General features: G+C 56.7%; 84 protein-coding genes, 3 tRNA genes and 1 pseudogene (2 of these 88 running past the window's edge). 60 read left to right on the forward strand and 28 right to left on the reverse strand.

Annotation, left to right across the window (positions count from 1 at the left end; genetic code table 11):
• A protein-coding gene (aspS, locus tag ACZ5AL_RS01640) for an aspartate--tRNA ligase (RefSeq protein WP_464511739.1) crosses the window boundary here: on the forward strand, positions 1–1,009 show its 3' portion. Its footprint begins 845 nt before the window's first position; 1,009 of the gene's 1,854 nt are visible here — the last part of the coding sequence; the start codon falls outside the window, past its left edge; it ends in the stop codon at positions 1,007–1,009.
• 31 nt (positions 1,010–1,040) lie between these two features.
• A complete protein-coding gene (locus ACZ5AL_RS01645; RefSeq protein ID WP_464511740.1) occupies positions 1,041–2,270 on the forward strand; it encodes an esterase/lipase family protein in 1,230 nt (409 codons plus the stop codon).
• A 38-nt stretch (positions 2,271–2,308) separates the two neighbouring features.
• Here ACZ5AL_RS01645 and ACZ5AL_RS01650 read toward each other — a convergent pair whose 3' ends face one another.
• Positions 2,309–3,613 carry an APC family permease gene (locus ACZ5AL_RS01650; protein ID WP_464511741.1) on the reverse strand — a complete coding sequence of 435 codons (1,305 nt, stop codon included), beginning with the start codon at positions 3,611–3,613 and terminating at the stop codon, positions 2,309–2,311.
• Between the two features lie 357 nt (positions 3,614–3,970).
• Between ACZ5AL_RS01650 and ACZ5AL_RS01655 the strand changes: the two genes are divergently transcribed.
• A complete protein-coding gene (locus ACZ5AL_RS01655) occupies positions 3,971–6,829 on the forward strand; it encodes a TonB-dependent receptor (protein WP_464511743.1) in 2,859 nt (952 codons plus the stop codon).
• 162 nt (positions 6,830–6,991) lie between these two features.
• Positions 6,992–7,630: a hypothetical protein gene (locus ACZ5AL_RS01660; protein WP_464511744.1), complete on the forward strand. Its 639-nt coding sequence runs from the start codon at positions 6,992–6,994 to the stop codon at positions 7,628–7,630.
• Between the two features lie 131 nt (positions 7,631–7,761).
• On the opposite strand, the gene ACZ5AL_RS01665 is transcribed toward ACZ5AL_RS01660, so the two are convergent.
• Both ACZ5AL_RS01665 and ACZ5AL_RS01670 read right to left on the reverse strand, forming a co-directional pair.
• Positions 7,762–8,868 carry an endonuclease/exonuclease/phosphatase family protein gene (locus ACZ5AL_RS01665; RefSeq protein ID WP_464511745.1) on the reverse strand — a complete coding sequence of 369 codons (1,107 nt, stop codon included), beginning with the start codon at positions 8,866–8,868 and terminating at the stop codon, positions 7,762–7,764.
• Positions 8,869–8,898: 30 nt separating this feature from the next.
• Positions 8,899–10,593 (reverse strand): AbgT family transporter, encoded by a 1,695-nt coding sequence (locus ACZ5AL_RS01670; RefSeq protein ID WP_464511746.1) that lies wholly within the window; start codon positions 10,591–10,593, stop codon positions 8,899–8,901.
• Positions 10,594–10,779: 186 nt separating this feature from the next.
• Here ACZ5AL_RS01670 and ACZ5AL_RS01675 point away from each other — a divergent pair, with 186 nt between their 5' ends.
• The 7 genes from ACZ5AL_RS01675 (at position 10,780) to fabF (ending at position 17,530) form a co-directional block, all read left to right on the forward strand.
• Positions 10,780–11,193 carry an inorganic diphosphatase gene (locus tag ACZ5AL_RS01675; RefSeq protein ID WP_464511747.1) on the forward strand — a complete coding sequence of 138 codons (414 nt, stop codon included), beginning with the start codon at positions 10,780–10,782 and terminating at the stop codon, positions 11,191–11,193.
• A 230-nt stretch (positions 11,194–11,423) separates the two neighbouring features.
• Positions 11,424–11,496 (forward strand) — tRNA-Lys (locus tag ACZ5AL_RS01680).
• 37 nt (positions 11,497–11,533) lie between these two features.
• Positions 11,534–11,619: transfer RNA gene (locus tag ACZ5AL_RS01685), tRNA-Leu, on the forward strand.
• 837 nt (positions 11,620–12,456) lie between these two features.
• Positions 12,457–13,167: a site-specific integrase gene (locus tag ACZ5AL_RS01690; RefSeq protein ID WP_464511749.1), complete on the forward strand. Its 711-nt coding sequence runs from the start codon at positions 12,457–12,459 to the stop codon at positions 13,165–13,167.
• Between the two features lie 299 nt (positions 13,168–13,466).
• The gene (locus ACZ5AL_RS01695) at positions 13,467–15,584 is read left to right on the forward strand and encodes an alpha-ketoacid dehydrogenase subunit alpha/beta (RefSeq protein ID WP_464511750.1); all 2,118 of its coding nucleotides are present in this window, start codon (positions 13,467–13,469) and stop codon (positions 15,582–15,584) included.
• 273 nt (positions 15,585–15,857) lie between these two features.
• On the forward strand, positions 15,858–16,094 hold the full coding sequence (locus ACZ5AL_RS01700; protein WP_464511751.1) for an acyl carrier protein: 237 nt from the start codon (positions 15,858–15,860) through the stop codon (positions 16,092–16,094).
• Positions 16,095–16,279: 185 nt separating this feature from the next.
• Positions 16,280–17,530: a beta-ketoacyl-ACP synthase II gene (gene fabF, locus ACZ5AL_RS01705; RefSeq protein ID WP_464511753.1), complete on the forward strand. Its 1,251-nt coding sequence runs from the start codon at positions 16,280–16,282 to the stop codon at positions 17,528–17,530.
• 161 nt (positions 17,531–17,691) lie between these two features.
• Here the strand turns inward: fabF and ACZ5AL_RS01710 are convergent, their stop codons facing one another.
• Positions 17,692–17,985, reverse strand: a complete 294-nt coding sequence (locus ACZ5AL_RS01710) for a DciA family protein (protein WP_464511754.1) — start codon at positions 17,983–17,985, stop codon at positions 17,692–17,694.
• 313 nt (positions 17,986–18,298) lie between these two features.
• Here ACZ5AL_RS01710 and ACZ5AL_RS01715 point away from each other — a divergent pair, with 313 nt between their 5' ends.
• Positions 18,299–19,702 (forward strand): TolC family protein, encoded by a 1,404-nt coding sequence (locus ACZ5AL_RS01715; RefSeq protein WP_464511755.1) that lies wholly within the window; start codon positions 18,299–18,301, stop codon positions 19,700–19,702.
• Between the two features lie 41 nt (positions 19,703–19,743).
• Positions 19,744–20,391 (forward strand): MlaC/ttg2D family ABC transporter substrate-binding protein, encoded by a 648-nt coding sequence (locus ACZ5AL_RS01720; protein ID WP_464511756.1) that lies wholly within the window; start codon positions 19,744–19,746, stop codon positions 20,389–20,391.
• 1,861 nt (positions 20,392–22,252) lie between these two features.
• Here ACZ5AL_RS01720 and ACZ5AL_RS01725 read toward each other — a convergent pair.
• Positions 22,253–23,821, reverse strand: coding sequence for a hypothetical protein (locus ACZ5AL_RS01725; RefSeq protein WP_464511758.1), 1,569 nt, complete (start codon positions 23,819–23,821; stop codon positions 22,253–22,255).
• A 129-nt stretch (positions 23,822–23,950) separates the two neighbouring features.
• Between ACZ5AL_RS01725 and ACZ5AL_RS01730 the strand changes: the two genes are divergently transcribed.
• The 5 genes from ACZ5AL_RS01730 (at position 23,951) to ACZ5AL_RS01750 (ending at position 27,467) form a co-directional block, all read left to right on the forward strand.
• Entirely contained in the window at positions 23,951–24,445 is a 495-nt protein-coding gene (locus ACZ5AL_RS01730) for an outer membrane protein (RefSeq protein ID WP_464511759.1), read from the forward strand.
• A 183-nt stretch (positions 24,446–24,628) separates the two neighbouring features.
• A complete protein-coding gene (locus ACZ5AL_RS01735) occupies positions 24,629–25,120 on the forward strand; it encodes an outer membrane beta-barrel protein (RefSeq protein WP_464511760.1) in 492 nt (163 codons plus the stop codon).
• Positions 25,121–25,283: 163 nt separating this feature from the next.
• Positions 25,284–25,787, forward strand: a complete 504-nt coding sequence (locus tag ACZ5AL_RS01740) for a hypothetical protein (RefSeq protein ID WP_464511762.1) — start codon at positions 25,284–25,286, stop codon at positions 25,785–25,787.
• 274 nt (positions 25,788–26,061) lie between these two features.
• On the forward strand, positions 26,062–26,673 hold the full coding sequence (locus ACZ5AL_RS01745) for a YceI family protein (protein ID WP_464511763.1): 612 nt from the start codon (positions 26,062–26,064) through the stop codon (positions 26,671–26,673).
• A gap of 272 nt (positions 26,674–26,945) precedes the next feature.
• Entirely contained in the window at positions 26,946–27,467 is a 522-nt protein-coding gene (locus ACZ5AL_RS01750; protein ID WP_464511764.1) for a hypothetical protein, read from the forward strand.
• Between the two features lie 141 nt (positions 27,468–27,608).
• Here ACZ5AL_RS01750 and ACZ5AL_RS01755 read toward each other — a convergent pair whose 3' ends face one another.
• Both ACZ5AL_RS01755 and ACZ5AL_RS01760 read right to left on the reverse strand, forming a co-directional pair.
• A complete protein-coding gene (locus tag ACZ5AL_RS01755) occupies positions 27,609–27,902 on the reverse strand; it encodes a Smr/MutS family protein (RefSeq protein WP_464511766.1) in 294 nt (97 codons plus the stop codon).
• 18 nt (positions 27,903–27,920) lie between these two features.
• Positions 27,921–28,988: an isoaspartyl peptidase/L-asparaginase family protein gene (locus tag ACZ5AL_RS01760; RefSeq protein ID WP_464511767.1), complete on the reverse strand. Its 1,068-nt coding sequence runs from the start codon at positions 28,986–28,988 to the stop codon at positions 27,921–27,923.
• Between the two features lie 414 nt (positions 28,989–29,402).
• Between ACZ5AL_RS01760 and ACZ5AL_RS01765 the strand changes: the two genes are divergently transcribed.
• The gene (locus ACZ5AL_RS01765; RefSeq protein WP_464511768.1) at positions 29,403–30,065 is read left to right on the forward strand and encodes an RNA polymerase sigma factor; all 663 of its coding nucleotides are present in this window, start codon (positions 29,403–29,405) and stop codon (positions 30,063–30,065) included.
• A 662-nt stretch (positions 30,066–30,727) separates the two neighbouring features.
• Here ACZ5AL_RS01765 and ACZ5AL_RS01770 read toward each other — a convergent pair.
• The 4 genes from ACZ5AL_RS01770 to ACZ5AL_RS01785 form a co-directional block, all read right to left on the reverse strand.
• Entirely contained in the window at positions 30,728–33,424 is a 2,697-nt protein-coding gene (locus ACZ5AL_RS01770; protein ID WP_464511770.1) for an AAA family ATPase, read from the reverse strand.
• A 49-nt stretch (positions 33,425–33,473) separates the two neighbouring features.
• Complete coding sequence (locus ACZ5AL_RS01775) at positions 33,474–34,727, reverse strand: metallophosphoesterase family protein (protein WP_464511771.1); 1,254 nt, start codon at positions 34,725–34,727, stop codon at positions 33,474–33,476.
• A 336-nt stretch (positions 34,728–35,063) separates the two neighbouring features.
• A tRNA-Thr gene (locus ACZ5AL_RS01780) sits at positions 35,064–35,136 on the reverse strand.
• A 113-nt stretch (positions 35,137–35,249) separates the two neighbouring features.
• Positions 35,250–36,029 (reverse strand): arylesterase, encoded by a 780-nt coding sequence (locus ACZ5AL_RS01785; protein WP_464511772.1) that lies wholly within the window; start codon positions 36,027–36,029, stop codon positions 35,250–35,252.
• Positions 36,030–36,099: 70 nt separating this feature from the next.
• On the opposite strand from ACZ5AL_RS01785, the gene ACZ5AL_RS01790 reads away from it, so the two are divergent.
• A complete protein-coding gene (locus ACZ5AL_RS01790; protein WP_464511774.1) occupies positions 36,100–36,798 on the forward strand; it encodes an ABC transporter ATP-binding protein in 699 nt (232 codons plus the stop codon).
• Between the two features lie 42 nt (positions 36,799–36,840).
• Here ACZ5AL_RS01790 and ACZ5AL_RS01795 read toward each other — a convergent pair whose 3' ends face one another.
• Complete coding sequence (locus ACZ5AL_RS01795) at positions 36,841–38,046, reverse strand: trans-sulfuration enzyme family protein (protein WP_464511775.1); 1,206 nt, start codon at positions 38,044–38,046, stop codon at positions 36,841–36,843.
• A 101-nt stretch (positions 38,047–38,147) separates the two neighbouring features.
• On the opposite strand from ACZ5AL_RS01795, the gene ACZ5AL_RS01800 reads away from it, so the two are divergent.
• Positions 38,148–38,624 (forward strand): Lrp/AsnC family transcriptional regulator, encoded by a 477-nt coding sequence (locus ACZ5AL_RS01800; protein ID WP_464511776.1) that lies wholly within the window; start codon positions 38,148–38,150, stop codon positions 38,622–38,624.
• A 756-nt stretch (positions 38,625–39,380) separates the two neighbouring features.
• Here the strand turns inward: ACZ5AL_RS01800 and ACZ5AL_RS01805 are convergent.
• Entirely contained in the window at positions 39,381–40,508 is a 1,128-nt protein-coding gene (locus ACZ5AL_RS01805; RefSeq protein ID WP_464511778.1) for a 6-bladed beta-propeller, read from the reverse strand.
• 319 nt (positions 40,509–40,827) lie between these two features.
• Complete coding sequence (locus ACZ5AL_RS01810; protein ID WP_464510708.1) at positions 40,828–42,102, reverse strand: IS256 family transposase; 1,275 nt, start codon at positions 42,100–42,102, stop codon at positions 40,828–40,830.
• 1,105 nt (positions 42,103–43,207) lie between these two features.
• On the opposite strand from ACZ5AL_RS01810, the gene ACZ5AL_RS01815 reads away from it, so the two are divergent.
• The 4 genes from ACZ5AL_RS01815 (at position 43,208) to ACZ5AL_RS01830 (ending at position 46,676) form a co-directional block, all read left to right on the forward strand.
• Positions 43,208–44,935 carry a hypothetical protein gene (locus ACZ5AL_RS01815; RefSeq protein WP_464511779.1) on the forward strand — a complete coding sequence of 576 codons (1,728 nt, stop codon included), beginning with the start codon at positions 43,208–43,210 and terminating at the stop codon, positions 44,933–44,935.
• Entirely contained in the window at positions 44,932–45,246 is a 315-nt protein-coding gene (locus ACZ5AL_RS01820; RefSeq protein WP_464511780.1) for a hypothetical protein, read from the forward strand. Before ACZ5AL_RS01815 ends, ACZ5AL_RS01820 begins: the two co-directional genes overlap by 4 nt.
• Positions 45,247–45,385: 139 nt before the next feature.
• The gene (locus ACZ5AL_RS01825; protein WP_464511781.1) at positions 45,386–46,147 is read left to right on the forward strand and encodes a hypothetical protein; all 762 of its coding nucleotides are present in this window, start codon (positions 45,386–45,388) and stop codon (positions 46,145–46,147) included.
• Between the two features lie 181 nt (positions 46,148–46,328).
• Positions 46,329–46,676 carry a hypothetical protein gene (locus ACZ5AL_RS01830; RefSeq protein ID WP_464511783.1) on the forward strand — a complete coding sequence of 116 codons (348 nt, stop codon included), beginning with the start codon at positions 46,329–46,331 and terminating at the stop codon, positions 46,674–46,676.
• 374 nt (positions 46,677–47,050) lie between these two features.
• Here the strand turns inward: ACZ5AL_RS01830 and ACZ5AL_RS01835 are convergent.
• A pseudogene (locus ACZ5AL_RS01835) lies at positions 47,051–48,029 on the reverse strand (IS110 family RNA-guided transposase).
• A 554-nt stretch (positions 48,030–48,583) separates the two neighbouring features.
• Here ACZ5AL_RS01835 and ACZ5AL_RS01840 point away from each other — a divergent pair.
• From ACZ5AL_RS01840 to ACZ5AL_RS01980, 29 genes are all read left to right on the forward strand, one after another.
• Positions 48,584–51,100: an ABC transporter permease gene (locus ACZ5AL_RS01840; protein WP_464511784.1), complete on the forward strand. Its 2,517-nt coding sequence runs from the start codon at positions 48,584–48,586 to the stop codon at positions 51,098–51,100.
• Between the two features lie 71 nt (positions 51,101–51,171).
• On the forward strand, positions 51,172–51,360 hold the full coding sequence (locus tag ACZ5AL_RS01845) for a zinc ribbon domain-containing protein (protein WP_464511785.1): 189 nt from the start codon (positions 51,172–51,174) through the stop codon (positions 51,358–51,360).
• Positions 51,361–51,472: 112 nt separating this feature from the next.
• On the forward strand, positions 51,473–52,201 hold the full coding sequence (locus tag ACZ5AL_RS01850; protein ID WP_464511787.1) for a YggS family pyridoxal phosphate-dependent enzyme: 729 nt from the start codon (positions 51,473–51,475) through the stop codon (positions 52,199–52,201).
• 430 nt (positions 52,202–52,631) lie between these two features.
• On the forward strand, positions 52,632–54,086 hold the full coding sequence (locus ACZ5AL_RS01855; RefSeq protein ID WP_464511788.1) for a DivIVA domain-containing protein: 1,455 nt from the start codon (positions 52,632–52,634) through the stop codon (positions 54,084–54,086).
• 127 nt (positions 54,087–54,213) lie between these two features.
• Positions 54,214–55,053, forward strand: coding sequence for a purine-nucleoside phosphorylase (locus tag ACZ5AL_RS01860; protein WP_464511789.1), 840 nt, complete (start codon positions 54,214–54,216; stop codon positions 55,051–55,053).
• Between the two features lie 53 nt (positions 55,054–55,106).
• Positions 55,107–58,328: an isoleucine--tRNA ligase gene (ileS, locus tag ACZ5AL_RS01865; protein WP_464511791.1), complete on the forward strand. Its 3,222-nt coding sequence runs from the start codon at positions 55,107–55,109 to the stop codon at positions 58,326–58,328.
• A 79-nt stretch (positions 58,329–58,407) separates the two neighbouring features.
• Entirely contained in the window at positions 58,408–58,872 is a 465-nt protein-coding gene (locus tag ACZ5AL_RS01870; RefSeq protein WP_464511792.1) for a TraR/DksA family transcriptional regulator, read from the forward strand.
• 76 nt (positions 58,873–58,948) lie between these two features.
• Positions 58,949–59,623: a signal peptidase II gene (lspA, locus tag ACZ5AL_RS01875; RefSeq protein WP_464511793.1), complete on the forward strand. Its 675-nt coding sequence runs from the start codon at positions 58,949–58,951 to the stop codon at positions 59,621–59,623.
• A gap of 47 nt (positions 59,624–59,670) precedes the next feature.
• Positions 59,671–61,491 (forward strand): translation elongation factor 4, encoded by a 1,821-nt coding sequence (gene lepA / locus ACZ5AL_RS01880; RefSeq protein WP_464511795.1) that lies wholly within the window; start codon positions 59,671–59,673, stop codon positions 61,489–61,491.
• Between the two features lie 100 nt (positions 61,492–61,591).
• The gene (locus tag ACZ5AL_RS01885) at positions 61,592–62,350 is read left to right on the forward strand and encodes a hypothetical protein (RefSeq protein WP_464511796.1); all 759 of its coding nucleotides are present in this window, start codon (positions 61,592–61,594) and stop codon (positions 62,348–62,350) included.
• Between the two features lie 78 nt (positions 62,351–62,428).
• Positions 62,429–63,562 (forward strand): signal peptidase I, encoded by a 1,134-nt coding sequence (gene lepB, locus ACZ5AL_RS01890; protein ID WP_464511797.1) that lies wholly within the window; start codon positions 62,429–62,431, stop codon positions 63,560–63,562.
• A gap of 200 nt (positions 63,563–63,762) precedes the next feature.
• Positions 63,763–64,254 carry a hypothetical protein gene (locus tag ACZ5AL_RS01895; RefSeq protein ID WP_464511799.1) on the forward strand — a complete coding sequence of 164 codons (492 nt, stop codon included), beginning with the start codon at positions 63,763–63,765 and terminating at the stop codon, positions 64,252–64,254.
• Positions 64,255–64,262: 8 nt separating this feature from the next.
• Positions 64,263–65,765, forward strand: coding sequence for a carboxypeptidase M32 (locus ACZ5AL_RS01900; protein ID WP_464511800.1), 1,503 nt, complete (start codon positions 64,263–64,265; stop codon positions 65,763–65,765).
• A 348-nt stretch (positions 65,766–66,113) separates the two neighbouring features.
• Positions 66,114–67,472 (forward strand): class II 3-deoxy-7-phosphoheptulonate synthase, encoded by a 1,359-nt coding sequence (locus ACZ5AL_RS01905; protein WP_464511801.1) that lies wholly within the window; start codon positions 66,114–66,116, stop codon positions 67,470–67,472.
• Positions 67,473–67,875: 403 nt separating this feature from the next.
• Entirely contained in the window at positions 67,876–68,946 is a 1,071-nt protein-coding gene (locus ACZ5AL_RS01910) for a LacI family DNA-binding transcriptional regulator (protein WP_464511803.1), read from the forward strand.
• Positions 68,947–69,009: 63 nt separating this feature from the next.
• Positions 69,010–72,000, forward strand: a complete 2,991-nt coding sequence (locus tag ACZ5AL_RS01915; protein ID WP_464511804.1) for a SusC/RagA family TonB-linked outer membrane protein — start codon at positions 69,010–69,012, stop codon at positions 71,998–72,000.
• Positions 72,001–72,107: 107 nt separating this feature from the next.
• Positions 72,108–73,733: a RagB/SusD family nutrient uptake outer membrane protein gene (locus tag ACZ5AL_RS01920; RefSeq protein WP_464511805.1), complete on the forward strand. Its 1,626-nt coding sequence runs from the start codon at positions 72,108–72,110 to the stop codon at positions 73,731–73,733.
• A gap of 138 nt (positions 73,734–73,871) precedes the next feature.
• On the forward strand, positions 73,872–75,587 hold the full coding sequence (locus tag ACZ5AL_RS01925; protein ID WP_464511807.1) for a hypothetical protein: 1,716 nt from the start codon (positions 73,872–73,874) through the stop codon (positions 75,585–75,587).
• A 261-nt stretch (positions 75,588–75,848) separates the two neighbouring features.
• Positions 75,849–80,141, forward strand: coding sequence for an alpha-amylase family glycosyl hydrolase (locus ACZ5AL_RS01930; protein WP_464511808.1), 4,293 nt, complete (start codon positions 75,849–75,851; stop codon positions 80,139–80,141).
• Between the two features lie 95 nt (positions 80,142–80,236).
• A complete protein-coding gene (locus ACZ5AL_RS01935; RefSeq protein WP_464511809.1) occupies positions 80,237–80,707 on the forward strand; it encodes a fibronectin type III domain-containing protein in 471 nt (156 codons plus the stop codon).
• Between the two features lie 59 nt (positions 80,708–80,766).
• Positions 80,767–82,686, forward strand: coding sequence for a glycoside hydrolase family 13 protein (locus ACZ5AL_RS01940; RefSeq protein WP_464511811.1), 1,920 nt, complete (start codon positions 80,767–80,769; stop codon positions 82,684–82,686).
• 30 nt (positions 82,687–82,716) lie between these two features.
• On the forward strand, positions 82,717–84,321 hold the full coding sequence (locus ACZ5AL_RS01945; RefSeq protein ID WP_464511812.1) for an alpha-amylase family glycosyl hydrolase: 1,605 nt from the start codon (positions 82,717–82,719) through the stop codon (positions 84,319–84,321).
• 468 nt (positions 84,322–84,789) lie between these two features.
• Positions 84,790–87,285 (forward strand): glycoside hydrolase family 31 protein, encoded by a 2,496-nt coding sequence (locus tag ACZ5AL_RS01950; protein ID WP_464511813.1) that lies wholly within the window; start codon positions 84,790–84,792, stop codon positions 87,283–87,285.
• Between the two features lie 45 nt (positions 87,286–87,330).
• Positions 87,331–88,818, forward strand: coding sequence for a sugar porter family MFS transporter (locus tag ACZ5AL_RS01955; protein ID WP_464511815.1), 1,488 nt, complete (start codon positions 87,331–87,333; stop codon positions 88,816–88,818).
• Positions 88,819–88,940: 122 nt separating this feature from the next.
• Complete coding sequence (locus tag ACZ5AL_RS01960; RefSeq protein WP_464511816.1) at positions 88,941–89,276, forward strand: hypothetical protein; 336 nt, start codon at positions 88,941–88,943, stop codon at positions 89,274–89,276.
• Between the two features lie 219 nt (positions 89,277–89,495).
• Entirely contained in the window at positions 89,496–89,789 is a 294-nt protein-coding gene (locus ACZ5AL_RS01965) for a hypothetical protein (RefSeq protein ID WP_464511817.1), read from the forward strand.
• Positions 89,790–89,855: 66 nt separating this feature from the next.
• Positions 89,856–91,109, forward strand: coding sequence for an IS256 family transposase (locus tag ACZ5AL_RS01970; protein ID WP_464511736.1), 1,254 nt, complete (start codon positions 89,856–89,858; stop codon positions 91,107–91,109).
• A gap of 65 nt (positions 91,110–91,174) precedes the next feature.
• On the forward strand, positions 91,175–91,408 hold the full coding sequence (locus ACZ5AL_RS01975) for a hypothetical protein (protein WP_464511818.1): 234 nt from the start codon (positions 91,175–91,177) through the stop codon (positions 91,406–91,408).
• Positions 91,409–91,531: 123 nt separating this feature from the next.
• Entirely contained in the window at positions 91,532–91,852 is a 321-nt protein-coding gene (locus tag ACZ5AL_RS01980) for a hypothetical protein (RefSeq protein WP_464511820.1), read from the forward strand.
• 949 nt (positions 91,853–92,801) lie between these two features.
• Here ACZ5AL_RS01980 and ACZ5AL_RS01985 read toward each other — a convergent pair.
• The 6 genes from ACZ5AL_RS01985 to ACZ5AL_RS02010 form a co-directional block, all read right to left on the reverse strand.
• A complete protein-coding gene (locus tag ACZ5AL_RS01985; protein WP_464511821.1) occupies positions 92,802–94,127 on the reverse strand; it encodes a serpin family protein in 1,326 nt (441 codons plus the stop codon).
• 557 nt (positions 94,128–94,684) lie between these two features.
• Complete coding sequence (rpiA, locus tag ACZ5AL_RS01990) at positions 94,685–95,377, reverse strand: ribose-5-phosphate isomerase RpiA (protein ID WP_464511822.1); 693 nt, start codon at positions 95,375–95,377, stop codon at positions 94,685–94,687.
• A 132-nt stretch (positions 95,378–95,509) separates the two neighbouring features.
• Complete coding sequence (locus ACZ5AL_RS01995) at positions 95,510–96,739, reverse strand: ABC transporter permease (RefSeq protein WP_464511824.1); 1,230 nt, start codon at positions 96,737–96,739, stop codon at positions 95,510–95,512.
• 53 nt (positions 96,740–96,792) lie between these two features.
• Complete coding sequence (locus ACZ5AL_RS02000; RefSeq protein WP_464511825.1) at positions 96,793–98,088, reverse strand: ABC transporter permease; 1,296 nt, start codon at positions 98,086–98,088, stop codon at positions 96,793–96,795.
• 86 nt (positions 98,089–98,174) lie between these two features.
• On the reverse strand, positions 98,175–98,624 hold the full coding sequence (locus tag ACZ5AL_RS02005) for a GNAT family N-acetyltransferase (RefSeq protein ID WP_464511826.1): 450 nt from the start codon (positions 98,622–98,624) through the stop codon (positions 98,175–98,177).
• A gap of 28 nt (positions 98,625–98,652) precedes the next feature.
• On the reverse strand, positions 98,653–100,728 hold the full coding sequence (locus ACZ5AL_RS02010; RefSeq protein ID WP_464511828.1) for an ATP-dependent helicase: 2,076 nt from the start codon (positions 100,726–100,728) through the stop codon (positions 98,653–98,655).
• 299 nt (positions 100,729–101,027) lie between these two features.
• Between ACZ5AL_RS02010 and ACZ5AL_RS02015 the strand changes: the two genes are divergently transcribed.
• From ACZ5AL_RS02015 to ACZ5AL_RS02040, 6 genes are all read left to right on the forward strand, one after another.
• Positions 101,028–101,954 carry a ParA family protein gene (locus ACZ5AL_RS02015; protein WP_464511829.1) on the forward strand — a complete coding sequence of 309 codons (927 nt, stop codon included), beginning with the start codon at positions 101,028–101,030 and terminating at the stop codon, positions 101,952–101,954.
• Between the two features lie 67 nt (positions 101,955–102,021).
• Positions 102,022–102,990, forward strand: coding sequence for a ParB/RepB/Spo0J family partition protein (locus tag ACZ5AL_RS02020; RefSeq protein ID WP_464511830.1), 969 nt, complete (start codon positions 102,022–102,024; stop codon positions 102,988–102,990).
• A gap of 30 nt (positions 102,991–103,020) precedes the next feature.
• The gene (locus ACZ5AL_RS02025) at positions 103,021–103,647 is read left to right on the forward strand and encodes a DUF5683 domain-containing protein (RefSeq protein WP_464511831.1); all 627 of its coding nucleotides are present in this window, start codon (positions 103,021–103,023) and stop codon (positions 103,645–103,647) included.
• A gap of 564 nt (positions 103,648–104,211) precedes the next feature.
• Positions 104,212–105,501 carry an aminotransferase class I/II-fold pyridoxal phosphate-dependent enzyme gene (locus ACZ5AL_RS02030; RefSeq protein WP_464511833.1) on the forward strand — a complete coding sequence of 430 codons (1,290 nt, stop codon included), beginning with the start codon at positions 104,212–104,214 and terminating at the stop codon, positions 105,499–105,501.
• A gap of 109 nt (positions 105,502–105,610) precedes the next feature.
• A complete protein-coding gene (locus tag ACZ5AL_RS02035) occupies positions 105,611–106,753 on the forward strand; it encodes a GNAT family N-acetyltransferase (protein WP_464511834.1) in 1,143 nt (380 codons plus the stop codon).
• Between the two features lie 62 nt (positions 106,754–106,815).
• Positions 106,816–107,532: an HAD family hydrolase gene (locus ACZ5AL_RS02040; RefSeq protein WP_464511835.1), complete on the forward strand. Its 717-nt coding sequence runs from the start codon at positions 106,816–106,818 to the stop codon at positions 107,530–107,532.
• A 465-nt stretch (positions 107,533–107,997) separates the two neighbouring features.
• Here the strand turns inward: ACZ5AL_RS02040 and ACZ5AL_RS02045 are convergent, their stop codons facing one another.
• The 7 genes from ACZ5AL_RS02045 to ACZ5AL_RS02075 form a co-directional block, all read right to left on the reverse strand.
• Positions 107,998–109,026: a M23 family metallopeptidase gene (locus ACZ5AL_RS02045; protein ID WP_464511837.1), complete on the reverse strand. Its 1,029-nt coding sequence runs from the start codon at positions 109,024–109,026 to the stop codon at positions 107,998–108,000.
• Positions 109,027–109,492: 466 nt separating this feature from the next.
• Entirely contained in the window at positions 109,493–110,497 is a 1,005-nt protein-coding gene (hprK, locus tag ACZ5AL_RS02050; protein WP_464511838.1) for an HPr(Ser) kinase/phosphatase, read from the reverse strand.
• Between the two features lie 245 nt (positions 110,498–110,742).
• Positions 110,743–111,738 carry an AAA family ATPase gene (locus ACZ5AL_RS02055; protein ID WP_464511839.1) on the reverse strand — a complete coding sequence of 332 codons (996 nt, stop codon included), beginning with the start codon at positions 111,736–111,738 and terminating at the stop codon, positions 110,743–110,745.
• A 20-nt stretch (positions 111,739–111,758) separates the two neighbouring features.
• On the reverse strand, positions 111,759–112,964 hold the full coding sequence (locus ACZ5AL_RS02060) for a hypothetical protein (RefSeq protein WP_464511841.1): 1,206 nt from the start codon (positions 112,962–112,964) through the stop codon (positions 111,759–111,761).
• Between the two features lie 51 nt (positions 112,965–113,015).
• On the reverse strand, positions 113,016–113,960 hold the full coding sequence (fmt, locus tag ACZ5AL_RS02065) for a methionyl-tRNA formyltransferase (RefSeq protein WP_464511842.1): 945 nt from the start codon (positions 113,958–113,960) through the stop codon (positions 113,016–113,018).
• Between the two features lie 234 nt (positions 113,961–114,194).
• On the reverse strand, positions 114,195–115,160 hold the full coding sequence (ftsY, locus tag ACZ5AL_RS02070; protein WP_464511843.1) for a signal recognition particle-docking protein FtsY: 966 nt from the start codon (positions 115,158–115,160) through the stop codon (positions 114,195–114,197).
• Positions 115,161–115,218: 58 nt separating this feature from the next.
• Positions 115,219–115,343 carry the final stretch of a CDP-alcohol phosphatidyltransferase family protein gene (locus ACZ5AL_RS02075; protein WP_464511845.1) on the reverse strand. The gene runs 625 nt beyond the window's last position, so 125 of the gene's 750 nt are visible here — the last part of the coding sequence; its start codon lies beyond the right edge, outside the window; the stop codon is at positions 115,219–115,221.

Consider the following 115,343-nt stretch of genomic DNA (forward strand, 5'->3'; position numbering starts at 1 on the left):
AAAGGATACGGAACTGGATACGCCCTTCCCGCGCATGACCTACGACGAAGCCATGCGCACCTACGGCTCCGACAAGCCCGACGTACGCTTCGACCTGAAGCTGCAGGATGTGAGCGACTCGTTTGCAGGCTGCGGCTTCCGCGTCTTTGATTCGATTATTGACGATGGCGGACGCATCATGGCGCTTCCTGTGCCCGGCGAAGGCGACCGTGGACGCGGGGCGATGGACCGTCTCACGGACTATGTCACCGACACCATTGGCGCGGCAGGGCTCATCTACATCCAGCAGGGCGAAGATGAAGATGCGCCGTCGTGCAACGTGAGCACCAACGCCATCCCGCAAGAGAACGTGGAGAAAGCGTTTGCTGCTGCCGGGGCCTCGCAGGGTGATCTGGTGCTGCTCATGGCCGGACCGACGCCTACGGTGTACGAGCAGGCGGGCGACCTCCGCCTCTACATGGCCGATGATCTGGGACTGCGCCCTGCCCCCGGCGAAGGCCCGGATCGCTTTCTGTGGGTTACCGACTTCCCGCTGCTCGAATGGGATGACGAAGCGCAACGCTATGCTCCCATGCACCATCCGTTTACCGCCCCCAAAGACGAGCACCTCGATCGCCTCGACGACGACCCCGGCGCGGTGGAGGCGCGCGCCTACGACCTCGTGCTGAACGGTCATGAGATTGGCGGCGGCTCTATCCGTATCCACAACCGCGAGATGCAGGCCCGCATGTTCGACGTGCTTGGCATTGATGCGGAAGAAGCCGAGCAGCGGTTCGGATTCCTGCTAGACGCGTTCCGCTACGGCGCTCCGCCCCACGGCGGCATCGCGCTGGGGCTCGACCGTCTGATCATGCTCATTGCCGGCGCCTCGTCGCTGCGTGAGGTCATTGCCTTTCCGAAGACACAGAGCGCCAAAGAGCCGATGGTCCAATCGCCCGACACGGTTGACGACGACCAACTCGATGCGCTCCACATCGATACGGTGGTGCCCAACGAGGATCTGGCGTAGTGGTGTGGATGCGGGCAAGAACGAACACGATATGGATGAATCCAAGATCTCCCACCTTCATCCGTCAGACGTACGGGCGCTGATGCGACTGCTCAACGACGCGGTTGTGGGGGGAACGGATGTGACCGAGGCGGTGCATGCCGCGTTGGTGCAGGGTATGGGACTGCCTGCACGGGCGGAGGATCGGATGGGCGGCATCTCTGGATTCGTGTATCGCACCGTTCGTGGCATAACAAAGGGCGTATCACGCAGTGCCGACTGGGCGTTAGATCGCACCGAGCCGTTGTTGCGTGAGCGTCCAACATCGCGGCAGCGAGAGGCTGTGGTCGCCATCCTCAACGGCGTACTTGGCGACTATCTAACGGCGACCGGTAATCCGCTGGCAACACCCATGACCTTTCGGCGCCGGGGGAAATCCCTTGCGCTGCACAGCCATCGGTTGGCCGATGCCCTGCCCGATGCCACCTCGTACCCCATCATCTGGATCCACGGACTGTGCATGCACGATGGGCAGTGGACGCGCCACGGGCACAACCATCCCAGTGCTGCCGAGCGCGATCTGCCCGCCACCGCTCTTTTTGTCCGCTACAACACCGGATTGCACATTTCGACGAACGGGCAGACGCTGGCTACGTTGATGGAGCGGCTTCTTGAGGCGTGGCCCCGTCCCGTTGAGCGGCTTGCCATTGTAGGGCATAGTATGGGCGGGCTTGTGGCGCGCAGTGCAGCACACTATGCGATGAAGCAGGGCCTGCATTGGCCCGAGCAGCTTACCACGCTTGCGTGCCTTGGGTCGCCACATCATGGAGCTCCATTGGAGCGTGGGGGTGGGTGGATCGACTATCTGCTGGGCGCCTCCTCCGTATCGGCACCGCTGGCCCGGCTGGGACAGATTCGCAGCGACGGCATCACCGACCTGCGCTATGGCTACCTGCGTGATGCCGACTGGCAGCACCCAGATGCCGATCAACCGGGGGTGGATACACGGAATCCTGTGCCGTGGCCATCTGGCGTTAGCCCCTACCTGATGGCTGCAAGCACGGGGGCGCGTCGGGGGGATGTGAAAGATCGTCTCATCGGTGATGGTTTGGTGCCCCTCGACAGCGCACTCGGGCGACATCCCGACCCGGATCTGGCGCTTCACGTACCCCCATCCCAGCAGTGGGTTGGATACGAGATGAACCACTTCGACTTGCTTAGCGACTACACGGTGTACCGTGCTCTGCGTACGCACTTGGTGCAAACAACTCGAACGACCTGACAGGTCGTGGAAATCCTGCCAGGTCGTTTGCGGGCTCGTTACCCATGGAGCCGCTGCGCCACGTAGTGCCATACAAGTCCTGCAGCGATCAGCGCCAGGCCGCTTCCCCAGATGACAGGCTCGACCCAGAATGCCAGTCCCAGGCAGCCAAGCAGGCCGCCCCACGCCACCACAGGCGGATAGAGCCGGTCTGTCGCTGAGAGTTGCAGTGCGGAAAGGTTGGTCAGCGCGTAGTAGATAAGCACGGTGAACGCGCTGAACGTCCAGGTGGTGCGCACATCGCCAATCAGCGCCAGCCCGAAGATGAGGGCTCCGATAGCGAGTGTGGCTACGGTAGGCGTAGTGTGGGCTGCGTTGAGGCGGGTGGTGGCCGCGGGCATATCGCCGCGGCGGCCCATCGCCAGGAGCACGCGCGAAAGGCCCAGCAGCAGGTTCAGCAGCACGCCAAGCATGGCCGTGCACGCTCCAATCGTGATGATCGCGGTGCCGCCCGGCAGCGCCAGTGCCTGCACGGCTGCTTCGAGTGGAGATGCGGCATCGGTTGCAGCGCCGAGCCCATCAGCTCCAATCGCAGCCACGCCGGTAGCGGCCACGCCGATGTACAGCAGCGTGACCACCACCATCGTAATCACAATGGCACGGGGAATGGTACGGCGCGGATTCTGCACCTCTTCGCCCAGGGTGGCAATGCGCCCGTATCCCGTAAAGGCCACGAACATGAGGGCTGTTGCGTGGAACAGCGAAGAGAACATGCCTTCGTCTGCGGCTGGGTCGAAGAACGGATCGAAGAACTGCGCAGTACCCTCGGTAGAAACGGTTGTCGTGGCGCCCCCAATCACGAAATAGGCGAGCGTAGCCAGTGTGACCGACACGATTGCCATGTTCGTCCAGTTCGAGCGCCGAATGCCACTGAGCACCACGCCTGTAAGAACGACGATCGCCGCCAGGGCAACCGGCACCAGCCATGCAGTCGGTCCCCCCAGCGCGCCCAACAGGTATCCTGCAAACCCCAAGGCCGCGGTGGCTGCCGAGGCGCTCTTTGCCGCCAGGTACATCCAGCCCGCGGTAAATCCAAAGGGGGCAGAGAGATACTCATATCCGTACTCGTACGTGCCCCCACTCACCGGGTGGTTGGCCGCCAGCTGCGCGCTGCTAAACGCGTTGCAAGAAGCTACACACGCCGCCAGCGCAATGGCCAGCATCACTGCCGGTCCGGTGATCCCCGCGGCAATGCCGATGCTGACAAACACGCCGGTGCCGACCATAGAGCCCAGCCCAAGGAGCACGGCGCCGGGCACACCGATTGCACGAATCAGGCGAGGAGCATCATCGGAGGCGGGCATAGAAGTTGGTGGGTTCAGGCGAGGCGAAGCAAATGGACAGGTGAACGTATAGCCTATGTTGGTAGGGAGGTTCGCGCAGTACATGCTTGTCGCAGGCGCTTCTCTACAAAATAGCGTAACGTCATGTGTTAACCGCAGATTAGCGCTTCGTTATTGGTCTATTATCATTTTGGGGGGCGTCATTGAGGTAACAATACGCTAACAAAAAAGCCAGTTGTAATGGGTACGGTGATGCCGTCGTTTGCTTCATAATCAACCCCTCAAGATGCAATGCGGTCATCGTTACCACCCTCACGTTCATCGTTCTGCCTCCATCCGTTGTGGACTACTGTTTTTGCTGTGCTGTGTGCACTTCTATTGTCTCTTCCCTCTGAAGCACAGGCGCAGCGGGGCACGGTAATCGGTACCGTAGTCGAGGCCGAATCGGGCGACCCATTGCCCGGGGCTAGCGTACAGGTTGAAGGCACAAGCATCGGTGCCTCATCGGATGTCGAAGGGCGTTTTCGTTTGCGGCGTGTGCCCGCCGGTACCCAGACCATCGTCGTGTCTTACATCGGATACGAGCCTGCCGAGGCACGTATTGATGTGGAGGCCGACGCACGCAGCGAGTATGATTTCGAGTTGACATCCGCGTCGGTTCGTGCTGAAGGGGTTACCGTTGTGGCTCATGAGCGCGGGCAGAACGCTGCTTTTAACGAGATGCGCACCTCCGCATCCATCAAAAACATTGTCTCATCAGAGCAGATCAAGCAGTTTGCGGATCCGAACGTTGCTGACGCGCTCGCCCGGGTGCCTGGCGTTTCTAAGTTCGATTCCCGTGGAGAGGCATCCAACATTTTCTTGCGGGGCATGGCGCCGAACCTGAACGTGGTCACGCTCGACGGCGAGCGTCTTCCCACGACTGGACTTGACGACCGCGAGGTGTCGCTGCTCGGCGTGCCTTCGGGGGATGTCGGTTCCATTGAGGTCAATAAAGCGATTACGCCTGACATGGACGCCGACGCCGTGGGCGGTTCGATCAACCTGGTAGCGCACCGTCCGGTTGGCAATCAAGAGATTTTTGAGGTCGAGGCAGCCGGGGGTTACCACCGTTTTACCAACGACCCATCGTTTCGGGGAAGCGTGCGGTATGGACAGTCGAGTGGACCGCTCAGCTACACGGTGCGGGCCAGCGCCAGCCGGAATCCGCGGGTGATGGACGACATCCGTCACTTCTGGGGAGCCATTACCGACCCAAACGAGCTTGATGCACTTGGAATTGAAGGCACCTCGGGGGTTGACACGTTCGACCAGTTGCGAATGGGCGTGTACGAAATTACCCGCAGCCGCTACTCGCTAAGTGGGCGTCTGGACTATCGCCTTAACGACGACCATTCGCTTTTCGTGCGCGGCATGGGCAGCTTCTTCGATAACACCTCAGAGCGTCATCAGTGGCGTGTGCGTCCAAGCAACGGCGACCACGTTGCGCTCGAAACCGAATTGGATGCCAACGGCAACCACGTCCTTATGGGGGGAGAAGTTGAAAGCGGACGCATTGAACCTGTCGGACGGCAGTTGAAGCGTCAACAGGTGCTTTCCAGCCTGACGGTTGGCGGACTAAGCAACGTTGGTACTGTAAATCTCGACTATGCATTTACCTTCGCACACGGTCGCTTCAACCAGCCGTATCAGCAGTACCTGCGCTGGCGCAATAGCAATGCCGACATCCGCTATGATGTGCGCGATCGTGAGTTTGCAGAGTACGAGATTCTGAATGCTGACGAGGCGCTTGACCCGAGCAATCACTTCTTGCGACGCTGGGAAGACCGCATCGACGATGTGCGCGATACCGACCTAAACGCCCGGGTCCATGCCGACCTGGCCTACGGACTTGGAGCCGCCGAGGGGGAGTTTAAGTTTGGAGGGCGCTACTTCCGCAAGCTGAAGACGCGGGACCACCAGGTGCTCCGGTATCCAAACATCCCAGACTTTTTCATGACGGAGGTCGGGGCGCCATCGTACGACCGCAACATCGTGCTCGATCGGTATGGCATCCCGATGGTAAGCGATTGGGAAGAAGGGCGCCGCTTCCGCGATGCGAACCTCGATGTACTCACCAGTTCCGGAGCCCTGAGCGACTTTGACGTCAGTGAAATCTCGGACGGCGATGATTACCGTGCTACAGAACAGGTCAGCGCGGGGTTTGCAATGACTACGCTCGATATCGGCGACTGGATGCTTCTGGGAGGCGTACGTGCCGAGCATACGCGCAATACGTACGAAGGAGTACAGAGCCTGCTCGATGCGGATGACGAGATCGTCATTGGCACAGAAGAGCTTAGCACCTCAGGCCAGTACCTCAACCTCTTTCCCATGGCGCACCTGCGCTACCGCCTGTCGGACCAGACCAATGTGCGTGCGGCCTGGACCAACTCGCTGGCGCGCCCGAACTTTTCGGAGCTTGCCCCGCGTGTGCAGGTCGAGTTTGAGGAAGAGCGTAGCGTAGGCACGGTCGATCTGGGAAATACCGACCTGGAGCCGTCGCGCACAATGAGTTTAGACCTCATGGGCGAGCACTACTTCCGATCGGGTGGAATGGCTGCAATCGGCCTCTTCCACAAGCGCCTGAACGACTTCATCTTTGATGCAGAGGGCATTGTCGGGCAAGACGATATTGCTGACGACCGCATCGACGTGTCGGAGTTCGACAGGTTTTTCTTCTTCCAGCCGCGTAATGGATCGACCGCCACGCTCTGGGGCCTGGAGGCCACGCTTCAACGCGATCTCGACTTTTTGCCCGGCCCGCTCGACGGACTTGGAGTATACGGCAATTATACGTATTCCTACACCAGTGCCGATCTGGGCGATGTAGACCGTCCCACTGTGCTGCCTCGTGTGATACCACACGTGCTGAATCTGGGCCTGTCATACCGCAAAGGAGGGTTTCAGGCGATGCTCTCGGGGAATTACCAGAGCGATTACCTGTTCGTCGTCGCGACCAGCGAAACCTCTGACCACCGCAGTCACCTGTTCCCGGCTGAAGATCGTTTCATCGCGGCCCAGACGCAAATTGATATAGCCGTGCAGCAGCGTGTGGGAAGTGGCATCACCATATTTGGGGAGGTCAACAACCTCACGAACTCCGCCCAACTGCGCTACGACGGCACACGCGATTTCCACTATCGCTCGTCGTACAACTACCGCAATATGATGCTCGGGCTGCGCTACAAGCTATAAACCCGGTGCGATAGCCCTCCGGTGTGTGTCGAGATGGACACGATCCGTCTCGCATGCATCGGAGATCTGTGTCGCATTGCCGTTAAGGTGGTCTTGTTCAAAAGTCTGTATCCCTTTCTATGAATCGACGCGAACTTTTGAAAGCCGGGCTGGCTGCTGGACTTGGCAGCCTGTGGCCCTGGTCGTCTGCACGAACAGCGGCCTCTTCAGCTTGCCGCCGATGCGGCTCTGGATGTGGCCATGGCATACGTGGATGCGCATCCCGACACGTTGCTCATCATGGCCAGCGATCACGGAACCGGCGGCGGCACCGTGTATGGCGTTGGAGCGCGCTACCGCGAGGGCTCCACGACCCACGATCACATCACAAAGTGCACGGCCTCGTTTCCGTACATTGTCGACTGCATGCAAGAAGATCCAGTCCCTCCGCATGTAAAAGAGGTGGCCGAGCAATACACGGGTGTTCGGATGACCGGTGAGCAGGCCGGGCTGATGGTGCGCGCCCTGCACGACGACCTGGCCATGCCAAACCTACAGGCGTACGATCGCCAGCCCTACAATACGCTGACCCATTGCCTGCGCGGAGGCACGTATGACAACCCCGACCGGCTCAACATCAACTTTGCAACTGGGCAGCATACGGCTGGCCCGGTTCCTGTGGCGGCATACGGCGCCGGAGCGGACGCATTGCAGATTGGTCTTGTCGACAACACCGATCTTTATGAGTGGGTCACGACCGCGCTGGACATCAACTACCAGAACCCGTCCATGACACCCGAAGCTGCTCTGGAGGCGCTCTAGTGAATCAGGTGCGGAAGGGTGTAAGGGTGTAAGGATGGAAGGGTGTAAGGGTGGAAGGATGGGTGGGCAACATACACGTCCACACCTCCACACGTCCACGCGTCCACACGTCCAACCGTCCCCGTGATATTCTACTCGCTCCGTTGCAACTCCATGATCAGCGGGTAGTGATCCGAGATCGTGGTTGAGTCAACTTGAAGCGAGACGGGCTGCCAGTGCTTGCTTGTAATCACGTGATCGATGCGGGCCACAGGGAACTTGGTGTGCCATGTAAACGACCAGTTGCCGCCAAGTTGGGCGGCGGCATCGTTGCGCGCGCCAAGGATGTGGCGATATTCCCAATTAAACGGGGTGGCGTTCAGATCGCCAATGACCAAGAGCGGCTTCGTTTCGGCATCGAGCAGGCGTCGTAACTCGCGCGCTTCGCGGGCCCGGTGGAGTACGTCGCGCCGATAAATGCTGAGCAACTCAAGCAAGCCCGCTCCATACTCCTCGGCTCGTATCAGGTGGAGGGCATGACTGCGTTCAAATGAGCGCAAGTGCACGTTGTACACAACGATGGTATCGCCTCCCCATTCCAGTTCAGAGCGCATGATATGGCGATCGGTGCCTTCCTGCGCCTCTAGCACAATCGGCTCTTGGTGGGTTGCAGGCGCTGACTTGCGAAGTAGCGGAACGCGTGTGTCGAGATGGGGAGCAGTGTTCTGTTCGGGGGCGGCATAGTATCCTATGGTGGCTAGTGTATCGAGTTGGTCGACAAATCTCGTTTCGCCGCGTTGCTGAAATACCCGTATGCTCTGCATGGCAATCAGATTGGGCTCATATGTCGTGGCTAAATCCCCCAGGGTGTTGCGAAGTCGATCATTAACCTCCTGCCCTCGCTCAAAAGGAGTGTAGTTGTAGCTCATGACGGTAAGTATGGGCCGGTCTTCGTCAGTCGGAGGCGCGTCAAACGTTTCAAAAGGAAGCCCGCCGGCGCGCATAACGAACAGCCCGACGAGGACAATATGGAGGATGAAGGCGCCCCAGGTGCCTGTTGTAAAATGAATGAAGGCGACAATTAGCACGCCAGCAGCTAAAAAAGGCAGAAGAGACGCTGGTAATCCCGTCCACCAGAACCACTCAGGAGGCAAAAAGACACTTAGATAGCCAAGTCCAAAAAGCAGCAACAGTATAGCATTGGCAAAGCGCCCGAGCGCTCCAAGCAGCGTTCTGTCTGGCGAATTGTTGTGAGACATGGTGCAACTACAGCGTGAGCAAGGTCGGGGTTACGGTGTGTAGAAGGTAGGTGCTTCTGGGCCAACAGGCAGGCCGAGTCCGAAGACCCACAGGTAGAACAGAACAATCCAGCCGAGTAGGAACGCGATGCTATAGGGTAGCATGGCCGAAATTACGGTACCGATGCCAATGTTTTTCTCGTACCGCTCAGCAAACGCCAGGATAAGCCCAAAATAGCTCATCATGGGCGTGATGATATTTGTTACGGAGTCGCCGATGCGGTACGCTGCTTGAATGACCTCGGGGCTGTAGCCGGTGAGCATGAGCATGGGCACGAAGATGGGAGCGGTAACCGCCCACTGGGCAGAGGCCGAGCCGAGCATCAGGTTGACAAATCCAGAGACAAAGATGAACCCGATGAACACGAGCGGCCCGGTAAGCCCAATGTCTTCAAGAAACTGCGCACCGGTTACCGCCACAATTTGCCCGAGGTTAGTCCATCCAAAGAACGCGACAAACTGGGCAGCAAAGAACACGATCACGATGTAAAGCCCCAGCGTGCTCATGGCCTCTGCCATGCCGTCGACCACGTCGCGGTCGCTGGTCATGGAGCCGGTTACGTATCCGAAAACAAAACCGGGGATGATGAACCCAATGAATATGATGGATACAATGCCATTCAGGAAGGGCGAGTTGAGCACCTCGCCGGTGTCGGGATTACGCAGGATGCCCCACTCCGGCACGATCGTGAGTGCCAGGACAATGCTCATGCCCAGGGTAGCCAGCGCCGTCCATTTCAGTCCGTTCTTTTCGTTATCAGAGAGCGGATCTAGTTGGGCGTCATCGCTAAGATCTTCGGAGGCCATACTTGGGTCGTACTCGCCCAGATGGGGCTCCACCACGCTCAAGGTCACCCAGGTACCCAGCCCCGTGATCATAAACGTGCTAACGATCATGAAGTAGTAGTTTACGGCTGCGTGCACGGTGTACTCGGCATCGATGAGCTGGGCAGCCTCCTGCGTGAGGCCAGCCAGAAGCGGATCGATGGTGCCGAGCAGGAGGTTGGCGCTGTATCCGCCAGATACCCCTGCAAAGGCAGCGGCCAGTCCGGCAAGTGGGTGGCGCCCCATTGACAAGAACACGATAGCGCCTAAGGGCACGAGCACCACGTATCCGAGCTCTGAGGCCGTGTTGGAGATGACGCCGGTGAAGACCACGGCAACGGTAACAAGGCGGCGCGGCTCCAGCATAAACGAGATGAGGCCCGCTCCGCTCGGACGAACCGAGGCTGCGGTAAGCACAATGCCACGCACACACGCTTTAATGAGCCCAGAATGCTGCGCCACGCCAACGCCCAACAGCGCAACAAGCACCGTTCCCAGCGGAGCAAACGAGGTGAAGTTCTCGACCAGGTTTTCGATGATGCGGCGGAGGCCGTCGCCATTGAGCAGGCTAATGGCTTCGATGGTATCGTCTACATCCGGACGCGGATCTTCAACCGCTACGCCCATCCATTCAGCAATGCCACTGATGAACACAACGCCGAGGGCAAAGAGCGCAAATAGCGTGACGGGGTGCGGCAGAACGTTGCCCAGCCACTCGACTACATTCAAGAAGCGATTGATCCAACCGCCTTCTTCCTCAGGCGGTTCGTCGGAAGCAACTTGTTCAGGGGAGACGCCATCGGGAGAGGGTTCGTTGGGGGCGCCAGTAGGATCGCTGGATTCGGATGGGGGGTTCTCCATAACTAGAGGGTTACGAGATAAGACACACAGGCCACAGCAGGCGGCACACTTTCGTTACAACATTCCCATACACGCAGAAGTCGCGTGGATGATCGGAAGGTTCACGCCTCCTCCATAGCAAAAACAAGGCGCATCGGTTCCATCCTTACGTAGCTTTCGTTCTTAATGAGTTTCATCAAATCGATTATGCCTACTCCTCATACGCCGTTTACAGCGCTGGTGGCCAATCGTATTCGATGGGCACGTTGGGAAGCGCTCATCGAAACGCGCGGGCTTTATATTGATCGCCCGGCTTACACGGCCCATCCCGATTATCCTACGGTGGTTTACCCCGTTGATTACGGGTTTATCCCCGATACATGTGGCAGCGATGGGGAGCCAGTAGATTGCTTCAGCGGTACAGCGAACACCGGTCTAGTTGCATTGCTTTTAACAAGCGATCACCGGCAGGACGTACGGCAGGGAAAATGGTTGTATAATTGCACGCCCACCGAGATTTACACTGTACATGGGTTTATTAACTATGCGCCCCAATTGCTTACGGGTCGGTTGGTGATGCGCCAGCCCATGCATACGTTGTGGCAGGAGCATGCCGAATAAGCCGAGTACGGCGAGCCAGGAACTTTTTGAGCCGTTAATGGGATATACTCCACAGAGAGGTCACAAACGATTCAAGAAATCTCGTCGATTCGCGGGCACCAATGCTTGCGATGAACCATTGTACATGCTACGTTGTCTGATCCTGTGACGAGGCAGCCGCGCCCTCGTTGCCTTGCGCAGGCATACGTCGTAATGAATAAGCGACTTTCCTTCAAAGGAACGCGCTGCACGACCCCGTAGCTCAGTTGGTAGAGCAACGGACTTTTAATCCGTGGGTCGCAGGTTCGAGACCTGCCGGGGTCACTATCTTCTTGTTGACATTTGATCGACTGCCCTCGTTGCCCGAGTGGCGGAATTGGTAGACGCGCATGGTTGAGGGCCATGTGGCCGTTTTAGGCCGTGGAGGTTCGAGTCCTCTCTCGGGCACAACAATACACGAAACGCCCCTTAGACTGCAATGTGCAGCTTGAGGGGCGTTTTTTGTGGACCCCCCTTCTCTCTCTGTCGCCTTTGTGGAGTGATTAGACTCTGCCCCATGTCGGTTGCTAAGCATGTCGGCAAAAATACGTTTGCGCCTTGTCATCGCGCTAGTCTATGGACACAACCTGAGATGGTGATAATCGTTGATGATCGCTTGCCTGTCCTGAACTCGATTCAGGATCCATTCCCCCGACTATTCCCCCGAGAAGACGCCCAGATGGGTTCTTGTTGTAGGATCCAACATTCTCTCATTGAACAGACGGTGGAGGAGTCAAATTTCCCACGAACGAAATACCAGAGACAAAGTTATGTGCAAGGATTAGGTCATCGCGAGGAGGGAGCCTGCGATCGACATGGCGATCTCATGCCTTTCCATTGGGCAGTGCCGCCCCGTTTGAAGGCACAAGATTGCACCCTAAAGGCACTCCCTCGCTGGCGCTCCTCGCAATGACATCTTCAAAGATACTTTTGTGGGTCCACTTGCTTTCTGTCTCACAAATTGCCTCTCCCCACGTCAATTTGTATATTATACGAACAAAAGTAAAGCACCCATCGAGGGTGGCGTTACGGGGAGCGGTGGATGCGTTGTGGATGAAACAAGCCGTATATGCTTCAGGGAATCACATAGACGATGTAGGGGGCGAGTAGTCCAAAATAAGAACTCAAAACAGTTATCACTTACCTTTGAACCGCTACCCACATAGAAAACACAACAGGCGCTAAGCAACGCTGTTGTGCGCAAGCGTTGCGTTCACGGTCTTCGTCATTGCTTCCGGTTTTTCCATGCCCGATTCAAACACGCCAACGATTCACGTCGGAAATGATGAGGTGAAGATACTGAGCGCCATCCGGCGGTTCGCGCCCACGTTCAATGTATCTGATAAGCAAGCGGAGATTTACGGCGTGTGGACCATTTGCTACCACCGCTTCTGTCAAAAACAAGATATCCCGCTCTTATGGATGCAGAGTGTGTCTGACTTTATGGACTTTTTGGATGCCAACCAAGATCTTACGCCAGCGGAGCGTAATCAGGCGCTCGACGCCGTCATGTTTTACTTAAACGACGTGCGCCGCGCTTCCGACGAAGCTGAGCTCGATGACGTTGAATCTTTTGCCCGTCCGAGTACGCCACGCAGCTTGTTCGGGCACCTACTGCTGCGGTGTAATATCGAGGTTGACGACGCACTTACGTTGCGTGTAAGCGATGTAGACCTCGACAATGCTAACTTGCGTGTTACTACAGAAGACGCGACGCGTATCATTGATTTGCTTCCAAGCCTACGGGCGGGCATGCGTGCCCAAATCGAGCGCGCTAAGCATCGGGCTAAGGCAGAGGATCCGTTGCTCTTTGATGCCGACAGTTCATCGGATCCCGCAACGATTGACTTTGACCCTGATGAGGCGGTCCACCAGGCCACCCAGGCAGCCACCCGAGTGATGAAAACGTTCGATGATGCCCCCGATGATGACGAAAGCGAGGACAACAACGCTTAACACCGAGCGTCTACACGAGCCCCCGATGGTGAAACTAAGCGCTTTTTCACCCTCTTTCCGTCAAATCGTTTGTACCCTATAGGTACCGGAAGCGCTTCGTTCAGGCCGTGCGCTTACGCGCAGTCATATTGTGTTGTAAGACGCCACCTTGAGCGGAAGCGAGGCATTTACGCGTATGTCCAAGATTTCTTGGATGATACCCCCTCGTTTCATCGCCCGAATAGCGTGCCCCCGCGGCCGCAGTCCGGTGCACAAGGCGGGTCCGTTCGATATTGGTAGAATGAACCGGAGTATCTCCCATGGCCTCCAACGCACACATGCATCCTCAAGACGGCGCCGTTCATGCCGCCACCGAAGCGGTATCCACCCCGCAATACGACGCACCTTTCGATATCCCTGAGCGTTCGCCTCACGACTTTGATGCCGACACGCTCCGTCAGGCGCTTCGCACTATGATGTTGTCGCGGCGCCTCGACGAAAAGATGATGACGCTGTTGAAGCAAGGCAAAGGCCACTTCCATATTGGCGCCTCTGGGCACGAAGCTGCTCAAGCCGCCGTTGGGCTTCAGGCGCGTCCGGGGCACGACTGGTTCGCCATGTACTACCGCGACTTGTGTATCACGCTTTCGTTGGGGATGCGCCCTGAAGACGCATTCTTGGCGCACCTGGCCAAAGCCAATGACCCCCACTCCGGCGGACGCCAAATGCCAGAACACTTCGGCCTGCGTGATCTCAATGTAATGACCACGTCCTCCTCGGTTGGTGCGCAGTTTATGCCAGCGGTCGGGTTTGGGCTCTCCATCCAGCAGCGCGGTGAAGATGCGTTCGTTTACGCGTCGTGCGGCGACGGAGCCACATCGCAAGGGGATTTCCACGAGGCGCTCAATTGGGCCACCCGCGCACAGGCGCCTGTGCTCTTTATGGTGCAAGACAACAAATACGCCATCTCCGTCCCCGTTGAAGAGCAAACCGCCGGCGGCACCGCCTACAAGTTGGCGGCCGGATACGAAGGCCTCAGCCGCATTCGCGTGGACGGCACCGACTTCTTCGAAACGGCTGCTGCTGCCGAGGCTGCCATCACACACATGCGCAATGGCGGCGGCCCGGTGTGCCTTGTCGCCGATGTGGTGCGCCTGCTACCGCACTCCTCCTCCGACGACCACACCAAGTACCGCGCCGACGAGGAACTCGAATCCGATCGTGCCATCGACCCCATCAAGCGGATGCGCAATGCACTCGTTGAGGCCGACATGTTTGCCGAGGATGAGATCGACGCGCTGCAGCAAGACGTACACGAACAGGTCGAGGAGGCCTCGAAATGGGCGCAAGAGCAGCCCGACCCCGATCCGGCAACGGCCACCGACCATGTATTCTTTGAGGGCGACTTAGGGCTCGAATACAGCGACGAATCCGACATTGACCCCGATGAGGAGCCGATGGTGATGGTTGATGCCATCAACCGGGCCCTCAAGGAAGAAATGGCACGCAATGAAAACATCATCGTGTACGGCGAAGACGTAGCCGGTGAAAAAGGCGGCGTCTTTACTGCGACCAAAGACCTGACGCGTCTGTATGGCGAAGATCGTTGCTTCAACGCACCACTTGCCGAGGCGTCCATCATTGGAAGTGCAGTAGGTTGGGCCGCCAGCGGATATCGTCCGGTAATCGAAATTCAGTTTGCCGATTACATCTGGCCCGGTATGCAGCACCTGCGCAATCAGGTGGCCCCGTTCCGGTATCGCTCCAACAACGCATGGAGTTGCCCCATGGTGATTCGGGTGCCCTGCGGAGGATACATTCACGGCGGGCTGTGCCACTCACAAAACATTGAGTCTATTTTTGGGCATACGCCCGGCATCAAAATCGCCATGCCATCTACCGCTGCCGATGCCAAGGGGTTGCTCACCACAGCCATGCGCATGGAGGACCCCGTGATGTTTCTCGAACACAAGGCGCTTTACCGTGCTGCCGCTGCACGCACGCCCACACCGCCCGAAGACTACCTGCTTCCGTTCGGAGAAGCCCGCGTCGCGCGTGAAGGCACCGATCTTAGCATCATCACGTACGGAATGATGGTGCATAAAGCCAACAATGCGGCCAAAGAACTGGCGAAAGAAGGCATTGACGTAGAGATCATCGACCTGCGCACCATGGTCCCCCTCGATACCGATACCATTCTGGAGTCGGTGTCTAAGACCAACCGGGCGCTTGTGCTCTACGAAGACCATGAGTTCATCGGGTACGGCGCCGAGGTGAGCGCGCAAATTGCCGACCTCGCCTTTAAGCAGTTGGATGCGCCGGTACGCCGCGTGGCTGGCGCCTTTTCTCATATTCCATTTGCGCACAGCCTGGAACGCGAGGTACTGCCCAGCGATGATGATGTGCTGGAGGCCGCCCGCGAACTAGCTGCCTTTTAGCGCACAAAAAGTAAGAGATGGAGGGCGCGCCCCGGTACTTCTTCCGGAAGACATCCTTTGCAACACTGGGACCGCCCCTACGCACAGCCGCCCCGAAACCATTTGTGTGCGGGCACCGTGTAGTGGTGCGGGCAGGCGTAACAGCGCCCATGAAAGCCGCTGAACCTGCCTTTTCCACGCCATGCGTGCCGCTCTGTAGCGGTCGCGCGTAGCGCCTTCCTCCGTCGAGGACCCTATTTCGCACTGATTTAACGCACACCCAACCCAACCCTTATGGCTACTGACATCGAATCAACCGTAAAATCCATTATCGTCGAAAAGCTGGGCGTTGACGAGTCCGACGTCTCCACCGATGCGTCGTTTACTAACGATCTGGGCGCCGACTCGCTCGATACGGTGGAGCTGATCATGGAGTTCGAGAAAGAGTTCGACCTGACGATTCCGGACGAGGAAGCGGAAAAAATCGCGACGGTGGGCGACGCTATCGATTACCTTTCGGAAAAAGCCTAACACCGTCTTGGTGTTGCCAGCAGCCCTCCCGGCGACCCCTCGCTCTGTGGCGAGTTGGCTCGCCGGGTTTGCTGTTTGTGGCGTGATGCTGCTCGGCATCATGTTGTCAGGGAGCCCACTGCGGAGTCCACCGTACAGGTACCCTGTGTGTTTGCATCGTTTTTCTGACTAGCTTTGCCTCCATCATGTCTGCTCATCGCGTTGTTGTTACCGGCATGGGTGCGCTTACACCCCTGGGCTTAACCGTTGATACGTTTTGGGAGGGCCTGCTCAATGGCACCAGCGGAGCGGCTACCATTTCCTCATTCGACCCCGAGGGACTACGCTCTACGTTTGCCTGCGAACTCCCCGATTTCGAGGCCTCCGACTATCTAAACGCCAAAGATGCACGGCGCATGGATCCCTTTTGCCAGTATGCGCTGGTCGCCGCCGATCAGGCCGTGGCCCATGCGGGTCTTGAGGACGACCTGCCACAAGAAAAAAAGGACCGCATCGGCGTGATCTACGGCAGCGGCATTGGCGGGATGCAGACGTTCCGAGAGCAGACCGAGTACTTCCTCGATAGTGGAGAAACGCGCGTATCGCCGTTCTTCATCCCTATGCTCATTCCCGACATTGCAAGCGGGCAAATTGCTATGCAACACGGGTTTCGCGGCCCCAACCACGCTATCGTGTCGGCCTGCGCAACGGCCAACCATAACATTGCCGACGCCTTTCGCCTGATTCGCAGCGGCGATATTGATGGAGCTGTGTGCGGGGGCACCGATGCGTGTGTGACAAAGCTTGGTATTGCTGGATTCGCCTCAATGCGCGCTCTCTCCACACGTAATGACGATCCCGCCCATGCAAGTCGGCCGTTCGACAAACACCGTGATGGGTTTGTCATGGGGGAAGGCGCAGGAGCGCTGTTCTTAGAGAGCCTGGAAAGTGCAAAAGCGCGCGGAGCGACCATTCATGCTGAAGTGCTCGGCGCTGGCATGTCGGCAGATGCGCATCACCTCACGGCGCCTGATCCAGACGGGGGCGGCGTACGCCTGGCGCTCAATCGTGCCCTTGAAAGTGCTGAGTGCGAACCTGAGGATGTCGATTATATCAATGCCCATGGCACCTCCACCCCGCTTGGCGATGAGGCAGAAACGGGCGCCATCAAAAAAGTGTTTGGCGACCACGCATACGATTTGAACGTGTCGTCTACGAAAAGCATGACGGGACACTTGCTTGGAGCCGCCGGGGCAGTCGAAGCTATCGCTTCTATCCAAGCACTGAAGCATAACGTGGTGCCGCCTACAATCAATTTCGAGGAGGCTGACCCTGCATGCGATCTCAACTACACGTTCAATGAGCCGCAAGAACGCACGCTTAATATTGCACTTAGTAATGCCTTTGGGTTTGGCGGACACAACACCTCGCTCGTGCTTTCGGCATTTGACGAGTAGCGCACGCCATGTGGCAAGCGGTGCGCTTCCACGCTACGTAGGTCCAGAAAACGATCGTTGAGATGTCATTGCGAGGAGCGTCGCTTCAGCCACAGGCTCTCTTCTCGCGATGACAAGAGGCAAACACATTTTCGCTGAGCTACATAGACAGAGCGTGAGAGTCAACGGAACACAATGCTCTCAACGAGCGACTCACCCAGTTCGTTGTTTAACCGATCGCGCCACTGCGTCCGCTGCAAATGTAGTTCTTGACGCCACGCAGGCGATTCAATTTTAACAAAAAGCTGGTGCCCCTTCATCCACACGCTTTCCGTAACGTTATTGATTTGAGGCCCAACGAGCATCGCCCATGCTTCAATCACACGGGCCTCGTCAATCTTTCCTCCTGTATCCAACTCTCGTACCACGTCAGGCAGTAAGTCGCCCAGCCGTTTTGGCGTATCTCCTGTACTCATAGCACTGTACGCGTTTGATGCGTAGCAACAATGGTTTGCTGTGTGAAGAAATAATAACGAGCCTGTGAGGGCATCGTTCGGAGCGGTATACCTGGAAAACGAGACGAAATGGGTGTTACATTACGTTGGTAAAGAGCGGCTACCCCCACAACTCGGTTCTGCAAGCCGTGTACGGTGCTATTTTGTATTCTGTTGTTTTGCTTCGCGTTGTCTCCGTTGATCTATGATGCTTAACGTGCGTTCTCTTGATTCCGTTCGATGGCCTGCGCTTTGCAGCCTCATTGCAGGGCTTGCCTTGCTTACGGTTAGTGGCATGTCTACCGCTGCAGCCACCTCAGTAAATGATACCCCCGCGGTTCTTGCTACCGACACGGTACGCGTCACGCTCCAAAGTGCCATCGTCCGAGCACTAGAAGAAAGTCCAGAAGTCGGCCAGCGCGAGGCAAGGCGCGATTTTGCTGATGCCCGCTTTTCAGAGGCGCGAGCCAGCCGGTTTGCGACCAACTTCCGGATTGAAACAGCCCACTCTATTGCGCCCAGCCTTGATATTCCGTCTGACTACGACGGCCCCAACAGCGAGTTATACTTGAATCCCAATGTTGAAAATGACTGGCGGATTCAGAGCCTGCGCCCATTTAACCGTTTCGAGGTTGTATTGCAACAACCACTATGGACTTGGGGCGAGCTCTCAGGACAAATCGAAGCTGCTGAGCATGGAGCCGTGGTTGAGGAGGCGCGGATCCAAGAAAAGCAACTGGAGGTGGCTTTTCGGGCTGGGGAGACCTATCAGAACGTACTCCTGACCAACGCGCTGAAAGAGCTTTCTGAAGAAGCCGAATCGCTGTTACGTCAGGCGCGCCGGGAAGTGCAAAGTCTGCTCGATGAAGGCGATCCGGATGTTGAGGAGGCCGATCTGTTTCAATTAGACCTGGCAGAGCAAGAGTTCGAGCGCCGTACCGTAGAGGTGAATGAGCAGCAGGCCACCGCCCGGTCAGCGTTAAGACGTCAGCTTATGTTAGACGAGGGAACGTCGCTGGCGCTTGCGGAGGAACGCTTGGAGCCGCTCTCGCTCGAAATTTTAGGCGACTCGCTGGCATTCTACGAAGATGCTGCTCAGCGACATCGACCGGAGTTTCGACAAACCGAAGCCGGAATGGCAGCGCGTGAGGCGCTTGTTGATGTTGCGCGTTCGGACTTTTATCCCAAGCTGGCGATGCAGGCTTCCTACAGCATTAGCTTTACTCCGGGCCGCTTTCGGCAACCCAATGCATTTGTCAGTGACTCATTTCGTGGACAGGGAACGCGTACTGGATTTGGCATTCGGCAGAATCTGAACTTCTACCAGACGCGCGCCCGCGTCCGACAGGCCGAGGCCGAGCGAAACGAGGTTGCCTTCCAGCAAGAGGTGGCCGATGAGTTTATCGCCTTTGAGGTCGAGGAGGCATTTCGCCGGGTACGTATCGCCAAAAACCGCGTTGAATCGCTCAATGAGTCTGTTCGAACCACGCGCGAGTGGTTGCGCACCGAACAAATTGACTTCGACCTGGACTTTGGGGACCCCCAAAACTTGATACGTGCTGTGCAGGCCAATCTCGAAACTCGGGCCGAATATTACGAAGCTGTGCAGCGCTACAACATCGCTGTGCTTCGTTTGCTACGAACAGCAGGGATACTTACGAAAGATGCACAGCGCGGCATGCTTATTGAAACCGAGTAGCATGCGATCACCGACACGATATTCATACCCCCTATTTTGCTATGTGGTCTTTTCTTTCTATTCGCACCGGACTCGTTGCCGCACTCATTATGATGATGAGTGTGCCCGCTTTGGCGCAGCAAGGCACTGCACCCAACGACGAAGACGCCATTCGCGATATGCTTGAACAGCGTGATGCAGAAATCAAGTCGATCCTTGATGGCGACCGGGCCGACTTTACAGATGAACAGCGCAATGAACTCATGACGCTCATCAATGGCGTGATTGACTTTCGTGCTATGGGGCAGCACGCGCTTGGTCCGTTCTGGGGAGATCTTTCCGAAGAGCAGCGCGACGAGTTTGTCGATGTCTTCCGCGATGTGGTTCGCCTGCAGTCTATGGCTGATCTGGAGGTGTACAACTCGGAGGTTTCGTATGAGCACATCGATGTAGAAGGAGACAGCGCATTCGTGCGCACCATCACTCGGTACCAGGGCACCCAAACCCCCGTTGATTATGTGCTTGCCCGTCAAGGAGATACGTGGCTGGCGCAAGATATCATTGTAGATGAAGTAAGCACCGCTGAGGGCTATGCGCGGTCTTTTCAACGCGTGATGCGTCGCCGAGGCTTTGATTCGTTGATGAACAGCCTGGAGCAACGTCGCGAGCGGGCTCAGCAAGAGTCGCAGGAGCAGTCTGCAAGTCAATAAGCGCTATTAGGCGGATGAGCGGCTTGCTGGAGTGACATGCTGCAGCAGGTCGTTCGCTGAATCTATCGCTTGCAACCGATGGAGTGCTGGGAACGGAGCAAACAGGTGCTCCTCAGGTACGACGTCATGCCGTTGGTTGGACGGGGCTGCATTCGACTTTACAACGCATGAGATTGTGCGCCAAGAGTACGTCCTCCCTGTAGTCATAGTCTATGCACACAACTTGAGATGGTGATAATCGCTGATGATCGCTTGCCTGTCCTGAACTCGATTCAGGATCTGGATGCCATTCGAAGGGGGGCGTTCGAGTTGAAAGGGAGCTTTCGTCTCCAGCACCGTCCCCCCGACACGTCATCCTGAACTTGATTCAGGATCCATGTTGCGGGAGAGCGCCGAAGCGTACGGATTAGGAACCAACTTGCGAACCAAAATCTGTTACGATACGCTGTTGCACTGCTTGCAAGGCTGTCGCCTGTTCTGGATCCTGGATCGCGCTCGCAGGCTCGCTTGCCTGTTCTGAACTCGATTCAGGATCTGGATGACGTTCGGGAGGTAGGCATTTGGGTTGAAAGGGAGCTTTCGTCTCCAGCACCGTCCCCCCGACACGTCATCCTGAACTTGATTCAGGATCCATGTTGCGGGAGAGCGCCGAAGCGTACGGATTAGGAACCAACTTACGAACCAAAACCTGTTACGATACGCTGTTGCACTGCTTGCAAGGCTGTCGCCTGTTCTGGATCCTGGATCGCGCTCGCAGGCTCGCTTGCCTGTTCTGAACTCGATTCAGGATCTGGATGACGTTCGGGAGGTAGGCATTTGGGTTGAAAGGGAGCTTTCGTCTCCAGCACCGTCCCCCCGACACGTCATCCTGAACTTGATTCAGGATCCATGTTGCGGGAGAGCGCCGAAGCGTACGGATTAGGAACCAACTTACGAACCAAAACCTGTTACGATACGCTGTTGCACTGCTTGCAAGGCTGTCGCCTGTTCTGGATCCTGGATCGCGCTCGCAGGCTCGCTTGCCTGTTCTGAACTCGATTCAGGATCTGGATGACGTTCGGGAGGTAGGCATTTGGGTTGAAAGGGAGCTTTCGTCTCCAGCACCGTCCCCCCGACACGTCATCCTGAACTTGATTCAGGATCCATGTTGCGGGAGAGCGCCGAAGCGTACGGATTAGGAACCAACTTACGAACCAAAATCTGTTACGATACGCTGTTGCACTGCTTGCAAGGCTGTCGCCTGTTCTGGATCCTGGATCGCGCTCGCAGGCTCGCTTGTCCAGGATGACATTCGAGGAGGTGGCGTTCGAGTTGAAAGGGAACTTTTGTCTCCAGCACCGTCCCCCGACACGTCATCCTGAACTTGATTCAGGATCCATGTTGCGGGAGAGCGCCGAAGCGTACGGATTAGGAACCAACTTACGAACCAAAATCTGTTACGATACGCTGTTGCACTGCTTGCAAGGCTGTCGCCTGTTCTGGATCCTGGATCGCGCTCGCAGGCTCGCTTGCCTGTTCTGAACTCGATTCAGGATCTGGATGACGTTCGGGAGGTAGGCATTTGGGTTGAAAGGGAACTTTCGTCTCCAGCACCGTCCCCCCGACACGTCATCCTGAACTTGATTCAGGATCCACTCGTCCGAGCAGACGCCCAGGTGGGTTCTTTTTGTGGGTCCAACAGTCTCTCATTGAACAGACGGTGGAGGAGTCAAATTTCCCATCAACGAAATACCAGAGACAAAGTTATGTGCAAGGATTAGCCCTGTAGTCGGGGCGCTTCGCTGCACTCACAATGATACATTCGCGGGATCCGCTTACGTGTATTGGAGCCCTGATCGTCACCAAACATTGATGTGCTCCACTACGCATGCCAAAGCAGAAGGGCCAGCCAGCCAGGATCAGCAACATGCATGTGAATCCAATAGACGAAACTGGCCAGCGCAAGACTGCTCGGTGTAAGTGCGGTAAGGGGAGGCATAAGCCAGACAGGAATTCGGCTGGTGCGGTAGATGTCGTATCCTGTTCGTACCCCCATCCAGGCAAGGATCAGTCCTGCACCTCCGGCTAAGGCGACAAGTATATAGGGTGGAAGCGAGAACGATGCGATCACAACAGCAAGCAGCCAGGGAAGCACGAGCCACCCTGGCATCAGGGCAAGCGTCATGGTCTGGAGCCATGAAAGAGGAGACGGCGCCCACCGTGAGCTAAGCGAAGCAATCAGTGCCCACACGGCAACTCCGGCAAGAAAAATCCCTCCACCTACAGCTACTACAGAGAAGGGAGCGCCAAGAAGGGCTTCGATGTGGCTCTGTGCCCCCTTCGAAAGGGGGTCGAAGGCAAGAAAAGCGGCTCGTGTATCGCGCAGTGCATAGAGTAAAGTGCTTCCGCCGGCAATCAGGCCACCCCCGACTCCGAAGAACAACGCCCCCGTAACGCGTGGCGTGACTTCACGCCCCTCGCGCATTGAATCATGATAAAACGTGGGGGTAAACAAATAGCGTTGCATCGTGCGGCGCAGTACTGAGAGTTGAATTAGCATCCACGCTAGTCCCCCCACGAGGAGCCATATGCTCAGTACAACGCTCGAAGGTAGGGAAGACGAGTAGATCTCATTCGAACCGGGGGGCAGAGCAAGCGGAGTTGGGGCCGTATGCGTGGCATCAACAACAACGCGGCCCGCAGGGGTTAATCCATCATGTGTCCATAGCGCTGTAACGAAACGTCCGCGATTCGAGGAGGGAGACCACCCGGCTGTAAACACCGGACTGATATCTCGTTGGTGTGCTTCGGTAAGCGTGTGCTCTACATAGCGAGCCTGAGCTTCAGCCGATCGGGGCACGTTCCAGCCTGCGGGCGCATCAGCCCAGCGCCCCTGAGCGATAGCTCCGATGCCCACCCTGCCAGCATGCACATCCGTCCACTGTTGCCACAACGTGAAAACCGGAGGATGCTCACGCGCATCAACCAGCACGGTAGTAGACGGCTCAAAAGAACACGAAATTGCTGTAGGCGCAAGCGGGACAACGACATAGGGAAGTACCTCCTCCGGCAGGGTTGTGCGAAGTGCCTGCCATTGGTCGCATCCGCGAGCAGAGAATCCGCCGCCCCACCCAATGCCTCGCACCGCCGGGTGGTGAACCCAGTCATCTATCTGGTCGGGATGGTGCACATCCACATACACCTCAATGTTCATGGCAGCAGCGGCCTGCAAAGCGCCCGAGTGCGGGACATGGGTTGAGCGCACCGTCTGCAGTTCATGGTCTTGTAGCGTACGCATCGTGCGCACTTGATCCGCCTCTGATCCTGCTGGTGTCCACACGACTCCATATGGTGAGGCAGTTGCTGTAGGAGGTGATAAGACGCTTCCTGCAATGGCATAAAGGATAGCAAGCGCCAGCACACGGATCATAGAAGGAAGATCTACAAGCATTTAAAGAAACGGTGCAGCACATCAAACAGGGCGGTAGGCATGTCCGGAAGAAACGCCAACATACGCCATGTTATAATGCGTCCCTCTTATGGGGTTCACCCAATTGCAAACAACAACCAACGATTTATCATGACACGCTTTATTTGGATACCGCTTCTCCTTGCACTGTTTTTGGTGCCGGCCACCGCACAGGCCCAAACCGATATTTCGGTTGGTCCGAAAGTGGGGTTTGATCTGGGCGACCTGAACGAACCATACATCGGTGCTGACGTGCGCATTGAATTAGAAGACTTTCCGGTGCGTATCAACCCCATGTTCAACTTTTATTTTGCGCCTGAAAACGTCACGTGGTGGTCTGTTGGGGCAAACGGGCTATTCGATTTTGAACTCGATGATAACGACATCACTCCATACGCTGGGGCAGGTCTTCAGCTTTTCCGTACGTCGGTAAGTGCAGGCGGCTTTACAGCCAGCAGTTCAAATCTTGGGCTAACCGGTGTAGGCGGTGCCGAATTTGACCTTGACGGATTTCGTCCGTTTGTGCAGGCCGAACTCGGAATCATTACGGGATCTGGTACCGGCACGCTGTTTGGAATTGGGGGAGGGGTGTTGTTTGATATATAGCACCCATTTTAGTTGACAATAATTTGTTCTTGCCTTTAGTTTGAGAAGGCTGATCGTAAGAGCAGACGGGCTTTTCAATCAACGCCCGTATTCAATTATGTCCGGATGTTTTCTTGCTTTACGCATTGTTATAGTGCCGTTCCGGGCAAGATTATTTGTTTAACAAACCATCCAACTTTGCTTATGAAACGTTTTACGTGGATCACTTTGGTACTTGCACTTTTTCTCATTCCCACTGTGGCAGACGCGCAGGTTTCGCTTGGCGTCAAAGGGGGATACGATCTTGGAGACATTGAAGAGCCATACGTTGGTGCTGATGCGCGCTTTGCTATTGGTGATGCTCCAATTCGCATCAATCCCACGTTCAATTACTACTTTGCACCTGAAGGAGTAACATTTTGGTCTGCCGGTGCAAATGCGCTCTTTGATTTTGCCGACGCAGATGCTGATGCACGGCCCTATGTAGGAGCCGGCGCGGCGATTTTTAGCCAATCGATTGACACTCAACTTGGGGACTTTAGCACCACAGATTTTGGCGTGACAGGCGTTGGCGGGGCTGAGTTTAACCTTGATGGCATTCGGCCTTTCGTACAAGCTGAGCTCGGAATTGTCTTTGCAGAAGGCGACACCGGAACAAACATTGGTATTGGCGGCGGGGTTCTTTTTGATCTCTGATCCTCCTTTCCGTACACGTTGAGCTTTACGCTTCGGCGCAGCCTGAACATGATTTCGGGTTGCGCCGTTTTCTGTTGCTATTCGTTACACCGCTTCGTTGCACCTTTCCAACCTGCATTCGATATTGCAAGCCACATACTTTCTGACTAACCATATGCCTGATATGCGTCGACTGCTGTATGCTTTTGTGCTTCTCGCTTTTGTTTATGTAAGTGCTCCAACGCCTTCCGAGGCGCAGGTCGGACTTACCGTAGGGCCCCGCGTAAGCGTGGATGTGGGTGACGATCTTGGGGGCGATGATGCGACGCTGGCTCTTGGAGCTGATGTGCGCATCTCCTCAATGGTGCTGCCCTTCACCGTCAATCCGACATACGACTACTATTTCATTGACGGTGATGCTTCGTTCTCTACGCTCAATCTAAACATTCTTTTTCCCTTCGGTATCGACAACCGGATCTTTACTCCCTACAGTGGGGTGGGCGCTGGGGCCGCGTTCTTCAGTAACGGCGACACCCAAAGTGATGTGGGGCTCAATGTACTTGCCGGAGCCGAGTTTGGACTGCTTCCCTTTCGTCCGTTTGTGGAACTCGGATATTCTGTATACTTCACTGAAGGCGATAACCTGAATGCATTCGGGCTTCGGGGCGGGCTGCTGTTTGGGCTTTAGTGTCTATCGATTCGCTACGTTTCATCTGTTAAACAAACTGCGCGTGAGGTGTGATCTGATTCTTTTGCGTTGCCACATGTATTGCAGTGGACTGAAAAACCAAAGAAGAGAGCCTATGCTGATACAATCGTGGAAAAGTGTGGTGCGACACATAAAAAGTGGGCACTTTCAGAATAGAGCACGAGTATAGCTTTCGACCATATTCTCGTGACTTTTTGAACTTACTCTTGATCGTGCTATGAAACAGACACGTATACTCCCAGCCCTATTCATCGTGACCGCTCTGATTTGGACTGGGTTTGCATGGAGCCCTGCTGATCCGGAGCCAGACGAGGCGGTTATCGATAAAATCGAAGCCGTTACCTGGAACCTGGACCCGGCCCACTCGCAGGTCACCTTCGATGTGCGCTACTTGGGCATGAGTCGTATCACCGGCGTCTTCCATGACTTTGATATCGACTTGACGGCCGACCCTGATGATCTAAGCACGCTTGAAACAGAAGCTGTCGTGCAGGTCGGTAGTATTGATACACGCATTGGCGATCGCGACGATCACCTGCGTTCCCCTGATTTCTTCGAAGCGGAGACCTATCCCGAAATGACGTTCGTGAGCACGGAGGTGCGCAACATTGACGGCACCTCGTTTACACTTGTGGGCGACTTGACGATTAAAGACGTAACACAAGAAGTTGAGTTTGATGCCGAGTTTCTTGGCACAGCCGTTGGCATGCAAGGAAATGAGCGGGCTGCCTTCGAAGCAACCACGACCATCGACCGGATGGAGTTCGGCGTAGACTGGAACGAACTCACCGATGCAGGCGGCATCATTGTCGGCCATGATGTCACCATCAATTTGGATCTGCAAATGCTCAAAGCTGAGGAGTAGCACCCCTTATCACACACATCGACTAACGATAAACGAAAGGCCACGCCCATTATTTGGAGCGTGGCCTTTGTGTATATAACAGTTTTTGCATGGCGACCGCTTACATGTTTGCTAGAAAACTGCAGGATAGACCTTTGCATCTGTCCGGATAGGCTCTGCTTTTACGCATAAGTATATGCAGGTAAGTTTCTTACTTCTAGAGGCGTTCTTAACGAGTTAAAGAAAGCAGCCTGCACCGTTTGTGTGTGTCTTTCTGAAAAACCCTTTTACATATGATTAACAGTAAGAGCATATTCAAAGCGTTTTGCTCATTGCTCGTTGCTGGAGCGTTGTGCCTATCGCTTACATCGAACTCACAGGCCCAGTCCGCCAAAAATGCGGTTTATCTTGAACTGGCTGGTAATGGTGCGCTATATACACTCAACTACGATCGGATGGTAACTGACAATGTGAGTGTGCGTGCTGGCAGCATGTTCATGTCGTTGGATGCCGCTGATGAGCAGGGTTCTGCCAGTGCTGGGTTGCTTATCGCTCCACTGATGGGCAACTATTTCATTGGCGATGGAAGCCATAAGTTCGAGTTAGGAGCGGGGCCTGCTATCGTGAACGCTAGTGCATCCACCGACTTTGGCACGTTCGATGAAAGTGGTACCTTTCTTTTCGGGACCGCCACGGCAGGATACCGATTCCAGCCCAACGACGGAGGTTTTGTGTTTCGCATAGGCTTTACGCCGCTGTTTGGTAGCACTGGATTCCTGCCCTGGGCTGGTCTAAGCCTTGGCTACTCTTTCTAACGGTACTTGCACAAGAATTGGCTCAGCATAAAACATTTCAGTCCAAAGCCCCTGCTCTTTAGCACCAAAGAGCAGGGGCTTTGAAATGGGGTGATATGTGGGGCAACAGGATGCGAGTACTGCCCCCGAGCATGGTTAGGGTTAGGGCGATGCAGGAGCAGCATCCGGATCTAGAAACGCGATGGTAGCGCCCCAACTGCTTTTGTCGGTAGCCGGGCGGTGGCGTATCACCAAGTCATCGCGTTCTAGAAGCGCCACCACGCCCTTTCGAAGCCGACCGGTGCCCTTGCCATGGATGATACGCACGCGGTAGATGCCTTTGGCGTGACAGGCGCGCAGGTAATCGGGTACAAGGTCGCCGATTACGTTGGGCTCAAACACGTGCAAGTCTAGCACACCATCCACAGGATACTCAGTCGGTTCAGGCTCTGACATAGCAGGCGCTAACGCTTCTTATTCGTTGGTACGGTCGGTTTCCTCTTCATCGCCATAGATGCGCACCAAGCGTTCGCCATCGGCATCAATGGAGGCGCGGTACATGCCCTCCGTGTTGAACGGCATGGCTACGGTGCCGTCTGCATCCAGTGCGATTACACCACCTGTGCCACCCAAGTCGGGCAGTGCGTCGTGAATGACGGCATCTGCAGCATCAGGCAGGGGCTGCTCGCCGTGTTGCATGCGGGCTGCAATGTCGTGTGCCACTACGCCTCGGATGAAGTACTCGCCATGTCCGGTAGAAGATACGGCACAGGTTTCATTAGCAGCATACGTGCCGGCGCCGATGATGGGAGAATCGCCCACACGTCCAAACTGCTTATTTGTCATGCCGCCGGTAGAAGTGCCCGCCGCCAGATTGCCATCACGATCGAGCGCCACTGCACCTACCGTGCCGAGAGAGACCTCGGCGTCTTCAGAAAGTTGCAGGCTAGAGGTGGCGTCGTCGTTGCGCGCATCGCGAGCGTCTTGCAGGCGACGCTCGGTATGGAAGAACTCATTATCAACGGTTTCGAGGTCGAAGTCAGAGGCAAAGATTTCAGCCCCTTCACCCGCCATCATGACATGGGGCGATTCATCCATGATGGTACGTGCTAGTTGAATGGGGTTGCGGATGGTAGTTACCCCCGTGAGGGCGCCTGCATCGCGGGTGGCGCCATCCATAATAGAGGCATCGAGTTCGACCTGATCATCGCTGGTAAAGACGGCCCCGCGTCCGGCATTGAAGAGTTCATCATCTTCCATCATGACAATAGCGGCTTCGATGGCATCGAGGCTGGTACCGCCATTTTCAAGGACCTCGTATCCCGCATCCAGCGCGTTATTGAGCGCCTGGCGATAGGCGGCGTCCTGCTCGTCGGTGATGGCGTCAGAGGAGATGGTGCCCGCTCCGCCATGAATGGCAAGCGCAACGGGGGCATCAGAAGCCGCATTCGGTTCAGTGCATCCAGTCATAAGTAGCAAACCGGCTGCAGCAAGCAAAAGACCGGTCATGGTGCGTGTTATCGTGGCGTATATGTACCGCATGGTAGACAAAAAGGGAGGGTCAACTGTATACGAAAGCAAACAGATTAAGGGTAACAATGTCCACATCAAGGTAGGAAGTAGTCTGCGGAAACGCCACTATGGGGGATGATCAGAAAGATGAAACGCTGCAGATCCGACACGAAACCGACATAACGGCAGGAGGGACCGTAATTTCACACCGGTTTTCTGTAGTCTATCGGTTTTTTAGGATTGTGGACTGTAATTTGCTCTCATGTAGCGGGCACAGATACGGGCAAAGAGGAACAAGTTGGGGTGTACCGTATTCGTGACAACTTGCATTTGCGTTTGGTTTAGCTAAGCGCGAACATAAAGGACGGCGCGAATAAGAAATCGGGCCAGAGCGTCCGCCCTCAGCTTACGCGTTAGCGTTTACGTAGCAACCATTGCAGATATATGGCGAAGGAAAAGACCGAAGTAGTCACCAAAAAGCGGAAAAAGGACACCAAGTCCTTCAACCGATACGATGCGCTCCAAGACATGAGTGATGAAGATCTCATGTCGCAGTTCCAGGCTGGAACCGTCGAGGCATTCAACATCCTCGTAGAGCGGTATTCCGACCGGCTTATGCAGTACCTCTATCGCTTTCTGGGCGATATGAAGCGCTGCGAAGACTTGTTGCAGGAAACATTCCTGCGCGTTCACCGGAACCGGCACTCGTACCGTCGGATTGCCAAGTTTTCGACGTGGCTCTACACCATTGCCGGAAACCTTGCGCGGTCAGAATACCGCAAGCGCAAGCGCCGCCGGATGCAGTCCATCCAGTCGGTGAACCGGGATAACGAGGAGTACGAGATGGAAATCCCGGATGAGTCGTTCTCGCCCGATAAGCATGCGGAGAGCACGATTCAGGATCACTACATTCAGGAAGCCATGAACGAGATACCACCGGCCTTCCGCGAAGTGGTGGTGCTGCGCGACATCCAGCAGCTGGCCTATGATGAGATTGCGGAGATCACGGGCCTGCCTATGGGTACTGTGAAGAGTCGCATCAACCGGGGACGTACAAAGTTGCAGGCGCTCCTGAAAGATGTGTATCCGTTTGAAGGCGAAAGCTAACGGCTGCATCCATACGGTTGGAGGATGAGCACCGGCATAGATAGGGTGTCTCCACTACATTACGTGCGCCTCGCTAATGGCTTCCATTAGCGGGGCGCTTTTTCTTTGTGCCGTGGCGCGTGCCTATTGCGCTTTCATAGTGCTGTGTCACAGGTCAATTTTGCTTGTCTCCTCGTGTCGATGCTCTGAGTCGACACGTTCTCAAGACGCTCCTGCGGTGCAATCTCATGCTATCAGACCGGATACAACTGCCCGAGCAACGGCATGAGATCGCCGCGTCAGTCGCAGGCTCACTCCTTGCGATGACAATGTTATGGTATGGAGTGGACTCGCGTTGAAGCATCTCAACCCAAATGTTCTGTCATGTTGAGCAAGCGGAGGGCCCCCAGGGCCCGAAGCGCGTCGAAACATCTCCTCGGCGCTCAGCAGCTACTGGCAAACCAACAGTCCTGCCCAGTTCGTGGGAGATCTTTACTCACTGCGTTCGTCAGTCGCTACGCTCGTGTCAGGACTCCGCACCTGCTAGACGCAGTTGCTCCGCTCAAGATGACATCATTAAGACGGGAGTGTTGCAACCCGAAGATTGACCTGTGACAGAACAGTAGGGCGTGCCTCTGGTGCATTGCGACAAGGAGATGTGGGGTGTTAGATGAGTAGCGATCTTATGCCGCTGATGGAGCGGGGAGGCGTAGCACGGCGGCGTCGAGCATCTCGCGGGCTTCTTTGACAAGCGGACGGTGGCAAGTGAACAGCACGATCTGTCGTGTGGACTCCCACGACTTCAGGATTTCGTAGCCCGCCTGGCGACGTTCGGTATCCCAGTTCACAAACACCTCGTCTAAGAACATGGGAAGCGCCTCATGGTCGGCGTCGAGGTGGTCGACGATGGCCATGCGCAACGCCAGGTAGATCTGGTCGCGGGTGCCCCGGCTTAGCGGCGGTCCAACCGGCACCACATCGTCGTGAGCTGCAGGATGCACGACGAGTCGGTCGTCTTCTTCGCGCCACTCCATGCGCTCGTAGCGCCCGTTGGTAATGGTAGCAATGTGGGTCGAGGCGCGCTGTATCACATCCGGCTGGTGCTTCATGCGAAACTCGTGGTCGGCGCGGCGGATGAGAGTAGCCATGAGCATGAGCCGGTCGCGCTCGGTACGTACACGATCCAGCTCGGCCTCTACGGCTTCGATATCGCTTTGCAGCGTGGCCATAGTGGGTTTGTTGACAAGACGCTCGTACTCGGCGTCGAGCTCGGCGCGTCTTTCATTGGCGTCGTGCAAGGCGTCGTGAATCGCGTCGAGGCGTTCGCTGCGGGTGATGCGGGCTTCGTCAGTGAAGAAAAACGCGTCAGTATCGCCTAGGCGCTGAATTTCTTCGCGGGCGGCTTGCCACTCGGGGTGTTCGCGCTTGAGCTGCTCGCGGGCATTCTCGGCACGGCGGGCGGCAGCGCGACGCTGGTTCAGCGTTTGAACACCGGCGCTCCAATCGCCATTGCCCAGCCTCTCGATGGGGGCGCGTAGTGCCTCCATCTGCTCTTGGATCGTTGCCCGTTCGCTTTCAATAGCTGTGATCTGTTTGTTCAGAGAGGGGAGCACGTCCTCAGCGGTTTCGGCAGCGGCAACGCGTGGTCGGGCATTCTGCAGGCGTTCGGCAAGCGCCCGCACCTGCGTTCGCCAGGCGTCGTGGGTGTCGTACAGATCGGTGCTGTGCACCTGGTTCACGAGGATGTCCCAGGCGGCCTGCTCTTCCTGGAACCGGTTGGTGTGCTGCTCTACCTGGTTCTGCGCCCGCTCGGCATCATGCACGGCACGCTGTAAGCGCTCCAGGTCGTGGGCCAGGTCTGCGTTGGGGCTGTCCAGACGGTCTTCGGGCAGTGGCACATCTGAAAGAAGCTCGTGGACGGCAGCACGTCGCTCGCGGGTGGTGGTGGTCAGTGCATCCAGCTCGAGTGCCTGCAGCCGATGGGCAAGCTCCTCGTTATAGCGACGGCTATGCCAGGCCCACACGGCTCCGGCTACGGTGGCGGTGCCGCCCATAGACAGAGCAATGACTGATGTCCAGACCAAGCCAATTAAGAGCAGCGCCAATCCTGCTACGCCCAGCACATACGGCGGCACAAGACTGCGCTCTGCCTCCCCCTGCAGCCCCATGCTTTGCGCCTGCGTACGGGCTTCGCGCTCGTCGGCAGCCGCTTCGGTGTATGCGTAAATGCGGGAGCGAATTTCGGGAAGGTTCAACGCCTTTACGGCCTCGGTCCACTTCGGACTCCAAGGTTCGGTCAGGCAGCTGGCGGACCGTTCAAGTTCGGCGTACGCGGCATCGGCGTCTTCCTTAGCTTGGGCAGCGGCTTCTCGTTCATTTTCCGCCTGGTCGATGCGTTGGGTCCATGCTTCGATGGCCGGGGCATGTTGTATCAGCGCACGGTCTTGCTCGGTACATGCTGCTAACGCGGCCTCATGCGCCTCGCGGTCGGCGTGCAGTTGATCCAGCTGATCGGATAGCGCGTCAAGACGCTCGGTGAGGGCCTTGTGTTCGGCATCGGGATCGTTGATGTGTGTGTACGGGCTCAAGTCGCCCGCCTCGGCTTCGTTGCGTTTGATGTGCTGCAACAAGGTGTAGACCGGACGCAACCGCTCATCGCGCAGCCGGTCGATGCGCAGCTGGCGTTGCTCGGCCTTCAGCGTCTCGATGCGTTCGGCTACGGTGCGGCGTTGTTCGCGCAGGCTGCGTAGGGTGTTGTCGCGCTGGCGTGCTTCCTTGAGTGCCTGGTAAAGCTCATCACGCGTTTCCGCGAGAGTGGTGGCCTCTGGGGTGCCTTGGCGGTCGGGGCGCCATAACGCGTCGGCTTCCGCCTGGAGTTCGGTGCTTACCGTGCGAGCCGACCGTACAAAGTCAACGCTTAACGATCCTAAGAGGCGATCCTGAATTTCGTCCCAGGCGTTTTGCTCGTGCAGCGTAACCAGATCGCCTAACGTGAGCGCGTACACGGCTTTGTAGATGTCGCGCGAGACGTGGGTTACCGGTGCCAGTGGGTTGTTGCTGATCGTACTGGTTGAGCCGTTGGTGTTGGTAAGACGCCCGTACGGATTGCTGCGCAAGCGGCGCGCTACGGTAAGTGTGCCGCCATCGTGCAGGCGGGCCTGCAGTTTTCCGCCCAGCGCATCGCCATTGTAGGGCGTATAGGGGTGATCGTTGGCCACCGGTGGATGGATGCCGTAGAGCATCGCCGTAAAAAACGAGAAGAGCGCTGTTTTTCCGGCTTCGTTGGGGCCGTACACCACCACGACAGGCGCATCGAGGTCGGGGAACGACACGTCGTGGAGTGGACCGTACGCGTCGATGGTGCAGGCAGTAAGGCGCATCAGCAGAAGGGGCGACGGGTCAGAGAGACGGTGAGGCGGAGCACGGGGGTTACGGAGTGTCTGCAGCGTCGGGGATGAGACGAGCAATGGCACGACGGTCCATGGCATTGAGCAGACGGCCTAGGTAGGCGCGGCGTTCGGTGGGGGCAGCGTGCAGTGCCTGAGCCCAGTCGATATCGGCAGCCAGGGCGTCGAGCGTATCGGGATCGTCGTGGGCTCGGTCAATCAGGGCAAGCACCTCGCCAGCCAGGTGGGGTTCGCCGCGGTGCCGATCGACCTCAACGGGGCGCGTTAGGTCGTCTAGATGCACGTCTACATCCAGCACGTTGAGTCGGGCCTTGAGGCGGGCGGCGATCTCGCGGCGGTCGCTGCGGCGGTGCAGCATTGGGGCCAGCGGGCACTCGCCGTGCAGCACCAAACGGATCATCCATTCGGAGGCTACAGCCTGGGTTTGTATAGGACGCAACGCAGCCCGGACGGTGTCGATGAAGGCGTCGACCGAGTGCACCGTCTCTAGCTCCGAAAGGTGCACCGTCTCCCATCGGATAGGCGCCAGCGGCTGCACCGTTACATCGGCAGGGCCCTCTGGGGGGATGCGCACGAGCAGGCCACCCTTTACACCTGTTTCCTCCGGATGCCGGCCCTGAAGGTTGCCGGCATAGTATGCAGGCACGTCGGCTTCCACCTGCTGACCTCGATGGATGTGCCCAAGCGCCCAGTATGTGTAGCCCAGGCGCTGCAGGTCGGATACGGAACAGGGGGCATAGCGGTCGTGTGCGTCGGCGCCATCGGCCGTATCGATGTGCGCATGCATTAGCCCGATGGTGGGCACGTTGGGATCGGCCTCGGGAAATCGAATAGCGAGGTTTTCCGAGACTTGCTTGCGCGGATGGCCTACAGCCACCACCTGTCCGATCCGTTGGCCGCTGTCGTTATGCAGCGGAATCGTTTGTGGATCTGCCGTGCGTACCACGTGAACGTTGGCAGGCCAATCGAGCGCCGCTATGCGTCCATGTGCGTGACCAGGATCATGCGTGCCGGTGGCATACACCACCGGGATGTCATGCGTCTCTAGCCGACGTAGATGCGAGAGCAGACGTTCTTCGGTTGGCAGGCTGAGGCGGGCAGCGTCTAGCAGGTCGCCTGCGATAAGTACGGCATCTACAGAGGTGGTGCAGGCCCGGTCGATAGCGCGCTCAAAGGCAGTGTGCTGCGCCTCGCGTAGTTGCCGACGCAGTCCGGGCGTGCGGCCTGCATACAGGGCATCGAAGTGAACGTCGGCAAGATGCAAGAGCGTAAGCATGGCGCAAGCGGGCGGTCAGCGGGTGAAAGAGTGCAACGGCGGATACGGTAGTCGTTCAGCGCGTCGTTACACGACCTGGGCCAAGAGCGCAAGCCCACCAAAAATGGCCACCAGTACAAGCGTAGCGATGATAATCTGTCGTTTTACACGTCGGTTCATGGCATGTAGAGGATGATGATACAACAGGGGGAGTTCTGTAGTCGGTGTACGCTGTTAAGATCCGAGGTGGACGGCGGTTTTGCAAGTCGGATGTGTGAGTGGAACTCGAAATGCACGCAGAGATGGGCCGCCACCATAGAAAAAGCCCCACTATCTGGAGCGACAGCGGGGCTTCGGAGCCAACGACCGGACTCGAACCGGTGACCTGTCCCTTACGAGGGGACTGCTCTACCAACTGAGCTACGTTGGCTGGTGATTATGGGTAGCACAGCAGGCACGCAAGTCGGTATCAAATGATCCGGGAGGGGATGGGGGAGGCGCCAGTTTCATCATGGATTTACGACGCGTGGGACACGTGCCCATTCATCCGGTCGCAGGCTGGTTAAGGTTAGATTCAAGCATTGGAGCCAAGTACTCCCATACGTTGTCGGCCACAATGCGTTGGCCTTCAGCGGTTGGGTGAATGCCATCGGCCTGGTTGAGGTCGGGCTCGCCCCCTACACCGTCGAGCACAAACGGGATAAGGGTAACGGCGTCGTGGGCGTTCGCCACATCCGGAAAGACGTCACGGAACGCGTCGGCGTACTCCTGGCCCATATTCGGGGGGACTTGCATGCCAGCTAATAACACCTGCGCATTGGGGTAGCGGGCCTGGGTGGTGTCAACCATAGCCATAAGGTTCGATCGCGTCGTTTGCGGGTCGATGCCGCGCAGACCGTCGTTGCCGCCCAACTCCAGCACCACAATGTCAACGGGCGTCTGCAAGAGCCAGGGGAGTCGGTTGAGGCCGCCGGCGGTGGTGTCGCCACTGAGTCCGGCATTGGTGATGTGCACATCCCACCCCTGGTCGTCGGCCCGTTCTTGCAAGCGCGCGGGGAACGATTCATCCGGGTCTAACCCATATCCCGCCGCAATGCTGTTGCCAATCACGAGCACATGCACAGCGGCCTCTTCGGCTGCGCTTTCATCAATGGCTTCATCAACGGCCTCCTCGGCTTCTGCTTCAGGAGCATGTTCAGCAGGAGCTTCTGCAGGGGGCGGCGTATCGGCGGTCTCCTCAGCCTGATTGGAACGATCCGGTCCGCATCCAACGAGAACAAGAACACTGAAAAGTACGAGCAGGTATAGGCGCCACGTTGTCATTATGCTACCGGGATAATCGTTAGATAACACGCTCGGTACTCACCTGCTCTTGATTGAGGAAGTTTCGTATATGCACGAATCAGTGCTTCGCGTCCGTAACGTGACGCAAACGTTTACCAGTGGATCCAAAACGCTCACCGTACTCAACAATGTGTCGTTCGATATTGAGAGCGGTACGTCGTGTGCGATTGTCGGGCCTTCGGGCAGTGGAAAAACGACGCTGTTGGGATTGTGCGCCGGGCTCGACCGACCTACCGAGGGCACCGTGGAGCTCTGTGGAACGGACTTAGGGCCGCTTGATGAGGATGAACGCGCGGCGGTGCGTAATCAGTATGTCGGCTTTGTATTTCAGACGTTTCGGCTCCTGCCTACGCTTACGGCACTTGAAAATGTGATGGTGCCTGCCGAGTTGCGTGGCCGCTCCGAGGCGCGTTCCCGAGCGCAAGAGCTTCTGCAGCGTGTAGGGCTGGGCGATCGGCTCGATCACTATCCGAACCAGCTTTCGGGCGGCGAGCAGCAGCGGGTTGCCCTGGCTCGGGCGTTCATCAACACACCCCGCATCCTGTTTGCGGATGAACCCACAGGCAACTTGGATGAAGAGACAGCGGCTACCATTGAAGATCTGCTCTTCGAGCTCAACGAAACGGCGGATACTACGCTGGTGCTTGTAACGCACGATCTGGCCCTGGCCGACCGTACCGACCGACAACTCCGCTTGCGTGGCGGACACGTGGTAACAGCTTCTGAATCGGAGCCTGCAGTTGTGTAGAAGCGGGTGTAGAGGTGCCTACCCGTCAAAAAGAGATCGGCCTTACGCCGCCGCCGCGCACTTCGCTTCTGCCGTAGCAAGCGCCTGTTTCAGATCGCTCCAGAGATCTGCTTCGGCCTCTAAGCCCACCGACAGACGAATAAGTCCAGGCGTAATGCCGTGGTCTGACTTTGCCGTATCGTCGACGACACCGTGCGTCAGCGAGGCCGGATGCTGAATCAGCGAGTCGGTTGAGCCTAGACTGACCGCGGCGGTGATCGTTGCGACGGCTTCGACGGTAGCGCGGGCCACCTCGTAGTTCTGCACGTCGAAAGCAATGAGTGTGCCGGGCCCGTCCATCTGCGTGGCGTAGCAGGGCGCGGCATCGTGGCTTGGAAAGTGCAGGGCCTGCACCATTGGATGGGCTGCGAGGCGATCAGCAAGCGCTGTGGCGGTGTCTTGGGACCGAAACACGCGGGTGGGAAGGGTCGGCATGCTGCGGTGCATCAGGTAGGCGGCCTGTGGATGCAAGAGCGCACCGGTGGCCACGCGCACATGGCGCAGCGCGGCGGCCCAGTCGGCATCTGATGTGGAGACCACGCCTCCCATCACGTCGCCGTGCCCGCCTAAGAACTTGGTGGCGCTGTGCAAAGAGAGGGTAGCCCCATGCTCAAGCGGACGCTGAATAACGGGGGGCGCAAACGTCGAATCCACCATGACCGGAACCGAACCAGCCTGCGCAACAACGCCCTCGATGTCTATCAGATCGAGCGTTGGGTTCGCCGGGGTCTCGATAATAACGAGGGCTGTGTTCGGACGAAGCGCCTCTGCAATAGCCTCCGGGCGGACCCACGATACGTCGACATCCAGCATGTTGCTGGTGAGCAGGTGGTCGGTCGTGCCATAAATTGGACGCACAGCCACTACATGCGGCGGCGTGCTGGTGTCCTCGCGCAGGGTCCTTGTAGCCAGAAGCACAGCGGTTACAGCGGCCATGCCTGATGCGTACGCCACGGTATCGGATGCCCCCTCAAGTTCGGCCACGGCCTGTTCAGCGCGGGCTACCGTTGGGTTGTAGAGACGCGCGTAGACAGGTGTGTCTGCCGAGGCTGCGCCGTGGGCCAGGTCGTGCAGGCTCTCGGCAGCCGTCTCCATATCCTCAAACGGATACGTACTCGACAGGTCAATGGGCGGCGCGTGCTTGCCCATCGCATAAATGCTCTGACGGCCCGCGTGAACAGCGGTGGTATGACAATCGGAATGCGACATGGCACTACAGGGCGTGGGATCTTCAGGACAAGTGTACTATATATTCGGAAGCGCTTACGGGTTGTGTCAATAGTTCCGAATTATATTCGGAAAAGTCGCTTATGCCGTTGCTTGACGAAACTGACTGCGCTATTTTGCGGACTTTGCAGAAGAATGCGCGCATCCAAAATAAGACGCTTGCAGAAAAGGTGGGGATTGCCGAATCCACCTGCCTGGAGCGGGTGCGCAGTCTGCGTGAGCGGGGCGTGATTACCGGATACCGCACCACGGTGGATGCAGAGGCGCTTGGCATTGGTGTACAGGCGATGGTGGCGGTACAACTGCGCAGCCACTCGCGCACGACGGTCGAGCAGTTTCAGCGGGCCGCTACGAACCGGCCGGAGGTGGTGGGGTGCTATCATCTGGGAGGGCGCACCGACTTTATGCTGCATGTGGCTGTGCGAGATCCCGGCCACCTGCGCGACCTGATCCTGAGTGCGTTCACCACGCGCGAAGAGGTGCAGCAGGTGGAAACCTCACTCATCTACGACCAGCAGCACACCGATGCGTGGCCCATCTATCCCGAGGCACGGCAGTAGTGCAGAATGGTTTTTTGGTCGTGGTTGAATTGGACGCCTCTCAGCGCGGACCACTCATATTCAGCATGGCCGCGCGGTACGATGTGCCCTGTGTGTCTGCTAACACAAGCCTGTTCGTAGGCGCGTGTTGAGATGCTTCACTGCGTTCAGCATGAGGAACTTGGGAATGTTTGATGCTGAAGCTAAGTAGGGCAGTCAAAGTACGTTAGATGGTTTTCCTTGGCGGTTTCGTTTGAGAGCAACGTGGTAGCCCGCAGAAGATCCCAGATCAGATCCTAGATCTACGCTTCGCCTGTCCTGAACTTGCCTGCCCCGGACGGCGCCTGTGCTGAACTTGATTCAGTAATCCGGGGATTCAGGATCTGGATGAGTTCGTAGGAGGACGGTGTCAAATGCGACACCAATCACCTCAAATCTAGCGCCTTCCTCCCGACCCGTCATCCTGGACAAGCGAGCTTGCGAGCGCGATCCAGGATCCACAGCAAGGCGGCAGCCTTTCGCTGCAAATACATACCTGCTGAGATACTTTTGTGGGTCTACTTAGAACGCTCCAGTGCCCCCAAACCGCCGTCTGATTCTTTACGTCGGATTGGTACTTCGACCGCAACGCGTCCATTCGTCCGTTGCGACGCAGAGGGGCCGTAGGTCATGCCTCTTGATGGATCGCGACGAGTGTTCGATGGATAGGGGTACTGGTTTTCTATCCCAAACTTTCAGGTGTGACAGCGCACTTACATACCGAATGAAGGCTTTTGCTTACAACAGCACATCGGGCTTTTCAAGTGCTACAATACCGGGCTCTTCATCAAGTGTAATCAGATACACGCGATCGTCGGTCACCTTGAAGTTACGTGTCGGAGCAGGAAGCGATACAGCAAACTCATAGGCACCCGTTGTCTTGTCGTATACATCGAGGCGAGTGCTGGTCACGACATCGACCATATCGTTTTCCTCGTCTACAATAGATCCTGAATGAAGGGCGTAGACGTACTGATCGTCCGTGTCTATATTCAAGGTCATTAGTGGATAAATGTCGACTGGTGGGGCCATCATTTCGACCCCGTATTCCCGCCCCACGAAGTCAGGAGGGTCTACATTGTGAGGCTCCGAGGTATTGAATAGAATCTCGCCCGACTCCGAAAGTGCAATGATGTGGCTTGCATGTCTGAAGCTCAGATAAATGGCGTTCTCATCAATCACGGTTTGCCCTTGCTTAGCTATCGTATTCTCACGGAAGGGAGCAAAAGCTTCGCCAAAGTCATCCAGAGGAGCCTCCCACAATAGATCTCCCACGGCAACCCGATTATCTTCATCGGTTACAAGCCTATGAACAACAGCCAAGACATTCGGCTGATCAAAAGAACGTTGTAGAAGCATGTCGCCATCAATCCCTGGAAAGCCGGGAATACGCTGGTCCAGGCGATGTAAAAACTCACCTGTGTCAGGATAGAAAAGAGACATAAGTTGATTTTCGACATCCCGAACGGCTAAGTAGCGGTCCTTGATGATATCTACACTACCCAACCTCTGAATCTCCCCTGGGCCTGTACCTAATCGTCCGACATGTCGTTGAAAATCCCCATCGGCCGCGCCGAATACCCACACTGGACGTTCCCCCTGAAAGTCGCCAATGTATAACGAGCCGTTGTGTACTGCCATCTTTTGCGGATCGGCCAGGAGGTAGTCAGGATGGTTTTCCGAATCAACGTGCCATATCTCCTCCCATTCTGGATTGATGATATCAGTTTTTGAGGGATAGGTCTCTTGCGGTATAAGACTGTGTGAGTGAGAGAACGCAAATGTGTCCTGGCTTAGATGAAATCTGCCACCTGTACACGCAAGGGCAATAATGCTCGTAAGAAGTAAAAAATTAGCAAGACGCATAAGTAGAGATTCGCTAGAGGAATTAAATAACACTGGGAACCAGGAAGAGGAGCGCCTCAAAAAGATGCGCTCCTCTTCCTTACGACAACTCAAAAAAGAGTACCATCCTCAAGGCTGTTCGATTTCGATAGGGCCCGAGATTGTGGCATTGCCGTAAAATTTGATCCCCCATAGTTCGAAGCACTTAGTGGAACTATCTTCACACACAATCTCAATATCACTATTCTGGAGTATGTTGGTCATAAGCCCAGCATCAACTAGATTAGAGCATGATCAAGTCCCGATCGTTGTGTAATTGGCGTTCTGCCAGATCTTCATATTAGGCGGCAACAGCCGCTGGTTGTTGCTTCGACGTCGTCGAGGCCTCCGGAGCGACCGGCTCCATGTCCAGCCGACGCTTCCACTCGAAGAACTCGTCCATGATGAGGTAGCGTCGGCCGGTGGACCATTCCTCATGCTGTTCCGCACACAGAGCGCCGATCAGACGCTGGGCTGATGCGAGGTTCGGAAAGATGCGAATGACGGTTTCTCGCCGCCGAATCTCCTCGATAAACCGCTCCACCATGTTTGTTGTCCGAAGGCGACGGCGGTACTTCGCGGGAAGCCTCAAAACCGCGGTCGCGTCCTCGAAGCCAGCCTCTAAAACCTTCAGGGCTTGGTCGGCCTCGCCTTGCAGTTCGTCACAGGCGGCTCTAACGGCTTCTCGGGCTCGTTCTGGGGAGCAGGCCCCGAGCACCTGGTCAAGTATCTCGTGCATCCGCTCACGTAGCGTCGCGGGCGTCTGGTCGATCACATTGCGCCGAAAATGTACACCGAGGAATTCCTCGGTATGACAGCGTTGCCAGATCAAATCGGGAAAGGCCGATGCCAGAGCGCTTCGCAATCCTTCGTGAGCATCACTGGTGGCCACTTCAACGCCAGAAAGGCCGCGGCGCTTCAGGCCCTCGATAAACCGGCGCCAACCTTCCCCAGTCTCTCCAAACGCCGTCTCAAGCCCCAGGATCTCACGATGACCGGCCTCATTGATGCCCACCGCCAGCATCACCGTTGTCGATCGGACCGCCCCTTGACGGCGAACCTTCACTTGCATCGCGTCGAGGACCAAAAACGGGTAGCTCTTCTCCAGCGGCCTTTTGGCCCAGGCCTCGACCTGTCCGTCAAGTTCAGTGGTGAGCCGGGAGACGGTGGACTTGCTAAACTTGCGTCCGCACAGCTTGGTCGTGATCTTCTTCACGCGACGCGTGCTCACGCCCTGCACGACCATCTGCATCAGCGCCAGCACCAAGGCCTTCTCTGACCGTTGGTATCGCTGGAAGAGTCGGGTTTGAAACGTCCCATCCCGATCGCGAGGGACCTCCAGGTTGATCGTTCCGACTCGCGTGGTGAGCTGCCGCTTGTACGACCCGTTGCGGTAGCCCTGCCGCGTGTCGGTCCGCTGGTCCGATTCGGCGCCCAGGTGTTCGGTCATCTCCGCTTGCAGCATCTGGTTCAGGATCGGCTCCAGCAGCGCTGCCATGCCACAGTCGCTGCGAAGATCGCCGCGAAGCAGGTGTTGGATCTTTTCGTCGTCGATTGTAATCTCAAAAGTAGCCATCGTTAGTATGTTGGTTGGTTTTGGTTGGTCTCGCTTCCAACCTGGCAAAACGCGATGGCTTTTTCTACTCGCTCGCCTCAATTACACAAGATTACGGACTCAACCTAGAGCATGTAACATCAGAGGACAAAACAGCTTCTGCAGAAGGACCCACTTCTCCAGGTACTACCAAAAGATTATACAGAGTGTTCTTCATCCAGAGCGTAGGAAGACGTATCTGCATGCGCTGCAGAAACCCCTAAGCATGTGACAGCGAAAATAAGAAAGGTCGCGAGGAATCCACCTCGCTGAAGATTCAAGTCAGTCATAATACGTGTTAGACTTTGAATGATAAAGATTATATTTACTTCACGAGGAGGGTACAAGAAAAAAAAGAATATCAAACAAGTCTATGTCGGTTCATAGTTTCTTGATATTTGGGTTCGATTGAAGCGTTCGTTGTCTCCTTTGGTCTCTATACATTTCGGTGGGGCCCCTTGGGCTCCGCTCACAGATAACAGCGTATGACAGGGAGCGTTGCCACTCCGAGGTTGCCCTTTGACAGAGCACTATCCGCTTCTCGCAGTACAGCACGTAAAGATAGTTGGTCGTGGTTGAATCGGACGTTGTCGTCCGCCGTCTTGAAGACGGATCCGTTCGTTATTCTAACGTCGAGAGGCAGACGCACCTCAGCGCCGGCTGCTCATACCCAGCATGACCCATGAGAAAAACGCGGGGGCGAAGACGCTTGGCATGGGTCCATTTAACGGGTTATCACTCCCCCACCTTATCAGTTGACCTTATCAATTGAAGGCGCCGTATACTTTGGAAGACCCATTGTTCACGTTAATTACACGCGCTTAATTTGCCATTGTGAGGGGGGGTAAAATGAGGCACATTTGATATTGCCTTTCTGTACAGTGGTCCGTTCGACATTGTTAAGGCTGCCCTGGGGGTATTTTCCATTCCTGCCCCCGCCCTATCCCTTTCCTTGTTGAACGACAGTGTTGTGTTACATATGAATGCCTTGTGGCCCTTTCCATCTACTCGCTCCCAAAAGAAACCTTTTTCAAACACATCCTATCCCACTGGAAAGACTGGTGTTAGGCGAGCATGCATCGCATGTATGCTTGGTCTTCTGTTTGTTATTCTCACCGTAGGATGTGATACGGCTGTTGATCTCTCGGACGACCCTGCTGGGGTTCAACCGTCTCCCGAGGTGGGTCCGCAGGCAGCGTCTGTAGACCTTTCGGCAATGACATCGGTGGCTCCTGATGGGCGAACCTACGGGTGCGCCTTAAGTAGCTACACAGGTTCAGATTACGAACAGGCCTACCAGTATCGCTACGCCCAACTGGCCTTTCCTGAATCAGCGATTGGAAGGCCCGCCGAGGTGCAACGGTTTACGTATCGTCTTCGCAATGAGAATGATCGTGTGCTTCGGCAAGCCACGTGTCTCATTCCCAAAACCGACGAAGCGCGCGACCTCGTGCTGGACTGGGTCAGCCTTACGGATGTATCACCAGGGCTTATCTCTGCGTCTGATGTAGAAGGGGCTGATACAGAAGAGTCCACGTTTTTTGATGAAGACAACGATGAAGTCCCACCTTGGGAATGCTTTCCGCTACCAGGCTTTGGGCTTTGGTGTAATGAGGCCGTCGTAGAGGCAGATCGTCCTACAGGTGGGGGTGGGAGCCAAGATGATGATTGGGGTAATGACTGGGACCCGGATGATATTTTCGATGATTGGGACTATCCGGATCAGCCGGGAGGGCCTGGTGGAGGCGGAGACAGTGACGGTGACGATGATGAAAACTGTACCGAGGAGTCAGAAGACACAACACCACCCACGGAAGGCGAAACTCCCTGCGGACCAGCATGCTATGACCCTCCCACCGATGAACCCAATGATGATGGCCCTGGAGGAGACGGCCCGCATGACGCGCCTGGCTTCTTGACAGGAGTTACATGGCAGGTAGTCACGAGCAGCGGATTGGTTGCCGCGCCGTACGATCTCGTCCAGCATGCGTTGCTTAATGAGGGGTGTGATGAACCTTCAATTGAAGAGCAGCTCGAAGATCTTCTCGAAGAGAATCCCTTCGCCTTACTTGACATTCCGTGCGACCAGATTCCATTCTGGCAGGATGTCATAAACTTGAACGTGCCCGTCTCTGTCACCGATCGCCTGGAAAACGAAGAGCTTTTCGGTCCCGGTGAAATACAAGCAATTCAAGAGGCCCGGGGCAGAAAGGTGAACCTCGACCTATTCGAAGTCGCTATAGATGAATCCGATCTTCCGACAGGATTATCACCGGAGGCGGCACTTGACCAGATTAGACTGAATTTTAACGATTATGCCGAAGGGGCCGACTTCCAATTTTATCCTGGAACTGTAGATGAGGACGTAAAATGGATGACTGATCCTCTTGGAACAGTATTTACAATAAACCTTGCTCCTGATCAGTGGATTCCTGCAAACGGCTCCGTCGTAGCTACTGACTACTCTCAGACAAGCTGGACCTTTTCAACTGTGTATACTTCTAACGATGGGTACCATCCCGTTAGTGGAAACCGTCGATTCGGGTTTCATCAAGACGGTCAAGAGATCAAGTTCTTCTCACGTGGCGTAGATCGTACATCGACAGCTTTGTACTCTATCGCGAATACTGGTGGTTATGGTTTCAACCAGGCCGACAGTGTATGGGAGAGCTTTCAGTATAATGTTAGAAACTTCCTTGGTGATAGTGCTGAAATAAAAGCCCCTGTTACGTGGAGACCGCGCTATAGTGATATTCAGGATGTTCTAAATGGAGACATGGACATTTCAGAATTAGATCAATGTTTGGGAATATGAGCAGTTATATTGCAGCAGGATTAGTAGTCATAGTTTTTGCCGTGTCTACCTTCGACATCGTATTAATGGGCCATACATATTTATTTGGTCTTGGAACATATGCACCAGTTCTTTACTGGGTGTATTCGTTTCTGCCCGTGAGTATCTTTTCGTTACTGGTTGCCGGGGCACTTTTCGTTGTCTACGGCTATTGGTGGCCAAACACGCTATCTGACGCCACAATGTACTGGGTAAGAGTGGCCTGGTACATCGTCGTGACTAAGTTTCTGCTGCAATTGGTGTTTACTGTCGTCGAGCGAACACTGCTGTAAGGGTTCTCCCGCCGATGCTCTGCGTCGGCGCACACACGTGGACGGTCTTCCGTCCATTACCACGGTAGAAGTAGGAGCGCCCGTAAGGGGCCATGACAAAGGATAACTGCATGAAGTATGGTGGCACGGCCACGCCTCCGTGTTTGTAGCACGTGTTGCACATGCGCCCCCGGAAGGCGAAAACCCCTGCGGACCAGCATGCTATGATCCCCCCACCGATGAGCCCAATGATGATGGCCCTGGAGGAGACGGCCCGCATGATGCGCCTGGCTTCTTGACAGGAGTTACATGGCAGGTAGTTACGAGCAGCGGACTCGTTGCCGCGCCGTACGATCTCGTCCAGCATGCGTTGATGAATGCAGAGTGTGACCCCGAACCGCCCTGCGAGAGCGATAACCCACCGGAGTGGTGTGATGAAGCGGGGTCGTGCTTTGATGCTGAGATTGAGAATGAAGACCACCGTGCTCTTTTAGAAGCAGCTGAAAGACAAGAGCTTTTAAGTACGCTTGCAGAAGACAGCAATTGGGACTCATCGTGGCAAGGAGCTCGGGAAGAGCGTGTGGGAGTTATTCGTCCTTTGGGTGATGGTTACAATGCGTATCCACTGCCCGACACCGCCTATGCAAGAGAACCCACACCTGTAAGGGTGTGGATATATTCAGGTTTTATCCCGGATGACGCCGTTGCTCATATTCATACACATCCTTTTGAAATCGGAGAATTTATAGAGTGGGGAAATATGAATCGACACTACGAAGGAAGGGAAAGCGAAGAAGACACCGATGCCCTTGATGATGAAGGAATCGAGACAGGTATTATCATAGATAGAAGTGGGATACTATTTTACAACGCTGATTCCCCTTCAGAAGAAGATGTGAGGTATGAGAGGTGTGGGTATTAAGTAACCCCGCAACTTGAACTAGACAGCGACCATTACCCAACTAATCAAATAGCCCTATATTTCGATGCGTAGAATAAAAAGTCTAACTTTTAAAGGATTAACATTCATCCTGCTTCTACTGTCAACGCCGACCGCATCGGCTTCTCAGGCCGACCCATGCCCCACACCGACTGACTACGGCGTGGGCTTTGTTGAGCGGCTTATAAACCACGAAGAGTCTGCATCCAAACGAACGGAGGCTGGTATCGACGATGCGTCAGTGTCTGATATACGTGTGCTCGGGACGGAGCCAGGCGATGCCGATACCTGCAATGCGCTCAACACGCAGTATCAAAAATTTATCGAGGACCCAGAGACTGGGATGTTCTCTCACGCATCCTACTTTGCTATTGAGGATGTTTATGTTGCTGTGTTCACACCTCGCGTGCCCGATGACTTGGCCGATGAAGATATTATAGCCTCTGGATTGAGCTTTGTAGAGATCCTTGATGCTGATCTGAATGAGATAACCGGGTACGCGGGCTACTGACAGTCAACATCAGCCTATGAACCACTTACTCTTGTTACTTCTGCTGGCAGTAATTGCAAGGAGAGCCACACCAGGTGGTGTGCAGGACGATTCGATGGATTCATCTTCGGTAAGGGAAGCGATGTATAGGAAACCTACAAGCAAAATAGCAGAAGACCTTGACATGGCCGTAGTGCTCTGTCACAGGTCAACCTTTGGGTAAAGCTTGGCCCCCTAACGTACCGCGAATAACTCACAACCTTGTCATTGCGAGCGGAGCGAAGCGCCCCGACCGCAGGGAGGAAGTGCTCCTGGGGTGCAATCTCATGCTATCAGACCGGATACAACCGTCCAATCAACGGCATGAGATCGCACCCCAGCAACGGTGTTCAATGTCAAGTGGAAGCGGTGTTAAGATCCGGATTCCAAGCGGTTCGGTTTTTAACCATCGCGTTCAAAATGATGAGCAGTTTTCTCATTACCGCCACTAAAGCGACTTTCTTGGGTTTGCCCCGATCCAATAAGCGATGATAGAAGGTACGCAGCCGTCGATTATGCCGCGTAGCGGTCATGGCGGCCATGTACAGAGCGGAACGCACCGAGGCCCGTCCGCCCCAGGTGGTGCGTTCGCCTCTGTGCGTGCCACTGTCGCAGTTCAACGGGGCTACGCCAACGAGCTTTGCGATCTCTTGGCGGTTGGCCCGGCCAAGTTCGGGAAGCTCTGCAAGCAGAGTGCGTGCGGTGTTCGGCCCAACTCCTGGCACCGAGCAGAGCAGCTGCTGATTCTCACGCCAGATGGGGCTCTCTTCGACCGCCTTCTGAAGCTGGTGCTCCGTCTTTTCAAGGCGCTCGGAAAGAAAGCGCAGATGCGTCTTGATGTCGGAACGCACGGCCTCGGATGGAGCCGTTTCAAGGCGGTTTTCCTCGGCGGTTTTCCTCGGCGGTTTGCATCGCAAGCAGCTGGCGTCTACGCGCCACAAGCGCGGAGAAGGCCCGCTGGTCCTTACTCGGAAGTGCCCGAAGGTCCGGACGGATGCGCTCGGCAAAAAGCGCCAGAAGGCCAGCGTCTATGTCATCTGTCTTGGCCAGACGCCCCGTCGCTTTAGCGAAATCTCTGCTCTGACGCGGATTCACTACGGCGACTGGTAAGCCAGCAGCAGCCAGCGCGGCAACGAGTTCGCGTTCATAGCCGCCGGTGGCTTCGAGAACAACCCGTTCGAGAACAACCCGTTCGGGAGCCGCTTCCAACAGGCGCTCTGCAAGCCGGTCAATGCCTCCAGACGTATGGTCAAACCGGGTCACTTGGACGTGGCCTTCCGAGCGAATAGCCAAATCCAGATACTTCTTTGCAACGTCGATGCCAGCGCAAGTCATAAGTCCAGAGAATCTTTGGTACAGAGAACGAAACAAACAACACAAACGTCGCAGTGGCCCCGCCTTGCAAAAGATGCGAACTCGGCGCGCTCTGTGAGTGCTCTTTGAGTGCTCTTTGAGTAGAATCGCGTCCGGTTCCGGCAACGGTTCGGGCTCAATCGGCGACAGAAGGAGGCAGCGCTCCAGCTGGGGTTCGGTCTTCAGCAGCAGTTTCTTCAGCAGCTTCTGCGAGAGGACCCAGAGTACGTCGAGCTACTGCCTCCAATTTTAGAATCTCAAACGTTGATCAAACATACAAGGAGTACTTGGGCTACGCCCAGCGCCGCGTCGGTCGCAAGCCTCCCTCCTCGCGATGACAAGGTGCAAACGTGTTTTCGCCGACTTACTTAACGGGTTATCACGACCAGATATCTTTTGTGTACCCACCGAAGCGGTGAGACAGCAGATCTGCATCAGCTACACGTAAACGTCTTGTCGGACGCGAATCCCTGAAGCCGGGCGTTCGTCCGATATGTCTGCTGGATCCCTTTATCTTTTGACGTTCCCTCCACCGAATGAATCGTTTCACTTTCGCGATGGCCTGGCGCGACAGCCGGGGCAGTCGCGGACGCCTTGTTCTCTACCTGTCGGCGCTCATTCTCGGCGTAGCTGTACTGGTTGCCATCAACGGGTTTGGTGACAATCTCACCCGTACCGTGAACGACGAAGCGCGGCAGCTTCTGGGGGCGGATTTGGGCCTAGAACACAATGAGGCGTTCCCCGAGCGTGTCACACAGGTCGCCGATTCCGTTGGCGGTACGCAAGCGCGTCGCATCTCCTTTCAGTCGATGGTCACCTTTGGCGAGGCCGGAAACCGACTCTCCACCATCCGCGCCACCGAGCCCGGATATCCGTTCTATGGTGAGGTCGAGTCCGTGCCCGCAGGGAGCTACGAAGGCCATGCCGAACGAGGCGAGGCGCTTGTGGATGCGAGCCTCTGGAACGAGTTCGACCTGGCCGAGGGGGACTCCATTCGGGTCGGGAGCCGGTGGTATCCAGTCGCCGGACGCGTAGAGCAGATGCCGCGCGAGTCGGGCATTATGTCGTCGTTCAGCCCACGGGTGTACGTACCCTACGCCGATCTCGACACCACCCTGCTCGGACCCGGCAGCCGCGTGGAGTACGAACTCTACTTCCGTTTCGACGACGACCGCGACGTGGATGCCCTCATCAGCGATATTCGTCCGACGATGGACGATGCGGGGGTGAGCATTGAGACGGTGGAGCAGGCCGCCGGTACGTGGGAGCAGGGGCTGGGCAACCTGTATCGCTTTCTGAGTCTGGTTGGCTTCATGGCGCTCATCCTGGGCTGCATTGGCATTGCCAGCGCAGTGCATGTGTATATTCAGCAGCGTCTTACCTCAGTGGCCGTGTTGCGCTGCCTTGGGGCTAAATCGGGGCAGACGTTTCGCATCTACCTGACCCAGGCTGCGGTGCTTGGGTTCTTGGGTGGGGCCTTGGGAACCGCACTAGGAGTGGTGCTGCAGATGGGCGTGCCCATTGTGCTGGAGGACTTCCTGCCCGTGCCGGTGGAGTTTTCCGTGTCAATGCGAGCGGTAGGGCTTGGGCTTGGCATGGGCATAGCGGCTACCGTGCTGTTTGCGCTCATTCCGTTGCTGCCGGTGCGCCGCGTGTCGCCGCTGCAGGCACTGCGCACACAGGTCGAGGCACAGAACGGATCCGACTGGGCCCGCTGGGCGCTGGGCGGTACGATTGCTGCTGCGCTAGTCGGTTTTTCGGTGGCACAGGCCCCCACCTGGCTGGTTGGCATCGGATATGCCGCGGGATTAGCTCTTGTGTTTGGGGCGTTGGCTGGATGTGCAAAGCTACTCATGTGGGCGGTGCGTCGCCTCATTCCCGACAGCTGGAGCTATCCGTGGCGGCAGGGCCTTGCCAACTTGCATCGTCCCCATAACCAAACCACCGTGCTCTTGGTGGCACTGGGGCTAGGGACGTTTCTGATCGCCACACTGCTGGTGGCCCAAGAAACCATCCTGTCGCAAATTCGCATCACCGGCGATGCCGAGAATCAGCCCAATATGGTGCTGTTTGATGTGCAGCCCAATCAGGTGCGCGGAGTGGCCGAAACGGTTGAGCAGTCGGGCGCCCCGGTGCTCGAAGAAGTCCCCATCGTAACCATGCGCCTCACCGAGATACGGGGCGAATCGGTACGGGCCATGCGCGACAACCCCGACATTGAAACGACATGGGCGCATCGGCGCGAGTACCGCTCTACCTACCGCGACCACCTTACCCAGAGTGAGGAACTGGTTGCAGGAACGCTGGCTACCGAAGCGCACACAGGCGATGGACCGGTGCCTATCTCCATTGAAACCGGTATTGCTGATGAACTGGGCGTTGGCATGGGCGATCGGCTCACGTTCGATGTGCAAGGCATGCCCATAACCACCGAAATAACAAGTATGCGTGAGGTGGATTGGCAGCGCATTGGCACCAACTTTTTCGTGGTGTTTCCACCAGGCGTGCTCGAAGACGCCCCCCAGATCTACGCCGTGCTAAGCCGTACGGCCAACGCCGAGCAGGCCACCGAGGTGCAGCGTGCAGTCGTTGATGCGTTTCCGAACGTATCAGCAATTGACCTGACGCTGGTACTACAAACGGCCCAGGATCTGTTTGATCGGCTGGCGTACGTCATTCGTGTGATGGCCCTCTTTAGCGTGCTTACGGGCGTGCTGGTGCTGTTGGGTACGCTGCTGGTGAACCGGTACCAGCGAGCCGGTGAGAGCGTGCTCTTGAAAACGCTGGGCGCCTCGCGCCGTACCGTGCTCAAAATTTTGGCGGTTGAGTACTTGATGCTAGGCGCCCTTGCAGCTGTTACGGGCATTGCGCTGGCAGTGGGGGCCGGATGGGTGCTGGCCACGTTCGTCTTTGATAGCACGTTGGCGGTGTCGCTGATCGATCTGGGAGCCACCTTTGTCGTGATTACTGGATTGGTGCTTGGTCTGGGGCTCTTCAACAGCCGTAGCCTGTATGATCAACCGCCCATGGCTGTGCTCCAGGCCGAAGCCTGATAGTGACATCTTATGCTCGTTCGCCTGCAAACCGGTCCGGTCCCCGTTTCTGGTTTATTGTTGATTGCGCTATGCTCGAACACGCTTACCATTGTCCGTATTGCGGCGAAATGTGTACCGAGGCGGTTGAGCCCGTAGCTGGACGCCAAGAGTACGTTGTCGATTGTTGGGTGTGCTGCCGACCCATCCGCATCCGGGTGCGGGTGCAGCGCGGGCAGGTTGTTATGTTCACCGCGCGACCATCGAGCGGGCACCGGTAGCGCTTCCGAATCATTCGTGCGCGCCCTGTCGTGCAAGCATACGCTGCTTCACAGGGCGCTGCCGCACGGCCTTGTTAACAGTATTTCTCTCAACGCATTTGCCGATTCATTTATGCCTGATGTAACAGACCAACTCGCTCCAGCCGCTATTCAAGAGCGCACCGACGCCGTACGGGAGCGCATCGCACAGGCGTGTGAGCGATCTGGTCGCGACGCTGAAGAAATCACCATTGTGGCTGTCTCAAAAACCTTCCCTCTACACGCTGTCGATGCCGCTGTAGAGGCCGGTCTGCGTCATTTTGGGGAAAACCGGGCGCGTCCACTACGGGACCGGGTAGAGCAGCGCCCCGGACAATGGGCAGGGGGCGCGCTCTGCTGGCACATGATTGGGCATCTGCAGCGCAATAAAGCCAAGTATGTAGCTCGTCATGCCGATCGCTTCGATGCCCTCGACAGTCCGCGCCTTGCGAAAGAGCTGAACAAGCGGGCTGCCAAGAACGACCGTGTACTACCGTGTTTGGTGCAAGTCAACATCAGCGGGGCCGATCAGAAATACGGGCTGGAGCCGGATGACCTCCATGATTTCTTGGACGGCTGCGAGGCATACGACCATTTGCGCATCGACGGACTGATGGGCATGGCCTCGTTTGTGGATGATTCCGAAACGGTACGTTCCGAATTTGCGCATCTACGCACCCTGGCGGCCACCTACTCAGGCGGTACCGACAATGTAAACCTGCGTGAACTTTCCATGGGAATGACAAATGATTTTGAGGTGGCAATCGAAGAAGGAAGCACCATGGTACGTCTTGGAAGCGCCCTGTTTGGACCGCGCTCCTAATTGGCGCGGGGTAATTGTTGGAGGGCGTGAAACGAGGAAAGAGTTTATTTTTGCTTTCTATGCGATGGATTGAATTCAGGGCTCTGCTTCCATACATTAACACGGTGCCGTTAAAAGGGCATCAGCCGGTGGGCAGTCTCAAATGATTGGTCTGCACATTGCGGTGCCTCATATAAATGTATAACATGTGTAGAATGCGCGAAACAGGCAGGCGGATTGCAACGTGAAACGAAAGCGTTTTAATACGTCCGTTTTCCAATCGTTCAGCATTGTGCAGTGGATCCTTGCACGGTGCTACGCAACCTACCCGTGTTGCATGGCTTTTGCACACCTTCCATCGTGGGCACGTGATGCCTAATATTTGCATGAATGCACGCGCTCCGGTACTATTGGACCGCCACGGTCTCTCCCCACACCTACATCTCAAGTTATGAAGCTCACACCCCTGGACATTCGGAAACAAGAATTCGACCGCAGCTTGCGTGGGTACAGCGTAGAAGAGGTGGAAGCCTTTTTGGAAATGCTGGCCGACCAGTGGGAGAAGCTTGATGATGAGCGCCGACGGGCCGAGAACCGGGTCGAAGAACTGGAGCGCCAAATGTCTCACTTTGAGCGGGTCGATGAGGCGTTGCAAGAAGCGCTCTCTACCACGCGTCAAAACGTGGAGCAGCAGCTTGAAAACGCAGAGCGCAAAGCAGAGGGCATCGTCGATCGGGCCGAAGCCCGAGCCGACCGGATTCGCTCCACCGCCGAGAAAGAGCGCGACCAGTTGCGCCAAGAGGTAAGTGCCCTCAAGCAGCGCCGCCAGCAAATGATTGCCCGGCTGAGCGCCTTCTTGAAGTCCGAAATGCAGGTGCTTGCGCAGTTCCAGGGCGAAGAGGCCCCCGATCTTAGCGAGGCGTTTGAGGGCGAGGACGACCTCGACATTGGCACGCTTGATACGCTTGTCGATAGCGATCTACAGCAAAGCGCAAGCGCCGCCACTGAGGCGCCTTCTACCGAGACCCCTTCTGAGCCAACGCCTTCTGAGCCAGAAGAAGTGGCCGAAGCGTCCACGGAGGCACCCGTTGAAACGCCCGCTGAGGAAGCCGCCCCCGCTGAGGAAGCCGCCCCCGCTCCGGAAGCCGACACGTCTGCAGAGGCTCCTTCCGACTCTGGTTCGTTTGCAACCACAGCCCCTGATATAGAATCGCTTGCTTCTGGGGAAGACGACCAAGACGGTCAACCCGAGGAGGAGAGCGCAGACGACCTGTTCGCAGCGGGCGAAGACACCTCCGACGATGAATCTGAAGGAGGAACCGACGCCTTTGACTTCTCTGAGGTTTTGGGAAGCGGCGAAGCAGACGACACGTCCCAACAAGACACGTCTGCTCAAGACGATGCGGAGCATGAAGTGCCCAGCACCACCGACTTTGCATCCATGTTTGAGGGCGGTGATGAAGGGCCTGATACGGAGGAGTTTGAGGCGCCCGACATGACGGTCGAAGCCGATGATGATGACGACGACGATGATGACCTGGAACGCGCCATGCGGTCGCTCTTTCCGGTGCTGGAGCAAACAGCAGGAGGCGACAAGCAGAAGAGCCCGTCGGAGCAACAGAAGACCTCTTCGCAACAGTCTGCACAGCCTGATCCAGAGCCTGCTGATCCGGTTGAAGCTGAAGGCGACGATGGCCCGGTTACCGCGATAGACACTGAAGTGGCGTCTGCTCCCCGGCCCAGCGAATCGCAGTTTGAAGCCATCAAGCGCGACGTCCAAAAGCGAGAAGAAAAGCAGCAATCCTCAAAGAAGAAAAAGAAGAAGTCGCGTCGCACGGAAGACGAAGACGAGGCTTCGACCGAGGAAATCGAAAAGATCTGGAGCATTCTGGAAGACATGGACTAATACGAACGGCTGCAACACTGTCTCCGGTTGCATGTCTCCCCCCTGTTGTTCAGCATTAGATGAGGGCAGTGTGCCTGGCACTGCCCTTTTCTTTGTTCACCGTTGTTTACTTATGCCCTGTTGATTTATGGCTGTCTCTGTTCTTGACCCCGAAGCGCGCCACACTCATGTGACCGACGCTGCCCATGCCCTTCGCGAAATGCTTGACGACGTTCCTCGTATCGGCATTATTGCGGGAGCGGGCACTCATGCGCTTCTTGATGGTTTGCGCGAAGCGTCATCAATTGCGTTTGCCGAGATTCCCCACATGCCAGGCACCAACGATGAAGCAGAGCGGTACCTGCAAGTGGGTACGCTGCATGGTCAAGACGTGCTTGTGTTGCCTACGCCGTTGCATGTGTACGAAGGCGCTACAGCACATGACGTGGCGTTTCCGGTGCGGGTGATGGGCGAGTTGGGCATCGATACGGTGCTCATGGCGCATCCGGCGGGAGGTGTAAATCCACACTTGGCCCCCGGCGATGCCATGCTCATTAGCGATCATATCAATCTGCAGGGAGTGAACCCGCTTGAAGGGCCAAATATAGACGAGTGGGGGCCGCGCTTCCCTGACATGACCGATCCCTACCATGCAGCGCTTCGCACAGCCGCCCACGAAGCGGCCACCGACGCTGGTACACGGCTGCACGATGGCGTATACCTGGGAGTGCCCGGTCCCAACCTGCAAACCACAACCGAATACCGCTTCATGGAGCAGATTGGAGCCGACGCCGTAGGCACCGGGCTGATTTCTGAAGTCATTGCCGCGCGTCATATGGACCTGCGTGTGCTTGCGTGGGCGGTCATCACCGATGCCTGCTTTGCGGATAACCTAGCGCCTGCCCCTGCAGACGCCGTGGCAGATGCTGCTACACAAGGCGCTACCCGCATCGCTTCTACGCTAGAGCGCTTGCTGCCCCAACTGTAGCGCTGCCTGGCCGCCGCCTCTCTTCGATTCATCTGCTTTCATTCCACTACCCCATGAGCAACTACCCGTCCGTCAATCGCCTTTCGCTTCCTGACGTCGAGGAAGACACCCTCGACTGGTGGGCCAAGCACAACGTATTTGAGCGCACCATAGCCGAGCGCGAGGGCGCGCCTGCGTACACATTTTACGAAGGCCCGCCCACGGCCAATGGGCGCCCGGGCATCCACCACGTCATGGCCCGGTCGATAAAAGACATCTTCTGCCGGTACAAAACCATGCAGGGCTTTCAGGTAGCGCGTAAAGCCGGATGGGATACGCATGGGCTGCCCGTGGAAATCGAAATCGAAAAACGGTTGGATCTGCAGAGCCGCGCCGATATCGAGGAGTACGGCATCGAAGCATACAATGCCGCGTGCCGCGACAGTGTGCTCGAATACAAAGACCTGTGGGATGAACTCACCACCCGCATGGGCTACTGGGTCGACCTCGACGATCCCTATGTGACGTTCGAAACCGACTATATCGAGACGCTCTGGTGGCTCATCAAGCAAATCCACGAGAAGGGGTTGCTTTACAAAGGATACAAGATCCAGTGGTATAGCCCGGGCTCGCACACCGTACTCTCTTCGCACGAAGTGAGTCTTGGATACGAAGAGACGCAGGATCCAAGTGTCTACATCCGCTTCCCTGTGCATGGCGAGCAAGACACCTACTTCCTCGCCTGGACCACCACGCCGTGGACGCTGATCTCGAATACAGCGCTTGCAGTGGGGACCGATCTCACGTATGTGCGTGTTCAACACGACGATCCGCATCAGGGATCGGAAACGCTCATCATGGCCGAAGCGCTTGTGGATACGGTGCTGGGCGATGAGCCGTACGAAATCGTGGAAACCATTCCGGGAAGCGATCTGGTGGATCAGCGCTACGAGCCGGTCTTCCCGTACTTCACCGACCAGGTCGGGCAAGACGCTGCCTGGCGCGTAGTATCTGCCGATATCGTATCCACCGAAGACGGCACCGGTATCGTGCACATGGCGCCGGCCTATGGCGAAGAAGATTACGCGGTGGCGCAAGAACACGACCTGCCGCTTTTCAACCCGATTGACGCCGACGGCTGCTTCACCGAAGAGGCTCCGCTGGTCGAAGGCGAGTGGTTCAAAGATGCCGACAAAAAGATCACGACCGATCTCAAGAAGCGCGGGCTGCTCTACAAGCACGAAACGTACCTGCACAACTACCCGCACGACTGGCGCAAGGGTACGCCGCTCATGAGCTATCCCGTGGAGAGCTGGTTTATCGAAACCACTGCCGTCAAGGAGCGGATGGTGGAGCTGAACGACACCATCAACTGGCAGCCGCCGGGCGTGGGCGAAGGACGCTTTGGCGAGTGGCTGGAGAACAACATCGACTGGGCGCTCAGCCGCCGCCGCTACTGGGGTACGCCGCTGCCCATCTGGCAAAGCGACGAAGATCCCGAGTACGTGGAAGTCATCGGCTCTGTCGAGGAGTTACGCGCTAAGTGCGGCGACCAACTGCCCGACGACCACGCCGAAATCGACCTGCACCGTCCCTTCGTAGACGACCTCACGTGGCCAGCTCCCGACGAGGTAGGCGGCACCATGCGCCGCGTGCCCGACCTCATCGATGTGTGGTTCGACTCGGGCGCCATGCCGTTTGCGCAGTGGCATTACCCCTTTGAGAACAAAGAGCAGTTTGAGCGCAACTTCCCTGCTGACTTTATCGCCGAGGGGGTCGACCAAACCCGCGGATGGTTCTATACGCTGCATGCGCTGGCCACCCTGGTCATGGACGATGTGGCGTACAAAAACGTCGTTGTGAACGGCCTAGTGCTTGACGATGAAGGCAACAAAATGTCGAAGTCGAAAGGCAACACGCTGGAGCCGTTCGAGGTGATTGACGAGTTTGGCGCGGATGTGGTGCGCTGGTACATGATGAGCAACACCCCGCCGTGGGAGAACATCCGGTTCTCGAAGCGCGGACTGCGCGACCTGCGTCGCAAGTTCTTCGGCACGCTCGAAAACGTGTACAGCTTCTTTGCCACGTACGCCAACATCGACGATTACACCTACACCGGCGATGCTGTACCCCTTGACGAGCGCCTTGAACTCGACCAATGGATTATCAGTCGTCTGCAAACAACTCAGGACACCGTTATCGATGCGCTCGATGACTACCACCCAACCAACGCTGCTCGGGCGGTAGAGCAGTTCGTAGACGACCTCTCGAACTGGTACCTGCGCCGCTCGCGGCGGCGGTTCTGGGCTTCCAAACAGAGTGGTGATGCGGCTCCAGCTACCGACACCGTTTCTGCTACTGACAAGCAGGCCGCCTATGACACCGTATACGAATGCCTCGAAGCGGTGGCGCGCATGATGAGTCCCATTGCCCCGTTCTTTGGCGAATGGTTGTATGGCGCGCTGCATGATAACGCCGCAAGCGAGGGCGACTCGGTCCACTTGGCGTCATTTCCAACGCCCGCTGCTGCCCGCCGTAACGAAGCGCTAGAGCATCGCATGGGGCTGGCCCGCACGATCTCTTCAGTGGTGCTGTCGCTTCGCAACGAAGCCGAAATCAACGTGCGTCAGCCGCTGCAGCGCGCGCTGGTTGTTACCGGCACCGGTGTTGATGAGGCCACCGTGGAACAGGTGCGCGATATTATTCTCGACGAAGTGAACGTGAAGACCATTGAGTATGTGGATGGCTCCAGTGCGGTGGTGAAGCGATCGGCCACGCCCAACTTCAGTCGGTTGGGGCCCCGCCTGGGTTCACTAATGCCTGCTGTGAACAAGGCCGTGCGGGCGCTTGACGACGATGCGATTGGGCAGTACCTCGACCAAGGATATATCGAACTGGACGTAGAAGATGAAACGGTGCGTCTTGGGGAAGACGACCTGGAGATCTCCAGTGCCGGTATCGAAGGCTGGCTCGTTGAGCAACACCGCGATGTCACGGTGGCGCTAGACACCCAAATTACTGATGCGCTGCGCACCGAAGGACTCGCCCGCGAATCCGTAAAACGGATCCAGAATCTGCGTAAAGACGCCGAGTTTGATGTGACCGACCGCATCGCCATCACATACGACGGCTCAACCCGCATCCAAGAGGCGCTAACGGCGTACGGCGATTGGATCCGGAACGAGACGCTAGCCCTGGAGTTGCAGCCTTCCGATCAGCCCACGGGCGAAGCCACCCGGACCTTCGAGATTGGCGATGAGCACCTCACGGTGGGTATTCAGCGCGTAGCCCGCTGATGTGTGGCGGCTTTGCAGGCCGTAGAGCACATCGATCGCTTGATTTCGACCCCCTGTTTCAAAGCCCTGACGATGTATTATGGCGGATGATAGCTCTACAACTTCAGATTCGCGTTCGGAGTCTAAGGACGAACACAAAGACGAACATGTGTCGCCCTTTACCGATGAGGAACTGGACCATTTCAAAGAACTGATCCTGAAACGTCGTCGGGCTGCCAAGGAAGATATCGACCGGATGCGGGCACAGATTGAAGAGAACCGCGAACAGGCGGGTGACAACACCGCCTACAGCTTCCACATGGCCGATGCCGGTACCGATGCCATGGAACGCGAAAAGCTGCACCTAATGATTGCCCGTCAGCAAAAGTACATCGGGTATCTAGATCGAGCCCTTGAGCGCATCGAAAACGATACATACGGCATTTGCAAGGTAACAGGCAAACCGATCGCGAAAGAGCGATTAGAGGCAGTGCCGCATACCGAAATATCGATCGATGCCAAAAAAGAGCAAAAGAGAAAAGAGGCCGAGGGCTCGTCGTCATAACGGCGCTTTCCAGGTAAGCCTATCGGCGTTGCCGATGCCCGAGTGATACGCAGGTGTTTGTTTTCATTGTAGTTGTATGCGCATTTTTCTGATCGCCCTTGTCGTCGTTGGGGTAGACCAGTTCACAAAGTGGCTGGTTTTGCAAACCATGCATCGGCATCAGTCGATTCCGCTTGTTGGCGACTGGTTGCGTTTTACGTTTACGGAAAATCCCGGAATGGCCTTTGGGATTCAGGTCGGCCCGCCGGGAACCGTGGCTCTTCTTGCGCTTGCTGCCACAGGGCTGGTTGTGTTCTACCTCATTCAAGTGCGGCATGGCTATTGGCCGTATCGCGCAAGCCTTGCTCTCATCTTAGGCGGTGCCATTGGTAACATCATCGACCGGGTGTTCTATGGGGTGTGGCTGGGCTACGGCGAGTGGTTCACAGGGCGCGTGGTTGACTTTATCCACGTGAACCTGTGGCAAGGGTTTGTGCCTTCTGGGATACCCTTTCTTGGGGGACGTTATGTAGAGCTGTTTCCCATCTGGAACGTGGCGGATATGGCCATTGTCCTGGGGGTGGTGGGCGTGCTCGTCTTCCACAACACCTTTTACGAGGATATGATGATGCAGCAAAACAAAGACGCATCTCCGAATCCACCCGGTGCGGAAGAGAACCCTGAAGGTAAGTCTGAACAGCGCAGTACCAGCCCGGTACATGAAGACCCGCCTGCCACAGACGACGCCTCATCGGTAGCGCCTCGCGCGTGATGCGGTGCGTCCATTCGTAACTTTTGCTTTCACGCCGTTGTGCTGTTATGTCTATCAACGCTGATCAGATACGCAACTTTTGCATTATTGCGCACATCGACCATGGGAAGAGCACCCTGGCCGATCGCCTGCTGGAGCGCACCGGCACCATTAGCGAGCGCGATATGCAAGAGCAGACGCTCGACGACATGGATCTGGAGCGCGAGCGGGGAATCACGATTAAGAGCCACGCGGTGCGGATGACGCACACCACCGACGCGGGCGAAACGTACACGTTCAACCTGATTGACACACCGGGGCACGTCGATTTTACCTACGAGGTGTCGCGCGCGCTCAAAGCCTGCGAAGGGGCCATCCTCCTGGTAGATGCCGCCCAAGGCATCGAAGCGCAGACGATTTCGAACGCATATCTGGCCTTAGAGCAAGACCTGGAGATCATCCCGGTAATGAACAAGGTGGATCTGCCCGTGGCACGCCCCGATCAGGTGGCGATGTCGCTCGAAGAACTGTTGGGGGAGCCTGCCGAGGATATTCTGAAGATCAGCGCCAAGACAGGCGAAGGCATCGACGAGTTGCTCGATCTGGTTATCGACCGCGTGCCTCCACCCACCGGCGACCCCGACAAGCCGCTGAAGGCACTCATCTTCGACTCCATCTACGACTCGTACCGCGGGTCGGTCGTCTACGCACGCGTCTTCGATGGCACGCTCCACAAAGGCGATGGCATGCGGTTCATGGCCACCCACAAAGAGTACGACGCCGAAGAATTGGGCGTTCTGCGTCTTGGACGTCAGAAAGTTGATACGCTCAAGGCGGGCGATGTGGGATACATCATCGGCTCCATCAAAGACGTGTCGCATACCCGTGTGGGCGACACGATTACCCACAAACACAATCCGGCAGATAAAGCCATTCCGGGCTTTAAAGAAGTGAAGCCCATGGTGTTTAGCGGCGTGCACCCCACACAGTCTGAGGACTTTGAGGATCTGCGGAGTGCGCTCGAAAAGCTGCAGTTGAACGATGCGTCGCTCACCTTCGAGCCCGAAACGTCGGCAGCGCTCGGCTTTGGATTTCGGGTCGGCTTTCTGGGACTGCTGCACATGGAGATTATCCAGGAGCGCCTCGACCGCGAGTTTGGGCTCGATATTATCACCACCGTGCCGAACGTAGAGTACCGCGTGCGGGTGAGCAATCCCGGTGATGATGATCAAGAGCTTACCATTGTAGATAATCCCAGTGAGATGCCTCATTACGGCGATATTGATGCCGTCTACGAGCCGTTTGTTGAGGCCGACATCATTGTGCCGAGCGAGTACATCGGCAACATTATGCAGCTCTGCGAAAACCGGCGGGGCGTGTACGTGAACCAGCGCTATCTGGATACTGAGCGCGTGAACCTGCAATACGAGCTGCCACTGGCCGAAATTGTATTCGACTTTTACGACAAACTGAAGAGTGTGAGCCGGGGCTATGCCTCGCTCGACTACGAGTTCTTAGAGTACCGCGAAAGCGATCTGGTCAAACTCACCGTGCTCATCGACAAAGATCCGGTCGATGCGCTTTCTACCATTGTGCACCGCGACAAAGCCTACGAAATCGGGCGCAAGCTCACCAAGAAGCTGAAAGAGAAAATTCCAAAGCAGTTGTTTGAGGTGCCTATCCAAGCGTCGATCGGACGCCGCATTGTAGCCCGCGAAACGGTCAAAGCCCAGCGTAAAGACGTGACAGCCAAATGCTACGGCGGCGACATTACGCGTAAGCGCAAGCTTCTGGAGAAGCAAAAAGAAGGCAAGAAACGCATGAAGCAGGTGGGAGAGGTTGAAGTGCCACAGGAAGCCTTTCTGGCAATTCTTTCCGTGGATGAATAGAATGAACTGGCTCCATCGCCTTCCCATGCAATCCACGTCATCACCCGTCCGGGCGCATTGTTCGCGTGCAACGCACTGGCTGTTTGTAGGCGTTACCTGCGTGATTGGTTTGTTGTTGTGGACGGCAACGTTGCTACCCGCTTCCGGCCAAACGCTGATCGACCGATACCAGCAAGAGCGGCAACAGCATGTGCTGCAGCAGCTCTTTTCAGAGGGCGTGTGGGATGCATCAGCGCCTGGTGCATATCGGCCTCTGCCTGCTGGTACCGATACGCTGTACCAAAAAGCGTCTACCTACGCTGATGACGGTGCCGAGTTGTTTTCGGTTGACAATGTGCGTGTGGTGCATCGCTTTGAAGAGACGTGGTTTAACGACACATTTGCTGATGTGAACTGGTCGTTCCTGGGCCCACAGCATCAACGCGCCCTACTCGACACCACGCGCACGGTAGATTTGCGGGCCCGCATGCAAGCGCATTTCGGGGCTCCTACCCATGTTCTTGCCGATGACCTGACGCCCGAGCGTGAACGATTTGACCAGTTCGCATACTGGCTCGTAGTCAACGACTCGATTCCTGTAATCGTAACCGATGCCAGTGGAGCCCGCGACCGTGGACTGGTGCTCATGACCGAGCGCCGCTGGCGTGATGCGCTCCTTGACCTGCGCGACGCGGTACTAGCTCCGCTGCACGAAACTGATGACCGGGCCCCTTACGTTGATTATTTCTACGATGATGTCGATAATCGTTGGTACCGCGTTGGGTTCGACGGACAAACGTTCTTTCACGAACCTATAGCGCGTCGTCAATTGCGTCCTGGTGTACGTCCTCGCCCACCCGAACCCGCTGCCTCCCCTTGACTTTTTCTCATTCCTGTGGCTGATCGGTCTTCTTCCCGCTCCAATCGGGGGGCCTCTGGGCCCCATCAAAAAAGTGAATTGCGTCAATGGTTTGAAGCCATTGTGCTGGCGGTCATCATTGTGCTGGTGATCCGCACCTTCTTTTTTGATCTGTTTCGTATCCCCACGCCCTCCATGGAGAAAAACCTGATGGTGGGCGATTATCTCTTCGTCTCTAAAGTGCATTATGGAACGCGCCTGCCCATGACGCTCGCCGTGCCCTTTGGAAGCGCGTTTAGCGAAGGCCTTTATCTTGATAACCCGCGCCTTCCGTACACTCGTTTGCCGGGCTTTACGTCGATTGATCGAGGCGACGCGGTGGTCTTTAATCTCCCTCCCGATGATGCGCCCATTGATCGGAAAATGCACTACATCAAGCGCGTGATTGGCATGCCTGGCGAGACGCTGCAGATCAAAGACAAAGTGGTGCATGTAGATGACAATCCGCTTCCGCTAGGCGATGGGATGCAGTACTTCTGGACGCTGCGTAAGTCGGATGCCCGGTTTTCCATGTCACGCCAGGAATTGGAAGAACTGGGTATCTCGCGATGGAATGAAAACCCAGATGGCGAACTAGTGCGCACGCAAGCCACGGTTGAGGCCGCCCAAGCGCTAACGGAACGCAGCTGGGTAGAGTCGGTCGAGCCGCTGATCCTGCAAAATACCAATTATGATGCGGCGATGTATCCCCCAAATCAAGGATTCACGCCCGACAACTACGGTCCTATTCCTATCCCGGCCAAAGGAGAAACGGTAACGCTTACCGAAGACAACTGGCCCTTCTATGCGTCGATCATTACGCAGTTTGAAGGGCGCTCGGCCGAGCCGATGACGGACTCAACATTTGCTATCGACGGAGAGGAAACCACCACCTACACCTTCACCGACGATTACTTCTTCATGCTGGGCGACAACCGCGACGACTCTGAGGACAGTCGCTTCTGGGGCGTCGTGCCCATGGATCACATTGTAGGCAAAGCGCTCTTTACGTACTTCTCCTGGGATGCAGAGCGCTTTCGCCCGCGGTTCAATCGCATCTTCCGCCCTATTCAAGATGGCGCTGTGTTTGACAGCTCACCTCACCTGCAAGAGTCGGAGTTCGACCGCCCAGAAGGCGATACCGAGGAGGTCCCCGACGCACTAGAAGACCCGCCCTCTGATACCTCTGAATAAGCTACGGCTCATACACAACGCTGCCGGACGGACGGATCTTAGCGTCCTTTCTGCAGGCTCGGCACGGCAGGCTCGGCACGTCCGATACGCGGAGCCAATCACGATCTGTATAAACAGTAGCTGAATGAGGGGGCTACGGAACGTAGGTCTTTGCGTTGTCTTAATAGAGGTGGAAGCCTACTCCTTTTTGCCTGCTTGCTATGTCGACTTCCTTGCCACGTAGTGTTCGTAACGCTTGGGGCGAAGAGCCTGCCGAAGATTTTGAGCGCTGGATGGATACGATACTGAGTACCCGTGCCGTACCACGCGACGAGTACCGCGAGGTGCTGTCGCGCCTTGATGTGCTCGACAACGATGTGGCGCATCTACGTACAAATATGGAGGAGCGGTTCGAGGAAGTCGATCGGCGTTTCAAGGAGATGAACGAAAAGTTTGATCACCGTTTCGAGCAGGTTGATCGGCGCTTCAAGGAGATGAATGAACAGATCGATCACCGTTTCGAGCAGGTTGATCGGCGTTTCGAGCAGGTCGATCGGCGTTTTGAGAAGGTGGAGGGGCATCTCGCCCGGATGGATCAGCGCCTCGATACCATGAATGCAAGCATTATCCAAATGGCACGGTGGACCGTCGGCACCATCGTGATCTTTGGCACGTTGATTACCCTCCTCATCGCCATTGCCGAATTCTTTTAGCCCGTTGCATGTCTGACCCCATTGCCGTCCTTCGACGTGTACTCGCCCCTATCGAAGACCTCAAATCAGCGGCAGCCGTACTGTCGTGGGACCAGGAAACATTTATGCCCGATGGAGGCGCCGAGGCCCGGGCCGATCAGATTGCCACCCTCAAAACCATCGCCCACGAGCGCTTTGTAGACGATACGGTGGGCCAATGCTTGGAGGAGGCTGCCGAGTCGATCACCGATGACACGCCGCCCGCCGATGCGGATCTGGTACACGTAACGCAGCGCGAGTACACGCGAGCGGTCAAACTCCCCTCGGATCTGGTACAAGCCCTATCGAAGGCGGCTTCGGAAGGACAAACCGCCTGGAAACAGGCGCGTGCAGATGACAATTTCGAGCACTTTGCACCGCACCTGGAGCGGTTGGTCGATCTCACGATTCAGAAGGCCGAGGCGCTCGGGTACGATACCGAGCGATACGATGCGCTGCTTGATGCGTACGAGCCGGGCATGTCCACAGCAACCGTGGCCGACACGTTCGCAGACCTGCGAGACGAACTCGTTCCTATTGTAGAAGCGATCGCTGAACACCCCGCGCCTGATGACGCCATGCTACACGGCACGTTTCCGGTAGCCGCCCAGCGCGCGTTCGGCGAGCAGGTCATTGCCGACTTTGGATACGATTTCAATTGCGGACGTCAAGACACATCGGCCCACCCGTTTACGACGTCTTTTGATGTCCACGACGTGCGCCTCACCACGCGTTTCGATGAGGAATTCTTGCCGTCGGGCCTCTTTTCGACCTTGCATGAAGCCGGGCATGGACTTTACGAGCAGGGCATCGACCCCGACTTGGCGCGTACGCCACTGGCCCAAGGCGCCTCGCTGGGCATCCATGAATCGCAATCGCGCTTCTACGAAAACATCGTGGGACGAAGCCGCTCGTTTTGGCGGGGATACTACCCGGATCTACAGGACGCCTTTCCAAGCGAACTTGCCCGCGTGCCCCTCGACGACTTCTATCGGGCCATCAACCGGGTGGAGCCGTCGCTAATTCGGGTGGAGGCCGACGAGGTGACCTACAACCTGCACATCATGCTACGCTTTGAACTGGAGCGTGCTCTGGTGCAAGAAGACCTGTCCGTTCGCGAACTTCCCACCGCCTGGCACGATCGGATGGAAACGTACCTAGGGGTAACGCCCGATTCGGATGCGAACGGAGTACTGCAAGATGTACACTGGTCGTTTGGTGCTATTGGGTACTTCCCAACGTACGCGTTGGGCACGCTCATGGCAAGCCAGATAGAACAGGCCGTGCGAAATGATCTGCCGCAATTGGATGCGCAAGTCGCCGAAGGGTGCTTCGCTCCGTTGCTGGATTGGCTGCGTACGCACATCCACCAATACGGGCGCCGGCTGCAGGCACCTACTTTGCTAAAGCAGGCAACCGGCCAGTCGCTTGATGCAGCACCCTGGCTCAACTACATTCGCACCAAGTACGGGACTATCTATCCTGGCTTGTAGTGCTGTGTCACAGGTCAACGCATGGCCACCTAACGTATCGAGAATAATCCACAATCTTGTCATTGCGAGCGCAGCGACGCAATCTCATGCTATCAGCCCGAATGCAGCCGCCCAATCAACGGCATGAGATCGCACCCCAGGAGTACTCGGGCTCCACCCAGCGCCGCGTCAGTCGCAGGGCTCCCTCCTCGCGATGACAATTTCGGACCATACCTTTCAGGGCGACACAGCAGTAGAGTCAAAAAGGCGATCCTTGTGGGTCTTGTAGAATCGATGCACCGCGAAACGCTTGTGCAGGCCTCTCGTTCAGGTCCCCTTGCTTTATCACATACGCTCCTACCTCGTTCTATGTCCGTTTCCACCACCGACACCTGGCATCCAGCATCTTGGCGCGAACGTCCCGTTCAGCAGCAACCTACATATCCCGATTCCGACGCGCTGGACACGACACTCGATCGGCTCGATGCGCTGCCCCCGCTGGTTACCTCATGGGAAGTGGACAACCTGAAGCAGGAACTGGCGCGTGCTGAAGCAGGCGAGCGTTTTTTGTTACAGGGTGGAGATTGTGCCGAATCGTTCAATGATTGCACAGCGGATGTCATTACCAGCCGGTTGAAAATCCTGCTGCAGATGAGTCTGGTGCTTACGTATGGGCTCGACACTCGAATTGTACGCGTGGGGCGCTTTGCTGGGCAATACGCCAAGCCGCGTTCATCGGATACGGAAACCCGAGATGGGGTCACCTTACCCAGTTATCGGGGCGAAATCATTAACAGTCCGGCCTTCACCGAAGAGGCCCGTACGCCCGACCCCGACCGGCTTTTGAAAGCCTACACCAACTCGGGGCTGACATTGAACTTGGTACGGGCTCTTTCCGAGGGCGGATTTGCCGATTTGCGCCATCCTGAGTATTGGGATATCGACTTTATGGCGCATTCCCCCCTCGCCAACGAATACCAGCGGCTGGTGGATGACTTAAGTACCGCCGTCCACTTTATAGATACGGTGGCTTCGAATGCCCTCGATGCCATGCAGCGCGTTACTTTCTACACGAGCCACGAAGCGCTGCTGCTTCCGTACGAAGAGACCCTCACGCGTACGGTACCCCACAAAGAAGGGACGTACAATCTGGGCACGCACTTTCCGTGGATTGGAAAACGAACCAATGCGCCTGAAGAAGCGCACATGGAGTACATGCGGGGCATCCAAAATCCAGTAGGGCTTAAAGTGGGGCCAGATATGACGCCTGCGAAGTTGCGTACGCTTATCAATCATCTCGACCCCGAGAACGAACCCGGACGACTCACCCTTATTACGCGCTTTGGAGCCGATGCTATTGGCGATCGTCTTCCCCAATTGATTCAGGCGGTGCAGGGGATGGGGCATTCGGTGCTCTGGTGCTGTGATCCGATGCATGGAAACACCGAACGCACCAACGGCGGCATTAAAACGCGACGCTTTGCCAATATTTTAGGGGAGCTAGAGCAGGCCTTTGACATTCACGCGGCAGAGGGATCGCGGCTGGGCGGCGTGCACTTTGAGTTAACTGGCGAAAATGTCACCGAGTGTATTGGAGGGGCTCGTGGTCTTAAAGCGAACGATCTAGAGCGGGCCTACAAATCGTTGGTTGACCCGCGGCTGAACTACGAGCAATCGCTCGAAATCGCATTCAGTATTGTGCGTAAGTACCGGGCGTTGCACGGGTAACAACTCAGCGGTGGGGGGATAAGGGAGCTGTAATCTGTAAACGGTTACATTGAAGAAGCTGTAGAGAAGGGGCTGTCGTCAGGCAGTCCCTTTTTACATGTAGGAAGTATCAGCATACTGAAGGATTCAGGGCAAATCCGGCTCAAATGTACGTCAAAAGGCCTCTATCGCGTGCATAGAGACGGTTCGTCATAAGACAACCTAAAAATGAAATTATAGTTAACAAAAGCGTTTCCGCAATGAATGGTTTACGTAAGGTGCTGTATTGAATTGGCTTGGGTTTCGGTAATGAAGCGTTGAAAGAAAGAAAATAATTTCTTGACATCGTTGCATGATGCTCCTTACTATGTAAGCGCTTACATCATGGCAGTGTTACGATAGCAATGAACAACTGATACGCTCTGTGGCTGCAACGATCTACGACATAGCGGAACGCGCTGGGGTCTCTACGGCCACAGTGTCTCGGGTGCTCAACAAGACCTCGGAAGTGCGCGCCGCAACGCGCGACCGGGTGCTGGAGGCAGCGGAAGCGCTTAATTATCAGCCGCATGCATCGGCGCAGAACCTGGCTCGCCAGCGCACCAACTATATTGCAGTCGTTGCTCCTGTTGTAGCCAACTACTTTTACATGCGTGTGATGCGTGGCATCCAGCATGTGCTTGCCGAGGAGAATTACGACCTCATGATTCACGTGCCTCCGCACCCTGAACATGTAGACAAGCGCCTGGAAAGCGCCTTGCAGCCTGGGCGAAGCGACGGGGTGTTGCTCCTTTCAACGCCTCCGAGCGAGTCGTGGGCAAAGCGTCTGCGTGATGCAGACCGGCCTACGGTACTTGTGGATGCGCACCATCCTGACATTGAGTCGATTGCGGTTGACAACGAGCGGGGTGGCTACAAGGCCACCGAGCATCTGCTATCCCTTGGATATGAACGCATTGCCCACATTACGGCGCATCCCGAGCCGCCCCCGGCCACTCAACGTCGCCGCGGCTATGAACGCGCACTAGAAGCAGCGGGGCGCTCGGTTGATGACGCGCTTATTTCTGCGGCCGATGCGCTTCCGTTTGCCTTTGCCGAAAAGGGCGGGTATCAGGCTATGCAAACACTTTTGGATCAGCGCCCGCGCCCCGATGCTGTATTTGCAGCGTCTGATATGCAGGCGGTGGGAGCGCTTCGCGCCGCGCATGAAGCCGGTCTTACGGTACCCGACGACATAGCCATTGTCGGGTTTGACGATATTGACCTGAGTGAGTTTGTTGGGCTCACTACGCTCCGCCAGCCCGCTCAGGCGATTGGACGCCGTGCTGCCGAAGCGCTATTGCGACATATTGAATCCCCGAACCACCCAGTGTCGAGCACCGTGCTGGCTCCACAGTTGATTGTGCGGGCCACATGTGGGGCAGAGTCTGACAGCGACCAGACCATCCACCAGGCAGTGCGCCGCCTTGGCGGGCTTGCTCCTTCTGCTGCATAATTTAGGTGCGACGCACGATGATACTTACGAACAGCCCCTTGCAATACCTAACACGTTTAACTCATGCACTCGAATAAAAGCAACGGTCTCATGCGAAGTCCCTACTACACATACTTTAGACCCGTAGTGGTGGTCGCTTGCCTGATGCTCTTGGTCGGAACCGCTTTCGCCCAGGATCGGCAAGAGATCTCCGGTACGGTCATTGACGCCGAGACAGAGGAGCCCTTGCCGGGTGCCAACGTTGAGGTCGTCGGTGAACCCATCGGTACGTCCACAAACGTGGATGGTGAATACGAACTAAGCGTACCCGTTGAGGTGGAAGCCCTTCGGTTTTCATTTGTCGGCTACGAACCGCAGGAAGTCCCCATTGAGGGACGGTCTGAAATCGACGTGGCCATGATTCCTGCTGATGCCCAGCTTGAAGAGTTGATCGTTATTGGATACGGCCAGCAAGAAGAGCGCGACGTAACCGGTTCGATTACCAGTGTGCGGTCAGATGACTTTAACCGTGCTCCAGTGTCGAGTCCTGAGCAGCTTATTTCAGGGAAAGTAGCGGGCGTGCAGATCTCCGCAGGTGACGGATCGCCAGGAGGAGGCAACCTTATCCGAATTCGAGGAGATAACTCGTTCGGTGCCAGCAACGATCCGCTTTTCGTTATTGATGGAGTGCCCATTGATAATGCAGGTAACGATGCGCAGCGCAATCCGCTGAGCTTCCTTAGTTCCAGCGATATTGCAAGCATGACGGTGCTGAAAGACGCATCAGCAACGGCTATTTATGGGTCGCGTGGCGCAAATGGTGTGATTCTCATCGAAACCCATCGTGCCGATGGTGACGAAGGGCGCATCACCTACGACGGATCGGTGTCAACTTCCATTATCGATGATCGCGTGTCGATGATGGGAGCCAACGAGTATCGCACTCTGATACAAGATCTGGCCGATGAAGACCCCAATCGCTTTGGCCCAGCAGCTAACCAGTTAGGCTTTACAAACACAGACTGGCAAGACCTCGTAGAGCGTCAGTCGTTCCGCCAAGAGCATTCGCTAAGTTTTGCGCGCGGGTATGAAGATGCCGACTTTCGTCTTTCCCTTAACTATGTTGATGAGGAGGGAACGCTGCGCGGCTCTTCATTTGAGCGTCTTGGACTCTCGTTCAACTACAACCAGCAGCTCTTGGACGATGATCTGACGATCACGGCCAACTTGCGTGGTTCGCAGACACAGGAGCAGTTTGAGCCTGGAGGCATGGTTGGTAATGCTGCCAGCTTCAACCCCACATTGCCTGTGCGTGACGTGAATAGTCCGTTTGGCGGGTTCAATGAATGGGATGAAGCACTCGCTGAAAAAAATCCAATAGCGGAGTTGCTTCTCGAAGATTCGAACGGACGCACTCTGCGCAGCCTCGGTAATGTAGAAGCTGAGTATCGTATTCCATTTGTTGAAGGCCTTTCAACGCGCCTGAATCTTGGATACGATGTGCAGAGCGGAGAACAAACCTTCTTTGCACCGACAAACCTAAAGGCGCAGGCTGATGCCTCGGATCCAGGTGCTGTAGTCCGAAACAACTTCACACGCGTTAACACAACGCTAGATGCTTATTTGTCGTACGACAACGAATTCGAAGAGATCGATAGTCGATTTGATGTCACGGCTGGATATTCATTCCAAGAGTTCAAAGGCGAGTTTCCTGCATTGACAGGCTTGGGCCTCGACAGCAATATCTTCGGGGCGGGCACGGTATCGCCAGCCAGTGAGTTTGAGGGAAGCGTTTCGGAAGTGCAGAACCGCTTGATCTCGGGTTTTGCGCGCGTGAACTACACCCTCGCGGATCGCTATCTGCTTACGACGACGGTGCGCCGTGACGGTTCTTCACGCTTTGGACCAGCAAACCAATTTGGTACGTTTCCTTCGGCTGCCCTTGGATGGCGCATAAATGAAGAGCCGTTCATGGATGATGTCGGCTTTATTTCTACACTGCGCTTGCGTGTATCGGCAGGAGTAGTTGGTAACCAAGAGATTGGCAACTTCCTTTTTCAGCCTTTATACACACCAGGAGGCTCACAAGCTCGCGCTCGTTTTGGCAATCGCTTTGTGTCAACGATCCGTCCAAGTGCAGCTGATGAAGCGTTGCAGTGGGAAGAGACGACCAATTACAATGTTGGTGTCAACTTCGGGCTCTTTGATGAACGGGTCACAGGGTCTTTTGAGGTCTACCGCGAAGATGTAGATAACCTAATTCGTGTAATTCCTGCTGCTGGTGGTGCTAACCTGGGCAATGTGGTGCTTACCAATATCGGTGAGCTGAAAAACGAAGGCCTTGAGATGGGTGTAGGGGTAGCCCTTTTCCGTGAGGGCGATTTCACATGGGATGTTGACTTCAATGCATCCACAAACCGGAACGAAATCCTCCGTATTGGTGGAGGACTTGAAGAAGGAACCGAGGTTGAAGTTGGCGAAATCGCTGGTGGTACCGGAAACACCGTACAGCTTCTGCGCGAAGGCGAATCGCTGGACTCGTTCTTCCTTTTTGAGCAACAGTTTGATGCAGACGGCAACCCTATCTTCGAAGACGAAGATGGAAATCCGCTGACTGAGCGTCGCATTGCTGGGACCCCTAATCCGGACTGGATTTTCGGGCATACCTCACAGTTTGCCTACCAGAACATTGACCTCAGCTTTACGCTGCGGGCACACGTTGGCAACAAGGTATACAACAACAATGCTTCGAACTTCGGCCACCTGCAACGTCTCACAGATGTTGTGCCGTCCAACCTGCACACATCGTACTTTGATACCGGATTCGACGAGCCGCGCTACTTCTCCGACATTTATCTTGAGGATGCATCATTCCTGCGCCTCGATAATATTTCGGCTGGATATACCGTGCGGACGCTTCCGGGTGTGAGCCAACTTCGCGTATACGGAACGGCTCGTAATCTCTTTACAATTACTGGCTACAGTGGGCCAGACCCTGAAGTACCAGGTGGTATTGACAACAACCTCTATCCACGCTCTCAATCGTTCACCGCAGGTGTGAACGTTCAGTTCTAACAACCGCTGATAGTCGCCATGCAGGCCTGAAGAACGCTGCTTCAGGCCTGCACAGGGCGTCTCGTTTGTGCTTTACGACCCCTTGCGAACCAAACCCCACACTAACGATGAACTACGCTATACCTACACTAACACGACGATTACTTCTCACTGTAATGCTTATTGCGGGCCTCGCATACCTCACGGCCTGCGATGTATCGGTTGACCCAATCGGTCAGGCCGATGAGGGTGCTGTCTTTGCCGAAGACAGCTCGTATGAACAGTATCTTGCTAAGCTCTACGCAGGCTTGAATGTGACCGGCCAGCAAGGGCCAGCAGGTGACGGCGACATCGGCGGCATCGATGAGGGGTTCTCGCAGTACATGCGCCTATACTGGAGCATGCAACAGCTGCCAACCGATGAAGCGCTCATTGCTTGGGACGACGATGGCATTGATGAGCTAAACGATCATAGCTGGGGGCCGGATAACCAGTTCACGCGGGCCATGTATGACCGTGTGTTCTTCCAGATCTCACATGCGAATGAGTTTATGCGTCAGTCGACAGAAGATCTTCTGGAAGACCGGGGCAACAGCCCACAAGTTCGTGAGCAAATGCCGCAGTTCCGTGCTGAAGCGCGTTTCTTGCGTGCACTTAGCTACTGGCATGGACTCGATATCTTTGGCCCCACACCACTCGTAACGGAAGACTTTGTCCGTGGAGCCGAGGCGCCACCGCAGAGCACGCGTGAGGAGATTTTTGCCTTTGTTGAGTCTGAACTGCTTGAGATTACAGGAGAGGAAGGGGCCAGTGAAGAGGTGCTTCCGCCTATTGGCGATGCAGAGTACGGGCGAGCTGACCAAGGCGCTGCGTACATGCTGCTTGCTAAGCTGTATCAGAATGCGCCTACATACATCGGTGAAGACCGCTCTGCTGATGTCGTAACGTACACCGAGCGGATTCTTGATTCGGGAGCGTATCAGCTTGAAGACAACTATCACCACCAGTTCCTGGCCGACAATGCCATGTCGTCCGAGTTTATCTTTGCGATTCCGCACGACGGCGATAACACGCGTCACTTCGGGGGCACAACGTTCCTTGGCAACGCATCCCTTGGCGGGCAAGCAGGCGACTTTGGCTTGCAAGGCTGGTTTGGCCTGCGCACAATCAGTGATGCCGTTGATCGTTACGATGAGGATGACCTGCGTCCTGTGTTTCCGAATACAGCGGGCGACCAGTTCATCCAAGATGGACGCTCGAAAGAGGTTACAAGCATAACAGACTTTGCAGGCGGAGGAGGCTTCCTCGTACCGAAGTACCAGAACGTGACGTCTGCGGGTGAGCCAGGTGTAAATAACGTACACTCAGATGTGGACTACCCCATGTTCCGTTTGGCTGACGTGCACCTGATGTATGCTGAAGCTGTCCTGCGTGGCGGAGGCGGTTCGGAGTCGCGCGCGGTTAATCTCGTGAATGATCTCCGTGAGCGCGCCTTTGGCGATAATAGCGGTAATATCTCATCCAGCGAGCTTACGCTCGACTTTGTTCTCGACGAGCGCAGCCGCGAGCTGCTCTGGGAAGGCCATCGCCGCACCGATCTGATTCGCTTCGACGAGTTTACTGAAAACGGCGTATGGGAGTGGAAAGGAGGCGTAGCCGAGGGGCAAACAACCTCAGAGCACCTCAACTTATATCCGTTTCCTTTCACAGAGCTGAACGCCAACCCTACCCTTCAGCAAAACCCGGGCTACTAACGCAGTCACTGCCCTTCGTGAATCCGGGCGCGGTGTATATATGCGCCGTGCCCGGTACGGAGGATTAATGCTGTAGAACGGCCCCATGCTGACGCATACTTTCGAAGTTGCTTCCACATTACCCCCTATTTGCCAAATATGTATCGAATAGCCACACGATCACTTGGCGTTGCGCTGCTCCTTGTCTGGAGCCTGGCGCTCGTCGGGTGCGACACCGACGAAATATCGAGTATCGAAGACATTGACTTTCAAACGCTCTTTGATGTTGAGCAAACCGAGTTTTCGCTTATAGCAGGACAGCCGAACCAACCAGCACAGTTTGAACTCAGCTACCAGGGGCTTCAAGACCGGCCAACGCTAACCTCTGATGCTTCTGGTCTAAACATTGAGGTGGCCGAAGAAACCGGAACTGCCGAAGCCGGCGAAACCACCTGGAATGTGACCTACACTGGCTCGATGGACGAAGCCTCCATCATGGAAACCATGACGGTATCAGGTGAAGGAGACACCGGGACCGTCTCCCAAGACATCGATGTGCAGATCAATAACCCGTTGGTCATCCAGCAGGACTTCTTTACATTCGTAGCTGGCCAAAGCCCATCTCCGCGTATTAATGTGGAGTATGAAGGAATCGAAGAAGCGCCTGTATTGACCACCGAAGCCGCCGCACTTGATATTGAACTGATTGAAGACGAGGGCAATCCGCAAGATGGCGGCATGCGCTCATGGTCTGTTGAGTACACCGAAGAAATCGACGGCGACTCGGTCACTGAAATGGTGCGCCTGGAGTCCGATGGCGCCTCGGCAGCGTATGCTCGCGATATTGAGGTGCAGTTCAACGATGCGATCTCCACGACCACCGACTTCAGTAGTCGCTTCATTCTGGTTGAGGACTTCGAGACCGACTTTGAGGTGCCTGAGTTCACCACGGAAGGCGGCACCACTGCCGATCGTCAAACTGCTGAATCGGCCGCCAATAGCATTGGCCTCAACTCGCTTGAGATCAACGCTGCTGCTGGCGATCCCGTTACGTTAGAGCGTCGTGTAAGTGCGCCGGGCTTAAACGTGATGTCGTTCTTGATTAAGCCTGACCCGAACGAAGATATTGATCTTACGGTCACGCTGGCCGAGGAAGTCAACGGTGATATCGTGGAGTATGATGTTGGGCTTCTTGTTGAAGCTGGAGCCGAATGGGTTCGTTATGAAGTGGCTCTCGATGCGCTGCTTGCAGACTTTAACCCCGTTGCTGAGCGCGCCGGTGGAAACGGTCCCCTCGAAAGCGTCTCGTTTACGACCGATTCCGACGTGACGTACTACCTCGACGATGTCATGCTCGGTACTACTGACGGCCCGCAACTCGAAATCAACGACTTCGAGATCACCAATGGACCCTACGGAGGGTTCTCTGATATCGAGCTGGACTTCGTAGACATCGTAGAAGATAATGCGCCGGGCTTCACCGCACGGAGCATGTCGTACACCGAAGGCGGTAACTTCTTTGGGTACAACTTCAACGCGAATGGTGCCGATATCTTCCTCGCCGACGCGGCAGATGCTGATCTGGTCTTGCGTCTCGGGCAGGTTTCTGAAGACTTTGGCCTCTTTGCCTTCATCGAAGCCGAAGGTGATGCTGGTGGATATGGATTTGGTGGTGGACAAACCTACGAAATCGAAGCCAGCGACGGATGGCAAGAAGTGCGCATCCCAGTTTCGGAGCTTGGCGACGATCCAAGTGCGCTCCTTGATCCGGGTATTGGAAACGTCGGCTTTGAGCTTCAGCGTGAAGAAGAAGACGAGGACACTGCCCTCGAACTCCTCATCGACGACATCCGCCTGGATGCCACGGGCAATTAATCGGTACCCGCCGATTGCGCGTCACTAACCAAGCGCTCTGTGCACCCTGTAGAGGAGGCTTCCTTGTGAAGCCTCCTCTACGATGGGGCATGGATTGCCTATCGGGAAGCTACCGTTTCCACGCTCTGGAAATCGTTTACCTCAAGATGTGCGGCCGTGGCTTTGCACATCTTGGGATAGCCGATTTGCAGTCGTTTTAAGGTGAACAGCCTGAATTTGACACTGCGCTACACACGACCGTCCTTAAGAGCCCCAAAGTCCATGACCTATCGTGCTACTTCGTTTGTCCTGGCGTTGATGTTTGCCCTTATGGGCGTGTCGACGGTTCAGGCCCAGTCGCAAGACGACGCCATTAGCACCGACCCCACGGTGCCAACAGTGAATCAGCCTGTGACCATTACTTTCGATGCGTCGGATACGCCACTCGAGGGATTCAACGATGACATCTATGCCCACACCGGTGTCACGACCGATCTGAGCGATCCGGAGTGGACCTGTGTCAAAAACTTCTGGCCGACCCAAGATGAGTTTTCAGGCGAGCGCGATGACACCCGCCTCACGCCTGTGGGAGACGACCTGTACGAGCTCGAAATCGACGACATCCGCGACTACTACAATGCCAACGAAACCGGGTGTACGCTCGAAGATGACGAAGAAATCCAGACGATGAACTTCGTCTTTCGGAGTACAAGCGGCACTCCCCAGACCGATGACAAGTTTGTTGCTCTGGGCGATCCGGATGCAACGCTGGCCGTGACCATCACCCAGCCATCGGTATCGGGTATTAATCCGTTCATTATCGAGGATGGCGAAACGGTAGACATCGAAGCCGAAGTCACTGAGTCTGGAGAGAGCCTCGAAGAAATGGTGCTCACCATCGATGGGCAAGAAGAGGCGTCTACAACCAACTTGCAGCTTTCGGAGTCCGTCACCTTCACCAATCCGGGCAACCGAGAGATCGAGGTCACCGCGAGCGGCGATCAGGGCACCGAAGTCAGCGATGATGTCACCATTGTGGTGGCTCCCCCCGTTGAAGAAGCGGCTCGCCCAGCTGGGGTCGAAGACGGTATCACCTATGACGATGGCGATCCGACTACAGCCACGTTCTCGCTATACGCGCCTGGGAAAGAGTTCGTCTATCTGATTGGCGACTTCAACGACTGGGAGGTCGATAACGACTACTTCATGAATCGGGAATCGACCACCGCGTTTGGCGATAGCGATGGCGCCCACTACTGGATTACGATTGATGGGCTCACACCCGGCGAAGAGTACGGCTTTCAGTACCTGGTTGATGGAGAGATTCGGATGGGCGATCTCTTCTCCGAAAAGGTGCTCACACCTCAGGATGGCTTTATTGAAGACGATGTGTACCCCGATCTGCTGGAGTATCCCGAAGATGAAACCGAAGGCTTTGTCTCCGTGGTGCAAACTGATCAGGACGAGTTCCAGTTTTCCGACTTTGAGCGACCCGATGCTGGTGAGCTCGTTATCTACGAGTTCCTGATTCGGGACTTCAACGACGAGAAAACCTACGCTTCTCTCATCGACGAACTCGATTACCTCGAAGGACTCGGTGTCAATGCGATTGAGTTGATGCCCGTTTCTAATTTCGATGGCAACATCAGTTGGGGCTACAATCCGAACTACCATCTGGCCCTTGAGAAGTCGTACGGTCCCGCCGAGGACTTCAAGCAGTTCGTAGAAGAGGCCCATCAGCGCGGTATGGCGGTGATTTTAGACGTGGTGTACAACCACGCCACCGACCCATCGCCGCTCATTCAACTCGAAGGGAATAACCCAGGCGAAAGCCGTTTTGTAGGGCCCGGCCACGACTTTAACGTATTCAATCACCTCAATCATGACCACGAGTACATCCAGTACTGGATGGATCGTGCCAATGCCCACTGGCTGGAGACGTACAACGTAGACGGCTACCGCTTCGACCTCACAAAAGGCTTCGTGACGATGGAGCCGGACAATGATTTCGAGACGGGCGGCTTCGACCCGAATCCCTTCTATGACCGCCGTGTCCAAAACATCGAACGCATGGCCGATGCCATGTGGGATGTAGACGACAGCGCCTATATCATTCTGGAGCACTTCCAGCGCGACGAAGAACTGCAGATGGCCGAGTATCGTCGTGACGAGGGACTTCAAGGCATGATGTTCTGGCAAGGCATGAACTCGCAGTATTCAGATGCGTCGATGGGCTTTCTCGGCGGAGCGTCCAACCTTTCAGACACGTATCACCCCAACATCGGACTGGAGCCTGGCGTGGCTAACTCTGTCACGTACATGGAGAGCCACGATGAGCAGTGGATGATGCGCAACATGAGAGAATTTGGCAATGCCAGCGACGATGGTGAATACGACACACAAGAGTTAGAGACGGCCCTGGAACGCCAGAAGCTGATGGGCGGCTTCTTCCTGACGGTGCCGGGCCCACGCATGCTTTGGCAACTGGGCGAACTGGGCTACGGATGGGGCGAAAATGAATGCCTGAAGCCCGGCGGATTTGATGACGATGGCATTTGCGCGCCCGACGATCCCGGTCGCACCGATCCTAAGCCCGTGCGCACCGAAGAATACTTCAACGATCCCGACCGCCGTGCGGTCTACGAAACGTGGGGCGCACTGCTGAACCTGCGTCAGGAGTTTGAGCCGATGCGCTCGCTTACCAGCGTCGTTAACCTCGACGTCAACTCGGGTGATGATCCGATCCGTTACATTCGACTTGTCGAAGGCGATCAGGAAGTCCATATCGTCGGAAACTTCAGTCTTGAAACCGCAGAGACCGATCTGAGCTTCCTCGACAATGGCACCTGGTACGATTTCTTTCCCGGCGAAGAGTTTGAGATCAACGATGAAAACCGCAATGAGGCGGTGCCCATGCAGCCGAGCGAATTCCATGTGTACGTGAATGAGCCTGTCACTTTTCCTGAAGAAGATTGGCCGGGCTACGGCGTAGGTACACCTGGGCGTGAGTTTCCGCCCCAGGTTGCTGAGTCGGTTGATCCGCAAGAACTCGTGCTTGGCGGAGACGCCTTTGAGGCAGACCTAAATGATATCTTTAGTTCGAGCGAGGAGGTATCGTTTAATGCGTTTTCCTCCAATGACCTCATAGCGGATGCCTCGCTAGATGGATCGAGCCTGACGGTGACTCCAAACGGCTCGGGCACGGCCACTATTACGCTTGAAGCTACCAACCCGAACGGAACCACCAACACGAGCTTCGACGTGACGATCAGCCGGGTTAACGTTGCTATTGATCGTGACTTCGGCGGGACGCCCGAGACATCAGCCAACTATCGTCTCGTAGCACTGCCTGGCGCCGTGGAGGAGCCTATGGCGGATGTCGTGACGGGCGAGGCCAGCGTAGACTGGCAGGCGTTCTGGGATGACGGATCCGACGAAGACTTTTTGGAGCCGTACAGTAACATCGCGCGCTTTAACTTCCAGGCAGGCCGCGGCTTCTGGCTCACCAGCCGAGACAACTGGACGTTCGAGCGTGAGGTCGATGCGCTGCTCACGGGCGACGATGATGCCTCCATGACGATCGAACTGCACGAAGGATGGAATATCATCTCCAATCCCATTGCGCAAGAGGTCGAATGGAGTGCTGTGGATGACGCTAACGATGGCGATCTGCAGCCCATTTACGGATTCGAGGGCGCCTTTGATGACGGCAGCGATACGTTCGATTCGGCACGCAGCGGAACGGCATACTACTTCCTCAACGACGATGCCGACCGCGAAACCCTGACGATTCCGAACCCGGCCTATCAAGACGATGATGCTGGAGTTGTTGCAGCCGTTGAACAGGCGCAAGCCGAGGCTGAAGCTGCGCTCCAGATCAGCGCACGCACCACCACCGATGAGCATGAGTTGACCTCTGCCGTGCAGGTGGGCGTCCAGGGAAGTGACATGGGCGTTGATGCCGTCGCTCCGCCTCGCGACTTTGAAACGATCAGTCTGCGCATCCAGCCCGAGGATCATGACGGAGATGAGCGCACCCGCTTCTTGATGCGTGAGCATCGCGACCTAACCGGAGCTGGAGAGACGTTCACGTTGAATCTGCAGACCGAAGTAGAAACGCCTGTCGAGATTGAGGCCAGCAACTTCGAGGCCATTGAACAGCATGAGGTGGCGCTGATTGATGACGAGGCGGGCACAACACACGACCTGCGTGCGGAGGGGCCCCTTACGCTGACACCCGGCGACACACAGACGCTCCGCGTAGCCGTAGGGAGCCAGTCTTACATCGACCGGGCCCTCGACGAGGTCATGCCCGAAGAGGTGTCGCTAACAACCTATCCCAACCCGGTGCGCGATCAGGCAACGGTGCAGTACGACCTGCCTGAAGCCGAAGACGTACGTCTTGAACTCTACGACGTGCTTGGGCGCCGCGTAAGCACGCTCGAAGAGGGCAATCAGCAGGCCGGCACCCACGAGGTGCAGCTTAGCACCGACGGGCTGGCCAGCGGCGTGTACTTCGGACGCCTCACGGTAGGAGGCGAAACGCACACGCAAAAAATCACGGTTGTTCGCTAAGATCGCTTTCGGAATGCTGCGTGTAGGCTGGCTTGCGGCCGGTCTGCACGCAGTAGCGTTGGCCCACATTGCTCTCGTACTGACCCCTTGTTACCATGCAACTTATTCCTTCTACGTTTTCTGCCTCTCGCTTTACCGCCCTCATGTCGGTGCTGCTCATCGGAGCATTGGTTGTGCTTGGCGGATGCGACTCGTCAACCGACGCCAATGGCGATGACCCTGATCCGCCCGGTAACGGAGATGATCCGACAGCCCCTGCTGCTCCTAGTTCACTAGAAGCAGACTCAGGCGACGAAGCCATCAGTCTGAACTGGAGTAGCGTGTCGGGCGCCGATAGCTATGCCGTGTACCGGTCGACCTCGTCGGGCGATGCGCTTTCCGGAAATCCTGTATCTGAAGGCATCGACCAAACCAGCTTTACAGACGACAGTGTCGATAACGGCACCACCTACTACTACCAGGTTACGGCGCTCGATGAAGAAAACGATCTGGAGAGTGATGGCTCCAATGAAGTGGAAATCACGCCCTTTCCGGATCCACCCGAGCGTCCGTCCAGCCGTCCGTAACAGGTGAGTGCTTGTTTCATTGAAAGCCGCAGAGCATGGTCGTTGCGCTACCTACGTACATGGCACGAACGGTTGTGCTTGGCCTAGTGGTAGGTAGCCTGTTGCTAACGGCCTGCCAAACGGATGCTGACGCGCCTGCGTCTTCGAACGAAACAGTGGCTTCGATGACAGACGCCCAGGTTCCGCCGCCCGAGGCCCGCGTGCCCGACTGGGTCGCCGATGCGGTGTTCTACCAGATCTTTCCGGAGCGCTTCGCCGACAGCGATCTCGATAACGCACCCACCCGCGAAACGCTGCAGCGCCCCTACGATACGGTGCCCGACACCTGGGCGCCTACGCCGTGGACCGGCGACTGGTACGCGCAGTCCGCGTGGGAAGCTGAGATGGGCGATTTCTATAGCAGCGTTACGCAGCGGCGCTATGGCGGCGACCTGCAAGGCATCATCGACCGCCTCGACTATCTCGACACGCTCGGCATCAACGCGCTCTATCTGAACCCGGTGTTCTGGGGGCAGTCGATGCACAAGTACGACAACAACACCTTTCATCACATCGACCCGTACTTCGGGCCCGACCCCGAGGGCGACATCAGAAAGATCGCATCCGAAGATCCCACCGACCCGGATACGTGGACCGTCACCGCTGCCGACTCGCTCTTCTTTGCGCTGCTCGATGAAGCGCACGAGCGCGACATCCGCGTGGTCATCGACGGCGTGTTCAACCACACCGGCCGTGATTTCTTCGCTTTTCGCGACCTGGTGGAGCACCGAGCCGACTCGCGCTTCGCCAGCTGGTACGACGTAAACGACTGGAACGACCTGCCCGACGACCCGCTCCGCGCCTTCGATTACGATGGATGGTGGGGCTCGCCTTACCTGCCCGAGTTTGCCAAAAGTGAAGACGGCACGTCGCTGCATCCGGAGGTGCAGCAGTACATCTTTGACGCGACCGCCCGCTGGATGGCGCCCGACGGCACCTCCGACGCTGGTGTCGACGGATGGCGCCTCGATGTGGCCGAGGAAGTGCCCGACGGCTTCTGGCGCGCGTGGCATGCCCATGTGCGGGAACTGAACCCGCAGGCCTACACCGTGGCCGAGGTATGGGACGCAGCGCCCAACTACCTGGAGCGCACCGGGTTCAGCGCGACGATGAACTACCACGCCTTCGCCTATCCCGTCAAGGGGTTTCTGGTGGATGCGCACCTCGCGCCGTCATCGTTTGCTGATCTCATTGAAGCACGCCGATCGGCCTTTCCGGAGGCGCTGCAACCAGCTCAGCTCAATCTGGTCGACTCGCATGATACGCCGCGTATCGCCACGCAAGTCGTGAACCGCGCCGATACCGGATACGTGCACCCCGAGCGCTTCGACTACGACGAGGCCGAGATCGTCTCCCCGGCCAGCAATCCGGAGTACAAAGTGCGCGCGCCCGACGCCACCGACCGTCGCCTGCAGACGCTGGTTGCCCTCTTCCAGATGACCTATCCGGGCGCGCCCATGATCTACTACGGCACTGAAGCCGGCATGTGGGGCGCTGACGATCCCGACAACCGCAAGCCCATGGTCTGGCCCGACCGCTCGTACAGCGACGAGGCGACGCATCCGTTAGACAAACAACGCACGGCCGACCCGGTCGCCTTCAACGACGATCTGTTTGCCACCTATCAGGCGCTCATTGCGCTGCGTCATAAGCATCCGGCGTTGCGGCGCGGCACGATGGATCTGCTTCAGGCCGACGATGAACGCACAATGCTCGCGTACAGCCGCACGCACGACGGCGAATCCATCGTGGTGGTGCTGAACCGCAGCAACGAAGCACACAGCGCCCGCATCCCCCTGCCCGAACCGCTGCGCGAGACCTATGAGGTTGCATGGACCTCCTCAGAAACGTACCGCCTGCAACAAGATGCCGAGGCGCTGCTCCTTGAGGTCGACGCCCATGCCGGACTCGTGCTACACCATACCGACGCATCCCACTGATAACTTCCCCACAGCCTTATGAAAACGACCATGGTTGATTTGTCTCGTATCTCGCGGATGGTGCTTCCGCTACTGCTTGGTGCCGTACTTGTGTGGAGCGGGTGCGACGATCCTGCGCCCGAGCCCGACACGTCAGAGGCGCCCGACTGGCACCACGGCGTCACCTACCAGGTATTCGTCCATCCCTTTGCCGATGGCTCTGGCGACGGCATTGGCGACTTTGACGGGCTGATCCAGAAGCTCGACTACATCGATGACATGGGGTTCGACTCCATGTGGCTGCTGCCCATCCATCCATCGCCCTCCTACCACAAGTACGATGTGACCAACTACTGGGAAATCCACCCAGAGTATGGCACGATGGACGACTTCGAGCGCCTGTTGGATGAGGCGCACGACCGCGATATTCGTGTGGTAATCGACCTGGTCGTCAACCACACCGCCCGCGATCACCCCTGGTTTCAGCAGGCTGTAGCCGATACAACCAGCGAGTTCTTCGACTTCTACATCTGGGAGGATGAGGAAACCGTCGCCTCGTTTGCCGACGAAGAAGCCGGGCCCGACACCGATAACATCGACTTCTGGCATGAGGTGCAAGACGTTGATGAGATACAAGACGGACTCGATAAGCGCTACTTTGGCTACTTCTGGGGCGGTATGCCCGATCTCAACTTCGACAATCCCGCCGTGCGCGACTCGGTCATTGCCATCGGTGAGTACTGGCTCGATAAGGGAGTAGACGGCTTCCGCCTTGATGCGGCCAAGCACATCTACCCCGACGACCGAGCCGAAGACGCCCACGCCTGGTGGGAGGAGTTTCGCGCTGAAATGGAAGCCGTAGATGAAGATGTACTTCTCGTTGGCGAGGTGTGGGACGGTCCCGAAGTTATTGCTCCGTTCTTTAGCGGGCTCCACAGCCTGTTTAACTTTCACCTCTCCGAGGAAATCTTCGATGCCTTCCGAGCGCGTGAAGGAGCGAACATTGCAGAGCGGCTCGTGGATATGCGTGCTATGTACGCCGAAGTGAATCCCGACTTTGTGGATGCCACGTTCCTCACCAACCACGACCAGCCGCGCATCATGAGTGAGCTGGACGATATGGACGACATGCGTCTTGCCACCCACCTGCTCTTCACCCTGCCCGGCGCGCCCTACGTGTACTACGGCGAGGAGATCGGTATGTACGGCGAGAAGCCGGATCCGAACATCCGTGAACCCATGCTCTGGGCGCCCGAAGAGGACGACGATCTGCGCACCACGTGGATCGAGCCCGAGTTTTCGACCGATGAAACCGTAACGCCTGTCTCCGAGCAACTCGACGATGAGGGCTCGCTGCTCAATCTGTATCGCGACCTCATCGCACTACGCAGTGAGCATGACGCCCTTGCACGCGGTGAAATCGAAGCCGTATCGGTGGAACCACCGGCCCTCTCCGTCTACGAGCGCACCAGCGACACCCAGACGCTGCTGGTGGCCCATAACATGGACACCGAGGCGCACGAGTTGACGCTTCCCGACGAGTTGGCCGACACCTACACGGCCATCGCGTATGCCTCCGACGATGAGATCGAAGCGTCTGACGAAGGCATTACACTGCCCGCATCCGGCACGGTGATTCTTGCTGAAGAAGAATAACCGGGGTAGACCGATAGAGTAATATACGCACGTGAGGGTGTCGCTCGAACCCCCTCCCCCTTTATTCCGCTTCGCTCCATGAGTCGGCCTGCGGTCTCGTTTGGGTGTCTTCCCCCTTAGCCAAGGGGGAGATGTCGTTAGAAAGAGGGGGTTGGATGGGCGCATAACCTCTGCGTGTTTGGAAATCACTACTGCTCTGTCAATCCTAATTCTATGTGTTTTGGAACGTTCTGCAGATCCCTCCCTCTTGTTCTCCCTCCTCTGAGGGAGAGACTCCCATTGCGATGGTAAGTCCCTTCCTCCCCGGGGAGGAAGGACAGGAAGGAGGGGCGAGCGCCGGGTTCAACCACAACATTCAGGGCTGACACACCACTACACATCAAACACCTACCGAGTAATCGTTGGTCAACCCATTTGGCCGATCGTAGACTTCACCGCAATCCATCCAGTTAATTCTATTTTCGTTGTATGATTTCCCGTTTGCGCTCCGTCGGAGCAGTCCTTCTCCTCACCCTGCTTTTCGGGTCGCTCTCTGCAGGGGCCCAAACCACTCCAGGTGCCTATGTCGGACACGATGTGCGCGGACCGACTGTCGAAATAGAAGCCGAGAATGCAACCGCACACATCACCTTCTACAGCGACAGCGTCGTTCGCGTTGACTGGACGCCCCCCAACACGCCGCGTCCCGACTCCTCGTTTGCGGTCGTGCAAGATCCAGACACGCATCCCCCGAATGTGCAAACGCGAGACGATGCTGTGTGGGTGCGGGGCTCCGGGATGGACGTGAAAGTGAAAACCGACCCGATGCATCTGCAGTTTGTGGATGCGAACGGCAATGAGCTCACACGTGAGCAAGACACCGGCTTCGGATACGAAGACGATGGTCGGATGCTGCAAATGCACCTCGACGAGGCCACGAACGTCTACGGCACAGGCGAGCGCGCGCCGACCTTTAACCTGCGCGGACAGGCGTTTGAGCTGTACAACACGCAGCACTATGGCTACGACGAGGCGCCCTCCACCATGAAGATCAACGTACCGCTGGCGGTTACCAACAGCGCGTATGCCCTCTTTGTGGATACCATCAGCCCGGCTATGTTCGACATTGGCGCATCCGAAGAGGATGTGTTCGACATCGAGGCAGAGGGCGGCGAGATCACGTACTACGTGATTCAGGGCGAGGACATCCCCACGCAGCTTGAGCACTACACCGGCCTTACCGGAGCGCAGCCCATGCCGCCGAAGTGGGCGATGGGCTACATCCAGTCGCGGTTTGGCTACCGCACCGAAGCCGAAGCGCGCGAAGTTGTAGAAACCCTGCTCGACCGCGACTTTCCGCTCGACGCCATCATCCTCGACCTCGACTGGTTTGAGCATATGGGCGATATGGACTGGGATCGCGATGCTTTTCCTGAGCCATTCCAGATGATGCGCGACTTTCGGGATGAGGGCGTGAAGACGCTTGCCATCACCGAGCCGTATATGGTTACCAACGCGCGGCTCTTCGACAACGCCGACCAGGGCGGCTACCTGGCTACCGATGATGAGGGCGACACGTATCTCATCGAAGACTGGTGGTCATGCCCCGACGAAATCACAGAAAGCGAGGAAGGCTGCCAGGCTGGACTGCTTGACTTCACAAATCCAGCAGCGCGCGACTGGTGGTGGGGGCAGCACCCTATCTTTATGGGAGATGAGATGGCCGCGCTGTGGACCGACCTGGGCGAGCCGGAGAACCACCCCGAGGGGATGCGCCACCGCTGGGGCACTGCCCGCGAGGTGCACAACGTATACAGTCTGCTCTGGGCCCAGACGCTTGCTGAAGGCTACCGCGAGTGGCGCCCAAACGATCGATTTGTGAACCTGACGCGCGCCGGATCCGCCGGAATCCAGCGGTACAGCCCAATTCTCTGGTCGGGCGACGTATCCCGCTCCTTTACGGGCTATCAAGCACAGCCGCCCATGCTGCTCAACATGAGTCTGTCTGGGCTGGCGTACTATAGCTCTGACCTGGGCGGCTTCACTGGCGATCTGCCCGACGAGCTCTACACCCGCTGGTTTCAGCATGGCACCTTCACCCCCACCATGCGCCCGCATGGCAACGATAGCGATCTGACCGAGCCGACCGACTTCGGCACGTCCAAAGAGCAGACGCTGCGCGAGTATGTGCAGCTGCGCTACCGGATTATGCCGTACATCTACACGCTGGCGTACGAAAACTACAGCACCGGCATGCCGCTCGTTCGTCCACTGATGTTTGAAGATGAATCGCTCTACAACGAAGACGAGACGTACCTTTTTGGAGATGCGTTCCTGGTAGCACCCGTGTGGGAGCAGGGACAGCGCGAGCGCACCGTGCCACTGCCTGAAGGCAGCACCTGGATCGACTACTGGAGCGGCGACGCTTACGCCGGCGGACAGTCGGTCACAGTCGATGCCCCCCTCAGTGAGATGCCGCTCTTTGTGCGGGCAGGCAGTATCATCCCCAAGCGCCCGGTGGCTTCAAATGTAGAGGAACAGCCGCAGGATGTGCTGCACCTCGATGTGTATCCGGCTCCTGATCAGGCACGCCACAGTGCGTCACTCTACGAAGATGACGGCCAGACCCGAGACTACGAAACGGGCGCCTATGCTGTCACATCGCTTCACCAGAAACAGCACACGGTAGACGACGACCTGGTGCTTGATCTGAAAATCGGTGCAGCAGCGGGCACCTACGCCGACCAGCCGGAGGCGCGCGAAATTGAGACCACCGTGCATGCCATCGCTGATGCGCCCACATCCGTAAACCACAATGGCAGCGAACTGACCATGCAGTCATCGAAGTCCGACTGGGAGGCCAATGGCGGCGTTTACCATGATGCCGATGCCGAGCGCCTCTACATCCAGATTGACGATGCGCCTGTGGATGCCGCCCATACCCTGCGCCTGCACACCCCCACCGTAGCGCCGATGCCCAAGTAACCGGCGCTGCGTTTACACGCGCTCTGTTCACACGCCCTCCTGCTCATGGCTACGCCCGAGACCGACGAACCCGAGGCATCCATTCCACCGCCTGCCGAAGGCGAAGGCAACACGCTGCTGGTCATCCTCATTTCGCTGGCGGCTGCGCTGGGCGGGTTTTTGTTTGGATTCGACAGCGGCGTCATCAACGGCACCGTGGATGCGCTGCAAGACGCGTTTGACTCCGACGCCGTAGGCACCGGATTCAACGTCGCGTCGATGCTTCTGGGCAGTGCCGTCGGGGCCTTCTTTGCCGGTACGGTGGCCGACAAGTATGGCCGCCGTCCGGTGCTGATTGCCACGGCGTGTATTTTCATTGTGAGCGCGTGGGGTTCAGGGATAGCGGGCGGCTCCGCCACCTTTGTGTTTTTCCGTCTTATCGGCGGGGTGGCCGTGGGAGCGGCGAGTGTGCTGGCGCCGGCCTACATCAGTGAGGTGGCTCCCGCACACATCCGGGGCCGCCTGGCGACGCTGCAGCAGCTGATGATCGTGATCGGGCTGTTTGTGGCGTTTTTAAGCAACTACCTGATTGCCGGAACGGCAGGAGGAGCTTCTGAGCTCTTCTGGTGGGAGTTTCCGGCCTGGCGGTGGATGTACTGGGTGGAGATCATCCCGGGGTCCATCTTTTTGATTAGCCTGCTGTTCATTCCGGAGTCGCCCCGCTACCTGGTGGCGGCGGGACGTGAATCGGAGGCGCAAGATGTGTTGCAGCGGCTCCTCAATGCTAAAGAGAAAGCCAAGCAGACGGTAGCTGATATTAAAGACACGGTGCTCGACACGCGTAAGCCGCGCCTCTCCGACATCGTAAGCGAGCACACCGGACGCGTGCACCCAATCGTATGGGTGGGGCTTGGGCTGGCCGCGCTTCAGCAGTTCACTGGCATCAACGTCATCTTCTACTACGGCGCGACGCTGTGGCAGGCGGCTGGCTTCGACGAAGGCAGCGCCTTGATGCAGAACGTAATCAGCGGCTCGGTGAACGTGTTCTTTACGTTCGTGGCGATTGCCCTGATCGACAAAGTAGGGCGTCGTCCGCTGTTGCTGGTCGGCGCGCTGGGGCAAGCCGCAATGCTGGGCGTAATGGCGGTGGTGTTTGGCACCGCAGCGACCGGCGATGCCGATGCGCTACAGCTTGGCGACAACGCGGGGCTGGTGGCCCTGCTGGCAGCCAACGCCTACATCGCATTCTTTGCGTTCTCGTGGGGCCCGGTCATGTGGGTGATGCTGGGCGAGATGTTTCCGAACAAGTTCCGGGGGGCGGCGCTGGCATTGGCCGGACTGGTGCAGTGGCTGTCCAACTTTACAATCACGATGACCTTCCCGATGCTACTTGCGAGCGTAGGGTTGGGCGTGTCGTACGGGATCTACGCGGCGTTTGGCGTGGTGGCGTTTGTGTTCGTGCTGCGGTACCTGAACGAAACGATGGGACGCACCCTCGAAGACATGTCGCGCGAGCACGAAGCCATGGATGCGGCTGCGGGGAAGGAGAGATAACAGGGGCATTGTATGCTATGCTGTGTTATCCTATAATAACTATAGGCATTGGTTGAAATCTAGCCAATGAGTCCATTCTATTCAGCGAGTAGTTAATCACGATAATGCCCCATTCCCTGCATATGAATCGTATTCTCGTGGTACTTTTGGCTCTTATGGCTACGCTTGTTGTACAACAGGTACATAGCCAGTCCGGAGAGAATAGAGGCCCAGCTGCCTTCGACGACGTCTTCACCATAACAGGTGAGACGGTGTTGGAAGGCGATGAAACGGTCCCCCTGACTGCGATTACCAACCCGCATATCACCGAGGATCGCATCTATCTTACTGATTTTCAGAGCCACCAGATCGCCATCTACGATCACGAGAGCACGCGCCTTGCCGAAACTGGACAGTCAGGCCAGGGACCAGGGGATGTGCAGATGCCGTTCGAAATGAAACCGGGTCCCGAGTCCTAGCAGATCTTCGTGTACGAACGCGGCAACTCGCGTATCCAGGTCTTCGATGCTGCGCTGAATCATGTGGCTATGTGGGGCAATGGTGCCGTTCAGACCGAACATCTGTTTCCAGTAGAGTCTGAGGGGCGGTTTCGGATGGTGACCATCGGGCCCAATACATGTGAGTCTTTGCTCTGTGCGGTTCGAGTCTATGATGCGGAGGGGAATGCTCTCGAAGGTATGGCATCCGTAAAAGAGATGCCGTTGTCAGCAACATGGAAGGGCGATGTCGCAGGTGACACGGTGTATGTGGTCAATGTGCACGAGCCGGAAGTCCAGAGCTATACAATGGACGGCGAGTCTGTCGTATCGTTTTCAGTAAAGTCGCCTTCTACGACTTCTTTAGAAGCGGAAGCACAGCAGTACGATTCGCGTGAAGCCTTTCTGGCAGATCAGCGCGAACTGTTCAGCCAGCCCTACTCCACCATTCGCGGGTTGAGTCCTTATTCTTGTGTAAAGCAGTCGAGCCGATAGAAAAAAGCCACCGTCTTCTGTTAGGTTATAGAAAGATCCACCAATCACAAACCTAACATACCAACGATGGCCGACTTACAGTTTACGATATCAGAAGAGAAAATCCAAGCGATGCTTTTTGGCGAGCGCGGCATGGAGGTGTTGACCGAGGCGCTGTTCAATCAGTTGCTTCAGGCAGAGATGACTGCGCACCTCGGTGCCGGACCCAGTGAACAAACCGAGCAGCGCCGGGGGTACCGCAATGGGTCCTACACACGCAAGCTCACTACGCGTGTTGGAACGCTCGAACTGGAGGTGCCCCGTGATCGCAAAGGCACCTTCAAAACGGAACTCTTTGAGCGCTATCAACGCAACGAGAAAGCCCTCGTGCTGGCCTTGATGGAGATGGTGGTCCAGGGCGTCTCGACCCGCAAGGTGAAGAAGATTACCAATGAGCTGTGCGGGCGACGCTTTAGCCGACAGACCGTCTCGCGCCTGGCGCAGACCCTTGATGAGCAGGTAGCAGCCTGGGCCGAACGTGAGTTAGAGCATGAATACCCCTTCCTCATTGTCGATGCGATGCAGGTGAAGGTGCGGCGTCAGCAGGCCGTGCGATCCACTACGGTGATTAGGGGTTACATGATGATTGCCATAGGAATCAGTGAAGAGGGCTACCGGGAGATTCTCGGGATCAACGTCGGCTTTCGTGAGACGGGCGAAGGCTGGAGAACCTTCCTCTCGAACCTGAAGGCGCGTGGGCTCTCGGGCGTGGAGGTGATCACCTCAGATGCTCATGAAGGGCTACGCGGAGCGATACAGCGTTGCTTCCCGGGTTCGATATGGCAACGCTGCCAGGCCCACTTTCGGCGCAACGTAGTCGACCGCGTGCCGGCCTCCCGCAAAGAGCGCGTACATGAGATGCTTGACAAGATCCTGGAGGCCCCAAGCCCAGAGGATGCGCGCAAAGCGCTGGAGCGAGTCACGCCCGAGCTTCAGGAGAAGGCCCCGACTGCTCTCAAAGTACTGGAAGCGGGCTTCGAAGACGCCACCGCTGTCCTGGCCCTTCCCGCGAAGTACCGGCGCCGCCTCCGGACGAGCAACATGATCGAACGGTTCATTGAGGAGATCCGTAGGCGCGAGAAGGTCGTGCGTATCTTTCCAAATATGCAATCGGCCTGGCGGTTGATCGGAGCGCTCTGTGCTGAACAGCACGAAGAGTGGGGCCATGGCCGGAGATACCTCACCATGGACGCGTACGTCCAATGGAGGGCGCAGCTCGAATACGCTGATAGGCAGCCCAACAATCCCGTGCCCAACAATCCCGTACCCAAAGCCGCTTAACTTTGAAGCCTGACAGAAGACCTCTTTACACAACGATCGGGACTTGATCCATTCGCGACATTTTTGTGTATCAGAATTATGTTCTTGTCCAGCATGAGAACAAAAACATGGGGAGTGATGCCTCCAGTTACTTTCTTGATGTGTTCGATCGTGAAGGAGAGTTGCTGGCGCACGGCATTAAAACGCCGGGACCGCTCAGGAGCGCTACCGATGCCTTCTATTTCATGGAGAAAGATGAAGGCACGGACTTTAGCACGCTTATCATCCGGCGTGCTGAGCTTGAAGCGGAGGCGTGGTAGTCCGTTGACGGGGAAAACGGAGTAATGACTGCGTTGCTTTAGCGTGCGCTGAAGTCGTTTCTTGTCCCGAAAGTGATCCCTCTGCTTTACTAATGGGTTCTGCGTTGAACAGCTTTTCTACTTATGCGCAACAACTCCTACCGTGCTACTTGGATCTGCGCAGTTCTTCTTGTCTTTGGCTGCTATTGCTCGGTAGCCACGATCGTACATGCGCAAGACGACTGTGTGTCGCCGGATGTCGTTCACACATTGGGCGAGGAGCAGATTCTGCATGAGATTGTGACGGCACGCGTGCTGAATCAAAAGGTCTTTGTGCTGACGCAGTCGGATCCGGTGCTGCATGTGTTCGAGCTGGAGTCGGATTCGTATGCCGCGTGGGGTACGAAAGGAGTAACACCAACGGAGCTTGCAGAGCCACTTGTTGGAATCCTAAACCGTCAGTGATTGCCCCTTCGGGGACTATGTGGTGGAGGGTTCGAAGGTGTTTTCCAGCTTCCCACGTTACGTCATGCTGAACGCACGTGAAGCATCCCAACGCCAACCGATCGACGTCAAGCAGGCCCGCGCTCTTGAAACGTCGGGAAAAGAACGCGCTTCACGCGACGTGTTATACCAAATCCGGTTCCAGGGTTGTGTTATCACGTCGTTACGAGACGCGGAGGAGGTAACCAATTCCCCAACTATGGGGAATCGGCTTTCAATGTGCTGCCAACCCAAATCCATGTAATCTAGTGCCAACGGTGGGGAGATGCCTACCGGCAGGGTGTTCCTTTTGTCTTGATACAAAAGGAACTCAAAAAATCAAGGCGGTGAAGAGACCGGCTGATGCTCCTCGGGGGCTGCTAAAATCATCGAACTCGCTCCGCTCAAACATCGATGATTTTGGCCGCAGCGCCGCTCTGGAGCATCCGAGACGCCGTTCTCTTCAAGGCCGCGAGATCTCTCGGTTGGAGAGTTCTGGCATCACTCTCTTCCGGAGCACCGGATGTACTTCGTCAGTCGGCCTTATGCCTCGTGCGAGGATGGACGTATGGAGACATGGAGGGGTGGACGTTTTTCTCATTCACGCATGCACCCATCCATTCCTCCGCACACCAATGAGCTTGCGGAGTTTAGACATCATTAGAACGGTGTCATGGTGAGCGGAGGCTGACGAAGGAGGCCCATGTAGCCGCCGAATGGCATTCGGTGGAACCATCTCTCCGGCGCTCAGCAGGCGTTTCGGAAGACGCATCGCATTGTCCCTGGACGAATGGAGCGTACCAATTTTGCGAGGCCGGCGCTGAGATCCTTCCGCCAGGGGCGTCAGGATGGCTTCGTTCGGGGATAGGAAGCAGCAGAAGTCCCCGGCGTTTTCCCCTTGCTATCATCCGCAGCACGCAGGCCGGTAGCGTCAATTCAGCGCCAGCTCAGAGGGATCCGTGATGGTCCCGATGAACAACGGCGCTTCCGAGTCGGCTTCGCGGATCATGTAGAAAAAAGGGCGGTCCAGGTCGATCGTCACGTAATCCGGAGTAGGAGCACTGGTTGGACCCAACCCAATCGATGTTGCAGCCGCGGCTTCCGTTCCTTCTTCATCGACGCGAATGAACGTCTTATGCTTTGTGGACCCGGTGTCGATAAAAAAGGAATCCGGACCCTCAAAGAGCCCAGGAAACGAGGCATCTGCTGGCGAAAAAGCATTGGTCATACCCAGTGACTGCATCTGATTTCCAAACTGCTCGACTTCGTACTCTTTCTCGAACTGAGGAAGCGAAAGCGTAACCTTCGTCTGATAGTTCAGCTCGTCGGTAAGCGCGGTCCAGGTGTTCCACTCCATGTCAGCGATCCAGTCGGATAGGGCAATTCCATCGTTGGGGCGGACAAGCGTCATGTTGAAGCCGGCATCCCCATAGTAGATGCTCACGGCTTCGTATGTGTCGCCCTCGGCGTAGCCGATCACGTCAAGGTCAGTCGCTTCGCCTTCTTCCATCCGCATCGTTGGCACATCGACCGTAGAACTGTCGTCCCGAGTGAACGGGCGGTCTTCGGTGTCAGAGGGATCGAAGGGGACGGTCCACTCTGCGTCAAAATAAAATGCATTAACAAGAAGCATAGCCAAACCTGGTTCGACCGAATCCAGCATCTCATCAATACGATCTTCAGTCTGCTCGGCTACCCAGGCGTTCACTTCGTCTCTGACTGCGTCGGGGTTGTTTGCGAAATCCGCTGCCTGCACCGTGCCATCGAAGTGATTCTCGACAGCATCCTGAAACCCCGTTTGGATGGTGCGAGCGTCGTCATACCACACGGCATTGGCTGGGGCGAAGCGCACATTCTCATCAAAGGGGATGAGGAGGTCGTTGAGATCGGCCAAACTGGTGTTCACTACCTCGGAGTCAAGCCCCTCCATCCCCATCACGTCCTGCATCTGCGTGTATGTGTCGCCATCAGCTCCGTTGAGCACCATAGAAAAGGCAGTCTGTATGCTAAATGGCGAGATGAGGATGTTGCCATGGTCTTCTTCATTTTGAAGGGCCTGGAGCAGGTCAAAGCCCAGTTTGCCAGTGCCTTTCATGATTTGGGTTTCGGCATCGGTAAGATCTCGGTCCAATTGTTGCCGCTCGAATTCGTCCGGACTGCTGTCTGACTCCAGAAGATCGCAGCCTGTGAGAGGCAGTACAAGAAGCAGAAGGCTTGTGCAGAAGACAGTGATTGATTTCAGGCGTATGTCAATCATGAGAACCGGTTTCAGGATGAAAAAGAATCAGCGTTGCGGATAAGCAAGAGGGGCACGGGTTGGCACCTGTGTGTTTCGCGCCGCGTCTTCATTGAGAAAGACAGTGGACATCCTTACCGCATTCCATGAAGATATGATAGGGTGGCAGCGTATAGAAGCTGTAGTGCTGTGTCACACCTGAATGTTAGGGTCCAAAATGTCATCGCGAGGAGGGAGCCTGCGACTGACGCGGCGCTGTGAGCGAAGCGAACGAGTACTCTTGGGGTGCGATCTCATGCCGTTGATTGGGCGGCTGCATTCAGTCTGATAGCATGAGATTGCACCCCAGGAGCACTTCCTCCCTACGGTCGGGGCGCGTCGCTGCGCTCGCAATGACATGATTGTGAGTTGTTCTCGGTACGTTAGGGGGCCATGCGTTACCCAAAGATTGACCTGTGACACAGCAGTAGAGAGACCGCGTTTCGTATTTTATCTCGTGCGGTTCTCTAACCAAGCCGGGTATTTGAGTCTTTGTGTTGTTGGATGTGCAATGTTGACTTGTGCGTTCGGCTCGTGCCCTACACCGTGGTATGCGTCACCTCTCCATTGGCCTCGCCACACACGATGTCGGTGGCGAGGTTCAGGAACAGGCCGTGGTCTAAGATGCCGGGCTGGTCGTTGAGTGTGCGGTTGAGCGCCTCCGGATCGTCGATGCCGTCGAAGTGGGCATCCACGATCCAGAGTCCCTGATCGGAGATGACAGGTCCGTCTTTGGATTGCCCCATGCGCAGTTCAGGGCGTGCGCCTAACTGCTCCAACAGGCGCTGCACCGGACCCAGCGCCATCGGTACGACCTCGATGGGCAAGGGGAATGCATGCCCGAGTTCGTCGACAGGTTTTGAGGGATCGATGAGCACTACGAAACGGTCGGCGGCCTGAGCTACTACCTTCTCGCGGGTATGGGCGCCGCCGCGTCCTTTGATGAGACGCCCCTGCGGATCCACCTCGTCGGCGCCATCCAGGGCAAGGTCAAGGTGCGGTACGGCGTCGAGGGTGGTAAGGGGAATGCCGTGCTGTTTGGCCAGATGCTCAGCCGCAAACGAAGTCGGCACGCCAACGATGTCTAGATCCTCGTTCTGGATCCGTGCGCCCAGTGCCTCCAGTGCACAGGCCGTAGTCGATCCGGTGCCCAGTCCCAGCGTCATACCGGACGAAACGAGATTAGCGGCGGCGGTGCCAGCGGCTTGTTTGGCAGCAGCGGTGTCGGACATGGGTGGTGGCTCTGTTGGGAAAACGAGTGCAACGAACGCAATTCAACCTGTCGGAGGATACCGCCAAAGGCAAGCAGATATTGCGCAAATTGCACGGCGGCTGTATCTCTCGATACATCAGCAGACTGAAGATCACTCGTAGCGCAGACACTCAATCGGATCGAGACGTGCGGCTTTGTAGGCCGGGTAGCCGCCAAAAATGAGTGCGATGATGGTGACGCCCACCACGGCGCCAATGGCCCAATCCCAGGGGAAAGCCGCTCCAATGCCAAAATAAACCGCTACAAGGTTGCCAAAGAGCCCGCCACTGGCAATGCCAAGCAAGCCGCCGATCTGGCAGAGCACCACCGCCTCCAACAAAAACTGCCCCAGGATATCCTTCTTCTTTGCGCCCACAGACTTGCGCACGCCGATTTCGCGCGTGCGCTCGGTTACCGATACGAGCATGATGTTCATGATGCCAATGCCCGCGGTAAACAGCGCAATGAGTCCGATGCCCGCTCCAGCAATGGTAAGGGTTTGCGTGAACGTGTCGAAGGTGCTGCGTGCGGACTCATTCGTTTCGATCACAAAGTTGTTGCTGTCGCCGGGCGATACGCTTCGGATGACGCGCATCAGGCTGATGACCTCATCTTGGGCCGCCTCCATGCGCGTGCCATCGTCCACTCGCACACTCACGCTGCTAATGTTGCGTCCGCCATCGCCATAGGTGGCCAGCAGGTGGGTGATGGGCGCGTAGACGCGCGAGTCGGGATCCATTCCTAAAAAGCCGCCCTTTTCTTCGAGCACGCCAACGACCTCTAGGCGGACCCGTCCGATGCGCACTTCTTGGCCAATGGGGGAGACGTTAGGAAAGAGCGTTTCAGCCACGGGGGCGCCCAAGAGCGCGACGGGGCGTCCGCCCCGCACGTCTTGTTCAGTAAGCGGGCGGCCATCAGCCAGGGTGAACCCGAAGTTGTCAAGAAAGAACTGGTCGGTGCCGTGGAGCTCGATGGAGGCTTCGGTTTCTTCGAAGCGGGAGCGTGCGCGTTCACGATTGGCAAAGCGATTCAGGGTCCCCACGGCGTACTCGGCACTGATGCGGTCGCGCAGGCGTTCGACCTGATCATACGTGATGGGCGGCCGGTATTCGCGTCCGCGGCGAGGGCCGACAAATTGGGCGCTCTGGCGCTCCACCGAGAACGTATTGGTGCCGTACTGTTGAATCGATTCCTGAAAGTACGTGTCGATGACCGTGACAGCCGTAACCGATGCAATGACCGCGAACACGCCAATCACCATGCCGAGCAGGGTAAGCGCCGAGCGGGTCTTGTTGGCGCGAAGCGCGCGTAGGGCCGACCAAAAGGCTTCGAGCAGATTCACAGCAGCACAGGACCAAAGGAAAGAGAATAACGAATGGAGGAGGCAGGCAGAGGCTATTCGTACCGCAGTGCATCAATGGGGCGGGCCTGAGCGGCTTGCCAGGCGGGCGCGATACCAAATAGAATGCCCACGCCCACACAGATGCCAAACGCGATGCCAATAACCGACAGCGGGAGGGCGGTTGTAAAGCCAAGCGCGGTGTTGATGACCTCGGTAAGGCCGACGGTAATGAGCACGCCAATCAGTCCACCAATCAAGCACACAATGATCGCCTCAATCAGAAACTGGATGAGAATAGTGTGGCGCTTGGCTCCCACGGCCTTGCGGATGCCAATTTCTTTGGTGCGCTCTTTGACCGAGACAAACATGATGTTCATGACGCCGATGCCGCCCACGACCAGAGCCAGCGCGGTTAGGAACAGCCCCACGCCGTAGATAGCCAGCCGGACGGTTGCAAACGAAGCGCGGATCTGGTCTTGCTGGTTGATCTCAAAATTATCGCTGGCCATCGGCTCGACCTGGCGGGCGGTGCGCAGGATGCCCGTGAGTTCGTCTTCAGCGGCGTTCATGAGCTCGGTGTCGGGCACTTGCACCATGATGGTGATGCTGCGCCAGCGACTGGTGCCAAAGAACCGCTCAAATGTGCTAAACGGCACTAGAATAGCATTGTCGTGGCTACCTTCATCGCCAAACAGGCCGCTGCCTTCGCGTTCGAGCACGCCAACGACCTCGCACGGGGCGTTCGTAAGGCGTACAGATTGCCCCAGCGGTGATATGCCGGGAAATAGTTCATCGGCCAGAGCGGCACCGATCACGCAGGTGTTGCGGGCGCTGCGCTCATCGATTTCAGTGTAGAACCGGCCATCAGCCAGCTCCACATTGCGAATTTGTCCGTAGGCAGGCGTAGAGCCCGTGATGGAGGCGCGAGCCGTTTGGCCGCGATGACTGACCGTACGGCTTGTGCTGGCCATGGGAGCTACCCGAATCGCATACTGCGACTGTGCTTGAATGGCATCAACCAGGTCGGGCGTAATATCGGGACGGTTGGCCATCTCCCACCAGTCTACATCGACGTTGGCGCCCCAGGGAAACTTGCTCACGTACATGACGTCGGCCCCGAGGGCGGCGAGTGTTTCTTCAAACTCCTCGTTTACGCCTCCAATGAGCGCGGCCATGAGCGTAACCGATACAATGCCGATAATAATGCCGAGCGTGGTAAGCACGGCACGCAGACGGTTCGACCAGATGGCCTGCAGGGCGATACGCAGGCCCTCCATCACGTCAAAGAAAAAGCGGCGCACGGGCACGGGGTGGTGAGTGAAGGCAGGACGCGTGGATGATGCGCCCATGCTACGAATCCGCCCAATACAAGGTTACAGCACGCGGGACGGAACGAAGAGAATGTGCAGTATATGACCGATGTGGCGTGATGAAACTACGGGCGCAGCGTGTAGGCAAAGCGCAAGCGGTAGTCGTGGTATTCGGTGTTGTATCCGGCCCGAATGACTTTGAACCCTTCGTTGAGTGCCAGAATCGTCATGCCGGGGTGTTTGTTGGGAAACGTGTCGAACACAAACCGAGCATACGAGCGGGTTCGGGCTTCGTTAATCATGGCGTGGAGCAGGGCACGGGCAATGCCTTGCCGCCGTGCCGATGGAATGACGCCGCCTTTGGCGCTGTAGAAGGTGTTGGGATCCAACTGATATCCGATCTTAAACCCGACGGGGTCGTCATGGAGCCAGGCCACAAGTATGAGCAGTTCGGGACGGTCGAACGTGCGGATGATGTGCGAGTCGCCAAAAATGGTGGCGTTCAGTTCCCGGATCAGCGGGATCTGGCTTTGGGGCACAGGCGCAATGCGCAGGTCGGATGAGGCAGCAGGCATGAAGCTGTGGGGATGCGCAGAAGGGCATTCAAAACGGCAGGTTGTCGGCCGACGACGAGGCGTCTTCTTCCTTGGAAGGAGGAAGCGAGGTGGGCGCGTCGGGGGGGTGTTCGGGGGGCGCTTCGACCAACTCGACGGGCTCAAGCAGCGATTCGGGCAGTTCCTTCAAGAAGCGGCTGGGGGTGGCCATGGTGGGGCCGTACCTGCGATTGGGCTGCACCATCGGATACGAAATAAAGAGTTGCTCCTCGGCACGGGTAACGGCTACGTAGAGAAGCCGTCGCTCTTCATCGAGTCCGCCCGGCTCATTGAGCGCATAGCGCGACGGAAGCACGCCATCGAGGGCGCGGATCAGAAACACGGTATTGAACTCAAGTCCTTTGGCGGAGTGGATGGTGGAGAGCACCAGTGGCGGCTCGTCGGTGTCGGCGGCGTCGTGCTCGGCCACCGACCGCTCTACCGGATCGAGCGCCAGGTCGGCCAGAAAGCGGCTTCGTTCGCTGTAGCTGGCGGCCAGATGCTGCAACTGGTCGAGGTCATCGGCTCGGTCGGGGTGGTCGTCGGGGTAGGCGGCTTCGAAAAGCGGACGATAGTACGTGCACACGGCCTCTACCTGCTCGGGTAGCGGGGCATTGTCGGGATGCACGGTGCGGAGCATGCGCATCAGATGTTGCAGCGTGTCGTGGTAGCGTCCGGTGAACGGCCCGTGGTCGTCAACAACGAAGGCATTGTGCTCGTCATCGGTGAGCCAGGCGATGAGGTCGTCTGCCGTCTTCGGACCGATGCCGCGAATCAGCTTCAGGATGCGGTTCCAGGCGGCGGCATCGTCGGGGTTTTCGGCGACCCGCAGATGCGCCAGTATGTCTTTGATGTGCGCAGCCTCGTTGAGCTTTGTGCCGCCGTACTTCACGTACGGAATGTTGCGCTGGTTGAGCGCGGCCTCTACGTCGTAGGCGGCGCGGCTGCTGCGAAAGAGTACGGCTTGCTCATCCAATGGAATACCCTGCTCGCGGAGTTGCAGCACCACCTGGGCGACGAATCGAGCTTCGGTGGCGGCATCGGGGGCGGGCACAATGGCGGGGCGGTCGCCCTGGGTCTGCTTCGTGAAAAGGGTTTTGTCGTAGGAGCGCTCGGCATCGGCAATGATGCGGTTGGCCAGGTCCAGAATGGGCTGGGTGGAGCGGTAGTTCTGCTCCAGCTTGCGCACGCGGGCGTCGGGGTAGATCTCAGGAAAGCGAAAGATATTGCGGAAGTCGGCACCTCGAAAGCGGTAGATGCTCTGCGCATCATCTCCCACGGCGGTGACGTTGCCGTGCACCGAAGCAAACTGCTGCACCAGTTCGGCCTGCAGCGGATTGGTGTCCTGGTATTCATCGACAAGCAGATGGCGGCAGCGGGCAGCCACGCGCTGGCGCACGGCCTCGTTGGTGGTCAGCAGCGTATGCGTGCGATGCAGCAGGTCGTCGAAGTCGAGCATGTGGTGCGCCTGCTTGTAGTCTTGGTACGCTGCGTGCAGCTCTTGCAGGTCGTCGTGCAAGTGCGTGAACTGCGGATACCGATCTTCCAAGACCTCCTCCAGCGCGCGGTCCCGGTTGATGGTATCCGAGAACATGCCGTACAACGTCTTCTTTTGGGGGAAGCGCTCATCACGATCGGTGTATCCGCCGCGAGTGCGCAGCACCGAGAGCACATCGGCGGCGTCGGCGGCATCGAGCAGCGTAAACGAGCGAGGCAGGTTCAGCGCGTTGGCATGTTCGCGCAGCAGGTCGAGACAAAAGCTGTGGAACGTGCCGCCCCGCACGTGTTTGCAGCGACCGTCGACCAGGGCGGTGGCGCGCTGCATCATATCGCGGGCCGCGCGGCGCGTAAACGTGAGCAACACCAGGTTTTCCGGAGGGACGCCCGTCTCTACCAGATACGCCAGGCGGTACACGAGCATGCGTGTTTTGCCGGTGCCTGCGCCCGCAATGACAAGCAACGCTCCGGGGCCGGCGGTGGCTGCCGCATATTGCTGCTCGTTGAGCTCGTTCTGATACGGCACGGTAAGGTGCTCGGGTGTGTCGTGGCCAGAGGCGTCGGAATGCAGAACAATGCGGCGGGCCATGAGCAAGCAGAGGGGTAAGCGACAGACATCGTGACATTCGATGCAACAACAGGAAACAGCCTACGGTATAGACAGCTGCACGCTGTACGCATGGATCCAGGTGTATGAATCCATCAAACGCATCGAGCCGGGGGCATCGGATACCGAACGATGCGCAAGGGTGATCCCGGCGGTGCACAAGGGTACGGCGTCTATCACGGCTTCCACAAAAATCGACCCAGGACGGTAGACATTGGTGCCGGTCCTGTGTAGGTTACGCATCAACTCGTTGGTTGCATCGAATGGGGTAGAATCGTTTCATGGGTAAAGTCATTGCCGTTGCAAATCAGAAGGGAGGCGTGGGCAAAACCACCTCCGCTATCAACCTAGCCGCCTCGTTGGCAGCCACCGAGTACTCCACGCTGCTGCTTGACATTGACCCACAGGCCAACTGCACCTCGGGGGTAGGCGTGTCTCCAGGCGATTTGAACGCATCGGTGTACGAGGCGCTTACTGCCCAGGTGGATGCGGAAGAAGCGGTGCTCAATACCGACATTCCGTTTCTTGATCTGATGCCCAGCCACATCAACTTGGTTGGGGCCGAGGTCGAAATGATTGAGGTATCGCAGCGTGAGCGTATCCTCTCAAAAGTGTTAGATGGGCTGCGCCGCAAGTACGACTTTGTGGTCATCGACTGTCCGCCCTCGTTGGGGCTGCTTACGCTTAATTCACTTACCGCTGCCGACTCGGTGCTGATTCCGGTGCAGGCGGAGTACTTCGCGCTGGAAGGACTTGGCCAGTTGCTTAACACCATTAAGATTGTGCGGCAACATCTGAACCCGTCCTTAGAGATTGAGGGCGTGCTGCTCACCATGTTCGACACGCGGCTGCGGCTTTCGAATCAGGTGGCCAAAGAGGTGCGCCGCTACTTTGGGGAGAAAGTGTTCGAAACGATTGTGCAGCGCAACGTGCGTCTCTCTGAGGCGCCCAGCTTTGGCAAGCCTGCCATTCTGTACGATGCGTCGAGCAAAGGCGCGCGTAACTACATGGCGCTGGCGCGCGAGATTTTGGATGCCAACGAGGACGCCCTTAGCGAGGACGAGCAGGACGCCCAACCGGAAGACGATTCTGCCGATACCGCCGCCGACGCCCCTGCTGTATCCTCTGATGAGAGCGACGACCTTCCGCTTGCCCCGTCAGAGCGCCGCGAATCTTCAACGCCGGCCACCGGCTTTTCGCTCTCGTAACTCCGTTCGTTCTTATTGAGTCGCTGCTTATTCACAGAAGCGGTTCTGGTTGACTTTACCTGTTGCTATGGCTAAGAAATCTGCTCTGGGTCGCGGACTCAACGCGCTCCTTCCCGACCACGATGATACCGACGAGACGGCCTCTGAAGAGGGGACTGTGCGTCGCAGCAAGCTTTATCAGTTCGATGACGAAGAGCGCATGGTGGGCCGCGTGGCCGATGTGGCCATTGAGGCGATCCGTCCGAATCCGTACCAGCCCCGTCAGTCGTTTAGCGACGAGGCCCTGGATGAACTGGCCGCATCGATTGAGCAGCTGGGCATCATTCAGCCGATTACGGTGCGAGCGCTGGGCAACGACGAGTTTGAAATCATTTCGGGGGAGCGTCGTTTGCGGGCTGCGCGCCGCACCCACTTAACGCATCTGCCGGCGTTTGTGCGCCAGGCCGACTCCGAGCAAATGCTGGAGATGGCGCTGGTTGAGAATGTGCAGCGCGAGCAGCTCAACCCCATTGAGGTGGCTTTGGGCTACCATCGCTTGATGGATGAGTGCGGGCTGACCCAGGCTGAGGTCGCCGAGAAAGTCGGAAAAAGCCGTGCCTCGGTAGCCAACTTCCTGCGTCTGCTGCGCCTTCCGCCCCGCATCCAGGCCGCCCTGCGCGATGGCGAGGTGGCCATGGGACACGCCCGCGCTCTTGTTAGCATTGATGAACGCGATGCCCAGGTGGAGTTGCTCAACAAAACGATTGAGGACGACCTGTCGGTGCGCGATGTGGAGACGCTGGCGCGCAACTGGCACGCCGATCAAGAAGAGGCAGACGACGATACATCTGAAGAGACTGATGCTGACGATGACGCAGAGGCGTCGGGGCCGCCCAGTCGTACCGATTTGCAGCTTGCTGAGTATCGGAAACGGCTGCGCTCACAGTTAAGCACACAGGTGCGCATCCACCACAAAAAAGAAGGGGAGGGGCGCATCGAGATTGCATACTATTCGGAAGAAGACTTGGAGCGGCTCATTGAGCTGCTGGACGCGTAGTCTGTTCATCCCCAAAGGGAGGTGCTGCCCATGAGGCGCTCGTTGCTGGCCGCTTTGCTCCTGGTTCTGCTCCTGCTTCTGCCCACAACAGTGCAGGGCCAGCCCGATAGCGTACGAGCCGAGACGCTGCGCAACATGGGACTGCCTGAAACGCATACGCCACGGGGGGCATTGTGGCGGGCGTCGGCGTTGCCAGGGTGGGGGCAAGTGTACAACCGACAGTACTGGAAACTGCCCATCGTGTACATCGGGCTGGGGACGCTGACGTATCTGGCGATTGAAAACCACAACGACTACCAACTCTTTCGGCGGGCTGGTCGGTTTGCATCAGGGCTAGAACAAGACGAAACCGATGACAACCCGTTTACGCCTCCGTGGGGCGGGAATCCATTCGAGCGCTATGAGGCCGAATACAACGAAGCATTGGCGCGCTTTGGGCAAGACCAGGTAGACTTTGGCACGATCCGGGCACAGCGAGATGCGTTTCGGCGACAGCGCAATCTGCTTATCATTGGCACGGGCGTGTTTTACGCACTGACGGTGGTCGAAGCGTACGTGAGTGCGCACCTGCTTACGTTCGATGTGGGCGAGGAACTGTCATTTCGTGTTGCGCCGGGATCCAGAGGAGCCGTTCCCGTTCTGCGCCTCCGGTTTTAAGAGCGCAAACTAAACGCGATATTTCACATGCCTTGGATTCAACGGTCATGTTGCCTCCAAAACGATGAAAAACTGTTAACAGGTAGATGGCAACGCATGTCCCCAAGAAACTTTGATTTCACGGTACGGATTTGAGCCGTTCCTGTAATACCAAGCTGTTGAGGAATGCATATTGCAGGTGCGTAACGAGGGAGGACTGAACGAAACGAACGGAACAGCGCCACCGTCGGTTGTGCTTGTGTATGCATCATACGCATTCCCTATACCGTACAACCACAGCACAATTGATACACTGATCGTGCGCGTACCGCCGTCGTCAGATGCGAAATAGGTGCGATACAGTCGGAGCATGCATCCCGTTTATTTGCGGGGTTCGGACATGCTCCTATCTTCACAAAAGACGCTGTTACCTTTTAGCATCCGACCGCGTCTATAACCAAACGACGGTTGACGTACGTCTGTATTCCCCACATTTAGGCAGACGTTTTTCGGATGACTGCACCCTGAGTGTAGGTCCACCCCCCTTTTGCACGCGTTGCTTCTGCTACACGCTTACGAGTTTATATGTCGATATCTGATTCCAACGCTTCCAACGACGCTGTGTCTGCGGATGCCGAACCCTCCACAACCCCGTCTCTTTTCGATAAGTGTCAGCAGTTCTTCGATCCGACGGGCGATTACGCAAAAGCCAAAGCGGCGGATCTATACCCGTACTTTCGCCCGATCGAGCGCAACGACGGGGCGCGAGCCATTATGAACGGCGAAGAGGTCGTGATGGCGGGGTCCAACAACTATTTGGGCCTCACCTCCGACCCACGGGTGCAAGAGGCGGCGGCTAACGCAATCAAAACGTACGGCACCGGATGCACCGGAAGCCGCTTCCTGAACGGCACGCTCGATCTACACCTGCAGCTTGAAGAGCGCCTGGCCGACTTTATGGAGGCTGAGTCATGCATCCTGTACTCTACGGGCTACATGACTAACATGGGGGTAGTGCAGGCCATTGCTGGAAAAGGCGACCTGATTTTCTCCGATAAAGACAACCACGCCTGCATTGTAGCCGGCACCCAGATGAGTTACGCGGAAACGCGTCGGTACCGCCACAACGACCTCGATCATCTGGAGCAGATGCTACAGCGCGAGTATGAGCGCAATCCACAGGCTGGGAAGCTCATTGCTACCGACGGCGTGTTCTCGATGAGCGGCGAGATTGCTAAAGTGCCACGCCTCATCGAACTGGCCCGCACCTATAACGCAGCCCTTATGCTCGACGATGCCCACGCCATCGGCGTTATCGGCCCGAAAGGGCAGGGGTCGGCGTCCACGTTTGGTCGCCTCGATGACATTGATCTCATCACCGGTACGTTTTCAAAGAGCTTTTCCTCGCTCGGCGGATTCTGTGTCGGCGATGCCGATGTTATCGAATACCTGCGCCACGAAAGCTCACCGCACATCTTTAGCGCGTCGATGCCGCCTGCCAACGTAGCAACCGTGCTGAAATGCCTTGATATCCTGGAGCAAGAGCCCGAACGGCTGGAGCGCCTGTGGGAGATCTCCGACTACATGCGTGAGGGGTTTCGCGATCAGGGCTTCGATGTGTGGGATAGCGAAACGCCCATTATCCCGGTCGTGGTGGGCGATATGGAGACCTGCTTCCGCTTCTGGCGCGACCTGCTCGAAGAAGGCGTCTTCGTAAATGCCGTGATACCGCCTGCCGTCCCCCAAGGCCAGTCGCTCATGCGCACGTCCTACATGGCCACGCACACCGACGAAGATCTCGACCACATTCTGGAGGCGTTCCACACGGTGGGCACCAAGCATGGCGTTATTGGGCGAAACGGAGCTCCTGAGTAAAGATCGAACGTGAGTTGACTTTTCCCATTGCTGATGGCTTCTTTACCACGCACTGTTGCTGTATTGCAGCAGTGCGTGGTCGTTTTTTGTCCCTCCAGCCCATTGCCGCATGTCTAGTGCCTCCGACATTCAGGTCTACCCCGTAACTGAACGGGCCGATCGAGCAGCATTTATCGACTGGCCGTACCGGTTCTACCCCGACCGCTACCCGCACTGGGTGCCGCCCCTACGTCGTGAGGAAAAAGCCACGCTTGATCCCAGCAAGAACGCGTTCTTTGAGCATGGAGACATGCAGCTTTTTGTAGCGAAAGATGCGAGCGGTTCTGTACATGGACGTGTCGCGGCCATTGTCAATGGGATGCATCTTCAGAAATATGAGGATGCCACGGGATTTTTTGGCTTTTTTGAGGCGGAAAACAACCCGGCGATAGCGCACGCTCTCTTGGATGCCGCAGCAGATTGGCTCCGCGAACAGGGGTTGCAGCACATGCGGGGACCCACCAACCCTTCACTGAACGACGTGTCTGGCCTGCTGGTAGATGGCTTTGACCGGCGTCCGGCAGTGCTGATGCCATACAATCCGCCCTACTACGCTGACCTGCTCATCGAATATGGGTTCGAGCGCGTTATGACCATGTGGGCGTATTATGCTCACAAGCGCTATGCGAAATATGAGCGCCTGCGTCGAGGTGTTAACATCGTAAAGCGGCGTACACCGGGCCTAGAGGTGCGCGCACTCAACCCCGATCGCTTGCAAGAAGAAGCCCGTACCCTGCTCGACATTTACAACGAAGCGTGGTCAGAGAACTGGGGGCATGTGCCCATGACCGAGGCCGAGTTTAACCAGCTCGTTGATGGCCTTAAGCAGATTTATGATCCGCGATTGGTGTACTTTGTCGAGCACGAGGGAACGCCCGTTGCCTTTGCGATCTCCCTGCCCGATATCAACCAGGCGCTACAGCATGTGGATGACGGGCGTCTCTTTCCCACCGGTTGGTGGACGCTACTTACGCGGAGCTACTATGGCATCAGTGAATTGCGCATGCCGCTTATGGGGATTCGGAAAGCCTATCAAGGCAAAGGGCTCGATGTGCTCATGGTGCTTGAGACCATGGAGCGCGGTCCAGAATATGGGTACTATGGATGCGAAACCAGCTGGGTACTCGACACCAACGAGCGTCTCAAAAACGCGATCGAGTCCATTGGGGCCGTGCGCGACAAAGAGTACGCGCTCTTTGAATACGATTTGTAGGAGGCATCTCCTCTTGCCGGAATCCACTGTGTTCGAATCGTTCTGTACAATTTCTTTATGTCATGCCTGATCGCGCTCGTATCCAGTTTGTCTATTTCGACTTGGATGACACCTTGCTAGACCATCGTGCCGCCGAGCGGGCCGCGTTACGTGATGTATGCACACAGTTCGCCGACCTCTTTGGAGCTTACACGCTGGATACGGTGCACGATACGTATCACCGCATCAATGCTCCATTGTGGACTGCCTACGCGGCAGGAACCATCGATAAGGCGTCCGTGAAGGAAGCGCGGTTTCGGAAGTTATTGAAAGCGCTGGGGCAAGATGTCGAGCCCCACGATCGGGTAAACCGCTACTATCTGGAGCGCTATGCTGCCCACTGGCAGTTTGTACCAGGCGCACAAACCGCCTACACGCAAATCGCCAACGCATACAACGTGGGCATCCTCACAAACGGATTCCAAGAGATACAGATGCGGAAGATGAACAATTTTCCTACACTGCAGCGGGAGGCATCAGTCGTGATTGTGTCGGAGGAAACTGGGCACCTCAAGCCCCATCCGGCGGTTTTTGACCATGCAGCAGCGCGTGCGAACGTTTCGCCAGACTCTATCCTGTATGTAGGCGACTCGTACACCTCTGATGTGGAAGGCAGTGCACAGGCCGGGTGGCATGTGGCGTGGTACGTACCCGACGGAACGGCACATAAACCGGTCCCTAATGGATACTCATTTTCGTCGTGGAGCACTCTACAGAAGCATCTGCTTGGAGTTGTATAGAGAATCAAGCAGAGCAGCAGTTGGACGTAAATGCGGCACCGGAAAACGAGGGACTACGGCAAGAGGTATCGCGTGGCCTCGTGTGCACTGACAGCGTCATCGTGCTGTTGTGTCACTAGCACCCTAACGTACCGAGAATAACTCACCCCTTGAACCCTCGTCGCGATGCACAACAGGCATGACCTTCGGCCCCTCCGCGTCGCGACGGACGAATGGACGCTCTGCGTCCGTACGTGTTTAGCGACGTGCTCCCGGATCGCCGGGGACGCAAGCGGTCCCCGGCTATGGGTTTGACTCACGTTGTGCCGTACCATAGCTCGGAATCAGAAGCGAAGCGGATATCCCGGGCGGCCATTGAGCCACGCTAAACACGTACCTGCGTCCTTCTGTTTCCGCGTGTTCTCTTTGCAGGAGAGCGGAGTGGTTTCTTGTGTGCGGTCTCAGATCGGCTACGAATAGCAGTGCTTATTCGTGGAACGATATGACCGGGTCGGACAGCATATCGTTTTGTGCACTTCCTGAAGTCCCATTCCGGGCCTTCTCTCGCTCGACAAGCTCTGCATACTTTTTGGGCTTCATATCAGGCAAGAAAAGATCCATTGGATTAACGGTGCCGCCATCAATCTCGTGGACTTCATAGTGGAGGTGAGGTCCCGTAGAGCGTCCGGAGTTTCCAGTGTAGCCGATCACTTCTCCTCGTTCAACCGACATCCCTTCGCGCAGGTTGTCGGCTGCTTCGGAAAGGTGGGCATAGCGAGTGATATATCCGGCCTTCGGATGACGAAGATCGATGTAATGCCCATATGAAGAGGAGTATGTGACTTCGTCTACTACGCCATCAGCAGGCGCTTTTACAGGGGTGCCCATGCGTGCAGCAAAGTCAACGCCGCTATGCATCCGCTGGACTCCTAAAATGGGATCGGTTCGATATCCATAGCCCGACACAATGTGGGTATTTAAGGGGCGTAGTACGGGGAGTTGGGCCAGGCGTTCTTCCCGTTCTTGGGCATATCGCATCAACTCGCGATAGCTGGCTTCTTGCAGCCCCACCTGCCGTTCAATCTCGTCGAGCATAGACGCTGTTTCGCGCAGGAGAGTGGCTGTGTCTTCGTCGAAGCGATCAAAGGCCTGGTATTGGTCGGCTCCACCAACCCCGACCTGTCGAATATCATCAGAAATGGGTTCTACTTCTAGAAGTGTTCGGTAAACCTCAGCATCTCGCTCGGCTAGCATTTCAACTTCTTCAGAGAGCACTTCAAGCTGAGCACTTGCCCGCTCCAGTTGCTTTTGCAACTCTGCATTTTCGCTATCCAACGCCTGTTCAGTGGGCGTTTGGATAACATGAGCATCCATGGCCCATCCCAGCCCCAATGCCACAACCAGTGCAAGCGCAACCGTCCACGAGTGGTGGCGCGCACGCTCTACAAGAGACTCCTCAACTTCAACGAAACAGCATGTGTCTGGATCATATCTGTATTTTTTCTCCTGATTCATGTGGAAGGGTACGATTCACGTAAGTAGGTGGGGAGCACGAGAAATAAAGTCAATCACAGCACAAGGGACGGCCCTTATAGTTGTAACGGGCCTGCACATGATTGCGTGGGGGACAGCCATGTTGCATATGTAAGGATAGACGCACTGTCGGTATAGAAACAGCGAATCTGCATGCCTTCTTTTAGAGAATCACTTTGTAGGAAGACCCTCAAAAGCCAATCTAATATAGAAAGCGCTTCCCCTTGTGTCAAGCGGTGAGGCAAGGGTGCGCAGGGTTACACCATCTTTGTAACGTCGATACTCGCCTCCTTTAGACTTTTCAACGTATTTTCTATCTGGTTTGTAAGCGTACCAGCAGGTGGCAAGCGCATGAGCATGCACCTATCTCATATGATTAACAAGCGTTGTGCCACGCTACAACTTAATGCATGTCTTCATTGAGCACACACAGAAAAAAGAAGCGAAGTTACTCGTAGTCTTGCTCAAAGTAGTCAATTCCGCGCTGTGGCCCGCCTTGCTTTGCGTCGATCTTGTTGCGCAACCGCTGCTGAAACGCTTCGGTTGGGTCATATCCGTAATGCTGAAGTAAATAGTTCATCGCAATCACCTCGCAAATAACAGTTACGCTTTTGCCTGGTGTGATGGGGACCCGTACGCGAGGTAGCTCTACGCCCAGAATGTCTCGACTTCCCTCGACCATGCCAATGCGCGTGTAGTTGGTGTTGTCATCGGCCATCTCCATTTCGACGACCAGTTCTACACGTTTTTGGAACCGAATGGCGCGAATGCCAAACATGGCACGAATATCGACGAGCCCCAATCCGCGTACCTCCATGAAGTGTTGTACCAGATCGGTGCCCGCGCCCATGAGGATGGAGGCATCGCGGCGGGTAACCATCACCACATCATCGGCTACCAGGCGATGTCCACGCTCGATCAGGTCGAGCGCCACCTCACTTTTGCCAATGCCTGAGGGCCCTGAGAGCAGCAGCCCGATTCCGTACACGTCTACCAGCGACCCATGCACGGCCTGCTGTGGAGCAAACTGATCAACAAGCAGCGTGCGCATGGTGGACATAGCATCTACGGTGGGCTGCTCGGTTTGGTAGACCGGGATCGCAGCCGCCTCGGCTTGCTTCAGCAACGCGTCACACAAGGTGTTGCCGGCCGTGCACACAATGCATGGCACATCAAACTGTGTGAGGTGGGCAAACGCATCGCGACGATCGGTATCGTTGAGGTGGCGCAGGTAGCGCGTTTCGGTATTGCCCAGGATCTGGACCCGCTGATACGTGAACAGGTCCACGTATCCGGCCAGCGCCAACCCAGGACGATGCAAATGGTCCTCGGTTATCGAAGCACAGGGTTCCTCAACGTGGTTGAGAGCTGCGAGCGAGAGGTCGGCCCGAGTAACCAGACGCTCTACAAAGGTTTCGACGGAAAGGTGATCTTCGGTATGTGCATCAGGCATAATTGAAGCAGGCGGACTGTGTGATGGGGAAACAGCGCAACGCGGGGTTCTTGCCGGGTTGTTAAGACACACAATACTAACCAGGTATGGATCGCTGGGTAGCGGCTCAATGGTAAGTGATTGTCACGTAAGCTACTTCATCGCAGTCCGCTTTGGCCCCCTCTGCCGAGCTTCGCCGCAAGGCGTGATCCTGTAGACATCTCTCTGAACGGATGGAACAGACGGACGCAGAGCGTTCTGGTGCATCAAGGTACTTCAACGGCATCCAAAATGTCTTGCACCATGTCCGTAGCCTGTAGGTTTTGTGCTTCCGCTTCATAGGTGACAACAATGCGATGCTGAAGCACCTCTGGCACCACAGCGCGCACATCATCTGGTGTTACATAAGCGCGGCGGTGCAGAAAAGCATGTCCGCGTGCAGCCAGGTTCAAATTGATCGAAGCACGCGGCGATGCACCATGTTCGATCAATCCATCCAACCGTTCGAGCCCATACGCACTGGGGCGGCGCGTAGCGAGCACCAGATCCACAATGTACTGCTCTACCCGCTCGTCCATATACAAGTCGTTGATCACCTGGCGGGCCCGCAGAATTTGCTCGGGTGTGGTCTGCGGATGCACCTCGGGGGTTGCGTTGGTCCGTGCCATCCGTCGCATGATTTCGAGTTCGTCATCGCGCTCGGGATAGGGAACGTGCACTTTTAACATAAACCGATCGACCTGCGCCTCCGGAAGCGGATAGGTGCCTTGCTGCTCAATGGGGTTTTGCGTGGCTAACACCAAAAACGGTTCATCAAGGGGAAACGTCTGGTCGCCAATGGTCACCTGTCGCTCTTGCATGCTTTCAAGGAGCGCACTTTGCACTTTTGCTGGAGCCCGGTTGATCTCATCTGCCAGAATCACATTAGCGAAGATGGGGCCTTTTTCAACACGAAAAGTCCCTGTTTGCTGGTTGTAGACCAGCGTGCCCAGCACATCAGCGGGAAGCAAGTCGGGCGTGAATTGGATGCGCTGAAACGGTGTGCCAATGGTTTGCGCAAGCATGCGCACCGTAAGTGTTTTGGCAAGTCCGGGCACGCCCTCCAACAACACATGGCCATTGCCCAACAGGCCAATGAGCAATCGGTGAATCATGTGGGTTTGCCCCACTACCACACTATTTACTTCGTCGAGTACGTCGCGCACGAACGCCCCTTCGCGCAGCACACGGTCTTTGATAGCAGTGAGATCAGCGTCGGGCATACGAGCAGGTGAATCGTGAGCTAGAGAGCAACAAAGGTGGGGGCATGATGAAAGGCCGCTTCATAGCGCTCATGCACGGTACGAATGTGCGCAGCATATGCAGGAGCCCGTCCGATACTTAGCACGTAGCCATCACGTCCGGTCATGCCGGCCCCGTACAACCCGTCGTGGGTAAAGCGTTCGGCCTGTTCTACCAGAAAGTTGGCGGCAGCGGTGGTGCCCTGCCACGCGTTCTGCAGAGAGGCGTGCGTCATATGAAGGAGCGCGCCAATCATTTGTCCATCGCCATGCCGAAGGGCCATCACGTGTTTCTGGACGCGCCGATTTTCGGTGACCAAGTGGCGCACCGTTGCCCTGTGGCGATCGCCCACTTGGTCGAGTGCCGTGTCGAGGGCGCGATGCTCCAGCGCACTGAATGAGCTAAGCGTTGCAAACTCGGACGTCGTGCGAAGCGCTTGCAGTGCTTGTGTCGCCTTTTGCTTCCAGGAGTGGTGCTGCTCATTAGAATGCGACGGCTGGGCATCGGGGTCAAACAGGCCCCACTGCAGCGCGTCGTGTAGGTCGGCAGGTACGGGAATGGTTTCGTAGGTGGTGGTATCGGCCAGCACAAACGGAGCCAGCGCTCCATCGCGAATGGCTTCGGGGGCCAGGGCAAGCAGGTAGCCTTCGCTGTAGGGCCGCCCGAGCGCCTCGGCAATGGCTGCTGTGCCGCTGGCCACCGGAGGCGCTACATCCGGGCTGCCGTGATAGGCCGCGTGTAGCGCACGATGGGTAGCCTGGGTGAGCGCTGCGGCATGCGCGTCGATGCACACATCGGGCACCGACGTCGCCACGGCAATATCTGCAGGATGGTCGCGCAGGGTCTCTGTATCCATCAGTGCTTTCAGGATGCGGATCGCACGCGGATCCTCGGAACGAAACTGCGCATCGGGCGGAACGGCGTAGCGAGCAGGTTCAGACGCTAAAGCAACGCGCGTGGGCCCCTCGGTAGGCCGCACCGCTACAGCGATACCGTAGGGCAAGGCGCCAAACAGCGCATATCCGTCACTGTAGTGCGTATGATCGGCCTGTATGGCTATCGGGGCTTGCTGATAGGCGACATGGAGCGCAACCGGGTCGGGGGGATTCTCAAACTGGTCCGTAAACACGGCACGAGCAGCCTCTACGGTAGCTTCCGCTTCGTGTGCAACGTTGGGCGACTGTATTGAAGAGGGGGAGCGCGACATACAGAAGCAGGCCAAATCAGGAGAGCGAAAGAAAGCGGGGCAAAGGGGAGCCTATCCCGTGGGACTGTTCAACATCGCTCCAGCGGCAATGTCGTATCCGTTCAGAAAGGCTTCTGCTTCCATGCGCTTGCGACCGGGCTGCTGGATCACTTCGAGCGCTACGCATCCCTGCCCACAGGCTACTACAAACGCATCGTTGGCGGCCACGACTGTGCCCGGTGCGGCGTTGTCGGGACACCGATGATCGGAACGGGTGGAGCGGTACACCTTCAAGCGGGTGTCATTGTGCAGGGTCCATGCACCGGGAATCGGCGAAAGGCCACGGATGTGGTTGTGGACGGTAGCCGCCGAGGCCTCCCACGGGATGGCAGCTTCTTCGGCATGCACCTTGGGGGCGGCGGTGGCTTGACTATCGTCTTGCGGGGTGCGCGTCGTGGTATCTGTGGCAATTTGCTGCACTGTTTCGACAACGGCCTCGGCTCCCAAATGCATCATGCGGTCGTGCACATCGCCCGTGGTTTCGTTGGGGCCAATGGACATGCGTTTTTTCAAGATGATGTCTCCGGTATCCACAGCCGGCTCTAAGAAAAACGTCGTTACGCCGGTTTCGGCATCTCCGTTCATCACCGCACGGTGGATAGGAGCTGCTCCTCGATATCGTGGAAGCAGGGAGCCGTGCAAGTTGAACGCCCCTTTTGTGGGGATGGTCAACACCTCGGCAGGCAATATCTTGAACGCAACCACGACAAAACAAGCGGGATTACGTTCGCGCAAGGCATCGGCAAATGTGGTGCTGCGCACCGATTCGGGTTGTAAGATGTCGTCGATTCCATGCTCTAACGCCGCTTTCTTTACAGCCGTAGGCCGCATTTTCTGGCCGCGCCCCCGTGCTCGGTCGGGACCTGTTACCACCGTCGTGGGGGCATGGTCGGCCTCAACCAGTGCTTGAAGAGATGGGACAGCAAACTGGGGCGTGCCCATGAATACGATTCGCATAAGCAGAACGTTTGACAAACAAAAAAGCAGAGGGTAGTGGATATACGCTAAGTGATGAGGCGATTGGAAATTGCAACCTCATCTTGGTCGAACCCCCTCTCCCTACGGGTTTCTCCCCCTTGTCCAAGGGGGAGATGTCGCCAGACAGAGGGGATTTTGGTAGACTGCGATAAAGTGCTTGTATGACTATCACTTACCATTGAACCGTTGCCAAGCAGAGAAGGGTCGTACGCGTTATGCACCGAAGAGCGCTTCAACGAAGCCTTTTCGGTCAAACACCTGCAAGTCATCAATGCCTTCGCCTACGCCAATGTATTTTACAGGCACCTGGAACTGGTGCGACACGCCAATGACAACGCCGCCCTTAGCGGTGCCGTCAAGCTTGGTGAGGGCGAGGCCCGTTACATCCACGCTGTTCGTAAACTCCTCGGCCTGTCGAATGGCATTCTGTCCGGTGGAGGCATCCAGCACGAGCAGGACCTCGTGAGGTGCGTCGGGCACCTTACGGCTCATGATGCGCTTCACCTTGCTAAGCTCATCCATCAATCCGCCCTTGGTATGCAACCGTCCGGCGGTGTCGATAAGCACCACATCAATGTCGCGCGCCACAGCGGCTTCAATCGTATCGAACGCCACAGCGGCTGGGTCCGAGCCATGCTTTTGTTTGATGATCGGCACATCAGCGCGGTCGGCCCAGATTTCGAGCTGCTCGATGGCCGCTGCTCGGAACGTATCGCCAGCGCCCAGCATCACCGATTTGCCCGCCTTCTTGTACTGATGCGCCATTTTGCCGATGGTAGTGGTCTTTCCTACTCCGTTAACGCCCACCACCATAATGACGTGCGGCTTGTTGGGAAGCTCTGCCGCAAAATCGGCGGGCCGCTCCTCCTCTTTCTCAAGCATGAGCTTCGCAACCTCCTCGCGAATCATGCTATTGAGCTCTTCAGAAGACACGTACTGATCGCGGGCCACCCGCTCCTCGATGTGATCAATGATGTCGAGCGTCGTGTCTACGCCCACATCGCTTGTTACGAGCAGCTCCTCCAGGTCATCGAGCAGCGCCGCATCGACCGTGTCCTTGCCGCGTACGAGCCGGTCGAGCTTGCCCATAAAGCTGGAGCGGGTTTTGTCCATCCCCTCCTCCAGCTTTTCTTGCTCTTCGTCGGTGTTGCGATTGATAAAGCGGTCGAGAATGCCCATGGGCAAAGCGGAAGGTTATGCGAAAGAAACGGTTGGAAACAGCAGTGCAGATAAACAGCTACGAGGGGTGCGAGGCTTCCGGTTGAGACGTGGGAGCAGGCGACGAGGCAGACCCCGGGCTCCGCTCTTCAGAGCCAGCTGCGTCTGAATCAACCGCATCGGCACCAGGCTCGTCGGCGGCCT

The sequence above is a fragment of the Natronotalea proteinilytica genome, assembly GCF_055379935.1.

Excerpts from the sequence above, each read along its gene's own strand:
- ACZ5AL_RS01645 (WP_464511740.1), top strand. The coding sequence starts at position 1,041 with ATGGATGAATCCAAGATCTCCCACCTTCATCCGTCAGACGTACGGGCG.
- ACZ5AL_RS01650 (WP_464511741.1), bottom strand. The coding sequence starts at position 3,613 with ATGCCCGCCTCCGATGATGCTCCTCGCCTGATTCGTGCAATCGGTGTG.
- ACZ5AL_RS01665 (WP_464511745.1), bottom strand. The coding sequence starts at position 8,868 with ATGTCTCACAACAATTCGCCAGACAGAACGCTGCTTGGAGCGCTCGGG.
- ACZ5AL_RS01670 (WP_464511746.1), bottom strand. The coding sequence starts at position 10,593 with ATGGAGAACCCCCCATCCGAATCCAGCGATCCTACTGGCGCCCCCAAC.
- ACZ5AL_RS01675 (WP_464511747.1), top strand. The coding sequence starts at position 10,780 with ATGCCTACTCCTCATACGCCGTTTACAGCGCTGGTGGCCAATCGTATT.
- ACZ5AL_RS01690 (WP_464511749.1), top strand. The coding sequence starts at position 12,457 with ATGCCCGATTCAAACACGCCAACGATTCACGTCGGAAATGATGAGGTG.
- ACZ5AL_RS01695 (WP_464511750.1), top strand. The coding sequence starts at position 13,467 with ATGGCCTCCAACGCACACATGCATCCTCAAGACGGCGCCGTTCATGCC.
- ACZ5AL_RS01700 (WP_464511751.1), top strand. The coding sequence starts at position 15,858 with ATGGCTACTGACATCGAATCAACCGTAAAATCCATTATCGTCGAAAAG.
- fabF (WP_464511753.1), top strand. The coding sequence starts at position 16,280 with ATGTCTGCTCATCGCGTTGTTGTTACCGGCATGGGTGCGCTTACACCC.
- ACZ5AL_RS01710 (WP_464511754.1), bottom strand. The coding sequence starts at position 17,985 with ATGAGTACAGGAGATACGCCAAAACGGCTGGGCGACTTACTGCCTGAC.
- ACZ5AL_RS01715 (WP_464511755.1), top strand. The coding sequence starts at position 18,299 with ATGTCTACCGCTGCAGCCACCTCAGTAAATGATACCCCCGCGGTTCTT.
- ACZ5AL_RS01720 (WP_464511756.1), top strand. The coding sequence starts at position 19,744 with ATGTGGTCTTTTCTTTCTATTCGCACCGGACTCGTTGCCGCACTCATT.
- ACZ5AL_RS01725 (WP_464511758.1), bottom strand. The coding sequence starts at position 23,821 with ATGCTTGTAGATCTTCCTTCTATGATCCGTGTGCTGGCGCTTGCTATC.
- ACZ5AL_RS01730 (WP_464511759.1), top strand. The coding sequence starts at position 23,951 with ATGACACGCTTTATTTGGATACCGCTTCTCCTTGCACTGTTTTTGGTG.
- ACZ5AL_RS01735 (WP_464511760.1), top strand. The coding sequence starts at position 24,629 with ATGAAACGTTTTACGTGGATCACTTTGGTACTTGCACTTTTTCTCATT.
- ACZ5AL_RS01740 (WP_464511762.1), top strand. The coding sequence starts at position 25,284 with ATGCGTCGACTGCTGTATGCTTTTGTGCTTCTCGCTTTTGTTTATGTA.
- ACZ5AL_RS01750 (WP_464511764.1), top strand. The coding sequence starts at position 26,946 with ATGATTAACAGTAAGAGCATATTCAAAGCGTTTTGCTCATTGCTCGTT.
- ACZ5AL_RS01755 (WP_464511766.1), bottom strand. The coding sequence starts at position 27,902 with ATGTCAGAGCCTGAACCGACTGAGTATCCTGTGGATGGTGTGCTAGAC.
- ACZ5AL_RS01760 (WP_464511767.1), bottom strand. The coding sequence starts at position 28,988 with ATGCGGTACATATACGCCACGATAACACGCACCATGACCGGTCTTTTG.
- ACZ5AL_RS01765 (WP_464511768.1), top strand. The coding sequence starts at position 29,403 with ATGGCGAAGGAAAAGACCGAAGTAGTCACCAAAAAGCGGAAAAAGGAC.
- ACZ5AL_RS01770 (WP_464511770.1), bottom strand. The coding sequence starts at position 33,424 with ATGCGCCTTACTGCCTGCACCATCGACGCGTACGGTCCACTCCACGAC.
- ACZ5AL_RS01775 (WP_464511771.1), bottom strand. The coding sequence starts at position 34,727 with ATGCTTACGCTCTTGCATCTTGCCGACGTTCACTTCGATGCCCTGTAT.
- ACZ5AL_RS01785 (WP_464511772.1), bottom strand. The coding sequence starts at position 36,029 with ATGACAACGTGGCGCCTATACCTGCTCGTACTTTTCAGTGTTCTTGTT.
- ACZ5AL_RS01790 (WP_464511774.1), top strand. The coding sequence starts at position 36,100 with ATGCACGAATCAGTGCTTCGCGTCCGTAACGTGACGCAAACGTTTACC.
- ACZ5AL_RS01795 (WP_464511775.1), bottom strand. The coding sequence starts at position 38,046 with ATGTCGCATTCCGATTGTCATACCACCGCTGTTCACGCGGGCCGTCAG.
- ACZ5AL_RS01800 (WP_464511776.1), top strand. The coding sequence starts at position 38,148 with ATGCCGTTGCTTGACGAAACTGACTGCGCTATTTTGCGGACTTTGCAG.
- ACZ5AL_RS01805 (WP_464511778.1), bottom strand. The coding sequence starts at position 40,508 with ATGCGTCTTGCTAATTTTTTACTTCTTACGAGCATTATTGCCCTTGCG.
- ACZ5AL_RS01810 (WP_464510708.1), bottom strand. The coding sequence starts at position 42,102 with ATGGCTACTTTTGAGATTACAATCGACGACGAAAAGATCCAACACCTG.
- ACZ5AL_RS01815 (WP_464511779.1), top strand. The coding sequence starts at position 43,208 with ATGCTTGGTCTTCTGTTTGTTATTCTCACCGTAGGATGTGATACGGCT.
- ACZ5AL_RS01820 (WP_464511780.1), top strand. The coding sequence starts at position 44,932 with ATGAGCAGTTATATTGCAGCAGGATTAGTAGTCATAGTTTTTGCCGTG.
- ACZ5AL_RS01840 (WP_464511784.1), top strand. The coding sequence starts at position 48,584 with ATGAATCGTTTCACTTTCGCGATGGCCTGGCGCGACAGCCGGGGCAGT.
- ACZ5AL_RS01845 (WP_464511785.1), top strand. The coding sequence starts at position 51,172 with ATGCTCGAACACGCTTACCATTGTCCGTATTGCGGCGAAATGTGTACC.
- ACZ5AL_RS01850 (WP_464511787.1), top strand. The coding sequence starts at position 51,473 with ATGCCTGATGTAACAGACCAACTCGCTCCAGCCGCTATTCAAGAGCGC.
- ACZ5AL_RS01855 (WP_464511788.1), top strand. The coding sequence starts at position 52,632 with ATGAAGCTCACACCCCTGGACATTCGGAAACAAGAATTCGACCGCAGC.
- ACZ5AL_RS01860 (WP_464511789.1), top strand. The coding sequence starts at position 54,214 with ATGGCTGTCTCTGTTCTTGACCCCGAAGCGCGCCACACTCATGTGACC.
- ileS (WP_464511791.1), top strand. The coding sequence starts at position 55,107 with ATGAGCAACTACCCGTCCGTCAATCGCCTTTCGCTTCCTGACGTCGAG.
- ACZ5AL_RS01870 (WP_464511792.1), top strand. The coding sequence starts at position 58,408 with ATGGCGGATGATAGCTCTACAACTTCAGATTCGCGTTCGGAGTCTAAG.
- lspA (WP_464511793.1), top strand. The coding sequence starts at position 58,949 with ATGCGCATTTTTCTGATCGCCCTTGTCGTCGTTGGGGTAGACCAGTTC.
- lepA (WP_464511795.1), top strand. The coding sequence starts at position 59,671 with ATGTCTATCAACGCTGATCAGATACGCAACTTTTGCATTATTGCGCAC.
- ACZ5AL_RS01895 (WP_464511799.1), top strand. The coding sequence starts at position 63,763 with ATGTCGACTTCCTTGCCACGTAGTGTTCGTAACGCTTGGGGCGAAGAG.
- ACZ5AL_RS01900 (WP_464511800.1), top strand. The coding sequence starts at position 64,263 with ATGTCTGACCCCATTGCCGTCCTTCGACGTGTACTCGCCCCTATCGAA.
- ACZ5AL_RS01905 (WP_464511801.1), top strand. The coding sequence starts at position 66,114 with ATGTCCGTTTCCACCACCGACACCTGGCATCCAGCATCTTGGCGCGAA.
- ACZ5AL_RS01915 (WP_464511804.1), top strand. The coding sequence starts at position 69,010 with ATGCACTCGAATAAAAGCAACGGTCTCATGCGAAGTCCCTACTACACA.
- ACZ5AL_RS01920 (WP_464511805.1), top strand. The coding sequence starts at position 72,108 with ATGAACTACGCTATACCTACACTAACACGACGATTACTTCTCACTGTA.
- ACZ5AL_RS01925 (WP_464511807.1), top strand. The coding sequence starts at position 73,872 with ATGTATCGAATAGCCACACGATCACTTGGCGTTGCGCTGCTCCTTGTC.
- ACZ5AL_RS01930 (WP_464511808.1), top strand. The coding sequence starts at position 75,849 with ATGACCTATCGTGCTACTTCGTTTGTCCTGGCGTTGATGTTTGCCCTT.
- ACZ5AL_RS01935 (WP_464511809.1), top strand. The coding sequence starts at position 80,237 with ATGCAACTTATTCCTTCTACGTTTTCTGCCTCTCGCTTTACCGCCCTC.
- ACZ5AL_RS01940 (WP_464511811.1), top strand. The coding sequence starts at position 80,767 with ATGGCACGAACGGTTGTGCTTGGCCTAGTGGTAGGTAGCCTGTTGCTA.
- ACZ5AL_RS01945 (WP_464511812.1), top strand. The coding sequence starts at position 82,717 with ATGGTTGATTTGTCTCGTATCTCGCGGATGGTGCTTCCGCTACTGCTT.
- ACZ5AL_RS01950 (WP_464511813.1), top strand. The coding sequence starts at position 84,790 with ATGATTTCCCGTTTGCGCTCCGTCGGAGCAGTCCTTCTCCTCACCCTG.
- ACZ5AL_RS01955 (WP_464511815.1), top strand. The coding sequence starts at position 87,331 with ATGGCTACGCCCGAGACCGACGAACCCGAGGCATCCATTCCACCGCCT.
- ACZ5AL_RS01960 (WP_464511816.1), top strand. The coding sequence starts at position 88,941 with ATGAATCGTATTCTCGTGGTACTTTTGGCTCTTATGGCTACGCTTGTT.
- ACZ5AL_RS01965 (WP_464511817.1), top strand. The coding sequence starts at position 89,496 with ATGGCATCCGTAAAAGAGATGCCGTTGTCAGCAACATGGAAGGGCGAT.
- ACZ5AL_RS01970 (WP_464511736.1), top strand. The coding sequence starts at position 89,856 with ATGGCCGACTTACAGTTTACGATATCAGAAGAGAAAATCCAAGCGATG.
- ACZ5AL_RS01980 (WP_464511820.1), top strand. The coding sequence starts at position 91,532 with ATGCGCAACAACTCCTACCGTGCTACTTGGATCTGCGCAGTTCTTCTT.
- ACZ5AL_RS01985 (WP_464511821.1), bottom strand. The coding sequence starts at position 94,127 with ATGATTGACATACGCCTGAAATCAATCACTGTCTTCTGCACAAGCCTT.
- rpiA (WP_464511822.1), bottom strand. The coding sequence starts at position 95,377 with ATGTCCGACACCGCTGCTGCCAAACAAGCCGCTGGCACCGCCGCCGCT.
- ACZ5AL_RS02000 (WP_464511825.1), bottom strand. The coding sequence starts at position 98,088 with ATGGGCGCATCATCCACGCGTCCTGCCTTCACTCACCACCCCGTGCCC.
- ACZ5AL_RS02005 (WP_464511826.1), bottom strand. The coding sequence starts at position 98,624 with ATGCCTGCTGCCTCATCCGACCTGCGCATTGCGCCTGTGCCCCAAAGC.
- ACZ5AL_RS02010 (WP_464511828.1), bottom strand. The coding sequence starts at position 100,728 with ATGGCCCGCCGCATTGTTCTGCATTCCGACGCCTCTGGCCACGACACA.
- ACZ5AL_RS02015 (WP_464511829.1), top strand. The coding sequence starts at position 101,028 with ATGGGTAAAGTCATTGCCGTTGCAAATCAGAAGGGAGGCGTGGGCAAA.
- ACZ5AL_RS02020 (WP_464511830.1), top strand. The coding sequence starts at position 102,022 with ATGGCTAAGAAATCTGCTCTGGGTCGCGGACTCAACGCGCTCCTTCCC.
- ACZ5AL_RS02025 (WP_464511831.1), top strand. The coding sequence starts at position 103,021 with ATGAGGCGCTCGTTGCTGGCCGCTTTGCTCCTGGTTCTGCTCCTGCTT.
- ACZ5AL_RS02030 (WP_464511833.1), top strand. The coding sequence starts at position 104,212 with ATGTCGATATCTGATTCCAACGCTTCCAACGACGCTGTGTCTGCGGAT.
- ACZ5AL_RS02035 (WP_464511834.1), top strand. The coding sequence starts at position 105,611 with ATGTCTAGTGCCTCCGACATTCAGGTCTACCCCGTAACTGAACGGGCC.
- ACZ5AL_RS02040 (WP_464511835.1), top strand. The coding sequence starts at position 106,816 with ATGCCTGATCGCGCTCGTATCCAGTTTGTCTATTTCGACTTGGATGAC.
- ACZ5AL_RS02045 (WP_464511837.1), bottom strand. The coding sequence starts at position 109,026 with ATGAATCAGGAGAAAAAATACAGATATGATCCAGACACATGCTGTTTC.
- hprK (WP_464511838.1), bottom strand. The coding sequence starts at position 110,497 with ATGCCTGATGCACATACCGAAGATCACCTTTCCGTCGAAACCTTTGTA.
- ACZ5AL_RS02055 (WP_464511839.1), bottom strand. The coding sequence starts at position 111,738 with ATGCCCGACGCTGATCTCACTGCTATCAAAGACCGTGTGCTGCGCGAA.
- ACZ5AL_RS02060 (WP_464511841.1), bottom strand. The coding sequence starts at position 112,964 with ATGTCGCGCTCCCCCTCTTCAATACAGTCGCCCAACGTTGCACACGAA.
- fmt (WP_464511842.1), bottom strand. The coding sequence starts at position 113,960 with ATGCGAATCGTATTCATGGGCACGCCCCAGTTTGCTGTCCCATCTCTT.
- ftsY (WP_464511843.1), bottom strand. The coding sequence starts at position 115,160 with ATGGGCATTCTCGACCGCTTTATCAATCGCAACACCGACGAAGAGCAA.